This window comes from Anaerovorax odorimutans DSM 5092, from assembly GCF_000426305.1.
Taxonomy (GTDB): domain Bacteria; phylum Bacillota; class Clostridia; order Peptostreptococcales; family Anaerovoracaceae; genus Anaerovorax; species Anaerovorax odorimutans.
This window is the reverse complement of the sequence record NZ_AUFC01000008.1, coordinates 1-115,343: the sequence shown is the minus strand read 5'-3', so window position 1 is coordinate 115,343 and position 115,343 is coordinate 1. Positions and strand designations below refer to the sequence as shown.

Here is a 115,343-nt window from a genome sequence, read left to right as displayed (position 1 = left end):
AATTTTTACAATAGCTTCTAGGATTACAAGGATGCTTAGTATACTTGTATTAATTGTATCGTTTTCTATATTTGCCATCTTAGGGACGCAGATAAGCATGAAAAGTTCAATGTTTGGTTTATTGCCCATTGCAGCAGGTATACTTTTTATAATTGGTACTATTATATTTATTATTGCTAATGATAAAAAGCACAGCATATCTAAGACTAAGTTTATGGGAAATATAGTAGGAGGTTCTATCTTTACAGCTTTGTCAGCAGTAATATTTTTAGGTTACGGTATTTTTGCTTTAGATAATATAATTTATGGTATTTTAATGATTTTATCAAGCGTTATAGTATTGTTCTTCATATTAATAATGTTAAAAAGAACTAAAAAAAGTAATATGCTGCTTGGTAAAATTTTAGGATTTAAGGAGTTTATAAAAACAGCTGAACTTGATAGAATAAAGCTTCTTTCATCTCAAAATCCTCAATATTTTTATGATGTATTACCTTATGCGTATGTATTTGGCTTGAATGATAAATGGGTAAAGAAATTTGAAAAGATTGTTGTTCCTGAACCTGTTTGGTATTCAAGTTACAATAGCATGAATGTATTTAATACTTATTTATTTATGAATTCTTTCCATCACTTTACTTCAACTGTTCAGAATAATATTTCTGTACCAAAAGTTGATACATCGTCAGTAGGAGACATTGGCGGATTTTCCGGTGGTGGTGGATTTTCCGGCGGAGGAATGGGCGGCGGCGGAGGTGGCCGCTGGTAATCTTTTTATTTCCTAATCTCACATAGCATTTGCTTTATACTTTTTTTAAAAACAGGGTGTATGTAATAGGGCGCTAATTCACAAAGGGGCTCTAAAACAAATATCCTGTTTTTCATATCAATATGAGGAATTGTAAGATTTTCCGTATTAATTATTTCATTTTCATACAATAATATATCTAAATCCAATGTTCTTGGACCCCAATGAATTTTTCTTTCTCTATGTGCATTATTTTCAATAGAATGAAGAAAATCAAGAAGTTCAAAGGGTGATAAAATAGTTTCAATTTCAATAGCTCCATTAAAAAAAGTATCTTGGTCTTTCATACCATAAGGCTCAGTTTCTATAATTTTTGATACTCTGATATTTCTTGTTTTAGAATTTGTACTTAATTGTCTTATTGCATTATCAATATATGCTTGCTTATTTCCTAGATTTGAGCCAATTCCTAAAAAAGCTTTTTTCCAGCTTCGAGTAATGCATACTGATACATTCTCAAAGGGTAAACCTATAGGTGCATGTGGTTTGCAGATTTCTAAATCTATTGATGAAATTAAAGGAAAAGATAATAGAATATTTTCAGCTAAATTTTCAGCAACAGATTCAATTAGATTAAAAGTATGCTTTGTCATATAATCATTTATAAAATGACATACTTCACCATAATTAGTGGAAAGCTGAAGATCATCACTTTGACCTGCTTTTCTTGTATTTGTATATAATACCGTATTTATATAAAAGTCTTGACCATTGTTCTTTTCTTCTTCGTAAACACCATGATAGGCAAATACTTTTAAGTTAGTAATTTTTATTTTATCCATAATAACCTCTTATCTTTTTAATATAGCTTGTGTCATTTTTATTGCTCTGAAATTCTCTTTTATATCGTGTACTCGAATAAAGGCGCATTTTTTTAGAACTGCGAAAACTGAAGTAACCAATGTTCCTTCTACTCTTTCACTAACTGGTAAATCAAGAGTTAAACCGATAACCGATTTACGAGAAGTTCCCAATAAAATAGGAAAGCCAAGAGAATGAAGGGCTTGAAGTTCATTAATGATTTGAAGATTTTGTTCATATGTTTTTCCAAAACCAACTCCCGGATCTAAAATAATATTATTATCTTTAATTCCTGCTTTCCTTGCAATTTCCAATGTATCTTTTAAATCTTTTGTTACATCAGATAAAAAATCAATATAGTTTATTTCTTTTCGATTATGCATAAGACAGCAGGGAATATCGCTTTGGGCAATAACTTCAGCCATTTCATTATCATAGTTTAATCCCCAAATGTCGTTTATCAGATCTACACCTTCTGAAATACCAGCTTTTGCGACACTTGCTTTATAAGTGTCAAGGGAGATTGGTATATCAAAATTATTTTTAATTGATTTTATTATTGGAATTGTTCTTTCAATTTCTTCTTGCGCTGAGACAAAACTGCTTCCCGGTCTTGTGGATTCACCACCTATGTCAATAATTGCAGCTCCTTCATCTATCATTTTTTCAGTTTGTTTTAAAGCTTTATCTATAGATGTATAGTTACCTCCGTCAGAAAAAGAATCCGGAGTTATATTTAAAATTCCCATAATATAAGTATTATTATTTGTATCAAATTCTTTATTACCTATTTTCATTTGTAATCTCCTATATCAATATTTTTAAATTTTTCTTTTCATTACTCCAATTGCAGTCTTTTGAAGCGGAACAGTTAAAACAATTTCTGCTCATTTTATCAGCTTTATACAATAATTCACTTAGTGTAAATTCATTTATCACTTTGCTGTTTCTATGGTCACGAATCGCACATATAATTGCACTTATTTCTTTTTCAGTAAAATCACAAGTTGATAAAATATCTTTTGCAATATCACAGCTAGCAATATTATGGGGTATGCCGTAATTATATTGGATACTTTTTCCGCAGTCATGGAGTAATGCAGCTGCATAAATTAAGTCCTTTTCCATATTGTAGTTATTTTCTAAGTTAATAATATATGCAATTCTTGCAACATCTAAAAAGTGTGTCATATCGTGTTTGCAAAATATACGATCTTTTTCACAAGATTCAATTTCATACAAGTAATGTTTAAATATTTTATTACTTAATATTTTGTTTATCCTTTCCATAATTTATCTTTCTTTCTTAATTAAACATAAAACTAATTTTTAAATAGTTAGTTAGATACATGATTTATAGTAATAACTAATTAAATATAAAAAGGATAAGCACAGATACTTATCCCTTAGATTATTAAGTATAATAACAGCGGGATGCAAAGTTTAAACCGCAGGATTTCCTTTCGTTTCTTTGACAACTCCCCGTTCAAAGAACACTTCACGTATAAACTTCTACTCTGTAAATTGTATAAATTTAAATTAGTAAATGTATTATAGGTTATAATTGATCAATAGTTGGATTGATATTCCAATATTCTTTAAGCTTTATAAATTCTTCGGCAGATTTCATATTTTTTTTATCTGTTTTAACACCTCTTATCATAATATTTTTTGAAGTATGCTCTAAACTTGTAAATTCTATCATTGAAATATCATATCCGTATTCTTCCAGTTTTAATGCACGCATACCATCAGTTAAAATTGCAGTAAATCGTTCTTTTAAAATACCGTATTTTAACAATGAATCATTAATATCATTTTTTATTTGGCTAAACAATTCATGCTGGCAGCAAGGCACTGATAAAATAACAGAGGCTTTCCAGTTTACTGCTTTAATTAAGGCATAGTCTGTTGCAGTATCACATGCGTGAAGAGTAACGACCATATCCGCAGAAGCAGCATCATTGTATTCAGCTATATCACCTAATTGAAATTTAAGCTTATCATAGTTTAAGTCATTAGCTATCTCATTACAAAAATTAATCACATCTGTTTTTAAATCTAAGCCTATTATTTCTACATTTCTATTCAATGTCAATTTCAGATAGTAATAAAGGGCAAAAGTAAGATATGCTTTACCACAGCCAAAGTCAATAATTTTTATGGGCTTTTTATTATCAGTACTATTTGAGCTATTGGGCAAATATTCAAGTACATCTGAAACTATTTCCAAGAATCTGTTTATTTGCCTGAATTTTGCATAGTACTTCGGAACAACTTGACCATTTTTTTGCATAACCCCAAGACGAATTAAGAAGTCACAAGGTTTTCCATCAGGAATAATATATTTCTTGTTTTGATTATGTTCTAAACATTCTAAAGTTTTACTTGGATCTTTTTTTATAATCTTTGGCTTTTCAGGTTTTGAAGCCAGTATTTGATAATCAGCAGAAATACTGAAAATATTCACTTGCTTAAAATTATTTAATAGTAAATCTTGACAAAGATTATAAAATTCTTCGTCATCTAAATTCTCATGAGTAACTTTTTTATCAAAATGATATTCTGCCTGATAGTAAACTAGCCCTTGTATTATAACAGGGCGAATTGATACTTTTTTAAAAGGCAGCGATTTTTTACGCAGTCCACTGAAGACCATTTTAATTAGGCTGTTGCTTGCTAATATTTCATTTATTAATTCATTAAATCTTTCCATAATAAAATTTTAACAGTTTCCAAAATTTAAATCAATATAAACACTTTTTTTTTTACAACTTATATGGAGAAATGTTAACCTTTGTATTATAATTTAATAAATAACGATAAAATTTTATAAAAATCGACATTAAAATATAAAAAGGGGAAATCATCTATGACGGTAAATAACAGCAATTTTAAAAAAAATCATATAATGATTAAAAGAATTTTAATTATTATATTAATTATATCAATGAGTATATCCGGTATTTTTCTGACAGGATGTAATAATTCAGGAAAGGATGTAAAAACAAAGGATATAAAATTAAAAAATGAAAACAGTGTAATTGATAATGAGACTAAAAAAGATAATAAGAAAGATGTAAGCAAAGAAAATAGTGAAACAAAAAATAAGAATTCAAAATATGATAATATTAAAGATGATTATAATATATTGGCCAGCAGTATTATACCAAAACAATCAAGCAATGAAAATAGTAAAACCAATGAGAATAGTAAAACCAATGAAAACACTAAATCTAATGAAATTAATGAAGAAGAAAGCGTTCCTGCTTCTGTGACTCCAAAAGAGGATGATAGTTATTTTGATGATGCTTTGTTTATAGGGGATTCTAGAATGCAGGGGTTCATGCTTTATTCAGGGGTTTCTGCAACGGGATATACTGAATCTGGATTAGATGTTAACACGGTTCTTACTAAAGCTTTTGTTAAAAATAATGGACAAAGGCTTACAATTCCTGAAGCGTTGCAAATAAGTAAATTTGGTAAAATTTATATAAAATTGGGAATGAATGAATTAGGTTGGGTTTATACAGACAAGTTTATTGATCAATATGGAAAAGTAATTGATAAATTAAAAGAACTGCAACCGCAGGCTGTAATTTACGTAGAAGCAATATTGCCTGTTACAGCTAAAAAAAATGATGAGGGTACGTATGTTAATAATAATAGAATTTTAGAGTTTAATAACCTTATTGCTAAGATGACAGAAGATAAGGGTGTAAATTATATTGATGCAAGTTCAGCTGTTACTGATGATAATGGATTTTTGTATGAAGAAGCCACCACGGATGGAGTTCATTTAAATAAAAAATATTGTCAGCTTTGGTTTGAATATTTAAAGGAACATAAACAATAATAAATATTAAATTTGAGGTAAAAGAAGGGAAAATGAAAATGAATAAACTTAAGAAAATTGGCAAAATAATTACTGTTATTATGATTTTTGTATTGAGCCTATCTGCTTGCAGTGCAGATAAAAACACTACTGATTCTGAAAATATTGAGAAAACACTACCTCAAGAATTATTAGATAGTATAGATTTTGAAGATCAGCTTGAAAATGTTGATATGAAAGTTATTGAAACAATGTATGGCATAAATGAAGATCAAATATCCTCTTATAATGTTTTAATGTCCACAGGAGCTACAGCAGAAGAAATAGCTGTTTTCGGAATAAATAACAAGGATGATAAGGAAAAGGTAATAGATGCTCTTAAAATGAGAGTGGAAGATCAAAAATCTATTATGGAAAGCTATAAACCGAAAGAAATGGACAAATTAAATAAGGCTATTATTGAATCAAATGATAATTATGTAATTCTGTGCATTACTGGTGATGAAGATAATGCACAGAAGATAATAGGGAAATACTTTTAATATGAAATAGTTTCATATGGATCTGCAAATGGTATCTCAAAATACTCTGTAAGGGAATATACAAGATTTTTTGCGATGCCATTTATATTATCTTTAAGCCACGTAGCATCGTCATAATTATCATGGTAAGCTGTTTCCACTAACACAGCAGGGGCTTTGACCCGTTTTATTTCTCCTAAAGTAGTGTTTGGAATTACTGTTACTAATTCAGGATTTGGATATATGGATTTTAAATTATTGCTTATAATTTCGGCAGCCCTTTTAGCCGGAGAGTTATAAGCATAGTAGTATACGTCCGGACCTTGTAATATTCCCGTAAGGTTACTTGGTGAAAAATTTGAATGTAAAGCTAAATGTAGATCATAATTTCCTAAATTAGATTGCTCTACAATTTTATCCAAAGTAAACCCCGGACTGTTTCTTGTAAAATCAATATCTCCAGCTCTTAAGTACGGTACCATTGCATCAGCTATGAGATTCATATAGTATTCTTCATCGCCACCTATTACATATTTATTGTACTCTTGAACAGAAGGACTTAAATATATTGAAGGCATAACAAATAACACTCCTTTTTTCTTTTATAATATGAAAAAGAGGAGTGCATTGTGTCACTATATTTAATTAGATATTATATTAATAATTTGATCTCTCACTTCATTATGAAGATTTTTTTTCCTTTCTTTAGATAGTTCACAAGTTTCTATTGGAGGGAGTATAGTCAGTTTTACTTCAGCAGGATGAATCCAAAAACCGTGTTCTTCCATCACCTTATATGAACCATCAATGGCAACAGGTACAATAGGGGCTTCTGCACTTAAAGCTGACTTTAGAGCAGCAGGTTGAAATTCTCCAGGAGTACTGCCTTTACTTCGTGTTCCCTCTGGGAAAATTATTACTTGTAATCCGTTATCTATGAGTTCCTGAGCTTCCTTCATTATTTTTAATGATTGTCTCGCATTGCCTCTGTCTAAAAAAAGACAATGAAAATGTTTCATCCAGCTGCTTATCCCGGGAAGCCTTGAAAGTTCTAGTTTAGCAATAATACTTTTCGGTTTATCAAGCTTTGAAAGAAGAATAGGAATATCAAAGTTTCCTTGATGATTACTTACAATAAGGGCACCGCCCTTTGGAATGTTTTCCAATCCCTTGACTGTAACTTTTACACCTGCAAGAAAAAGTAAACGAGAAGCCCATTTGTGTACAACCTTATATATTAAATCTAAGGGAGCCTGATTTCTTTTTGTTTTAAAATTTATGTAAAGGCTGTAAGGCCAAACTAATATAAGATAAAGCCAAAAATATATAAACCATATTATAGTGCGCATATTAATTCCTTCTTATTCTAATTATTTTGTAGTCTTGTATATAGAAATTATTTTATCAGGAATATTTTATCAGTTTTTAAGAAAAAAGTCTAATTTTATTATCCACGTCTTCAGACTATTTTATCGTTGCAGATAGTATTCAATGATTACTACCTTGCAGCAACGCTGTTTTTATCATAGCAATTATTATTTCATGTTATATATTTTTAAGAGGTGAATCAATGATTATAACCATAAATAATAAAGCGCCCATATAGATGGGCGCATTGAAAACATATTAATGAAAACAATTTTTTAAAATTTCCGATTAAAAAACAGTTTAAGCTGCAATGGAGTAGTTGATTTGGGCAACTTCTAATATAATATATGATAAATTATAAATTTTGTGATTAATTGTGATTAGATAAAAAATAGATTCTTATATATATAAAATAAGATTGGAAAATAAAAAATAAAATACAGTAAGTATTTAAAACCTTAATTAAAATTCCTTTTATTATAAAATAACATGTAATTTAGAAAATTCAAAATTTGCTAATTTTTTACAAATATATTGACAAAAATAGAGGAATATAATAATATTTTGAAGGTTTAATAATAATTATATCTATTTACTAAAATTAAAAGAAAGGTTTAGGTACTGAAAAATGTTGTCTAGTAATACAAATGCTGTAGTTAACGGCACATCTGAAGTAATTCATCAAGTACAGCAATATGATTTTGCTATTGCCATACTTGCAATGCTGCTGTTAGGTTTTGGATTTTTAATGGTTTTCATTAGAAATTATGGATTTAGTGCAATTACGGGTACGTATATGTTGGTTGCAGCTGCTTTACCTGTTTACCTTGGATTGAAATCCATGGGAATTTTATCAGAAGAAGTAATAAAAGCAGATAGCGTAGAAGCTTTTATTTTTGCTGAATTAGCTGCGGCGGCAGGACTGATTGCAATGGGAGCCATTTTAGGAAGAATACGAGTTTATCAATATGCAATATTGGGTGCTCTTATTGTTCCTTTTTATATGCTTAATGAATGGCTTGTCTTAGATGGAGGATTAGGTATCACAGAAGGATTCGTAGATGCTGGCGGTTCTATTGTAATTCATGCATTTGGTGCATATTTTGGAATGGGTCTTATATTAGTACTGAATACAAAGAATAAAAATGTTAAAATTGAAAGTGATGCAACTTCTGACAGATTCAGTATGATCGGCTCTATGATATTATGGATATTCTGGCCGAGCTTTTGCAGTGCGCTTGTTCCTGAAGCACAATTTGGACAAACTGTGGTTAATGTAATTTTAGCTCTTTGCGGTGCCACCCTTTGTACATATATTACAGGTTCAATTTTACGTAAAAAAATTGCTATAGCAGATATTGCCAATGCTACCCTTGCTGGTGGAGTTGCAATTGGTGCAACATGTAATCTTGTGAGTCCAATAGGAGCGTTTATTGTTGGGCTGATTGCAGGAGCTTTATGTGTTATAGGATATGTATGTATTCAACCGAGACTACAAAGAATTTTTAAGACTATAGATACTTGCGGAGTTCATAATCTTCATGGTATGCCTGGTTTATTTGGTGGTTTATTTGCTATAGCAGTTGTTCCATCAGCTGCAAAGGCACAGATTATTGGTATTATATTTACCATAGTTTTAGCTTTGGTTGCAGGAGCAATAAGCGGAGTAATACTTAAGATTACAGGAACAAAAGAATTAGCATATGAAGATAGCGAAGAATTTTTGGAAGAAGAATAATAAATAAACTAATATAAATAAAAGCTTAATATTTTAAATAAAATGCGCCGTTTTGAATTTACATAATTCAATCCGGCGTGTTGTATTTTGGGGAAAAAGTGGACATTTAATATCGAAATTTTTATGAGAAAAGTCAAAACAATAGGTCATTGACAATATAAGGTAAATAATTTATTATTTAAATTGAGATGTGCTTTAGAATTAATACATACTGGGTGAGACCATAAAAAAACTGTGTTTTTTGTTGTATTTTATCTAAACAAAATGTTTTTTTCATATTTATATGAGAAGTCGGACGAAAATTTAATAAAAAATGATCTAACAAAAAAGAGGGTTATGTTCTAAATGAAGTGCATACTATACAATTTGCATGGCAAATTGCAAACAAGAGAGGTGATGGAAATGGCTTATGAGATCCTTAAAAGCATTGTAGAGGCTGAAGAACGAGCTGGTCAGATCGTAAAGCAGGCCAATGAAGACGCGGAAGCTTTGAAAAAGGATGCCCAGAAGCAAAGGGAAGTACTATTGCAACAGGTTCAAAAACAAGGAAAAGAACTGATGCAACTTGTTGCCAAACAAGCGGATGAAGAAAGTCGCGTCGAGATCCAGAGTATACAAAAAGATACGAAAGATACTTGTTTGAAAATTAAAGAGCGGGCAGCACAACAGAAAGATGAAGCTGTTCAGGCGGTAATTAGAAGGGTTGTGGCAGTATATGGCAGTCATTGAGATGCAAAAGCTTACTGTAATTGGTCTAAATAGTGGACGAACTCCTTTTATTCACGAATTAATGCATTTAGGTGTTGTGGAAATCAACTCACAGGAAGGTGTTGTGAATGATGAAGAATGGATGTCTGACATTTTTAGAACCAGTAACAGTGCGGATGTTTCACGTTTGGAGGCCGATATTTCCCGTGTTAGCACTGCGCTGGAGGCAATTAACCGCTACGATAAAGGAAAAAAACCTTTATTTCATACCCGTGAAGAGATTGGTCGAGGGAAATTTACAGATTATATGAATCGAACAAAAACAGAAACGGAGATGAATGTGGAGACAGCGGTTATGAGCTATAAGCAAATTGCTGATGGACAAAACGAAATCAATCGTTTAAAAGGTATTATTGCAGGTTTAAGACCATGGGAAAGCATGGACTTGCCATTACAAACGAAGGAAACAAAATATTCCGTAGTAATTCTTGGAACCGTAAATATTAAAACGAAGTTTGAAGAATTATTACAGGCTGTACTAGGAAAAGCTCCCTCAGCAGTAGTACAGCAGGTCAGTGCAGACGTGCAGCAGATTTATATCTCCATTATCTGCTTAAAAGAGGAACGGGATCAGGCATTTGAAGCTCTTAGAGAATTTGCATTTAATCCAGTTTCTTTTACAGAGCACTATGGACCTCCGAGGGAAGTAATGAAGCAATATGAAACACAAATCGAAGAGATTCAGCAAGGAATTAATGAAAAAGAGGCGTTACTAGCTGAATTATCGGGAGCAAAAAAGCAAATCGAATTTCTTTATGATAGTTTAAGCATGCATCGTGATCGGGCAAAAATCGTTGGTAATATGCTTAGTACAGAGATGGTATTTTATTTTGACGGTTGGATGCCAAAAAAAGCGCAGCCTGAGGTGGAAGCGCTATTGAAAGAATTTGAATTCTATTATGAGATTAACGAGCCTGAGTCAGATGAGGAAATTCCAGTTTGTCTTCAAAATGGTGGATTTTCTACTCCATTTGAAGCGGTTACAAATATGTACAGTTTGCCATCAAGGCATGACATAGATCCAACGAAGATTTTGGCACCGTTTTATTTTATATTTTTCGGTTTGATGCTCAGTGATGCAGCTTACGGTATAATTATTACGGTTGCCTGTTGGATTTTGTTAAAGAAGTTTAAGTTAGAAGGAATGACATATCGAATGATAAAGATGTTTTCCTTTTGCGGCATTTCAACTTTTTTCTGGGGTGTTATTTTTGGTGGATGGTTTGGAGATTTCTTCACCGTTGCGGGAAAAACCCTGTTTAATGTGGACTTTGTAATCAAGCCGATTTGGTTTGATCCGTTGTCAGAACCTATGAAATTATTGATTTTTTCCTTAATATTGGGTGGTATTCATTTATTTGTAGGTATGGGTATTCGCGCGTATATGTATATCAAAGAGGGACATCCTTTGGATGCATTGCTTGATATTGGTCTTTGGTATATTTTATTAATCGGTTTGGTTCTATTTGGATTAGGCAGCAGTGTAGGCCCTGCCATGGTTACGGTAGGCAAAGGTATGTCTATTGTAGGTGCAGCAGGTATTTTATTAACCGGTGGTAGAAGTAAAAAAGGTATTTTGGGCAAGGTTACAGGCGGTCTTGGTAGTCTATATGGTATTACCAGCTATTTGTCTGATGTTCTTTCTTACTCCAGGCTTCTTGCGTTAGGTTTGGCGACGGGTGTTGTTGCGAAAGTAATTAACACTTTAGGTTCCCTGGCAGGTGGCGGACTAAAGGGTGCAATAGTTTTACTGATAGCATTTGTGGTCGGTACAATATTCAACATTGCAATCAATGCATTAGGTGCTTTCGTACATTCTTGCAGATTGCAATATGTAGAGTTTTTTGGTAAATTTTATACCGGCGGTGGTAGACCATTTGTACCTTTTGAGAGAAAAACTAAATATATCAAGATACTTAAGTAAAAATCTAGTAAAAATTATTAATGTTAATACCTTTATGGTATTGATAACAAGTATTTAAGAATATATCAGGAGATATATTAACAAATTTCAAATATTGAGATAGGAGGAGAAGAATAATGGCTGAGAGTTTATTCAGTGGTGAATTTTTAGCGTTGGCAGGTGCAGCAATCGCTGCTCTAGCAGGTATAGGCAGCGCAATTGGTGTTGGCGTTGCAGGTGAAGCAGCAGCAGGCGTTGTTTCTGAGGATCCTAACAAATTTGGTCAGGTTCTGCTAATGCAGGCTTTACCCGGTACGCAGGGTATTTATGGTTTGCTGATCGCTTTCTTGGTAATGGTTAAGGTAGGTCTTTTGGGAGGCACCGGCATGATTGATTTAACAATGATTCAGGGTGCAGGCATTTTTGCGGCATCTTTACCAATCGGTCTTGTAGGTATTTTCTCCGGTATTGCTCAGGGTAAAGCGGCAGCAGCAGGTATTATGCTGGTTGGCAAGAAGCCTAGCGAGTTGGCAAAAGGTATGCTTTTCGCAGCGATGGTAGAAACCTACGCAGTATTGGCTTTGCTTGTTTCCTTCCTGATGCTCAACAGCATTCAGGTATAATAAACTTGAAAGAAAAGGAGGCGCACTCCTATGAATGACGGTAAAATAATCATCGATAAAATCATAGAGAAGGCAGAAGAGGAAGCGAAGGCGATTAAAGAGAAAGCCAATTTGGAAGCAGAAGCAATTATTAAGGCTGCAGAGGAAAAAGCGAAACGTGAAAGTGAAGCTTTAAAAAAAGACGCTGACATTGAGGCGGAAAAAGTAAAGTCGAAAGCTATTTCTGGTGCGGAGTTACAAAGAAAAATTACAATTTTACAAGAAAAGCAAAATTTGCTGGAAGATGTTATTGCTGAAGCAAAGAAACGTTTGAAAACGTTACCTGATGCTCAGTATGCAGAAACGGTAGGAATAATGCTTGATGGATTGGATAAAAAAAACGGTACAGAAATTATTGTTTCTGAAAGGGATAGAGAACGCCTGGCTCCAATTGTTAAGGAAAAAGGCTTTAATCTTTCTAATCAAAGCAGAGAGCTTGACGGTGGATTTATTGTGAAAAATGGAGACATTGAATATAATTATTCTTTTGAATCTATTATCGCAGTGGAGCAAGAAGAGATTAGACAAATAGCTGCAAAAATTTTATTTTAAGGAGGGGGATTATTGATGTCAAAAAATAAGATATACCCTTTCGCTGTAGCCAGTGTCCGTTCCATGGAAAACTCCTTAATGACAAAGCAGAAATTGATGCAGATGGCAGAAGCTAAAACAGTAGAAGAAGCTTTACGTATTTTGTCTGACAGCGCATACGGAAAAACGCAAATCAAAGATGTTCATGATTTTGAGCAGATGATTGGAAATCATTTAGAGGAAACATATCAGGCGGTTGCCGGCTTAATTCCTCAAGAAACATTTATTGATATTTTTCTGTATAAAAATGATTACCACAATATTAAGGTTCTCCTTAAGGAAGAGGTTTCAAAGGAAAGCGGTAAAAAGTTTTTGATACGAGGTGGTACAATACCACTAGAAACGCTACGAAAGAATTTACGGGAAAGAAACTATGTTGAGTTACCTAATATTAGTGGAGAAGCTGTGGAAGAAGCCGTTAGTATGTACGCAAAAACCCGAAACGCAAGATATATAGATACTATTTTGGATAAGGCTTGCTTTTCTACCATGGAAAAGGCGGCAAGTAAGTTGGAAAATCCCTATGTTTCTAAGTACGTTCAAATGTTGGCAGACCTTACAAACTTAAAGACTCTTTTGCGTATGAAGACGTTAGACAGAGATTTTCAGGTTTTTCAGGAATGTTTTGTTCCCGGAGGGAGTATTAGCTTTGAAGTGTTTTCCAGAGCGTTCCGCAGTGATTCTTCAGTGGCAGTCCTAAAGGAAACACCATATGGTTTACTTTGTGAAAGGTATATGGAACAAGGATTTACGGTTTTTGAAAAAGCTTGTGATGATTACCTTATGGAATATATCAAAGCTGCGAAATATAAAACCTTGACTCCAGAACCAGTTATGGCGTTTATATTGGCGAAAGAAACTGAAGCGAAGTCTATTCGCATTATTATGACATGTAAGATGCATAACATTGAAGCGGCTATTATAAAAGAAAGGGTGAGAGAAGCTTATGTCTAAAGTGGGTATTATTGGTGATAAGGACAGCATTTTGGGCTTCCTTGCCTTAGGAATTGATGTTTTCCCTGCATATAATGCAGATGAGGTAAAAAAAACAATTCATGGACTGGCAGAAAAAGACTATGCGATTATTTATATCACAGAGCAGGCTAGTTTAATGGCAAAAGATAGCATTGCGAAATACAAGGATTTTGAATTGCCTGCAATTATTGTGATCCCTGGTGTTGAGGGAAGCATGGGGCTAGGCATGAATGAATTAAGAGAATCGGCAAAGCGTGCGATTGGAGCGGATATATTATTTAGTGAATAAAAACGATTGTAGGTGAATGAGCATATGAAAACAGGCACAATAATAAAGGTGTCGGGTCCGTTGGTAGTAGCGGAAGGTATGAGAGACGCCAATATGTTTGACGTGGTACGTGTATCTGATAAACACCTTATTGGTGAAATTATTGAAATACACGGAGATAAAGCATCCATTCAGGTTTATGAAGAAACATCAGGCCTTGGACCCGGTGAAGAAGTTGTATCCACAGGGATGCCAATGAGTGTTGAATTGGGACCTGGATTGGTTTCTACGATTTATGATGGTATTCAACGTCCTCTGGAAAAGTTATATGAAGCCAGTGGTACGAATATCCAAAAAGGGATTGAAGTAAAATCCTTAGATCGTAAGAAAAAATGGAAATTTGAGCCTTCAAAGAAAAATGGTGATGCCGTAGAAGCTGGAGATATCATTGGTATTGTACAGGAAACGGCAGTGACTACCTGTAAAATTATGGTACCTTATGGATTAAAAGGTACCATAAAAGAAATTTATGTTGGCGAATTTACAGTTGAAGAAACTGTTTGTGTTATAACTAATGAAAAAGGTAAGGACGTAGCAGTAACAATGATGCAAAAATGGCCTGTACGTCGTGAAAGACCTTATAAAGTAAAAAAGACTCCTGACTCTTTGTTGGTGACAGGACAACGTGTTATTGATACATTTTTCCCTATTACAAAGGGTGGTGTTGCTGCAATCCCTGGACCTTTTGGTAGTGGTAAAACAGTAACACAGCATCAGCTGGCAAAATGGGCAGATGCGGATATCGTTGTTTATATTGGCTGCGGTGAGCGTGGTAACGAAATGACCGACGTTTTGAACGAGTTCCCTGAGCTTAAAGACCCCCGTACAGGAGAGTCTTTGATGCAAAGAACCGTTTTGATTGCAAATACCTCCGATATGCCCGTTGCGGCTCGTGAAGCATCTATTTATACAGGAATTACCATTGCGGAATTCTTCCGTGATATGGGTTACAGTGTTGCCCTTATGGCTGACTCTACTTCCCGTTGGGCAGAAGCACTTCGTGAAATGAGTGGTCGTTTGGAGGAAATGCCCGGTGAGGAAGGTTATCCTGCTTACTTGGGTTCTCGTTTGGCACAGTTCTACGAAAGAGCAGGTCGTGTTGTTAGCTTGGGTAGTGAAGAAAGAATTGGTACGCTGACAGCAATCGGCGCAGTATCTCCTCCCGGTGGTGATACCTCTGAGCCTGTATCTCAGGCTACATTGCGTATCGTTAAGGTTTTCTGGGGTCTTGATGCTTCTTTGGCATATAAACGTCATTTCCCTGCGATCAACTGGCTGACAAGTTATTCTTTATATCAGGATAGAGTTGATGAATGGGCTGATATTAACGTACATTCTAATTTTTCTGGTCATCGAATTGAAGCCATGAAATTGTTGCAGACAGAAGCAGAATTGCAGGAAATTGTACAGTTGGTTGGTGTTGATTCCTTATCCCATGGTGATAGACTGATTTTGGAAACAGCTCGTTCTATCCGTGAGGACTTCTTGCATCAGAACTCTTTCCATGAAGTGGATACCTATACCTCTTTGCATAAGCAGTATAGAATGTTAAAGCTGATTTTAACCTTCTATCATGAAGCACAGGCTGCAATTAAAGCAAACGTTCCCATTCAGAAAATTACAAATATAGATGTTGTTGAACGCATTGGTCGTGCAAAGTATGTAGAAGAGATGGATGTTGATAATAGTTATGATGAAATTGAAAATGATATTAAAGTAGAAATAAACGAATTAATCAGAAAGGGGGCAGATGAATTATGATAAAGGAATATAGATCAATTCAAGAAGTTGCCGGCCCCCTTATGCTTGTAACAGGCGTTGAAGACGTAAAATACGATGAACTTGGCGAAATCGAGCTGGCAAGCGGTGAAGTGAGAAGATGTAAGGTGTTGGAAGTAAACGGCGATACTGCTTTGGTACAGCTGTTTGAGAGCGCAACAGGGATTAACCTTGCTGAAAGTAAAGTTCGATTCCTTGGAAAAAGCTTGGACTTTAGTGTATCACCTGATATTTTAGGACGTGTATTCAGTGGTATGGGTAAACCTATTGATGGAGGTCCGGAAATTATACCAGAAAAACGCTTAGATATTAACGGTGCACCCATTAACCCGGCGGCAAGAGAATATCCAGCAGAATTTATTCAGACAGGAGTTTCTGCCATTGATGGACTGAATACATTGGTACGTGGTCAGAAACTGCCTATTTTCTCCGGTGCAGGTTTGCCCCATGCAAATCTAGCGGTACAGATTGCCCGTCAGGCAAAGGTACGTGGTACGGATTCAAAGTTTGCTGTAGTTTTTGCAGCAATAGGTATTACTTTTGAGGATGCCGAATACTTTATTAATGACTTTAAAGCCACTGGTGCCATTGATCGTTCCGTTGTATTTGTAAACCTTGCAAACGACCCTGCGGTAGAGCGTATTTGTACTCCTCGTATGGCATTAACCGCAGCGGAATATTTGGCATTTGAACAGGGGATGCATGTTTTGGTTATCCTTACGGATATTACAAACTATGCAGAGGCATTGCGTGAAGTTTCTGCGGCAAAGAAGGAAGTACCCGGTCGTCGTGGTTACCCAGGCTACTTGTATACTGACCTTGCAACTATGTATGAACGTGCTGGTCGTATGAAGGGTAAAGAAGGCTCTATTACAATGATTCCTATTTTGACCATGCCTGAAGATGATAAGACACATCCTATCCCTGACTTAACAGGGTATATTACAGAAGGTCAGATTATTTTGAGCCGTGACCTCTATAAAAAAGGTATTCAGCCACCAATCAATGTTTTGCCATCCCTTTCTCGTTTGAAGGATAAAGGTATTGGAAAAGGCAAGACCAGAGAGGATCATGCTGATACTCTAAATCAGTTATTTGCAGCTTACTCTCGTGGTAAGGATGCAAAGGAATTGATGGCAATTTTGGGTGAATCCGCATTATCCGATATCGATTTGATTTATTCAAACTTTGCGGATGAATTTGAAAAGGAATATGTTTCTCAGGGATTTAGAACTGATAGAACTATTGAACAGACTTTGGAAACCGGATGGAAATTGCTTAGTATGTTACCAAAGAGTGAATTAAAGCGTATTCGTGAGGAATATCTGGAAAAATATTTAGCAGACGGGGAGTGATGAGTCGTGGCTAGATTAAATGTCAATCCAACCCGTATGGAAATGTCCAGATTAAAGCAGCAGCTTAAGACGGCAACAAGAGGTCATAAGCTGTTGAAAGATAAGCTGGATGAGCTGATGAAGCAGTTCTTAAATATCGTGCGGGAAAACATGCGTTTGCGTGAAGAGGTGGAGAAAGCGTTGGAAAATGCTTATAGAGACTTTGTTATTGCTAGAGCTGTTTTAAGCGAAAGCGTTTTGGGTGAGTCTTTAATGATACCTCAGCAAACTGTTGCTGTAAAGGTTACAAAAAAGAATATTATGAGCGTAAATGTGCCTGTTTTTGATTTCCAGAAAGAAGAGAGCAGTGGAGATATTTATCCTTATGGTCTTGCTTTTTCTTCAGGTGAATTAGATAGTGCAATACTTTCGTTTTCTAATGCCATGGAACCTTTATTGCGTTTGGCAGAAAGCGAAAAAACTGCTCAGCTTTTGGCACAGGAAATTGAACGTACTCGTCGGCGTGTAAATGCCTTGGAGAACGTTATGATTCCAAACTGTCAGGAAACCATTAAGTATATAACCATGAAGTTGGAAGAAAATGAACGTGCTGGAACTATCAGAATGATGAAAGTTAAGGATCTTATTTTAAAAAAAGCATTGGAAGAAAAGAAAAAAAGAGAAGCGTAAATCGTTTCACAATGAAAAGCCCTTTGTAGAGAGACTACAAGGGGCTTTTCTAAATCTAGGGCACTACCCTAAACAAGGATATCATGTTTTAGTTTATTATCAATGGCACACAAGGCCGTGAAATCTTAGACTATAAAGGTATAAATATTACATTATAAATTAAAAAAATGCGGACATTTGCAATTTTTATTATATTATTGGTAAAAATAAAAACTGTTCAATTTGTACTTTTTCTGATATAATTAAAAGGTTGAATAGATAAATGTAAAAAAATGGCTTATAATAGATAAGTAAAGAAGCAAAAGAAAGCAGGAAATTCTCAATGAATAATAAACAAAAGATTATAAATATAGCAGTAATTGCCCATGTAGATGCAGGAAAATCAACGTTAGTGGATGCATTTTTATCTCAGAGCGGAGTTTTTAGAGATAACGAAGATGTAGTTGACTGTATTATGGATAGCAATGATATAGAAAGAGAACGTGGAATTACAATTTATTCTAAGAATTGTTCTGTTATGTATAAAGATATAAAGATTAATATTGTAGATACTCCGGGCCACGCTGATTTTTCATCGGAAGTAGAACGTATTATTAAAACTGTAGATACAGTTATTTTATTAGTTGATTCCAGTGAAGGCCCAATGCCTCAAACTAGATTTGTACTTCAAAAATCTTTGGAAATGAAGTTAAATCCCATACTTTTAATCAATAAAATAGATAAAAGAGATCAGCGTGCAATGGAAGTTGTTGATATGGTTTATGAATTGTTTATGGAACTTGATGCAAGTGATAAACAGTTGGATTTTCCGATTCTTTATGGTGTGGCAAAGCACGGAGTTGTAAAATATGAAATGGAGGATGATAATAATGATATTATTCCTCTTTTTGAAACTATTACAAAACATGTAGATCCATATCCCGATTATAACGATGAACCTTTACAATTACAAGTTTCAACCCTCGCATATGATGATTATATTGGAAGACTTGGCATTGGAAGAATATCAAAAGGAAAAATTAAGTCGGGAGAAGCTGTTACTGTTTGTCAGGCAGATGGCAGTATTGTACAAAGAAAAATTAATCAAGTTTTTGTATATAAAGGTCTTAAACGTATTCCTGTAGAAGAAGCAGAAAGCGGAGATATTGTTGTACTTTCAGGTATTGCGGATATATCAATCGGTGAGACTGTTTGTGATTTAGGAAAACCTCTACCAATGGAAATGATTCATATTGAAGAGCCAACGTTATCTATGAATTTTATGGTAAATAAATCACCATTTGCTGGTAAAGTAGGCAAATATGTTACTACAAGACATTTAAAAGAAAGACTTGAAAAAGAATTAGAGGTAAATGTTGGACTGCTTGTGGAGCCTTTAGAAGGTACTGAAGGATATAAAGTTTCTGGCAGGGGAGAATTACATCTTTCCATTCTGATAGAAAATATGAGACGTGAAAGTTATGAATTAGCAGTATCAAAACCTGAAGTTATAATGCACAGAGGTGAAAATGGAAAAAAATTGGAGCCTATTGAACAGGTTGTAATAAATGTTCCGGATGAATATTCAGGTACAGTAATTTCAAAATTAAATGTGAGAAAAGGTATTATGAAGAGTATGTCAGGGAAAGATGGATACTCAAGATTGGAATACTTTGTTCCCACAAGAGGACTTCTTGGATATAGAACAGAATTTATTAATGATACTAGGGGAGAAGGCACCATGGTAAGGCGATTTGAGTGTTTTGAAGAATATAAGGGAGAAATACCTCAAAGAACAAATGGTGCTATTATTGCACAGGAAGAGGGAGTATCCACACCTTATGCTTTATTTAATATAAGTGAGAGAGCAACCATGTTTATAGAACCGGGTACAAAAGTATATGAAGGCATGATTGTTGGAATGAACAGTCGAAATGAAGACATGGTAGTAAATCCATGTAAAGCAAAAAAAGCAACTAATATGAGAGCTGCAGGAAGTGATGATGCAATTAAATTGTCACCGCCAAGAGTGTTTACATTGGAAGAAGCACTGGAGTTTATTAACGATGACGAATTAGTGGAAATTGTACCTGATGATATAAGACTCAGAAAGAAATTATTAAAAGAATTAGAACGTAGAAGAAGTGGCAGATAGTCACTTCTTTTTTTCATACTTTTACTTCTTTTTTTTGAAATTTTCACTTACTTTTCTTAAAAACAACAAGTATAGATTGCACTTTTAGAGTAGAGTAGTGTATAATAAAAAAATATCTATTAGTGAAAGGAGAATAATTATGCCAGAGAAATATATGAACTTACTTATTAAAATTGGCATTGTAGCTCTTATTTTAATTGTAGGGTATATAGCTATAAAAATTGTGTGTAAAATTGTTAAAAAAGCTTTAGTAAAAAGCGGTCTTGATGAAGTTATTCATACTTTTATTATTAATTGTATAAAAGTAATTCTTTGGATTGTGGTTCTGATTACTGCACTTAGTAAAATGGGGATACCACCAACGGCTTTCCTTACTGTGCTTGGTGCTGCTGGAATTGCTGTTGCTTTAGCCTTACAAAACAGTCTTTCTAACTTTGCCGGCGGTATTCTGATTATTTGTACAAAACCTTACAGAAAAGGTGATTACATAGAAGATTATGAAACAGCTGGGAAGGTAGAAAAAATAGATTTGCTGTATACTACATTAATTACATTTGATAATAAAATAATTACTATCCCTAACGGTAAATTGGCAAATTCTACAGTTGTAAATTATTCTAAAGCAGAAAACAGACGTGTAGATTGTAATTTCCAAATCAGTTACGGTGATGATATAGACAAAGCAAAAGATATCCTGCGTTCAGTTGCAGTATCAAATTATAAAGTTTTTAAAGATGAAGATATTGTTATTGGAGTATCAGGACATAATGACAGTAGTATAGGTATTGATTTAAAAGTTTGGTGTAAGACAGAAGATTATTGGGATGTGAAATATTATTTAGAAGAAAAAGTAAAATTAGCTTTTGATGAAGCAGGTATATCAATACCATTCCCACAGTTGGATGTAAACTTAAAAAAATAAAATTAAATAACTTTAGAAACGGAGAATTTTATTATGAGTAAAGTAAGTTTGGTATTATATTATTGGATAACTATAGTCATAGCCAGTCTGATTGCTAAATTTGCTGGATTTGGTGACAGCAAAGAGGCAGTACTTAAGATGCTGATTGTAGTAAGTGTTTTGTATATAATAGCAGCTTTGACATATAACTCTAGACATAGGTCATAATAAATAAAAAAATAAAAATATAAATACTTAGGTACTTGACCTGAGTATTTTTTTATGATAATATATTGAAGATTTAAGCTAAATTTAGAAATTAGGAGGAGTAAACTATGGATAGGAATAGATATGATGTTACAAAATTAAAAAGATTACATGATTTACCGGTATTTTTGGATTCGTTTTATATCGGCAGTATTAGTTTCTCTTCTATTTCTTTTATTAATATTTGAAATTTATGTCTTCCTTTTTGGAAGACTTTTTTTATGTATGGAAGGAGTATACACGATGTTAAAAGGAAGAAGCTTATTAGAACCTATGGATTTTACAACAAGTGAATTAGAAGAACTTTTTCAGTTAGCCGATAAAATTATAGAGTGCCCTCAAAAATATACGAAGGCTTGTGAAGGAAAACTGATGGCAACATTATTTTACGAGCCAAGCACAAGAACAAGATTTAGTTTTGAAGCTGCCATGCTGCGATTAGGAGGACAAGTAATAGGTTTTTCTGAACCTAATTCCAGTTCAGTTGCAAAAGGTGAAAGTATTTCTGATACAATAAGAACCGTAGCATGTTATGTGGATTTAGCGGTTATGAGACATCCAAAAGAGGGAGCACCGAAAGTTGCTCATTTGAGTACAGATATGCCTGTAATTAATGCAGGTGACGGGGGCCATCAACATCCTACTCAAACTTTAACAGATTTATTGACAATAAAAAAAGAAAAAGGTCATTTTGATAATTTGACAGTAGGTCTTTGTGGAGATTTAAAATTTGGAAGGACGGTACATTCATTAATAAAGGCTCTTTCCAGATACAATAATATAAAATTTATACTTATTTCTCCTGAAGAATTAAGATTGCCTAATTATGTTATAAAGGAAGTTTTAATTAAAAATAATATAGAGTTTAAAGAAGTACAAAAAATGGAAGAAGTAATCCATGATTTGGATATATTATATATGACAAGAGTACAGAGAGAAAGATTTTTTAACGAAGAAGACTATATAAGGTTAAAGGATAGATATATACTAGACTTAGAAAAAATGAGATTAGCAAGAGAAGATATGATAGTATTGCACCCACTTCCAAGAGTTAATGAAATAGCAGTTGAAGTAGATAGTGATCCGAGAGCCCTTTATTTTAAGCAAGCAAAATATGGTATGTTTATTAGAATGGCTTTGATTATGAGTGTTTTAGGTGTAACTTGTTAGGAGGTAAAGAGATGGTAGTAATTAATAGTATTGAAAAGGGAATTGTTATAGACCATATTAAGGCAGGCTTTGGTGTAAAGATTCTTGATTATTTAAATATTGACGCATCAAAGGGTACAGTGGCATTTATAATGAATGCAACAAGCAACAAATATGGAAGAAAAGATGTTATTAAACTTCAAAATTTAGATGATATCGATTTAGCGGCATTGGGACTAATTGATAATCAAGCCACAGTAAATATTATTGAAGATCATATTATTAAAAAGAAGATTAAACTTGAACTTCCTAAGACAGTAACAAACGTAATTAAATGTAAAAATCCACGTTGTGTTACATCTGTAGAAACAAATGTACCACATGTTTTTCATCTTATTGACGAAGAAAATAAAGAATACAGATGTGAATATTGCGATGAGATAGTTACTATGAACAGTAAGTAAAATGGATAATGTACATCATAAGAAAGAGAAGTAGAGGAGTAGCAGAAAATGAAGTTATGTATAAAAAATGGTTTGGTTATTGATCCTGTAAAAGGAACTCAAGAAATCAGTGATATTTGGATTAATAATGGAGTTATTGTTGATCCCATGGATGATAATGATGTGAAATTCATTGATGCAGAAGGAAAATGGGTTGTTCCCGGTTTAATTGATTTGCATGTCCATTTCAGAGAGCCGGGATATGAATATAAAGAAGATATAGCCAGTGGTTGCAGGTCAGCAGCCAGAGGTGGATTTACTACAGTATGTTGTATGCCTAATACCAATCCGGTAATAGATAACGAAAAAATTGTCTCTTTTGTAGATAATAAAGCTAAAGAAGCATCATTAATCAATGTTTTTCCCATAGGTGCGATTACTAAAAATCAGGAAGGAAAACAATTAGCTGATTTAGATGAAATGAACAAAGCAGAAACAAAATGTAAAGAATTATTGGGTCATGGAATTTGTGCAATAAGTGAAGACGGAAAGTCAGTAATGGATGTAAACTTGATGGAAGAAGCTATGAAAAAAGCAAAAGAATTAAATCTTCCTATATTTGATCATACAGAAGATCATACTTTAACCGGCGGTGTTATGAATGAGGGCTTGGTGTCATACGGGATGAGTTTGCAAGGTATTCCAAGAGAGGCAGAAGAAAACATTGTAAAAAGAGATATCGAGCTTGCAGCTAAAGTTGGCTGTAAATTACACTTATCACATATGAGTACAAGAGGAAGTGTGAATTTAATACGTGAAGCAAAGAAGCAAGGTATTAAGATTACTGCAGAAACAGCGCCCCATTATATTTCAATGACTGAATGGGAAATAGTAAACCAGCAAATTGTAGCAGAAAAACCACTGGCAAAGACAAATATGAAAATGAATCCTCCGCTGAGAACTAAAGATGATATGCTTGCCTTAAGAGAAGCACTGAAGGATGGCACTTTGGATGCCATTGCTACAGATCATGCGCCTCACAGTGAAGAAGAGAAAGCTTTACCTTTTGAAAAGGCACCATTTGGTATTATTGGCCTTGAAACGAGTTTCCCTATAAGTTACACTTATCTAGTAAAAACAGGGATATTATCTCCACTGAAACTTATTGAAAAAATGAGCTCAAATCCGGCAGAGATATTAGGATTAAAAAGAGGTAGTTTGCAAGTTGGTTATGCAGCAGATATAGCGATAATTGATATTGAAGAGAAATATATGATAGATCCGAAAGAATTTTTATCAAAAGCTAAAAATACACCATTTACAGGAATTAATGTATGGGGTAAGGCTGAGTATACCATTTGTAATGGTGAAATTGTTTGGGAGGCAAAATAATGATAGATAGATTGTTAGAAAAGATTATAAAATTTGAAAATCCAACAGTAGTAGGTCTTGATCCTACTTATGTGATGATACCTGATATGATAAAAAAAGAGATGCTTGAAACATACGGAAAAACACCAAAAGCTGCAGCAGAAATGTTTATAAAGTTCAATAAAGGAATTATTGATGGAATCTGTGATATAGCTCCAGCAGTCAAACCTCAGATTGCCATGTATGAACAATATGGATTAGAAGGATTAAGAGCTTACTTAGAGACTATAGATTATGCCAAGAAAAAAGGCTTAATTATTATAGGCGATATTAAACGTGGAGATATTGCATCAACAGCAGCGGCTTATGCCGGACATATCGCAGGAATTTCTATTGAAGATGAATATTTTGATCTTTGGAAAGAAGATGCCGTAACTTTGAATCCTTATTTAGGATTTGATGGTATTGAGCCTTTTATAAAGCCTTGTAAAGAATTGGACAAAGGTCTTTTCATTTTAGTTAAGACAAGTAATCCCAGCAGCGGTGAACTTCAGGATTTAAAAGTAGAAAATCTGGATAAAACTTTTTATGAACAAACTGCTGATTTAGTTTCAAAATGGGGAGAACTTGCGATGGGCAAAAAAGGTTACAGTAAAATTGGTGCAGTTGTAGGAGCTACTTATAAAGAGCAAGGGGAAGATCTTAGAAAAAGATTGCCTCATACCTTCTTTTTAGTGCCCGGTTATGGAGCTCAAGGCGGCAAAGGTAAAGATTTAAAAGGTTTTTTTGACAAGGATGGACTAGGCTGTATTATAAATTCTTCCAGAGGAATTATTGCAGCGTATAAAAAAGATTCACGATATAATGAAATGAATTTTGCTGATGCAGCAAGAGAATCAGCAAAAGAAATGAAAATAGATTTACAGGGGGCAATTTAATGAGTTGCTTTGAAGCAAAGAAAAAAGTAGTAAAAGCTAAAATAGTTGAAAATACAGAGATTGCAAAAGACATATACAAAATAGTATTAAGAGCCAAAGAGGTTACAAATGGTGCAAAAGCAGGGCAGTTTGTAAACGTATATCTAAACAATAAAAGTCTGTTATTACCAAGACCAATAAGTATATGCGAATTGGAAGGTGATAATATAACATTGGTTTATGGAGTTGTGGGGCAGGGAACAAAAGAACTCTCTTCATATACTGAGGGTGAGGAAATTAAACTTTCCTCAGCAAACGGAAATGGTTTTAATTTAGAAGATATGGATTGTGTTTTATCTGATAATAAGGATAAAGTTGTATTGCTTGTGGCTGGCGGAATTGGTGTTCCTCCAATGCTTGAACTAGCAAAAACAATCAGAAAAAAAGAAGATGATGAATACAAGCGTAACAGGATAAGATTGATTGCGGTCATAGGCTTTAGAGAAGAACCTTTTTTACAAAGAGAGCTGCAAAATTACTGTGATAAAGTTTATATTGCTACTGATAATGGAAGTGTTGGATTTCATGGCAATGTAGTTAAACTTATTGAAAAAGAAGATATTCAAATAGATTACTGTTATTCCTGCGGACCAAAAGTTATGCTGAAGGCATTAACAAATTATTGTATAGAGGAAAAAATTCAAAATAAACAAAAGGTAATTCCATTGCAAGTATCTATGGAAGAACGTATGGGATGCGGTTATGGTGCTTGTGTAGGCTGCATATGTAAAATCAAAGAAAAAGATATTGAAAATAATTGTGAAAAAATCGTGTTGAAAAAAGTATGTAAAGATGGGCCTGTATTCTTTGGAAATGAGGTGGTTTTTGATGAGTAAGTTAGATTTAAAAGTAAATTTGTGCGGTGTAAAATTAGAAAACCCAATTACCACAGCATCAGGAACTTTTTCAGCAAGAGAAAGCGGTGCGTATTATGATATCAATGAACTTGGAGCAGTGATAACAAAGGGTGTCGCCAGTGTTCCTTGGGATGGAAATCCTACACCAAGAATCGCAGAGACTTATGGAGGTATGATTAATGCAGTTGGTCTTCAAAATCCGGGAATTGATTATTTTATAAAAGAAGAAATACCTTATTTAAAAAATTTTAATACGAAAATTATTGTAAATGTAGCAGGAAGGACTATAGAGGAATATTGCTCAGTAGCGGAAAAATTAAATGATACTGATATAGATATGATGGAAATAAATATTTCTTGCCCAAATGTAAAGGAGGGCGGAATTGGATTTGGAACAAGCACTGATATGGCAGCGAAAGTAACTAAAGGTGTTAGGGCAGTTTCTAAAAAACCCATTATTATTAAACTAACTCCAAATGTTACAGATATTACAGAAATTGCAAAAGCAGTAGAATCTGAAGGTGCGGATTGTGTTTCTCTCATTAATACCTTACTTGGTATGAAGATAGATGTTAACAGAAAAAGACCGGTTGTATGTAACAAAATGGGAGGATTCTCAGGACCTGCAATTAAACCTGTTGCCGTAAGAATGGTTTATCAGGTAAGAAAAGCAGTTAATATTCCTATTATTGGATTAGGAGGTATTATGACAGGTGAGGATGTCGTAGAATTTATTATGGCAGGAGCAGATGCTGTTTCAGTTGGAACAGCTGCGTTGATTAATCCAACTGCGCCGGTAGACATTTTAAAAGAATTAAAGATATATATGGAAAAACATGGATTTAAAACTATTAGGGAAATAAGAGAAGCCTTTTGTGAATAGATATAGATTAAAAATTAAGGAGAAATAAATGAGTTATAAAAAAGAGTTTATAGAATTTATGGTAAAATCAGATGTTTTAACATTTGGAGATTTTACTACAAAAAGCGGAAGAAAAACACCTTATTTTGTAAATACAGGAAATTATAAAACAGGTAAGCAAGCAGCTCAATTGGGTAAGTTTTATGCTGAATGTATAATGGAAAATATAAATAAAGGAAATATCAAAGGAGATATTTCTGCACTTTTTGGACCAGCATATAAGGGGATTCCCCTTTCTGTAGCTACTGCCATTGCTTTATCCAATGAATATGATAAAAATTTAAACTACTGTTTTAACAGAAAAGAAGAAAAGGATCACGGAGAGGGTGGTTCAATGGTAGGCTATAAGCTAAAAGATGGTGATAATGTTTTAATTATCGAAGATGTTATTACGGCTGGAACAGCTATAAGAGAATGTTTCCCTATTCTTAAGGCATCAGCAAATGTGAATCTTACAGGTCTTATTATTTCTGTAGATCGTATGGAAAGAGGTCAGCATGATAAAACTGCCATTCAGGAAATAGAAGCGGAATTTGGTATAAAGACTTATCCAATCGTAACAGTTCGTGACATTATAGATACCTTACATAATGTCCCTATTGATGGTAAAGTTGTTATTGATGATTCAGTGAAAGAAAAGATGGAAGATTATTTAAAACAATATTGTGTAAATAATGACTGATAAAAAAATGTATGAAATTTTCTCGTAGGGTCAAAATAATAGTAAGTTTTGGCAAGGAGAGAAAAGTTTAATGGAAAATAAGTTTAAAGAATATGTAGGAAAAATAAGAGAAATATTACCAATCGGAAGAACTTTTGATATGGTAGAAAGAAATCTACTGATAGGCGGAAAAGAATGTAATATGTATTTTTTACAAGCTTTAGTAAAAGATGATGTTATGGAACGTATTATAACTGGATTTTTTACTATTGCTAAAATTCAGATGGATCAGTATACTTGTGCCATGGATTTTATAAAAAGTGAGATACCATATATTGGGATTACAAGAGAAACAGATATAAATAATATAGTAACAAGTATTTTGTCAGGACAAACCGTTATGGTTGTCGATGGCTTTTCAGAAGCAATTGTAATGGATCTTAGAACTTATCCTGTGCGTAGTGTATCAGAACCTGATAAAGAAAAATCATTAAGAGGAGCAAAGGATGGTTTTGTAGAAACTTTACTTTTTAATACTGCTTTGATAAGAAGAAGGGTCAGAGATCCTAATTTGGTTTTTAAGATATTCAATGTTGGAGAAAAAACCAAAACCGATGTTAGTATTGGTTATATTGAGGGTTTAGCGGACGATAAACAATTGGAAAAAATCACTGATAAAATTAAAGGTCTTAAAGTAAAAAGCTTAACTGTGGGAGATCAAAGTTTAGTAGAAGCAATAGGAAAAAGCAGTTCAATAAATCCATTTCCGAAAGTGAGATACACACAAAGACCTGATGTTGTTTGTGCTCATTTAACAGAAGGGAAATTTGTAATTCTTGTGGACAACAGTCCTACGGCTATTATGCTGCCCACCTGTATATTTGACTTTAATCAAGATGTAGATGACTATTATTTACCGTTTATGACAGGAAACTATTTTAGATTAATCAGGACAATAAATATGATTTCAATTCTACTTTTAACTCCTATATATTTGTTAATTGCAGAAGGTAATATTCCTGTAACGGCACAATTAAAATTCATGATACCAGATGAAGGCTATTCTATACCACTTTTTCTGCAATTTATTATACTTGAATTTGCTATTGATGCTTTAAAGCTTGCATCTTTAAGTACCCCGAATTCTTTAGGTATGTCTTTGTCGGTTATTGGTGCTTTAATATTAGGAGAGTTTTCAATCAGTGCAGGATGGTTCATTCCTCAAACAATATTATGTATGGCTGTGGTTGCTCTTGCCAGCTTTACTCAGTCAAGTATGGAACTTGGATATGCAATTAAATTTATGCGAATTCTTATTCTTATAGGTGTTGCTATCTTTGGAATATGGGGTGGACTTGCTGCGTTAGCTTTCAATTTAATATTACTGGCAAGTACAAAATCTTTGGTAGGAACTTCTTATTTATACCCACTCATACCTTTTAACTGGTATGAATTAAAACATTTATTATTTAGAACAAGATCATAGAGAAAAACTTAAAAGTATTCATTTTAGCAAATTAGTTTTTGATATAGTAGAAACTCAACGTATATATGTCTTTATATATTTTACGGGTACTGAATAAATTTTAAACAGTACCCGTAATTTTATTGCAACGATATTTTTTCGGCTAATTCATTTAAATATACCCAACGTTCCATTTTTTGTTCTAATTCTTTTTCTAATATATCTTTTTCGTGAAAAAGTTCTTGGAGTTTAGCATGATTACTTGATTGCGACAACATGTCTTTTTCTAATTCTGCAATTTTGTTTTCTAAATTTGAAATATCTTCATCTATTGTGTCAAATTCTCGTTGCTCTTTATAAGAAAATTTTAATTTACCAGGTGACTTTTTTTTAATTTCTTTTTGCTTTTTCTCTTTTGATTCTGATGTTTTTATTTCTTGGGATTCATATTTGCGAATATCAATATAATCACTGTATCCTCCGGGATAATGCCCTATTGTACCTTCTTCTTCATATACAAAAGTTCTGAAAACCACTCGGTCAAGAAAATATCGATCATGGGAAACAACTATAACTGCACCGTTGAAATTATCTAAATAATCTTCAAGAATTGTTAGCGTTTCAATGTCAAGATCGTTTGTAGGTTCATCTAAAAGTAATACGTTTGGTGCTTTCATTAAAATACTTAGAAGGTAAAGTCTGCGTTGCTCACCTCCGGATAAACGATTAATCATCGTGGAATGCATGGAAGTGGGAAATAAAAACCTCTCTAACATTTGGGAAGCAGAAATTACACCTTCAGGGGTTGCAATATTATAAGCATAGCTTTGTATGAAGTCTATAAGACGCATATTTGTATTCATATGTTCGTTTTCCTGTGAAAAATATCCTATATTTACGGTATCTCCTATTTCAATGGTACCTTCATCAGGAGGAATTATACCTTGTATGATTTTTAATAAAGTTGATTTACCGCACCCGTTTTCTCCTATTATGCCAATACGATCATTTCTGAGAACAGTATAAGTAAAATCTTTAATTAATTGTTTGTTATCATATTTTTTAGAAATATGATTTAATTCAATGACTTTTTTTCCTAAGCGGCTGCTGAGAGAACTTATATTTATTTGAGATTCATCTATAACTAATTTATTTCTTTTTAATTCTTCAAAACGCTCTATTCTGGAGCGTGCTTTTGTACTTCTTGCCTGTGCACCCCTCCTGATCCATGCAAGCTCATGTTTATAGAGTGTATATCTTTTCCTTTCTGCAGCTAAAGACATCTCTTCTCTGGAAGCCTTTTCTTCTAAAAATTTAGAGTAATTTCCTTCATGTCGATATAATTTTCCTTTGTCCAATTCAATAATACCATTAGTAACTCGATCTAAAAAGTAACGATCGTGTGTAACCATTAAAATAGCACCTTTATACTTATATAAATATTGTTCCAACCATGCAGAAGTATCACTGTCAATATGATTTGTTGGTTCATCTAGGATAAGCAAATCTCCTGGATTTGTAAAAACAGAAGCCATAGATACTCTTTTCTTTTCACCGCCGGATAACTGCGTGATAGGCACATTTAAATTTGTTATTCCAAGCTGGTTCAGCATGGATTTATATTCATATTCCATAGAAAGATTGCTATTATTTTTTAATACCTGTTCAAGTACAGTTAAATTGTCAGTGTATGACGGCATTTGAGGCAGATAAGAGATTCTAGTACCATTTGTCATGGTTAAGTTGCCTTCTTCCGGCTGAATATCACCGGCAATAATACGAAGAAGAGTAGATTTGCCTGTCCCATTGACACCAATTAGAGCAAGTTTATCTCCCTCATGTATACTAAAAGAAATATCTTTCAGCAATGGTTTTTCAGTATATGATTTTGTAATATTATTTACATTTAAAAGTATCAAAGTTAGCTCCTTTTAGTTTTATTTAAAGTATGTTTGTTATGATATTAGAAAAGCATACAAATTAATTATAAATATCAATTATTATACTGCTTTTATATACAATTAAAATCTTTGATATAGTAATTTATGCTTTTATAATTTTAAGTAAAAATATATTCTTTCTTAATATTATACTTTGTAGCTACGTTAAGAACAATATGTTAAAATAGATTTAGTATTATTCGATAATAATTTGCTAAATGATACTAAATTGACTATAAAAGGAGATTATTTTATGAGCTTTACACATCTTCATGTACATACAGAATACAGCCTTTTAGACGGAGCAGCCAGAATTAAAGACTTAATTGCTCGTGTAAAAGAGCTTGGCATGGATTCAATTGCGATTACTGATCATGGAGTAATGTTTGGCGTTATTGATTTTTATAAGGAAGCAAAAAACCAAGGGGTTAAACCTATAATTGGCTGCGAAGTTTATACTGCAGCAAGAACTATGAGTGACAAGGATGTTGATAAAGATAAATATCAGGGACATTTAGTACTGCTTGCAGAAAATCAGCAAGGATATGAAAATCTTATAAAAATTGTTTCAGCTGGTTACACAGAAGGTTTTTATTATAAACCTAGGATTGATAAAACAGTATTAAAAAAATACAGTAAAGGAATTATTGCATTATCTGCATGTCTTGCAGGGGACGTTCAGAGGAAACTTTTAAACAATGATTATGAAGGGGCAAAAAAAGAAGCTCTTGAATTATTGGAAATTTTTGGGGAAGGAAATTTTTACTTAGAATTACAAGATCAAGGATTGGAAGAGGAATATAAGATATTATCATATATGAAAAGACTCAATGAGGAAACTAGTATTCCTTTTGTGGCTACAAATGATGTTCATTATGTAAATCAGTCAGATGCTGCAGCACATGATGTATTGCTTTGTATTCAGACCGCAAGGACTGTGGATGAAGATAACAGAATGAAATTCCCAAATGATCAGTTTTATTTGAAGTCCGAAGAAGAGATGAAGCAGTTATTTTTTGATATTCCCGAGGCAATAGAAAATACTTCTGAAATTGCAAGCAGGTGTAATGTTGACTTTGAATTCGGAAAACTTCATTTACCTGAATTCTCAGCTCCCAATGGTAAAAGTAATAAAGAATTTTTAAGAGAACTTTGTGAGAGTGGCCTTTTAGAAAGGTATGATCAAATTGATGAAGTTTTAAGAAACAGGTTGGAATATGAGCTTACCACTATTGAAAACATGGGATATGTGGAATATTTTCTTATAGTTTGGGATTTTATAAATTATGCGAAGAGTAACAAAATAATGGTGGGACCGGGAAGAGGTTCTGCAGCAGGTAGTATTGTGGCATACGCTTTAAAGATTACAGATATTGATCCTATTAAATATGATTTGATTTTTGAAAGATTTTTAAATCCTGAGAGAGTGAGTATGCCTGATATTGATATCGATTTTTGTTATGAAAGAAGACAAGAAGTTATTGATTATGTTGTTGAAAAGTATGGAGAGGATAAAGTTGCACAGATTATAACCTTTGGAACTATGAAGGCTAAAGGGGCAGTAAGAGATGTGGGCAGAGCTTTGAATATGAGTTATGGTGAGGTTGATGCCATAGCAAAAGCTATTCCTTTTGATTTAAAGATGACAATAAGCAAGGCTTTAGAAATGAATCCGGAATTAAAAAGTTCTTATGATAATGATAAAAGAATTAAGGAGCTTATTGATACTGCAATTGCATTAGAGGGAATGCCAAGACATTGTTCAACTCATGCGGCAGGAGTGGTGATTTCAAAGAAAAGCATAAACGAATATGTTCCTTTATATTTCTCTGACAAGGGAATCAGTACACAGTTTACAATGGGTACAATTGAAGAACTCGGATTACTTAAAATGGATTTTCTTGGCTTAAGAAATTTAACTGTCATAAGAGATGCACTTGATTTAATTGAAAAAAATCATGGGGTTAAAATTGATTTATCAAAGATGGTTTATGATGATAAAGCTGCATATGACCTGATAAGCAGTGGAAATACACAAGGAGTATTTCAGCTTGAAAGCAGTGGCATGACTCAGTTTATGAAAAATTTGAAACCAGATTGCTTTGAAGACATTATAGCGGGAATATCTCTTTATAGACCAGGACCTATGGCTTCAATTCCAACTTATATTGAAAATAAAAAAAATCCTGATGGAATTACATATATTGATAAAAACTTAGAACCTATTTTATCTGTAACTTATGGCTGTCTTGTATATCAGGAGCAAGTAATGAAAATTGTTCGTGATTTAGCAGGATATACTTATGGAAGAAGTGATCTTGTAAGACGTGCAATGAGTAAGAAAAAAAGAGATATAATGCTGAAAGAACAGGAATATTTTATTTACGGAAAAGATGATGAAAACGGAAATATAGAAATAAAAGGCTGTGTCAAAAATGGAATCCCCGAATCTTCTGCACAGGAAATATATAATCAAATGATTAGTTTTGCAGAGTATGCATTTAATAAATCTCATGCAGCAGCTTATGCAGTTTTGGCTTATCAAACAGCGTATTTGAAAAACTATTATCCCGTAGAATTTATGGCAGCACTTATGACCAGCGTTATTGGCGATCCAGATCAGATTGCTAAATATATAAGAAACTGCAATGAAATGAAAATTGAAGTTTTGCCACCTGATATAAATGAAAGCAGCAAAAAATTTACTGTAATTGACGGAAAAATTCGATTTGGTCTTTTAGGTGTGAAAAATGTTGGTGAAGGCGTTATAAATGAGATTATTAAAGCAAGGACAGGAAAAGGAAAACCAAAAGATATTTTTCAGTTTATCAATAATGTAGATATTCACGAAATTAATAAAAAAGCAATTGAAAGTTTGATTAAATCAGGAGCCTTTGATTCATTAAATGAAAATAGGGCACAATATATGGCAGTTTATGAAAGCTTGGTTGAATCTGCACAAAGCAATTCCAGAAAAAACATAGAAGGACAAATGAGTTTATTTCAGATGAACAGCGAGGTTATGAGCAGCTCAGGTTTGGAAACTACCTTGCCTAAAATTACAAATTTTAAAAATAATTTATTGATTACTATGGAAAAAGAAATGATAGGTGTTTATCTTACCGGCCATCCATTAGCCGATTACAAAGAAGATATAAACAAAATAATCAGCGTGAATTCAGAAGACTTAATCAATGCACATTCAGACAGTGGAAGTAAAATTTATGATGGAATGACTGTTATCATGGCAGGTATCATAAGTTCAAAAAAGACATTAATTACAAAGAATAATAAGATGATGGCATTTTTGCAGATTGAAGATTTTTATGGAAATTTTGAAGTAATAGTTTTTAGTAACGTATATGAAAAAAATATAGGTTTAATTAAAGAGGATTCTATCATTGTTGTAAAAGGAACTGTCAATTTTAAAGAAGATGAAGAACCTAAAATTCTAGCAAATAAAATCTTTGATATAAATTCGTATATAGGAGACAATAAAAGTGAATTTTCTAATATAATAAAGATAATTATTCCAAAGGAAATGGATGAGTCAAAGACATTAAATGCTATAAGAAATATCATTATTGAGCATAAAGGGGACACACCTGTTATTATATCCTCATTAAGTTCAAACAAAAGGTTTAAAACAAAATCAGATTTATGGGTAAACCCCGATAATATATTTTTAACAAAAATTTCGGATTTAATTGGCAAAGATAATATAAAATGATACAATATACTGGGGAAATTTTTAAAACGATAGGAAGGAGTTATCGTATGAAAAGAATTGGTGTACTAACAAGCGGAGGAGATTCTCCGGGGATGAATGCGGCAATCAGAGCTGTAGTAAGAAGTGCAATCTATTATGATATGGAAATATATGGAATAAATAGAGGTTATGAAGGTCTCATACATGGAGAAATAAATGAAATGAGCGTTTCATCAGTTTCAGACATTTTACAACGCGGAGGCACCATTCTCAGAACAGCAAGAAGCAAAGCTTTTATGACTGAAGAAGGTTTTAACAGAGCTTTGGACATGTTAGAAAACTTTGAAATAGAAGGTTTAGTAGTAATTGGCGGGGATGGATCTTTAAAGGGAGGTCTTGAATTAACAAAAGCAGGCGTTACTGTTATAGGTCTTCCTGGTACAATTGATAATGATTTAGGATATACAGATTTTACCATAGGCTTTGATACGGCAGTGAACACCGTATTATCGGCAATCGGAAATATACGTGATACATCTTCATCACATGAAAGATCCACGATTGTAGAAGTAATGGGCAGAAACTGCGGTGATATAGCATTGTATGCAGGAGTAACAGGGGGAGCTGAGGCTATTTTAATTCCTGAAATCCCCATAGATATAAATGCAATATGCAGAAAAATAATTCAAGGTATAAACAGAGGCAAACTCCATAGTATTATTATTCGTGCAGAAGGGATATCTATAAACTCTCAAGATTTAGCAGATACTATTACTAAGCGAACTGGAATGGAAACAAAAGTAGTTGTCTTGGGATATACACAAAGAGGGGGATCTCCTACAGCCAGAGACCGGATGCTCGCCAGCAGAATGGGTCATAAAGCGGTTGAATTATTGCGGGAAGACAGCAGAAGCAGAGCTGTTGGAATTGAAGGTACAGAAATAGTTCATTATGATTTAGAAGAGGCTTTACAGATGAAAAAAGTAAATGACGAGTCATTTATACAATTAGCGAATATATTATCAATTTAATCTATTGCACTACCTAGTAATTGAATATAATTACTGGGTTAGTGCTTTTTAATTAAGATAGGAGAAAGAGTAAAGAAATATGAGTAACGAATATGTACAAATCGTATTTGGCTTATTAGGCGGTTTGGCAATTTTCATTTATGGAATGAATTTGATGAGCGAAGGTCTGCAAAAGGCGGCAGGGGAAAAAATGAGAAGTATTTTAGCCCTGCTTACAAAAAATCCTTTGATTGGAGTTTTGGCAGGTGCATTGACTACAGCAGTATTACAAAGCAGCAGTGCCACTTCAGTAATGGCAATTGGATTTGTAAGCGCAGGATTAATGACATTGCCTCAGGCAATTAGTATTATTTTAGGTGCAAATATTGGAACAACCATGACTGCACAATTAATTGCCTTTAAAATAGGTGATTTTATATGGCCCATTTTAGTAATAGGATTTATTTTATATTTCTTTTTTAAGAAAGAAAATATAAATCATATCGGACAAACTATATTTGCTTTTGGGTTACTTTTTATAGGCATTGAAAATATGGGCTCTGTTATGAAGCCTTTAGCAGCCACACAATTTTTTGCTGATTTGATGACGAATGTACAAAGTACTCCTTTGTTAGGAGTTTTAGTAGGTACACTTATGACAGTCGTTGTACAAAGCAGCAGTGCAACTATTGCCGTATTACAAAATTTAGCCTCGCAAGCCGGACCTGATGGTGTAACAAGTATTATAGGATTAAAAGGTGCATTGCCAATTTTGTTTGGAGACAATATTGGGACAACTATTACAGCCCTATTAGCCACTATAGGAGCTTCTGTTAATGCTAAAAGAACTGCCATTGCACATACCGTATTTAATGTAACAGGGACTTTGGTATTTCTTTTTATAATACCTTTATTTGCAAAGTTTGTTGTAATGATTTCACCAAAAGGCGCAGAGCTTGATGTAATTGCCAGACAAATAGCAAATGCACATACTTCGTTTAATATTCTGAATACGTTACTTTGGCTTCCATTCATATGGTTACTTGTTAAAATTGTTACTAAGATTTTACCTGGTGAGGAAGTGGTTGCAGGAGAAAAAAGTACCATGTATTTGGATCACAAAATTATTAACCAACCGGTTTTTGCAATACATTTGGCCACAAGAGAATTATCAAGAATTGCTAATTTTGCAGCAACTATGATTGGTGATGCAAAAAAGGCTTTTGTTGATGAAAGCCATAAGGCAGTAGAAAGGGTTTTAGAAACAGAAGATACAGTAGACATTCTTCAGGACTATACAGTTAAATATTTAGCTTCCATACCTACGGCAGCAGAACTTACAGAGCATCAGGCACTCCGTGTGAGAGGACTTATGCATGTTGCTAGTGATATAGAAAGAATCGGAGATCATTGTACAAATATTGCAGAATTTGCACAGGAAAAAATGACAAAAAAATATGCTTTTTCAAAAGAAGCATTAGACGAAATAACCAATGCATTTTCTCGTGTAGAAAAGATGGTGGCAAATGTAATCAAAGCATTGGAAAACGGGGATGATAATTTAGCAAGATCTGTTTTGGAACAGGAAAAAGAGCTGGATAATCTTGAAGAAAGACTAAGAAATCATCATATGGAAAGGCTTTATCATGGAAAATGTTCGCCGGAATTTACTGTTATCTATACAGATATAATTCATAATATTGAGAGAGTTGGTGATCATTGTACAAATATTGCAGAAGCAGTATTGCAAGATATTGACTTTGTACATGAGGTGTAGGACAATATTTTATAATATTACTATATGTAAATTAATATCATGTAATGTAAAAATGATTTATGGAGGTTTAATATGAGCCAGAGTAATAAGATTGCATTTGCAGGGGGTTATCTCATTGATGGCATGGGAGGAGCTCCAATAGAAGATTCTTTAGTACTTGTAGACGATAAGAAGATTAAATATGCAGGAGAAAAGAAATCATTTGATAATGGCTATAAAATATATGATATTACCGGAAAAACTATTATGCCGGGATTAATTGACACACATCTTCATTACAGCGGAAATCTAAGTGATAATGACACTGAATGGGTTTTAGAACCTGTGTATCAAAAAGCTGTAGTTGCAGTTGCACAGGCAAGGGAAGCTTTGGAAAATGGATTGACTTCAGTCGGAGAAATATCAAGATTCGGACCACACATCAGAAACATGATAGAAGCAGGCGTAATACCGGGACCAAGAACAATTACTACTGGCTTGGGATTTTGCAGGACTTCAGGTCATGGTGATTCTCACAATTTACCTTTAGATTATAATTATGAATCTCATCCTTGGGCTGAAAGAGTAGATGGTCCGTGGGATCTTAGAAAGGCTGTAAGAAAAAGAATTAGAGAAAATCCCGATGCTATAAAAATTTGGTCTACAGGAGGAGGTATTTGGAGACTTGATGCTAAAGCTGACCTGCATTATACTATGGAAGAAATAAAAGCAGTTGTAGAAGAAAGTTCTATGGTAGGTCTTCCTGTTTGGTCTCATGCAGAGGGATATGAAGGAGCATTGCTTTCATGCAAAGCTGGAGTTTCCACAATAATTCACGGCCAGGAATTAAATGAAGAATGTTTGGATATAATGCTTGAAAAGGATATTACGTTTTGTCCAACTTTACAATTTTTCTTTGAATGGTTTACTGTATATGAACCACCATATAGACCAATACACGATGAATATCCTGGTAATACAGTAGCGGAAAAAGAATTGAACAGAATTATAAGTAATTTGCAAAATGCTAATAAAAGAGGTATTAGAATAGTAGTAGGGTCTGACTCGTTTTGCAGTACCCTTACACCTTATGGCAAATATGCTATTACAGAGATGTACGCATTAAATAAGGCAGGAATGACGCCTATGGAAGTTATTACCGCAGCAACAAAGAATGGCGCCGAAATGCTTAAAATAGATAATATAACAGGAACCTTACAGGAGGGTAAATTTGCTGATGTTTTGGTATTAGATGGAAATCCACTTAAAGATATACATATTATTTCACCTGAAAATATGAGTGTGATTATGAAAGAAGGCGCCTTGGTAAAAGGTGAGGTAAAGGAATAGAGTTTTACCTCAGAATGGAGTAAAAATGAAAAAAACTAAAATCGTATGTACAATAGGTCCAACTAGTGAAAATCGTGATACTTTAAAAAACATGATGTTAGCAGGTATGAATGCCGCAAGAATTAATTTTTCCCATGGCACATACGAAGAGCACAAAATTAAGATGGATTTGGTAAAGGAATTAAGAGATGAATTGAATTTACCAATTGCCATAATCTTAGATACCAAAGGTCCGGAAATTAGAACGGGAACTTTTGAAAACGGATCTGTAGAGTTGGTTGCAGGACAGAAATTTACTCTTACTACAAGAGACATAATAGGGAATTCGGACATATGCAGCATAACTTATAAGGGCCTTGGAAGTGATATAAACATAGGAGATACTATATTAATAGATGATGGACTTATAGAACTGACTGTAAATGAAATAAAGGGTTCAGATTTTATATGTATAGTTGAAAATGGTGGAGAAGTTAAAGATTATAAGGGGATTAATGTACCAGGTGTTGCAGTCAAGCTGCCGGCTATTACTGATAGAGACAAAGCTGATATTGAATTTGGCATTTCAGAAGATATAGATTTTATTGCTGCTTCTTTTGTGCGCAGAGCAGCTGATATTAAAGAAATGAAATGGCTTTTAAAAGACAGAGGTGCTGCACATATTAGAGTTATTGCAAAGATTGAAAATAAAGAAGGTATTGACAATATTGATGAAATTATAAAAGCAGCAGATGGTATAATGGTAGCCAGAGGTGATTTAGGAGTAGAAGTTCCGCCGGAACAAGTGCCTATTATACAAAAATCTATTATAAAAAAATGTAATGAAGCAGGTAAACCAGTTATAACAGCTACACAAATGCTTGATTCTATGATTAGAAATCCTAGACCTACAAGAGCAGAAGTGGCAGATGTTGCAAATGCAATTTTTGATGGTACAGATGCAATTATGCTATCAGGTGAAACGGCAATAGGAAAATACCCTGTAGAATCTATTAAGACTATGGTTAACATCGCCGTAGCTACGGAAGATAATTTTAATTATGATGAAATGCTCATTGGCAGGGCGCCACATAAAAATAAAAGTATAACTAATGCAATTGGCTATGCGACTTGTACTAGTGCATATGGTTTAAAGGCTAAAGCCATATTAACACCTACCTCATCTGGATATACAGCTATGGTTGTATCTAAGTTTAGACCTAGGACACCTATATTGGCTTTTACAAGAACAAAAAGAATAGCAAGGAGACTTGCTTTAGTTTGGGGTGCATATCCATTTGTAATACCTACAAGTGAAACGGCTGTAGAGGTGTTTAAGGGAGCAGTTGATAAAGCGTTAATCGAAGGATTTATAGTAAACGGAGATATTGTAATAATCACTGCAGGAATACCGGTAAAATTAGAGGAGAATACCAATGTTATGAGAATTCATGAAGTTGGTAAAGAACTTTAAAAGAAAATGCGTTACAAGTCATTTGTCACGTAGTCACGTATTAGTAATTTAATGACTTGGAAGCTGCTGATCATAAAATACTTAGGATATTCAATTTATACTGCAAGAAATGTTTTCTTATATTTCTTTATAAAAAAAATGGCTTTATATAAAGCCATTTTTAAGGTATAACTATAAGTTCTGCTTTACCTTTTATTTTATTTTCCAGTTTCTTTATTATGTTATTATTACTTTGTCTATCTCCTGATTGTCCAAGAACAACGTGGGTAATATTATTTTTATTGATTAAATCTACCAACGTTCCTAAGACATTATCTGATTTTACTACTGTGAGATTAGCGCCATATTCTAAAGCTTTTTCATAAAGATATTCAAGAGCTTCTCCTTCTCTTGATTTCCCTAAAAAATTAAATTCATGATATGCCACATGAATTATGAACAATTCATCATCATCATCTTCACTAAGATAGTCATGTCCATATTTAATTAATCTATCACAGGTTTTTTGTTGAGTTACGCAAACCATAACGTTTTTCATTTTTTTTCACCTTTTATCGTGCTTTAGTGTTATATATTTACAATTTCATTATACACTAGCTTATTATATATTACTAGTATAAAATATAATGTAATTATAAGTATTAAAAAAGAACAAATTGTCAATGTTAGTATAGAAATATTTAGATATAAATTTAAAAATATTTATAGTTTAAGAAATAATTAGGAGGATTGTTACAGTGCGTTTATTATTAATGTTAGCAGGAATTTTTTCAGCAGCGGTAGGGATATGGTGTCTTGCAAATTCGGGTGAAACTTATTTTTCATTAGCTTTTATTTTTGGAATAGTGATGATGTTTTATGGAATTAGTGGTATTATTGCATATAAAGAAGTTAAAAAATATAAAGATAAAGAAAGAATGGAATGGGTTTTAGAGGAGTCTATTCTAACAGTAATACTGGCAGTTTTAATCTTATCTAATAGGCTTAATGTAGATTCAGCAATTCCTTTATTTTTTGCAATGTGGGTTATGTTTTCAGCAATAATACGTATTATAGATTCATTTGTAATAAAGAAGAAAAAATCAGGGGAAACTTGGAAACTAATGTTTATATTAGGTATTATAGGGTTAATATTTGGTGTTTATTCATTTTTTAATTCTATTTTATTTGGATTTTCAATAGTATTTATGGTAGGAGTAGCATTTTTTATACAGGGAATTAATTCATTTTCTACTGCTTTAAGATTTGGTAAAAAATAGTATTTTTGTTTAACTATTAAATATATAATTACTGAAGCATTCTTTTGCTTCTATTTTTTTGAATTTTTAAAGAATAGTGTTTTTTCTAGGTGTCTTGTAAACAAGGATTTCTTGTGATAGTATATATTTGAAATTACTTGAAATCGGTTAAAATTACAAAATATGGTGTTGAAATATGGATGAAAAAGATATTTTAAAAATTTATAGGAAAATAAAAGAAGGAACAATTGCTATTGCTGCATTAGTCCTAATGATTATTACAATTTCTTATATGCTAGACATTGTTTTACTTACTTTTATTATTACTTTTCTATTTTATAATTTATTGAAAATAATAAAAAAGCAAATAAGGAGATTTATAGAGATTAGTATAGCTGACGGCATTATACTATCTATTTTATATATAGTATTTATATCAATTCTAATAATAAGTATAATAGAAATTTATCCTAAATTGACTCAGCAAATAATTGCAATAGCAGATCTATTTAAGGGATTTGATATAAAAGATGTGCGTGAAGTTATTGATCCCAGACTTGCCGAATTTATTCCAAATTTAGATGTAAATAAGTATGTAGAAAAGGTAGGAAGTATGTTAGCTACAGGTGCTACTACAATTGGAGGATTTGGAATAAATATATTTTTATCTATGATTTTAAGCTATTTTCTATTGCTTGAAAAGGGAAAAATCAGAAGGTTTGGTGAAAAATTGGAAAGGAGTAAAATTTCTTTCCTTTACCGTTATTTAATAAAATTTGGAGGAAATTTTGTTAAGACCTTCAGTAAAGTAATGAAGGTACAGGTTACCATTGCAATTATAAATTCCGTAATATCTATGATAATTTTAACAATATTGGGCTTTCCACAAATTGCAGGACTTGGAATTATGATTTTTATTTTAGGATTAATTCCAGTAGCAGGAGTAATTATTTCACTAGTACCATTAAGCATTATTGCATTTAATATAGGCGGCATAAATAAGGTTATTGCAGTAGTAATCATGATTGTCATAATTCATAGTATCGAAGCTTATATACTGAATCCTAAGCTTATGTCAAATAAAACAGAACTTCCCGTATGCTTTGTATTTATCATTCTTCTCGTCGGTGAGCATTATTTAGGTGTATGGGGATTGCTTATTGGTGTTCCTATATTTATATTTTTAATGAACGTTCTTGAGGTAGATTATGAGGGAACAAAAGAACACAAAAAGAAAAGACGTGAAATAAAGGAGAGAATTAGGTAAAAAGTGGTTTTCAGGCAGTATATTAATGACTTAAAAAATGAATTTTCAGGCTACAATGCTCAAAAGTTTTCAAAAGATTTATTAGGAGGACTTACTGTAGCTGCTGTAGCATTGCCTTTGGCATTGGCATTTGGTGTAGGCTCCGGGGCAACGGCAGCTTCAGGACTTGTGACTGCAATTTTAGCAGGTATCGTAATTGGAACTTTTTCAGGAGCATCCTTTCAAATATCAGGACCAACAGGTGCCATGACGGCAATTCTTATAATGCTTGTGCAGAAGTATGGATTAAATGGCATATTTGTGGCAGGATTTATGGCAGGCATTATCTTAATAATAGCGGGGATCTTTAAGCTAGGCAGAATTATATCTTTTATTCCGTCTTCTGTAATTACAGGCTTTACTTCAGGTATTGCAATAATTATTGCATTAGGACAATTAGACAATTTTTTTGGGGTGACTTCTACGGGAGATTTAGCTGTTAGTAAACTATTTTCATATTTTATAAATGGTTTTCATCCTAATATACCAACATTATTATTAGGTTTACTTGTTATAGTGATTATGGTAATATGGCCTAAAAAATGGAATTCTAAATTCCCGTCATCTCTGGCAAGTTTGATAATAGTATTAATAGTTAATCATTTTGTTAAGTTTAATGTAGCTGTGGTAGGAGAAATTCCAAAAAGTATATTTCTTCAGGACAGGCTTTCTTTGAGCTCAATACCTCTAAATCAACTTTGGGATTTTTTTGTTCCTGCTTTAAGCATTGCAGCACTCGCCATGATAGAAAGCTTATTATGCGGTGCGTCAGCAGGGAAATTAAAGAATGAAAAAATGAATGGAGACAGGGAATTGATTGCACAAGGAATTGGAAATATGATAATTCCATTTTTTGGAGGAGTTCCGGCTACTGCGGCTATAGCTAGAACAAGTGTTGCGATAAAATCAGGATGTGAAACGAGAATCGGAGGAATAATACATGCCATTGGGTTGCTATTATCAATGTTTTTATTAGCACCCGTTATGTCGGCAATACCCCTTTCTGCTTTGGCAGGTGTTCTAATGGTTACTTCATGGAGAATGAATGACTGGGAAAATATACATTACATATTTGATTATAAATTTAAAACCGGTATGGCAAAGTTTTTTATTACTATGATAGCAACTGTTTTCTTGGATTTAACACAAGCAATAATTATCGGAGTTGCTTTTTCGGCATTTCTTATTGTGGTAAGGCTTGCTGATATAGACATTACAATCAGTGAAGTTGAAAATGAGAGACTTGAGAAAATAGGGATAAATATTTCACAAGTACCTAAACATATAAGAGTAGCATATCTTACAGGATCTATATTTTTTGCAGTTGTGGAAAAGTTGAAAAATCAACTTTCTCAGTTAGAAAATACTACGGTACTTATTATTTCAATGAGAGGTGTGCCAATAATTGACGTTTCCGGAGTTCAGGCACTTACAGAACTTGTTTTGAATTTACAGGAAAATGGTACATCCATCATGCTTACAAGTGTACAGCCAAAAGTAATGAAAATTTTAAAGCAAGGAAGACTTATTGATATTATCGGTGAAGAAAATGTCTTTGAAAGTGCAGAATATGCCATTGTATGTGCAAACAATAAACATATTTATGAAAAAGTAAAGGCTTAATATTTAAAACTATAAAATAATTAATATAAAATCGGGACAAAGTAGTCATGAATTGGCTATGGTATCCCGTTTTTTTTTTATGGCAATTTAATTACTCATCTTCTCTATCCTTGCCCTCGAAGACTTCTATCATCATTTTTGCACCAAGACGAAAACCGTCAATAAATGTTTCTGATAGTTCAAAAGGGACAATGTCAAGTTGCTCATTCATTATCTTGATAAATTCTTTATCAAGTGGACTGCCGAGCTTTTCTATAAAATTTTCATAATTTTCATAATGATTTTTTAACAATACGATATAATCTTCGGTCATAGGTTGATACTGTTCTGCCGGATAGAGTTTGCCATCATATAAGGCTTTTAAAATCTTTCCCATTTATTACACCTACCTTGCATATTCATTGTTGGATAACTCTTATGCTTATGAATTTAATTATAATTGCCTTGAAAATAATTATTATTGCTTGTAATACAATATTTATTGTAATTCAGCAAATACCATAAGTCAATACCTTTTGTTAAAATTTTATATGGAGTGAGGTGGTATAGTTGAAAGTGGAGCATAAAACAAAATACAGGAAATTAGGATTAAAAATAAGTTATTATAGAAAGCTAAAAGGAATTACTCAGGAACAGTTAGCAGAAAGGCTTGATAAAAATCTTGCTTTTATTGGGGCAGTAGAAGCACCAAATATTGATAGGACAGTATCGCTTGACACTTTATTTGATATTGCTGATATTTTAGAAGTTCCCGCATACAAATTTTTAAATTTTAATGAAGATTAAATCTTTAATTGTACACAAATACAGGATATAGCAGCCAATAATCGGTTACTGCATCCTGTTCTTTTTTTATTATTCTTATTTTAACTGTATTTCAAATTTTTTTGTGAAAAGTAGCTAATGCCACATTATCTTTAAAATTCTTATTGGAAGATTTCAATATTCTATGGTTTTTTTATTAAGGTTTAGTTATTGTAATACATGTTAATTCGGGACGAGACATAAACCTATATGGAAGTTTGGTCATACCTATACCGGAATTTACATAAAGTTTGGTATCTCTGAAATTATTGAATTGATAAATCCCTTTTATATAGTTTTTACCATAAAGAGGAAGAGTATCATCATTTAATCCAAAAAGATTTATTTGCCTGCCATGTGTATGTGCAGAAATCATTAAATCAACGTTGTATTCTAAAATTTCATCAGCTAAATCTGGTTCATGGCATAAAACAATATTAAAATAGTCGGGTCTTGACCAGCTTGCAATTCCTGTATCCCCATTACCTATTAAGACGTCATCAATACCGATTATGGAAATCCCCAATCTATCTAAGGCATAATATTCGTTTTTTAAAACAATAAAACCACCTTTGCTCATAATTTCTTCGTATTCATTTTCAGCCCCACCACCATAATCATGATTTCCGAATATTGCAAATTTACCCAGAGGTGCATTAATAGAAGCAAGAGCATGGGAAATATCAGAGATATCTTCGGTATAATTATTATAATTATCAATTAAATCCCCTGCAAAAACTACAATATCAGGATTGATTTCTTTTATAGAGTTTAGAACTTTTTTAAAATCATCAGTTGTATAAAATTCACTGAAATGAGTATCTGCGAAGACAACAATATTTAAACCATTAGAATTATCTGTAACATATGGTGATTCAATTTTAATACTTTCAGTTTTCAACATAAAAGGTTCTATATATTTTGAATAACCTAATATTAATATCACAATAATAATAAGTAGAAATATAGTACGAAAAAATTTTTTTAAAAGCTTAAGCATTTTTGTCTCCTAAAATTTTATAAGAATTTGCACTTACATATTATATCAATCATCGCTTTATATAGCAAAAGAAATATTTGTATGTTATAATGGTTTCTATGATTGAAACAGCGTTGCTGAGAGGTGGAAACCATTATATTTAAACTGGTGATATTATGTCAAAATGCAGTAATTTTGAAAGTAAAAAGATTACAATAATTGGTGGAGGTGCAGCCGGAATGGTTGCAGCTATTTTTGCTGCAAAAAATATTGGAGGATATAATATCAGAATTATTGAAAAAAATGATAAAATTGGAAGAAAGTTACTTGCGACGGGTAATGGTCGATGTAATATGACAAATCGTTTTTGCCATGAAACATTTAAAAATATTTCTAAATTTATGGATCAATTTAATTTTCAGGAAACTATAAATTTTTTTAAAAAAATAGGTGTTATTACAAGGGAAGAATCAGATGGACGAATCTATCCTTATTCTGAGCAGGCAGTGTCTGTACAGCAAGCACTTAAATCTGAACTTGAATCCTTAAATGTGGAAATAATATACAATGCTTATGTAAAAAAAGTGGAAACTATATCAAATGGTTTCAACATAGTTACAGAAATTAATGATAAATGCAAAAATAGTAAAAGAAAAGATAATATAGAATCCTTTTTTTCCGAAAAAATAATTATAGCAACAGGAGGTAAGGCAGGGCCACAATATGGGTCAACGGGTGAAGGTTTTAATATTGCTAGAAATTTTGGACATACAATCATAAAGCCTATTCCTTCTTTAACTCAAATAACATCATCACAGCTTTTTTTTAAAGAATTAAAAGGTGTACGTGCTAAAGGCAGTGTATCATTACTGAAGAATTTGGAATTGTTGGATATGGAAATAGGAGAAATTCAGTTTACAGATAGTGGACTTTCTGGGATTTGTATTTTTAATTTAAGCAGATTAATTAGATTAGAGGATAGCAGTTATAATGATTATATAGTAAAGATTGATTTAATGCCTGAGTTTACTCAACAACAAGTATTTGATTTGCTGGTGGAAAGAGCTGTATATCTCGGAGATAGAAAAGTAAAAGAATTTTTAAATGGTTTAATAAATGAAAAATTAGCTTGTGTTATTTTAAAAGAGTCAGGCTTAGATGAAAATATTATAAATTGTTATGAGATTTATCAGCTAAATAAAAAACAGTTGAAAAAAATTGTGACTTATTTAAAAAATTGGAATATACCAGTTTCAGGAACAAAGGGGTTTAAGGAAGCTCAAGTAACTTCTGGCGGAATAGATCTTCAGCAATTAGATAAATATACGTTGGAATCTAAATTAATAAAAGATGTTTACTTTGCGGGAGAAGTTGTAAATGTTGATGGAAAGTGTGGCGGTTACAATCTTCAGTGGGCATGGACATCGGGATATATAACTGGTAATGGAGCAAGTAAAAATATAGAATAAATTTCATATTGTAAATAGACAATATGGCTGATGATAAGAGGGAATATATGCTTAGAATACATGAAATAAAATTAAATTTGAATGAAGATGAAAGCTATATTTTAAATAAAATTATAAAAAAATTGGAATGGGCTAAAGTTTCAATAGATAAATTTAATATAATAAAAGAATCTGTTGATGCTAGGGATAAAGAAAATATAAAAAGAGTATATACAGTAGATTTTTCTATAGATAATAAGGGAAAGTATTCATCAGAAGAGCAGCTTTTAAAAGCTGCAAAGAAAGTTAAAGGTTTAAAATTGGACAAGGCTCCTGATATGGACTATAAATATGTGGGCAAGGGAGAAGAACCTATAACTTTTAAACCTGTTATTGTAGGATTTGGTCCTTGTGGTATATTTGCGGCTCTTATTCTTTCACAGATGGGTTATAGACCTATTGTTATTGAAAGAGGCAAATCAATGGACGAAAGGGTGAAGGATGTAGATTTATTTTGGTCTGAATCCTTCTTAAATGAAGAATCTAATGTACAATTTGGAGAAGGAGGTGCAGGGGCTTTTTCCGATGGAAAACTTACTACACAGATAAAGGACTCCAGAGTTAGAAAAGTTTTAACAGAGCTTGTAGCCGCAGGAGGTAGTCCCACAATTTTGTATAAACAAAAGCCACATATAGGAACGGATGTTTTGCGTAGTGTGGTTGTCAATATGAGAAACAAAATTATTGAAAATGGCGGTGAGGTATGTTTTGAAAGCAAGCTTACTGATATTGTAATTAAAAATTCTAAAGTTAAAAGTATTATAATAAATAATTCAGAGAAGATTGAAACGAACAATGTTATTTTAGCTATAGGACATAGTTCAAGAGATACTTTTAAAATGCTTAAAAATATAGGATTAAATATGGAGCAAAAACCTTTTTCAATAGGTGTAAGAATAGAACATAAACAATCGCTGATTAATAATGCTCAGTATGGTAAAAACTGTAATAACAGTAACCTTGGAGCTGCTGACTACAAACTATCTTATCATTGTAAAAGCGGAAGGGGTGTATATACTTTTTGTATGTGCCCTGGAGGTTATGTGGTAGGTGCAGCATCGCAAAAATGTGGCGTTGTTACAAATGGCATGAGTTATAATGATAGAGCGGCTGATAATGCAAACAGTGCTGTCTTAGTAGACGTTAAACCAGAGGATTTTAAGTCAAATGATCCTTTAGCTGGAGTCGCTTTTCAGGAAAAATATGAGCGGCTGGCTTTTGAACTTGGCGGCAAAACATATAAGGCACCTGCCCAGAGATTAGGAAATTTTTTAAAGAATAAAAGACCATGTGATAATGGTGAATGTAATAATACAGTAGAACCTACGTATAAACCAGGTATTGTGTGGTCTGATCTGGGTAAATGTCTGCCTGAATTTGCAACCGAATCCATAAGAGAGGCAATTCCTGAATTTGCTAAGAAATTAAAAGGATTTGATAGCCCAGATGCAGTAATGACAGGTGTAGAAACAAGAAGCTCCTCTCCGGTTAGAATGGTAAGAGATGAAAACTATATGAGTGAGATTTACGGAATTTATCCGGCAGGCGAAGGGGCTGGTTATGCAGGCGGTATTGTATCAGCTGCGGTTGATGGAATTAAAATTGCAGAAGAAATTGCAAAAATATACAATAACAAATTTAATATATAGTAAAACAAAATAAGAGGTATTTTACATGCTGGAAAAAGGATATATTCAAGTATATACCGGAAATGGAAAAGGTAAAACTACAGCTTCTTTGGGAATTGCATTAAGAATGATTTGTGCAGGCAATAGGGTTTTTTGCGGGCAATTTATGAAAGGTCAGGATTATAGCGAGTTAAAAGCAGAAAAAATTTTACCTAACTTTACAATAGAACAATTTGGCAGTACAAATTTTATTAATGGAGAACCGTGTATAGAAGATATACAAAATGCGAAAAAGGGACTTTTGCGCATGAAAGAAGTCCTGATGTCAGGAAACTTTGATATGGTGATCTTTGATGAAGTAAATACAAGTTTATATTTTAAATTATTTTCAGTTTCTGAGGTATTGGAAGTTTTAAATTTAAAACCGAATAATGTGGAAGTTATTCTTACCGGTCGCTATGCACCGAAGGAAATTATAGAAATAGCTGATTTAGTTACAGAGATGAAAGAGATTAAACATTATTATAATAAAGGTATTGAATCAAGAATTGGTATTGAGAATTAGAAAGGATGTATAGAGTGAAAAAACGCAGTATTATTATAAGCATAATTTTAGTTTTATTATTAGGTCTTATATCAGTTTCATATGGGGCAGAAACCGTACCTGACGGGATATATTGGATAGAAGATGGTACGCCGTATGATAAATTTGTAAATAATGTGCATGGATACAGTTTAAATGTGGATGATGGTATGACAGTTGATATGAGTTATTCTAACATTTGTGCTGTTTTGGAAAATCAACACAAGAGAATAGAAATATATAAGCAGCCATTAGAGCAAGGAATAAACAGATCCTCTTATATAAATTATTCAAATAAGTTCTTAAACAATACACTTGATCATAGGAAAGAATATGAATCAACTGTAACTATAAACGGTCATTCTGTTTACATATTGCAATGGTCAAGAGATAAATTATCTAGGGTTCAAAATGATAAAAACTATTACGCTGATATGGAAATTACAGTAGGTAATTATGTATACAGCATTTTTGTAAAAGCAGATGAACCATTATGGCAAAGCGGAGGATATATGTATTTAGCTAACAGTTTTACTGCTTTTACACCAACGCAATCAGCTTATACAAGAAAAGCAAAGCCAACTAACTTTGAAGATAAGGGTTGGAATAATGAAACAAAGATTGCATATAACCAATATTTTGGCTCTGATAGTGAACTTAAATGGGGTATTTTTGAACCGAATGCGCCTGATTCATTTTCAGATTTGGATAGAATTGAAAGTGAAATTGAATATGAATTTCCTATAATTTTAAATTATACAAGTTTTGAAAATAAAATCATGCATCCTTGGCTTAAAGGTCGCTTAGATAATGCATATGCCCATAATAAAATTCTAGAGCTAACATTACAAACTCCAGATGAAACTTGGGGTGAAGGAAATATGATATACGATGTATTGAACGGAGAATATGATGGATTTTTAACAAATTATGCAGAAACAGTCAGTGAATTTGATCATCCGGTACTATTTAGATTATGCAATGAGATGAATGGAGACTGGTGCCCTTATTCAAGTTACCATACCTCTAAGGATACCTTGCTGTTTAAAGAATTTTATCGTTATATCTATAGTATTTTTGAAAAAGCAGGTGCAGATAATGTTATATGGATCTGGAATCCAAATGGTGTTTCTTTCCCTAACTTTAAGTGGAATGATGCGCTTATGTATTATCCAGGAGATGAATATGTGGATATTATTGGATTAACTGCTTATAATACGGGAACTTATTATAAAGACGAAAAATGGACAGAATTTAAAGATTTATATGATTCCATGTATTGGGGCTATTTGACATTGTTTGATAAACCAATGATGATTACGGAGTTTTCTTCTAGCAGTGTAGGTGGAGACAAAAATCAATGGGTTATCAATATGTTTGATCATATTCAATATTATGAAAACATAAAAGTTGCCGTTTGGTGGGATGGATGTGATTGGGATTCAAATGGGAATGTGGCAAGACCTTATTTTATAGACGAATTTCCGCAATTAATTGAAACATTTAAGAAATACTTAAATGTTAAATCAGACTTCTGGGATATATATGCATAAAAAATAAAAGGTCTTATGTTTCTAAACTTATTAGAAAACTAAGACCTTTGTTTTTAATTATTTTATTATACTTTTTCCGGTCATTTCTTTAGGTTTTTCAATTCCCATTAAATCAAGAAGGGTTGGTGCTACATCAGCTAAAATGCCGTCATTTCTGAGTTCTACTTGCCTGTTTGCAATAACTAAAAATGGAACAGGATTTACAGAATGAGCTGTTAATACATTATTATCATCGTCCAGCATAGCATCTGCATTTCCATGATCTGCTGTTATTATCATTTGACCATTTTTAGAAGTAATAGCATCAACAACTTTTTTTACACAAATATCTAAAGTTTCGATAGCTTTTTCTGTTGCTTCCATATTACCTGTATGACCTACCATATCGGGATTGGCATAATTTAAGATTATTAAATCATATTTATCTTCTTTAATTTGTTCTAATAATCTTTCTGTTATTTCAAGAGCACTCATTTCGGGTTGCAAATCATAAGTTGCTACTTTAGGAGAGGGAACTAAAATTCTATCTTCACCGTTATTTGGAGCTTCTATTCCACCGTTAAAGAAAAAAGTTACATGTGCATATTTTTCTGTTTCAGCGATTCTAAGTTGTCTTAAACCTAGTGATGATATATATTCTCCCAAAGTATTTTTTAACGATTGAGGAGGAAATGCAATTTGAACATTAGGCATTTCAGCATCATATTGAGTCATACATATATAACATAAATTTTTAACAAATTTTTTACGTTCAAATCCATTGAAGTTTTTGTCAACAAAACAACGGGTTATTTCTCTTGCTCTATCAGGTCTAAAGTTAAACATGATTATAGAATCGTTGTCGTTAACTGTCACAACTTCTTTATTTGTAATGAGTGACGGTATAACAAATTCATCATTTTCTTTTCTTTCATAAGCCGCTTCTAAGGCTAATTGAGAGCTATTATATTTTTCACCAATGCCTTCAGTCATAGCATCATAACATTTTTGAATTCTTTCCCACCTGTTATCTCTATCCATTGCGTAATATCTTCCGGAGATTAATACTATTTCCCCCAAGCCTATATCTTTCATATACTTTTCTAAGATTGCCAAATATTTTGCTGCGCATCTTGGAGTAACATCTCTGCCATCTAAAAATGCATGGATATAAAGTTTCTTAAGTTGATTTTTTTTAGCTAGATCTATTAAAGCGAACAGATGATTAATATGGCTATGTACTCCGCCATCAGATAACAATCCGATCAGGTGAAGTGCAGAATTATTTTCTTTTGCATGTTTCATAGCATTATTTAAAGGATTGTTTTCAAAGAAAGTTTTATTTTCAATAGATTTTGTGATTTTAGTAAGTTCCTGATAAACAATTCTTCCTGCCCCGATATTTAGATGTCCCACTTCTGAATTACCCATTTGACCTGCAGGCAGACCAACGTCCAGACCACTTGCGCCAATAGTTGTATTAGGATATCTTTTAAATAGGGAATCAATATTTTTTTTATCAGCATTTAATATTGCATTACCGTGAAGGTTTTTATTTGATCCGTAGCCGTCTAATATCATTAGTAATGTGGGTGTTGCTTTGCTTTCCATAAACTAGTTCCTTTCTATATAAATTTATAATTTTAATAATCACAATGATAATATAGGATTATTATACCATAGTCTTTGCTAAGTTATTGTAAAAATTAATATAAGAGGAGTAATTTTATATGGTTTTACTAAATTAATAAATTAAAGTAATAAATAATTATAAAAAATTAAAATAAGTATATAGAAGTAATATTATTTTTGGTATAATAAATACGTATGTAATTACAGATACATAATAATTACATTTTTAATAAAAAGAAAAAAATTATAATAATAGTATAAAGGATTATTGGATTATGAGTAAAAAAACATTTATAAAAGGAGCTGCAATTTTAGGAATTGCAGGACTTTTAGTACAGATTATGGGAGCCTTTTTTAGAATTCCCCTTGGTAATATTATTGGCGATGAGGGTATGGGATATTTTCAGACAGCATATCCCATTTATGTGTTCTTATTAGTTTTTTCTACAAATGGAGCACCGGCTGCAATATCTAAAATGACATCGGAAAGAATTGCATTAGGTTTACATTCGGAAGCATACAGAGTGTTTAAACTATCTTTTTTACTAATGTCTATATTGGGAATTATTGCAGCAGCTGTTTTTTTCTTTGGAGCAAAGGCCATTGTAATTAGACTTGGTAATTCGGGGGCATATTATGCTATGATAGCCATTGCACCGGCACTCTTGTTTGTACCGATTATGGCTGTTTTCAGAGGATTTTTTCAAGGCCTTCAACATATGGAACCTACGGCTGTATCTCAGCTTGTTGAGCAGGCAGTACGGGTCGTAGTTGGGCTTACTCTTGCGGTTGTTTTATTTCCAAAGGGACTTGAGATGGCAGCAGCAGGAGCTACTTTTGGTACAAGTGTAGGACCTATAGCAGGTGTTATTGTATTAATTATTATTTATTCGTTAAATCGTAAGAAGATTTTAAAAAACATAGAAGATAATAAAGATAATAATAAAGAAAGTGCCGGCAAAATTTTAAGTTCTTTAGCTAAAATTGCAGTCCCTATTACTATTGGAGTTTCAATTTTACCTATAATGAATATAGCGGATGTTGCAATAGTTATAACAAGGATGAAACAAACAGGATTTACTGAAGTTGAAGCTAATGCACTTTATGGACAGCTATCAGGAATGGCAGGCCCAATTATTAATATTCCCATGGCTTTGGCTCTCAGTGTGGCATTAAGTATGGTTCCGGCAATTGCAGCTGCAAACAGTGTTAAGGATTTAGAATTTCTGGACACAAATATTAAATTAGGATTAAGAACTTCTATGATTATTGGTATACCTTGTACTTTTGGTATTATGGCATTGTCAGAACCTATTATGTTGTTACTATTCCCCTTGCAGGCAGAAAGTGCTTCAAGTGCAGCGCCTTGCTTGTTTATACTGGCAATCGGTATAATATTTCTTTCTTTGGCGCAGACAATGGCTGGGATACTTCAGGGGCTTGGAAAGCCCAGTGTGGCAGTAGTTTCTCTTGCAGCAGGTTTGATTGTAAAGTGTATTCTTACATACATTCTTACTGGAATATATAACGTACAAGGTGCAGCAATAGGAAGTACTGCTGCTTATGCGGTTATAGGAATAATGAATTTTATAGCGGTTAAAAGGTATACAGATACAAAATTCAATTTAACTTTATCTGTAATAAAACCATTAATTTCGGGAATTATAATGTGCTTATGTGTATTAATCAGTTATTATATTTGTCATCTTGCTTTAGGAAACAGTTTATCGGCAGTTATTTCAATAGCTATAGGAGCATTGGTTTATGGCATAATGTTAATTAAAACAAAATCAATAAGACCTCATGAGATAGAGCTGCTTCCAAAAGGAAAATCTATAGCCGCCTTATTAAGAAAGTTTGATTTAATATAATAAAGTATTGAATAAAAGGGACGGCTCTCATTGAGGGCAGTCCCTAAATTAAAGGTGAAAATAATGAAATGGACAAAATCTCAAAAAGAAGCAATTGAAATAAGAAATAAAAATGTTCTTGTTTCTGCGGCAGCAGGATCAGGTAAAACTGCTGTTTTAGTAGAAAGAATTATGCAGATTATTATAAAAGATCAGGTACCTATTGATAAAATGTTAATCGTTACTTTTACTAATGCAGCAGCTTCCGAAATGAGAGAAAAGATAATAAAATCCATAACAGAAGAAATAAAAGTATGTTCTAATAATGTTGAAAATAAGAATCAGCAGGAAAAAGAACAATTTCTTAGAATACAGTTGAATTTAATCAATAAGGCAAATATAAGTACTTTTCATGCCTTCTCAATGGAAGTCATAAGAAGGTATTTTTATTTAATAAATATTGAACCTAATTTTAAAATTTGTGATGAAGCTCAAAAAATTATTCTTCAATCAGATGCAATGGAAGAACTTTTTTATAATTTATTCCAAATAGAAGATGAAGAGTTTATATGGTTTTTAAATCAGTATGCTCAGACTAAAAATGAAAAGAACGTGAAAGATATGATTTTACAAACCTATGAATTTGCACAGAGTATTCCGGATTCATATGGTTGGTTAAATGATAAAGTAAATGATTTAAATTGCTCTAAAGAAGAATTTATGAATGGAAAAACTTTTAGGGAAATAAAAGTTTATATTGATTCACGCTTAAACTCTGCAAGGGAATATTTTTCAAAAGTTGAAAATTTATTGGATATGGAGGGAATAACAAGTCTTATTTCAAAATGTGACTTAGAACTTAACAATATAAATCAATTAATAGAAGAATTACATAGAGGAGATTTTAAACAATTTGCTTTAAATTTAAAAAATATAAAATTTCAAACATACAGAACAACAGCAGCAGAAAAAGAAGAGTATGAATCAATAAAAGAATTAGTTTCTAATTTACGTGATAAAGGGAAATCAATAATTAAAAAGTTAATTTCTCAATATTGTATTAAAACAATAGATGAATACGTTACTGAATTAAATGAAACCCATAGAGCGGCAGAATTTTTAATTAAATTAGTAGTAGAATTTGATAATATTTATAAAAGTAAGAAAGCTGAAAAAAATCTTATAGATTTTAATGATATAGAGCATTATGCTTTAGATATACTTTCATATGAAGAAGCTGCTTTAGAATACAGAGAAAAGTTTAATTATATTTTTATAGATGAGTATCAAGATAGTAATGTTGTTCAAGAAACTCTTATAAATAAAATAAAGAGAGAAAATAATTTATTTATGGTTGGAGATGTTAAGCAAAGTATATATAAGTTTAGACTTGCAGAGCCTGAAATTTTTATTAGTAAATATGAAAAATTTAAGCTTGATAATAATAAAAATGATAAGAAAATCGACTTGAATATGAATTTTAGAAGCAAGGGCAATGTAATATGTGCTGTAAATGAGATTTTCAGTAAAATTATGCAGAAAGATGTGTCAGGGCTTGAATATGATAAGGATGCAGCTTTGTATAAAGGTGTTTCTTATGAAGGCCAATTGGATTACCCTGTTGAACTTCATATTGTGGATGACATGAATCTTGAAGATGTTGAACTGGATGATGAAATCGCTGAAATGAAAAAAGCTGAGGTTGAAGCTTTTACTGCTGCAAGAATTATTAAGGAAGCAAAGGGGTCTTTTATTTATGATGAAAAAAAAGGCATAACAAGGACTCTTACCAATAGGGACATTGTTATATTGCTTAGAGGTGCTCGTGGTACATCAGAAATTTATTATGAGGCTTTATTAAAGGAAGGGATACCTTCTTTTATTGACAGCAGTGATGGATATTTTGATACTGTTGAGATTGAAATATTTCTAAATTTATTAAGAGTAATAGATAACAGAAAACAAGATATTCCTTTTTTAAGCATATTGAGATCACAACTTTTTAAATTTACCATTGAAGAACTGATAGAAATAAGACTAATTAATAAGCAGTGTACTTATTATAGAGCTTTTGATCTATATGTTACAAATGGAAAGAATGAAGCATTAAAGGATAAATGCAGGAATGCTTTAGATAAGATTTCAGAATGGAATAAAGCTTCAACTTTTATGCCCCTTGAAGAGTTGTTATGGAAATTGCTAAGAGAGACTGCTTTTTATGAATATATAGGTGCCATACCAGGAGGAATTCAAAGACAGGCAAATTTAAGAGCTTTAATAGATAAAGCCGTACAATTTCAAAATACGCAGATGAAAGGGTTATTTCAATTTATTACATATATTGAAGCTGTAAAGAAGGAAAAAGTTCCAACTGGGCAGGTAAAACTCCTTGGCGAAAAAGATGATGTGGTTAGAATTATGACTATACACAAAAGCAAAGGATTGGAATTCCCTTTTGTCATTATAGGTGGATTAGGCAAAAAATTTATTAAGGATAATAAAATCGGAAGAATAGGACTGCATAAGGATATTGGTCTGGGACTTAGATGGATAGATAAGGAAAATCACAGTTTTAAAAAAACCATTATTCAATCAGCTATAGAACAAAGAAAAAGCAATGAAGATATGGCAGAAGAGATAAGAGTCCTATATGTGGCATTTACAAGAGCTATGGATAAACTGGTGCTTCTTGGGAGTGTAACTGATATTGATAAGACATTAAAAAAATATGAGGTAAATGATGGTTACAATGTAGAAGACTCAAATTGTTATTTAGATTTTCTTTTACCAATATTAAAAGAGACAAATATAAAATTTATAACACATAACAAGTCTGACATAAATAGTATTAAAGTTTCAAATGATGAGCAAAAGCTAGCTGTAAAAAAATTATTAAAAGGTAATGTTCCATATGAAAATAAAAACTTATTAAATGAAATAAGCAGACGATTGGAATTTGAATATGCCTATAAAAGTGCTTTAAAATTAAAATCAAAGTTTACGGTTTCTGAACTTAATAAAGAAAAGAAAAAAGGCTTTTATGGTAGTTTAGAAGTTCCCAAATTCACAAAATCTAATGATGAATTTTCAGGAGCAGAGAAGGGAACTATTCTACATAAAGTTATGGAACATATTGATTTTAGCTGTACAAATAAAGATGAAATAGAAGCATTTATAGATCATCTTGTAAATAGAGAAATCTTGACCCGCAAAGAAGCGAATACTATAAATGTAAATAAGATTATAAAGTTTATAAATTCAGAAATAGGCAAAAGAGCAGCATTATCAAAAAATATTTATAAAGAAGTATCATTTAATATTGCAAAAGAAATAGAAGGGGAAACGGTTATAGTACAAGGTACTATAGATTGCTATTTTGAAGAAGATGGAAAATATGTGCTCCTTGATTATAAATCAAATTATTTATGGGATGAAAAGGATCAGGAGGCTATAGATAAGTTAGTTGATGGATATAGATATCAAATTGAACTATATAGAGAGGCATTAGAAAAGATTAGAGAGATAGAAGTAAAGGAATCATATCTATATTTATTTAGTATTGATAGGGAAATTAAATTATAGTTAAGGAGAGAGTAAGACTTGAAAATTGTTTTTTTAGATGGATATACTGCAAATTTAGGAGATTTAAATTGGAGTGAGTTTGAAGCATTGGGAGAATTTACTGTTTATGACCGAACTGAGCCGGAAAATATTATTGAGAGAATATCGGATGCAGAATATGTGTTTACTAATAAATGCATTATTGATAAAAAGGTTATTGACAGCTGTCCTAATATAAAATGGATTGGTGTTACTGCGACAGGGTATAATGTAGTAGATATTGATTATGCCAGGGAAAAAGGAATTCCTGTAACTAATGCGCCGGCATATTCGTCAGATGTTGTAGCAGAATATTCTTATGGTCTTTTGCTTCAGCTTTGTCATAGCATAAAAGATCATTCAGATCGAGTACATAAAGGTAAATGGTTTGATTCACCTGATTTTTGTTTTTGTGATTTCCCTCAGATGGAGCTTTTAGGTAAAACAATGGGCATTATAGGATTTGGAAATATTGGGCGTCGATCTGCAAAGATTGCTGATGCATTTGGAATGAAGGTTTTAATTTTCTCCAATTATCCTGATAAGTCATTTGAAAGTGATAATGTTAAATTTACTGATTTAAACACTTTAATTGAATCTTCTGATGTAATTAATTTGCATTGTAAGCTTACAGAAGCAAATAAAGGTTTTATTAATGCAGAGATTATAGGGAAGATGAAAAAGGGAGCAATGATAATCAATACAGCAAGAGGGCCATTAGTAAATGAAAAAGATCTTGCGGGAGCTTTGAAGACCGGAAAATTGGGAGGGGCAGCATTAGATGTTCTCTCTGTAGAACCGCCTAATAGGGATAATCCTTTGATAGGTATAGAAAATTGTATTATTACTCCTCATGTGGCATGGGCATCAAAGGAGTCAAGAAGCAGGCTTTTAACTATTGTAAGCAATAATTTAAAAGAATTTTTAAAAGGGAATTTAGTTAATTGCGTAAATGGTTTATAAATCTTGAAGATTAAATACAATAATATTTTTTCTGCAAATTATTTTTAATAATTTATATGATATAAAATAGATGATGTTAAAAAGAATTTTAAAAATAAATAATTAAAAGAGACCTTTAGGGGGTCTCTTTTAATTTAAATTTATGTTATATATATTATGCTTTTGAGATTATACAAGACCTTGAGCCATCATAGCTTCAGCAACCTTTTCGAAACCAGCAATGTTAGCACCAGCAACAAGGTTATAACCGTAACCATATCTCTTAGCAGCATCAGCAGAAACGTCATGGATGTGGATCATGATGTTCTTAAGTTGAGCATGTACTTGTTCAGGAGTGAATACAGCATGTCCTGCGTTCTGACTCATTTCGATACAAGAACAAGCAACACCACCAGCATTAGCAGCTTTTGATGGTCCAACGATAATGCCCTTTTCCATCATGTATTCAACAGCTTCATTTGTACAAGGCATGTTTGCACCTTCGCAAACAAACTTAGCACCATTAGCAACGATCTGTTTAGCATGTTCAAGGTGAATATCATTCTGAGTTGCACATGGAATGTAAAGGTCAGCCTTAACTCCCCATGGTTTTTCACCAGCAAAGAATTTAGCTCCTGGGAACTTGTCAGCATATGGCTTACAGATGTTTTTACCGCTAGATCTTAAGTCAAGAAGGTAAGCGATTTTTTCATCAGTGTTGATACCATCTTCGTCAAGAATGTATCCGTCTGGACCAGAGATAGTAAGAACCTTAGCTCCTAATTCTTGAAGTTTTAATGCAGTACCCCAAGTTACGTTTCCGAAACCAGAAAGAACTACAGTTTTTCCAGCCATTTTTTCATTATTAGCTTCAAGCATGCAGTTAGCGAAGTATACGATTCCGAAACCAGTAGCTTCAGATCTTCCGTTTAATCCGCCGTAAGCTAAGCCTTTACCTGTAAGTACTCCTTCGAATCTATTTACGATTCTCTTATATTGTCCATATAAGAAACCAATTTCTCTTCCGCCAACACCGATATCTCCAGCAGGAACATCAGTATTTGGTCCGATATGTCTACATAATTCAGTCATAAATGCTTGACAGAATCTCATTACTTCTGCATCGGATTTTCCGTTAGGATCGAAATCTGATCCGCCCTTACCTCCGCCGATAGGAAGTCCAGTTAAGCTGTTTTTGAAAATCTGTTCGAATCCCAAGAACTTAATGATTCCAGGATATACATTTGCTGCGAATCTAAGTCCACCTTTGTAAGGTCCGATAGCGCTATTGAATTCAAATCTGTAACCTCTGTTAACTTGTACTTTTCCAGCATCGTCAACCCAAGTTACTCTGAAAGAAATCTGTCTTTCAGGTTCGATTAATCTTTCGATAAGACCAGTTTCTATGTATTCAGGATGAGCTTTAAGAACTGGTTCTAATGAAGTTAAAACTTCCTCAACTGTTTGGTGGAATTCTGGTTCGCCAGGATTTCTTTTTTTAGCAATATCAATATACTGCTGAACTAAACTTGCCATTTTTGTTTCTCCTTTTTTTATTTAATTATTTTTTTGTAAAAATTTAAGTAGAATTTTCACTTTAAACATTAGCACAATGACAAGCCATAGTCAATATACAATCGCCTAAAAAACAATAGTTTTGACAAAGTTTTAATATTCTGAAAAAATGGTAAATATAGTATTTACAGTTTATATAATACTGTATACAATGCGAAGTAATTAAAAGCTATAAAGAGACTATAAAAGTTGCATAATAGTTATATAATAATTATAATAGAATTAATATATAATAATGTTTTAAAAAGATAAGGGTAAGGTGGAAATTTTGCAAAAAAAGACAATACAAGCTCTTTATAAAGAATTAGTAAATGCTTTAACCGATAAGAAATTTTTAAAAAAAATAAAATTATCAAAGAAAGCTATGCTTTCTCTTCTTCAAAATGATGATTGGAAGAAAAATATAGAAGATGTAATAGAAGATGATAAATGTACATGTACAGAGATTTTACAAGTGTCAGAGAAAACTTTAAATAGTATTTCCATGCCACCTGAAAAAGGTTGGTTTGATTATATTTATAAGTGCTCTTTAAATGCATTATTTCCTGAAAGTACTTTGGTTGAGAGAGTTAAATCTTTTGAAATAGGAAGATTTTTCTATTTGGAAGTTTTAAAATTATTTTTAAGATATGAAAAAAGAAATTTACCATTTGATCCTAAATTAAATATGCTTTTTTTAACTAGTGAAGAAATGCAGAAATTCAGTACTTATGAAGAATATTTGAAATTTACAAATTTTTGTAGGGATAATTATATTTATGAATTTATGAGGATAGGAAGAGAAATAACTCCTTATAATACGCTGGGACATATTGCAGGAGTTCATTTTGTTTCCATGTATGTGGCAAGACAACTTTTAGAGTTAGATGTTCCAATTGATTTAGCTTTGGTTTCAGGTGCAGCTGCGGGGCATGATATTGGAAAATATGGATGCAAGGGTGCAGAAGTTAAAAGAATTCCTTACTTGCATTATTATTATACAGACAAGTTTTTTAAACAAAATGATATGCCAACAATAGGTCATATTGCAACTAATCATTCCACATGGGATTTAGAACTTGAAAACTTATCTGTTGAATCTTTGGTTTTAATTTATGCCGATTTTAGAGTTAAAGCAACAAGGGATGAACAAGGTGTAGAACATACTAATTTTTATAGTTTGGATGAATCATTTAATGTTATTTTAAATAAGCTTGACAATGTTGATGAAGAAAAAACTATGAGATATAAGCATGTATATGCAAAGCTTAAAGATTTTGAGGATTATATGATATCACTTGGAGTAAATGTAGATTTAACTACTTTCGAAATAATAAAACAAGAGAAAAAGGATCCGTCATTACTTAATCCTAATGAAGCAGTTGAAATGTTAAAACATCTAGCAATACAACATAATATTTCATTGATGCATAAGTTAAACAGTGAAACTGCATATGGAAATCTTTTGGAAGCGGCAAGAAGTGAAAAACGCTGGAAAGGCATAAGAGCCTATATAAACATTCTTGAAGAATATTTTACTTATATGACGCAGAAACAAAAAAATATGACTATTAATTTTCTTCAGGAACTTTTAATGCATAGAGAGGGAGATATAAGAAGACAAGCTGCTGATTTAATAGGTAATATTATAGTTAATTATGATGAAGAATACAGAAAAGAAATTCCTGATGATGCAACATGGAATGAAGGCGAAATTACAAGTATGGAATTATGGGAAAAAACTTTGAATAGTATAGTCTTTCCAGATCATAAGATAACTGATCAGCACAGACGCTGGATTGGCTATGCTTTAAAAATAGTAGTGGAATCTGTTTTAAAGAGATGTAAAGAGGAAGATAGAGGAAATTATTTAAAAGAGTTTTTGGTATATTTTGATGACTTTAATATTGATTATTCCACAGCTTTTATCTTACTTGATTCAATACGCCTTATACCTCTTGATATGTGTGACACTGCTCAAATTTTTAAACTGTTGAAATTCACTGAAAAAGGTATGGCAAGAAATACTTTGGAAATAAATATATGTGCACTTAGATTTTTAAAACATTTGACTGATAATTTAGATGACTGTAAAGTATACCGTGAAAATATTGATAATATTTTATCAATGATTAATAATGATAATATTATTTCAATATTATTTTTAAAATATAAGATATTAAAAAATTTGGATATTAAAATTGAGAATGAAAGCTTTTATGAAAAAAAGTTATATGAGGATAATGAAGCAACATCTGATATATTTTTGGAAAATTTAAAAGTTGCAACACCTTGGGTAATAAAAGCTGTTAATCTTGAGCTATTACGTGATCAGGTTAAGTTAGGCAGAAATAAGCAGACTTTACATGTGGCAACTCACCTTTCCAATCTTATAAAGGTAAGTGAAAGAGTAGCAGTAAGACATCGAGCAGGAAAGGCTCTTTTAGTTATTGTACCTCTATTGTCTCTGGATCAGAGAAATGAAGTTGTGATTGAATTGACAAAAGGTCTTGAGATTGGCGAATATGAATTTTCTAAATATATTCCTCAGTATTTAGGAGAGTTAGCTTTATATCTTCATCCAAATGAACTTGATGAATTTATTAATAATTTAAATGTATTATTAGAGAGTAACGATTACAGAGTGGGATCTGTTGCCCTTAATACATTAGGAATTTTAATACAGAATTATTTAAGCTATCGTACTCGTTTCATAGAAAATGAAGAAATTTATCAGCGTAGAAGAAAGACTATTCTTGGAATGATTTTAAGAGGGCTTTCTAATTATCGTGATGCGGTGAGTAAAGAGGCATTTTTAGTTATAGGGCAATATATTTTTGGTTCAAATAAACTCACTCTTGAGGATAAATATGATATTTTCCAAATAATATATAAAAAGATGCTTACTCTTATAGTAGATCAGAAGGAGACAGAATTATCCTTTTTTAATAATGCAGCATCATTAAATCATATATATAGATTTATATCTGATTATATTTTTAAAAATGGTAAATTTGATATTAAAGAACCTAGTAGAGTGGCATTTTTCCCTGGTACATTTGATCCGTTTTCGTTAAGTCATAAAGGTATTGTACAGGAGATCAGAAATCTAGGATTTGAAGTATATCTAGCCTTGGATGAATTTTCATGGTCGAAAAAGACGCAGCCTAGAATGATTAGAAGGAAGATTATAAATATGTCTGTTTCTAATGAGGAGAATGTATATATATTTCCTGATGATATACCTGTTAACATAGCAAATCCATCAGATTTAAAAAGATTAAAAGAGTTATTTTATACACGAGAAATTTATATTGTAGTGGGAAGTGATGTAATTATAAATGCGTCATCTTATAAGGTGCCTTTAAGTGAAAATTCTATTCATAGTTTTAATCATATAGTATTTCGAAGAAACAGTAGTATTGAAGGTGCAGATTCTTCTGATGATTTAGAAATGGTATACGAAAATATAATTGGTAAAGTGGTAGAGTTGACGCTTCCTATTCATTTAGAGGAGATAAGTTCAACCAGAATAAGGGAAAATATAGATTATAATAGGGATATTTCAAATTTAATCGATCCAATAGCTCAAAGTTTTATTTATGATAACAGTTTATATTTAAGAGAACCTCAGTATAAATATATATTACAAGCAAAAGCTATCTTAATAGAACTTGTGAATTCTATTAAAAAGCCTCTTCAGAAAGAACTTACTCAGTCAATTTTAAAAGAAAAAATAAATTGTGGAAGTATACGAAACTATTTATCTTTAGAAGCTTCCAAAGCTACTGTAATAAGAGATAAGGATTTAAATAATGAAGTTGTAGGACTTATGCTGTTTCATCAACTTAGTATGTCAGAGTTATATGGTGAATTTAAAAATACAGAAATTGCAGCACAAGTTAGGGAACATGCATCAGGTAAGATTTTAGTTATAAGTGGTATGTTTGCCAGTAATAATACTAATATAAGAGATATCTATCAGATTACTTTAACTGAAACTTTAGCTTATGCTTTAGAAAATGACTTCAGTTATGCAATTTATCATAATTATACAGGAGTTAAGGATGAAGAAGCAGTTTCGGTTTTAGAAAGACAAGGCTTTTTACAGATTGAAGAAAGTGATGAGGAAAATCCTATTTATAAAGTAGATATTAAATTTCCTATTGCGTTAATACAAAATGTAGATACTACAATAAAAGAACCTTTTAATAGAAATGAACGAATAATGGAGGTAATGGATGAAGCTCATGAAAAATTACAGAGGGCTTTGACAACGTTTTATCCGGGGAATCTGGTTTTATCATTTAATTCCGGTGTAATGCACCATAGACTTATGACTATGACAACCAATGAAAATAATGTTCCTTGTGAGCCTTTAAAGCCAAGAGTATTAGGAAATAATATGTGTGTTCCTTTTGGGAAAATACTTAGAGGGATGGCTGTTCCTAATACTGTGACAAAATCTCTTCATACTGAAAAGGTGTTTGATTCTGAGATAAAACAATTTAAGATAACTGAATTTCCGTATTACTCACCATTAATCAATCAAATAAAAACTATAAAATCATTTAACAGACCTATAATGCTTGTAGATGACTTGCTTCATAAAGGATATAGAATGAAAGAACTTGATCCTTTATTTAAAAAAGAAAATATAGATATAAGTAAAATTATTGTAGGAATTTTATCCGGAAGAGGTAAAGACCTTATGACTATACAAGGCAGAGAGGTAGAAAGTGTTTATTTTATACCGAATCTAAGGATATGGTTTGTTGAATCAAGCATGTACCCTTTTATAGGAGGAGACAGTGTGGAACATGATGGAGATATTAGTGCAAATCTTTTATCTTCAATAAATTTGGTATTGCCATATGTAGCACCTACATTTTTAGTAGATGTACCAAAGAAAGCAGTATATGAGTTTTCAATGACATGTCTTGAAAATGCAAGGAGTATATTGCAAGCTCTTGAAGAGGAATATCAGCTGGCTTTTGAAAGAAATTTAACTTTAAACAGATTAAGTGAAGCGGTTATTTCTCCAAGATGTCCAGACAGGGGAGGATGCCTTAATTATGATTTAAATCTGGCGCCATCTGCATATATTGAAAATGATATTGAAAAATTAATCAGATTAAAAAATATTATATTTTAATCTTTAAATAGTTAAATGTAATTGAGTATAAAGAGGAATATATATGTATTATTTAAAAGATATTGCAAGGGAAAATAAGTTTTCGTTAAATAAATCACCATTTTTATTAAAAGGAAAAAAGAAAGTTAATATACTTGCCATAGGAGATGTAGGTGGTATGTTGATGACAGGACTCAAACTTTTAGGGGGAGATGTAATTGAGAGCATAGGAATTTATGATATAAATGAAAATGTGTTAAAACGCTGGGACTATGAAATGAATCAAACTTCCTATCCTTGGGAGTATAATATAATGCCAGAGGTTAAAATTTTAAAAAATGAGCAGCTGTTTCATTGTGATGTTTTTATCTTTTGTGCATCTAAATCAGTACCTGCTGTTGAAGAGAATATTTCAGATGTAAGAATGGCACAATTTGAGGCTAACAGACAGATTATAAGCAGTTATGCCAAAAGAGCCAAAGAGGAGGGATTTAAAGGTCTTTTTGCAGTAGTTTCTGATCCAGTGGATCCTCTTTGTAAGGTAGCACTTTTAGAAGGACTAGATGCTAGTCAGATACAAGGATACGGCCTTGGAGTTATGAATAGCAGAGCAGCTTATTTTGCAAAAAGAGACTCTAGATTTAAGAGTTTTTTAACAGAAGGAAGAGCTTTTGGCCCTCATGGAAATGATCTAGTAATAGCAAACAGCATAAAAAATTATAATGATGAAATTTCTAAAGAATTAACTAAGCTGACTGTTGAAGCAAATTTAAAAACAAGAGAAATAGGTTTTAAACCATTTATTGCACCTGCATTATCTTCAGGAGCAATTTCTATTTTATTAACTTTAAGAGGTGAGTGGCATTACAGTTCAAATTGTATTGGGGAAGTATATATGGGAGCTAAAAATAGAATGACAGACGGTGGAGTTGAAATTGAAAATCTTCCTTTACCTGAATTGTTATATGAAAGGATTAAAAGGGCTTATGATAATTTAAAGGAAATAATTTAATGATAGGGGATGAACTAAATGGGTGATATTATTTTAATAAGACCTCATTGCAGAGAAAATGTTAAAACGCATAGACTTAGTACCATATTAGAAGAAAGCCTAAAGGGCTATTCTTATAATACTATAAGTACAGTGGAGGAATTTCATTCTTTACAAAATAAAAAAATATTATTTGCTATTTCACTTGGTGAATCAGGAATAAATTTAGAATTATATGCTTTGCTAAAAAAAATAAGACTAGACAAGACTTGCCTTGAAGATAGTGTTGCAGGAATTATAATAGATGGTGACAGCGAATTGTACACTAAATCTGTTGCAAGGGAAATAACTCTTAGTGCTAATATGTCAGGCTGTACTTTCCCGGGAAGACCTTTGGTGGAAGGGACAAAATCTCTTGAAAATTACAATATAATTGCTAAAAATTTAGATACAGATAATTTTGATGCTTATATTCAGTCTGGAAAAACTTTAGTACGCCAGATTATGAAATTTGAACCTCCTAAGCATAGAAAACCGAAACTTTTAGTTCTTCATGCCAGCAGTTATGAAACTTCAAATACAGTAAATTTATGGGAAATGGTAAAAGAACATTTGGAAGAGGATTGTGAAATCAAAGACATCTCTATTCGTAATGGTGCAGTTTTGGATTGCATTGGATGTCCATATACTACTTGTATGCATTATGGAGAAAAAAACAGTTGTCTTTATGGAGGGGTTATCGTAAAAGAAGTTTATCCTGCTATATTAGAATGTGATGCATTAATTATGCTTTGTCCTAATTATAATGATGCAATAAGTGCCAATTTGTCGGCGTTTATCAATCGTCTTACAGCATTATTCAGAAAGACAAGATTTTACGATAAATATCTATTTGCTGTTGTTATTTCCGGATATAGCGGTAGTGATATTGTAGCACAGCAGTTGATAGCAGGATTAAACATGAATAAAACTTTTATTTTGCCAAAACGTTTTACTATGATGGAAACAGCTAATAATCCAAAAAGTATATTTAAAGCAGAAGGCATTGAAAAAAGAGCTAAAGATTTTGCTGAAAATATATTATTACAATTAAAAGGAGACGATTAGTTTTGAAAAAGAAAAGGCTTAACAAAACTAGTATTATATGGATTTTAATTATAATTGGATTTTGTGCAATGGAATTCCCGGGTGTTCTTTTCTTTGGATATAAAGCATATCCATTTGTTTTTGGAATTCCTTTTATTTACAGCTATATTTTTTTCTGTTGGATTTATATGTGTATAATCATTTTTTATGCTTATAAAACAAACTGGGGCAAAAGCTCATTTATAAAAAAGAAACTTTAGTTTATTATTTTTTATCGGGTAATATATTATGATTAAATTTATATCCCACTCCTCTGATATTGATTATATATTTTGGATTTATGGGATTTATTTCCAACTTCTTTCTAAGAGTGCTTATATAAACCATAACTGTTCTAGAATCTCCTTCTAAGCAGTTGGTTTTCCAAGTTAATTCAAATATTTGATCTGCGCTGAAAATTTGTTTTGGATTTTCGATTAAAATTTTTAATATATGAAATTCTTTTGCTGTTAAGCTGACAAGTTTTTTATCTATTGTTACATCATGAGTACTCATATTTACAGTTAATCCGGGGAATTCGTATATTTTTTCTTTAGCTTCTTTTTCTTTAGCTTCTTCTTTCTGTATCGATTTTTGCCGTCGTATATGCGCTTTAATTCTGGCGATTAATTCTCCGGGGAGAAAAGGTTTTGTAATATAATCATCACCTCCCACAGAAAGAGCTATAATCTTATCCATTTCTTCTGATTTGCAGCTTAAAAACAGTATAGGAGCATTATTTGTTTTTCTTATTTCTAAACATAAATCAGTCCCCTCTATATCAGGAAGCATAATATCCATAAGAATTAAATCAGGATTCTCTGAATTTACAATATTCATAGCTTCCTCACCGTTAAACGCAGAAAAAGGTACAAACCCTTCTTTTGTAAGATAAGAAGAAATTAGATTATTGATAGGTTTTTCATCATCTACTATTAATATTTTTTCACCTGGCATAGTTATTCTCCTCTCTTTATATTTAATCTTCATAAATTGGTATACTAAAGGTAAAGGTACTTCCTTTACCGGGATTACTTTTTACCCAAATTTCACCACCGTGGGCAGCTATGATTTCTTTAGAAATAGTTAATCCCAAACCACTCCCGTTCTCTTTCCTTAGAGTAGCTGTCTGAGATTTATAAAACAAATCAAATATAAAAGGTAAATCTTCTTGTGATATTCCTAAGCCTGTATCAGATATGCTTATAACATAATTTTTCAAATTTTTATCAAGATAAAATTTTATTATAAGTTTATCATTTTCTTCTGTATATTTTATAGCGTTGAAAATAATGTTGGAAAATACTTGATCAATACGCTTTGGGTCGGCAATAATATTAATCTTTGATAATTGCTCTTTATTTATTTCAATTATAGATTTAAGTCCTGCTGTTTTTATATCTAAAAGGTGTTGGTTTATTAAGTCTTGTGAAATTTCCAACGCAGATATATGCATAAAATTAAATGAAAATTGATTAGTTTCTAGTTTTGATAATTGAAATAAATCATTTATTAAGTGCTCTAGAGTGAGTGCTTTTGAAGAAATAATTTCCAAAGCTGACTTTTTTTCTTCTGTAGTGTTTAATGTTCCGTCATTTAAAGCATTTACATAGCCTAGAATAGACGTTATTGGAGTTTTTAATTCATGTGAAATATAAGTAAGCAATAAATCACGTGATTGCTTGGAATCTAACAATTGAAGTTCCGCCACTTTCATTTTTGTAATATCTCTTATTATCCCTTCTACAGCTATTGGTTCACTGTTTTCATAAAGTATAGAACTGTGAAATTCACCCCAAAAAGTTGAGCCGTTTTTATGAATTAATTGAAAAACCGTAACTTTGTCAATTTGAGGCGAGCCATTAAATATTTCATTGATAGAATAAAAATAATCTGAAGGAACTAAATTTAAATAAAATTTAGGATTTTGATAAAACTCTTTTGGCGAATATCCTGTCATAGTTTCAATTGACGGAGTTACATATTTGAAAGAAGGTTTTGGCTTTAATTTATAATAAAAAATAACGTCAGCTGCATTTTCTGCAACTATTTTGTAGAGACGCTCTGCAAGTCTGATTTCTTGTTTTGTTTTTTGTAAATAGATAACAAATATACAAAAATTCAATATATTTGAGAAAATAATTTCCATTAAATAAATTGAAGATATATTATAATATTTTACTTCAAAAATAGATAATAAAGCTTTTCCAACTCCCCATAATATAAATACGGTAATGGAAAGTCCTTTTTCAAAAGGGGGCACTTTCCAGTATTTATAAACGATATTGCAAAGGACAGCTGTAATTATGATTTGATACATGGAAATAGGAAGGTACACAGCAAGTAAATCAAATTGGTAATAAATACCTAAAGCAATCCATATTATTAAGTATAAACAAAAACGGTTCCAATAAGTAGGAATTCTCGTATGCATAAATGCATAAGCTCCATATAAAAGAAATAATATATTAATTAAATCAAATAATTTACGTAATTCTAAAAGTGGTCTTGTATTTGTAGTTATAAATAATATTAAAAATAAAAGGCTGAAAGAATAGGCAACCCAACAAAAACCCCAGTATCTTATAAAACTTTCTTGACTTCTGGAATACATATAAAAATAGATAAAGGACATTAATAGAGTTAATGTTATAAACATTATAATTAAGCTTGGTAAATACAACTTATTAACCTCCAATCTATAATTATCATGACTAAGTAACTTACTTTATTATAAAGTAAAATAATGATATAATAAAGTGATATTATTTAAATTGGAGGAAGAATATAAATGTATGCATCTACGTTAGTATTGATGATTATTTTCATATTTGTATTAGTTCCTTTAATTTTAGCAGAGGTGGCTAGAAATAAATCTGTGCCTACAACAGAAGACTTTTTTTTACAGAGTAGGAAAATGCCTACAGGTATGGTTTTTTTTACTGTATATGCTACTTGGATGAGCGTATTTGCTTTTTTAGGTTCGAGTGCATATTTTTATGAGATGGGACCTATATATATGACTGCCATAGCATGGGATATGTTATTTGGAATTTTGTTTATGCTGGTGGGAAAACGCTTGTGGTTTTACGGTAAAAAATATGGTTATATAACACCAACTGATTTTTTTGATGATATTTTTCAAAGCAGAAGTTTAAATTATTTAATTACTATAATTATGGTAACTTTTACTATACCTTATTTACAGATTCAGTTGGCAGGAGGGGCATATCTAATTGAAATTGCAACAAATGGCGCTATTCCGTGGCGAATATGCGGGCTTGTCTTTTATTTGATAATTATTATATATCTTTGGTCAGGAGGTCTTCGTGCTGTAGCTCTTACGGATGTTTTTTATGGATTATTTTTAATTCTTTCTATGATTACAGTTGGGCTTTTCTTCATAGAAAAGGCTGGTGGTATAAAAACCGTATTTGAAACTATTGTTGCATTAGATGAAAAAAATATAATACTGCCAGGACCAAAGGGAAATGCAGGTGCACCTCTTTGGATAAGTTTATTTATTGTTATACCAATAGGAGCATTGATGGGACCGCAGCTTTGGATTAGATCTTATGCTGTGGAGAAAAAAGAGACCTTTAACATTATTCCTTTGTTAATATGTATTGCATCTATTCAATGTTTTGGTACTCTCTTGGCAGGCAGTGCAGGTATTATATTAGAACCGGATGTTAAAAGAACAGATACAATTATTCCTGTTATGTTAGTGCAATACGGAAAGCCGATTTTAAGTACTTTAATATTCTGCGGAATTGCTTCTGCTGCTTTATCTACTGCAAATTCTCAAATCCATGCTGTTTCAGCTATTTATACTTTAGATTTTCATAAAAGGTATATAAATAAAAATGCAGGTGAAAAAAACTTGGTCCAAGTAGGTAAATGGGCTGTTTTAATTATATCTGCAATAGCTTATCTTTTGTTACTTCAAAGTTCAGAATTAATAATTAATACGGGAACAATTGCAATGGGTGGTACTGCACAAGTTTTTGTTCCTGTAATAGGAGCATTATTCTGGAAAAAATCAAATGCTGGCGCTGCTTTCAGCGGTGTTTTGACGGGAGTTTTATTTCTTATTGCATTAGCCATATTTACAGATTTAAATATTGGTTACTGTGCTGTTACGGCATTGATTTGCAATGCTGTAATCTTTATTGTTGGAAGCTTAACATTTCCCAATGATCATAAAGTAAGGGTAAAAATATTAGAATATATGAATACTTATAATAAAGAATGTCAATAATAATAATTTGAAGTCTTCTTATTAAAATAACCTTAAGATTAGTATAAAAAAAGCTAAAATATTAATCAAATATATTGCAAAATATTCAGAATTCTTTTAATATTATCATAATTTGATATTGATTTATTTAATGTTAAGCAAATACTTAAAGAAAGGAGAAAAAAATGACAATATTTGGAATGCCTATTATCTCTTTTTTAGCATTTTTAAGCTGGCCTGTAATTTTTATGACTGTAGCTATTATTATTTATTTTAGAATGGCGAAGCAGGATGCGATGACCGACGACAGTAAATTTACTAAAGGAGGTGCAGGTCACTAATGCGTATTGAAATTATAGTATTGATTTGCTACTTTATTGGAATGATTGGGATTGGACTTTATTGGCAGAGACGAGCTAAAAAATCGGAGGACTTCTTATTAGGAGGAAGATCCATGGGCCCTTTTATTACTGCTCTTACTCTTCAAACTACTGCAATGAGCGGATACATGTTTATGGGTGGTCCATCTCTAGCTTATGCAATAGGTTGGTTTGCACTTTTCTATGCAGTAGGTGATGCAGGCGGTGGTATAGTAAATATTGCTGTTATGGGAAGAAGAATGAGAAGACTTTCTCAGTTGCTTGATTGTATTTCGCCGATCGAATATTTGGAAAAACGTTATAATAATGCAAAGCCTGTTAAAGTAATTGCATCAGTTATTTGTATCTTTGGTTTAAGTGGATACATTCTTGCACAATTTTTAGCAGCAGGAAAGACAATTTCAATATTATTTAATTTTCCAATAGCACCATCATTAATAGTTGGTGTAGGCGTTATTTTATTCTATACATTTGTGGGAGGCTATTTCGCAGTAGCTTGGACAGATGTTATCCAAGGTATTATAATGGTATCTGCGGTAATTGGTGTATTAGTTCTTTCTATTTCAAAAATTGGAGGATTAACAGCTCTCAATTTAAAACTTGCAGCTATAGACCCTACCTATCTTAGCGTATGGGGCAAAGATTTACAATATCAAGGGGCATGGAGTGTTATTGCAGGAGCTGTATTGATTTATTTAATAGGTTATGTTGGTCTCCCTCATGTAGTTATTAAGCATATGGCCATGGAAAGCCCATCTGCAGCAAAAACTACATTGATTTATGCAACAGTTTGGAATCAACTATTTATCTTTTCTCCATATTTATTAGGTTTATGCGGAATTATTTTACTACCTAATATTAAAGATCCTGAACTGGTTATTCCTGAATTGGCATTCATGATGTTCCCTGGTGTTATTGCTGCTGTCGTATTAACAGCTATAATGTCAGCTATTATGAGTACCGTTGCAGCACTTTTACTGTTAACAGGTACAGTTCTTTCAATAGATCTTTATAAGAGATGGTTAAAGCCAGATGCCACTGACAAACAGATTGTAGTAATGTCAAGAATTATGATATTTGCAGTAGGTGTAGTAGGGATTATTATAGCGATAGCTAATCCTCCTGGAATATTCAAATTGGTAATCTTTGCATTTGGAGTTATGGCTTGTTCTTTTATGCCTTGTTATTTCTGCGCTATTTGGTGGAAAAAAGCCAATGCTACAGGCGCTTGTGCAGCAATGATCTTCGGCGGTGGAACAAACTTTGTTATGACGGCTATGGGATATGGAGATTCTGCTTTCTTCTCAGGTGCGGTTGCAGGCATAGTAGCTATGTATATCGGAAGTCAATTTGGGCAGAAAACTACAACAGAAATGATAGCGTTAATTGATAAAGCTTCCGGCAAATATGCTAAGATATCTCCAAAAATTGAAAAAGCTAATTGTAAGACTTTAGTTTCTGAAGGAAGAGCCGTATCAAATTATATTTTATCTACAGAATACATGAAAGAAAGAGGCTTTAGCTTATCATGTTAATAAAAACCATTTCCCGCACTTTTTCGGAAGAACAGATTGTAGGTATGTTAAATACTAGGGATGAGAATATCAGAATTGAAAAAGTGGATAAATTATATTATCCTTATGCGATGATGATTTACTCTGTTAAACTTAAAAAAGGTATGATGTCAAAATTTAACAGGCAAATGATGTGTAATATAGATTTAGTTTGTGCAAGACCTGCAATAGGTAAAGGTAAACCTACTTTTAAAGAAATCGAAATAGATGAAGTAATGGCAGTTCCACCACAGGTGGATAAAGATGATTTAGATGGTATAGGGCATGATTATGTAGTTAGAATCTTTATAGGCAAAATGAAAATCTTACAAACACCCATTGTTTCAGTGGATAGTATTGATTATTTTCATAAATTGTTTTATATAGTTCATTGTAAAGATGATGAAGATAAAGATTATTTTATAATGGCAGACTCCATGGATGGAAACATTTCTATTCTTGAATGTTAAGCATTTTTCTCACTTAATACTAACCAAAAAAGATATTGATTCACTTATGGGTCAATATCTTTTTTGGTTTGTAATATATCTGGTATAATGATTAATATAGCAATGCTGCTAAAGTTAGAAACATAATATGATTTATTAAATTAATTAGCCGCCTATGTATGGGGGCATTTTTTATTGTGTAAGATAGCTATTCAAAAAACGGCAGATTCAAAGAAAGTATTCTTCATCTTTTTTATAATAGAAGATATTTAATAAATTTATTAAAAAGTAAAAAAATTTGTAGCTTTTTAAACAGCTGAAGGGTATTTAGAGTAAAGAAGGTGGCTTTTGAATTATGGATATTGTGAAGGAGGTGGTTTTAAGTTATGGATAAACAATCATTTACTTTTAATGATTGCTTAGAAGATGTTATTAATGTATATGCAAATATGGTATATAGAATAGCTTTTTCATATACAAGAGATAAAAGCAATGCGGATGACATTTTTCAAGAAGTATTTTTTAGGTATATAAGAAAAAAGCCCATATTTGAAACAGAAGAGCATAGAAAAGCTTGGTTTATTCGTGTTACTGCAAATTGTTGCAAGAAAATGTGGTCATCAGCGTGGATGAAAAAAATGGTACCTTTAGAAGATAATATTAAATTTGAAATGGCAGAGACAAATAATCTACATTATGAATTAAAAAAATTACCAATAAAATATAGAACTGTAATACATTTGTTTTATTATGAAGATTTAAGTATTGAGGAGATAAGTAAAACATTAAAGAAAAAACCATCTACAATTAGAACACAGCTTACTCGTGCAAGATATAAGCTTAAAGAAATTTTAAAGGAGGATTATGATGTTTAAAGATAAGTATTATAGTATGAATGAAGAAATTTATCCTGGAAATCAAATTATAAATAAAATTAAATCAAAATATAAATATCAATGTAAGAGAAGTAAATTAAAAATGATTTTTTCTAAACCGATTATAATTTTTATAGTTCTTATTATTTGTTCTTTTACAACAACGCCTATAATTGCATATAATGTACCTGCATTTTATGAATTAATTTATCAAATCTCTCCAATGAGTGCACAGTTTTTTATGCCTGTACAAGAATCCTGTGAAGATAATGGAATAAAAATGGAAGTTATATCCACGTATATTCATGATAGCACTGCTGAAATTTATATAGCATTGCAAGATTTAAGAGAAAATCGTGTGGATGAGACTACAGATCTTTTTGATAGTTATTATATTCATTGTCCCTTTGACACTATGGCAACTTGCAAGAAAGTAGGATTTGATGAAGCTTCTAAAACAGCCACTTTTCTCATTTCAATAACAGAATGTGATAATAAAAGAATTACCGGTAATAAAATAACTTTTTCTGTTAATAAGTTTATCAGCGGTAAACACGAATATAACCATATTCCAGTTAGGATGGATTTATCAGATATTAAAGAAAGTAATTCTAAGGAAGTTTCATTAATAGGTGGTGGTGGTGAAAAATATGGTGAGTATGTTGGCAGTAATACAGAAACAAATAATGCAATTGTTTCTTCTGCTTCTATGGATTTTCCTGTTAAGGGAATTGATTTTACAGGTATTGGATTTGTAAATAATATGCTTCATGTTCAAACATCAGTTATTGATGCTTTAAATAATGATAATCATGGATATTTTTATTTAAGAGATGAAAATGAAAATATTATTGAAAGTGCTTATAGCTTTAATTTTATAGAAAATACAAATAATGGTGAAAGAGTAGATTACAATGAGCATGTTTTTGATGTTTCACCGTTAGAAATCGACAAATATTCTCTTTACGGAACATTTGTTACAAGTAATTTATTAACTGAGGGAAATTGGAGAGTGACTTTCCCTATTAATTAAATAAAAAAATACAATTTTAGCATATTTTTAATAAACTGATAGTCATCATGATGATAAGTTATAAGGGCTATTAGTTTATTATCAGAGTTTTTTATAAGCAATCTTATTTATTTACCTTTTGCAGGTAGAGGTATATCTATTTTTTTTCTTCTGATTGCTTCATACATATCTTGTTTTGATTTAGAAGTAATATTTTTAGAGTGATTTACTTGATTATAAATAGATTTTAAAGTTTCTGATCCAAACATTCTTTTTACATCGAAAGTAATTCTTAAAAGATTTACAGCAGATGATACATTTTCGTCTGTAATATTTTCTATTAATCTGTTAAGTGCTTTTTTTAAAATATTTAAAGTAATAACTGAATATATAAGCATAAAAAACAGCGTAAAAGCAGCAATCCTTAAAATTATCGTTTTCCCGTAAATTCCAGTAGGAGTGTTAGGGAGTAATAAATAAACGATAACAGCAATTAATATAAGTAAAACAGATTTATTTCTACTCATAAATAAAAGACCTCCAATATTCTCCTGTAACTTAAAAAATTTTTATATTTATAGTTTAACATAAAATTCAGATAAATGCACTTGTATTCTAAAAATTCGTATTATTACAATTATTAAAAAATTTATATATATAGGTTTAATGATAAATTTTGGAAATAATTGGAGTGAGCAAAAACGTTAAGAAACCTGAATATAAGTCGACTATTATAATGTATATATGATATATGTCTTGATACTTGTCATTACACATGGATATATAAATAAAAATAAATTATAAAAAGATATTAAGAATTATAAGAAAAATGTCGATATATGTCATAACAAAAAAATAAATAAAAAAGAGCAAATTAATACGGAAAGGGAGGCCAAGAATCTTTTTAATATTAATAAAAGGGAAGGGTTTAGAAGGTATTAGATATTATATTTACAATCGTTTTTAATGTGTGTTAAATAATTATCTGTATAAAATAGTGTGTAAAAAGGTAATTGTTTAAGGGAAAGAAAGGAATATATATGAAATTATTAAAAAATATGAAACTGGCTACAAAAACAGCAATACTAATATCATCTTTATTAATAATAATTTTTATAATATTAATAGGATTTAGCATTACATATACTGGGAAAAACATGGAAAAAAGTATATCAGGAGAATTTAACAGTATGTCTAAATCTAATGGTTTACAGGTTCAACAAACAATAGATACTACAGAATCTGCTACATTGGATATATCAACTTATCTTGAGAAACAATATAATTTATTGGAAGAAATGCAGGCATCAGGACAAGAATTAGGTGAAAGTGCCAGTTCTGTTTATAATATACCAATAAATTCTGTAAATTATGATACAGAAAAGTATATTACTGCAACGGCTAGAAATATAGCTGTAAATAATCCCGGGATTAATGGTATGGGAGTAATGTTTGAACCTTATAAATTTGATAAAAATATTGAAAGTTATGCCTTTTTTATATCTAAGACGGACAGTGATGGTGTAGTTAAACCATTTGATGTATATTCTCAATATTCAAAAGAGGATTATTATAAAATGGCTGTGGAAGAAAAGGATATGATTTTTACAGATCCGTTTGAATACGATGGACAAATGATTATATCAGTTGCAACACCCATAATACATAATAATGAAGTAAAAGGTATTATTGTTGCTGATTTTAATTTAGAGAATTTTTCTAAATTGGATTCAACAAATGAAGAATATCCAAGTATGTATGCTAAATTATTTAATGATAGGGGCATGATTATATATGACAGCAATGATTTTGGCAATGTAGGAAAGAATATGTCTTCTGTTTATGCTGATAAAGGCGAACTAGATCAAGTAACAAGTTCTTTTGAAAAAGGTGAGAAATTTGCAAGGGAAACAACTGTTGCTGATGGTAAAAAAGTTACATGCTTTTATAATCCAATAGAGGCAGGAAATTCTAATTGGTGGACATTAACTGCAGTGGACAGTAAGGATATGAATAAAGCTGCAACTAAGACAACCATTTGGCTTATTATTATATCTATTCTGGCTCTTATAGTTATTGTAATTGCAACTCTTATAATACTTAAAAAAATGCTTAATCCGATACAAACTGTAGTAATGGCGGCAAAAGAAATTTCAAATGGTAATTTTGATATACATTTAAATTCAGACTCTAAAGATGAAATTGGTGTATTAACCAATACTTTTGACAATACTGTAAGGATACTGAAAACCATTATACAAGATATTTCTCATGTTCTTAATAACATTGCCAACAAAAATTTGGATGTGGAAACGTCAGCTCATTATGTGGGAGATTTGGCTGAGATCGAAAAATCTATGAAGAACATTATAGGTAATTTAAATAATGTTATGGGTGATATTAATACTTCCTCAGATCAGGTTTCTATTGGTTCAGAGCAAGTTTCTGCAGGTGCTCAAGCATTGAGTCAAGGGGCTACAGAGCAAGCAAGTTCTTTGGAGGAATTATCTGCAACAATTACAGAAATTTCAGAGCAGGTTCAGCAGAATGCAGAAAATGCTAAGAATGCGGCAGAAGCTACTGCCCAGTCAGGTAATAAAATAAATGAAAGTAATAAACAAATGGATGAGATGATTGTCGCTATATCAGAAATCAGCAATAAATCAAATGAAATAGGAAGAATTATTAGAACTATAGATGATATTGCTTTTCAAACAAATATTCTTGCATTAAATGCAGCTGTTGAAGCTGCAAGGGCCGGAACAGCAGGTAAGGGTTTTGCTGTTGTTGCTGAAGAAGTTCGTAATCTTGCAAGTAAATCAGCTGAAGCCGCGCGCAACACTACAGTATTGATTGAAGAAACAGTAACTGCAGTGGAAAATGGTACAAAGATTGCCAGTGAAACTGCGCAGTCTATGCTGACAGTTGTGGATGGTGCTGAAAAAGTAATTGTACTTATTAATGAGATTGCCAATGCATCTAGTTCACAAGCTGTAGCTATTTCGCAGGTTACTCAGGGTGTTGATCAGATTTCAGCTGTTGTTCAAACTAATTCAGCTACTGCTGAGGAAAGCGCAGCAGCAAGTGAAGAATTGTCAGGTCAGGCACTAATGCTTAAACAAATGGTAGGAGAATTTAAATTTAAAAATTCTAACAGTATAATTAACAATAAACAAGATAGTGAGTTAAATTTAGATGTTATAAATGAGGAGCTTTCTGATAGTAAGTATTAAGAAAATATAATAAAGTTTTTTAGAAGAATTAATATAAATACCTTGATAGATAAAATTAAATTTATCTAAAAGGTATTTATATTTTATTAATGCTGTTTAGCAGCTTTTTTTAATTTTGCAAGTGTTTGAGTAAGCTCTAGAACATTTTTATATGATTGAGATTTATTGTCTAGATAAACACAAGTAACTGTTATAAGAGGATAGTTTTCAATTTCACTATGTCTATTAATGGAAGTAATATATCCTTTTTGAATATCGCTTTCATTATAATATTCTAATACTTCTGATTCAAACATATTTTTAATTTTTTTAAAAAATTCGTCAGTTACAATATAATCTAATATAACAATAAAATCATCTCCGCCAATATGACCTATAAACTGATTCTGAGGAACAAATTGTTTTAAAGTATCTGATAATAATTTTATAATAAGATCACCGTTTTCAAAACCATATACGTCATTGTATGCTTTAAAATTGTCAATATCAAGATATGCAATGCTATAGTTTGTATTGTTACATAAACATTGCTCAAGTTTTTGTTCAATAATTATATTTCCAGGAAGGCCAGTTAGTGGATTTTGATGTTTTGCAGTTGAAATTTCTATTTCTGTAGTTTTTTGCAGTAAATCTTTAATTGTTACAACTCCAATATATTTATTATCTTTAGTAACGACAATAAAATCATAAAGATTATTATCAGGTCTCGACATGGCCATAGAAGATACCATATTAACAGGAGTTTTATAGTCAACAGATAAAAAATTCCTATCCATTATTTTAGAAATTCCCTTATTTTGATATAAAGAAAAACCATAATAACCACTTAATTTTAATGTTAGCTTTTCTTTAGTAATAATACCTATAGGCATTTCATTTTCTACAATACATAAACCATAACACTTTGAATCTTTTTTAAAGATTTCATAAACATGGGGGATGGTTGTTTTAGAAGAGATAATTTCTATTTTATTACATAGATTTCCTATGTAAATATTAGATATTAAACTATGCTTTGACTGATTTTTTTTAATGTTTAAATTTTTAATTATTTCTAAAATTTCTTTATTAATTTTTAAAATTTCTGTATCAGGTTTTTGAATATAATATCCTTGTCCATATTGAACTCCTAAATTTATTAAAGTTTCCATTTCTTTATATGTTTCTATACCTTCTGCGATTAACTGTGTATTTGATACTTTGGAAAATTCAACCATTCCCTTTACAAGGGCAAATTTTAAATTATCAGAATCAATATCTCTTATTAAATTCATATCAAGCTTTATATAATTTGGATTAATATCGCTTATGAGATTCAGACCTGAATATCCAGCGCCTGCATCATCAATGGCAATTTTATAATTCTGGTTTTTATAATGTTCAATAGATGCTCTGAATCCAGACATATTATTAATTACGTTTCTTTCTGTTATTTCAAATATAATATTACTGGGAGAAATATTATATTGCTCTAAATATGACTTTGTGAATCCTTTTATAAAATTTTCAGCATACATTATGTTGGGATTTACGTTAAGAAAAAGTTTTTTATTATATGGCGGTATCATAAATTTAAAGGCAGCTTCAAGGGCTCTGATTCTGCAAAGCTGCTCTAAATCCCAAAGTTTGTTATATTCTATTGCATATGTAAATAGAATATCTGGGTTTTTTATTTCACTTTCACAAGTTATTCTGCTTAATGCTTCATGTCCGAGAACACTGCCATCTCTAATAGAGATAATTGGCTGAAAAACAGTTTTAATTTGTTTTTTTTTAATTATATATTCTAAAGATTCTCTTTTGTCTTTAGTCATAAATGACCTCCATTTTTTGTTAATTCTATTATCCCATATATAATATAAATATTTTTAAATTAAAAACAAGAAATTTAATGTTAAATTTATGTAAAATATTGATATGCTTAAATATACACTTTACATACACTTTACCTCTTTTTAAAGATAATTTTTTTAAATTCGTTATAATGAAAATATAACAGAATAAGAGGAGGTGTATTTAATGAGAAAGTTGAATTTATGTATTGATATTGATGGAACCGTTACAGAACCATATTATTGGATTCCAAGAGTAAATGAATATTTCAATACAAATATAGAACCAAAGGATGTAAAGTTTTATGAGATTCATAAGCTTTTAGGTGTTAAAGAAAATGTTTATAATGAGTTTTATGAAATTTACGGAGAGTTGTTACACAAAGAGGCTAAAATAAGAGTTGGAGTTAAAGAGATTATAAATAAGCTGTACGATTTACACAATATATATTTTGTTACTGCAAGAGAAGAACGTATGAGATATGTTAGCTTAGAATGGTTGACCCGAAATCAATTACCTATGCATGGCATACATTTACTTGGAAGTCATAATAAAGTGCGAAAAGCAGTAGATTTAGATTGTGACTTATTTATCGAAGACAGGTATGAAAATGCATTACAGTTAGCACATGCAGGATTTGAAGTTTTACTAATTGACTGTAATTATAACAAAGGTATGCTGCCTTCTAATGTAACACGTGTAAGACATTGGTTTCAAATAGATAAATTAATAAAAGATTACGCAGAACAGAACGATGAATTTAAAGTAGCGTTATAACTATTTAATTAATTAGTAGCTTATAACGCTATTTTTATATTATTTGTATTAAATTTTATTTGAGTTTAAAAAGATAAAATTGGCATAAACAAGATTAGTATAATATTATATGCCATGCAAAATCCTGATTTTTATTTATACTTTTCAACTCATAAAAGGAGGAGCTATAGTTGATAAAGAATTATATTTTAGATACAAATGTATTAATTCATTATCCGGGATGTATTTATACATTTGAAGATAATAATATAATAATTCCATTAATATGTTTGGAAGAATTAGATAATTTAAAGAAAAAGGAAGGTGTTTTGGGATATCAAGCAAGAGAAGCTATCAGAGAAATTAATAATGTAAGGCAGTATGGTAATATTCATACTGGGGTTAAGTTGCCAAGTGGCGGAACTCTGAGGGTTGAATTAAATCACATGGATCCTATGGATATTCCCAATGCAGTAGATTTGAATAAAAATGATAACAAAATATTAACAATTGCTATTAATCTTAAAAATGAATCAAAAGATGTAAATACAATTTTAGTAACCAAAGATCTCTGTGTTGCTATAAAAGCGGAGTCAATGAACTTAGAAGTTCAGGATTATCAAAATGATAAAATAGATGTTGATCAAATATACAAAGGTTATAAAGAAATATATTTACCATCCTTAAAAATAGATGAGATATACCAAGGTGGACTTGAGTTAGATGCAGAAACAGAATTGGCATTATATCCAAATGAATTTTTGTCCATCAAAAGTAATGATAATAATTCACATGAAACTATTGCAAAATATGACGGTAAAAAAATTGTACCGTTAAAATATGCATCGGATAAAGCATGGGGTCTTACTCCAAAAAACAGAGAACAAAGAATGGCTTTTGAACTTCTTATGGATGAAGATATACAATTGGTAACAATAAGTGGAGGAGCAGGTACAGGAAAATCTATACTATCAGTTGCCACTGCTTTCCAAAAGGTTATAGAAAATAATGTGTATGATAAGATTATTTTGGTAAAGCCTGTGATTTCAGCAGGTGAATCTATTGGATATTTACCGGGGAAAGAAGCTGCTAAATTAAAACCATTTATGGATTCATTTGGAGATGCTGTTGAAAGTTTAATGAGTGAACGGAACAAAAAATATTGTTGTAAAAATGATAATATGAGAAAAAGAAGTGAATATAACGAAAAGCCTGTGTTTTCTGTGCAAGGATTTCTTGACCAATATAAAGATGCAGGAATAATTGAAATGAAAACTTTTTCTTTTATGAGAGGAAGAACTTTATCAAATTCCATAGTTATTCTTGATGAGGCACAAGAAATGACTCCTCATCTTGCAAAGCTAATGCTTACAAGAGCAGGTGAAAATGCAAAATTTGTAATGATAGGAGACCCGTCAGATAACCAAATAGATAATACTCTTGTAGATTCAAAATCAAATGGACTAGTTTATGTTATAGAGAAAATGAAATCATATGATATAACAGGACATATTTCACTTGAAGAAGTTGAACGCAGTCCATTAGCTAAAATAGCAGAAGATTGTTTATAAAATGTGTCAAAGCTTAATTTTCGTATAATTTTATTTTCGAGAGTTTCCTTCATATTTTGACTAATTATAAGTTTTAAGGTATAATAATTAATTAACTTATAATTTCCTTTGTTAAATGAGGTAAATATACGATTGATAAATAAATTAATTAAATATGGAGGTTTTTGTATGAATAGCAAGAATATTAAGAGTGGTCCTTCCGGTGCGCCTGTACGTACGCTTTTTTATGGAATGGGATATACTCGTGAGGAAATAGATAGACCGATTATAGGTATTGTAAATTCTCATAATGAAATTGTACCTGGGCATATGCTTTTAGATAGAATCGCAGATGCTGCTAGAACTGGAGTTTTAATGTCAGGCGGAACTCCTGTTGAATTTCCAGCTATAGCAATTTGTGATGGTATAGCTATGGGACATGAAGGAATGAAATTTCCACTTGCAAGCAGAGAATTAATTTGTGATTCTATAGAAGCAATGGCAAAGGGTCATCAACTTGATGGTCTTGTACTTATTCCAAACTGTGATAAAATAGTTCCAGGAATGTTAATGGCTGCAGCAAGACTAAATATTCCTTCGGTAGTTGTTAGTGGTGGAGCTATGAGAGCCGGCTATGCTGATGGAAACGTTTTAGATTTTAACAGTATTATGGAAAAAGTAGGTTCGTTTAAAAATGGTGATTGTACTGAAGAAGAACTTGAGGTTGTTGCAGAAAATGCCTGTCCCGGATGTGGATCGTGTTCAGGACTTTTTACAGCTAACAGTATGAATTGCTTGACAGAAGTACTTGGAATGGGACTTCCATATAATGGAACGGCCCTTTGTGACAGTGGTGAAAGAGTAAGACTTGCAAAGATAGCTGGAATGAAGGTTATGGAGTTGGTACAAAAAGATATAAAACCAAGAGATATTTTAACTGATAAAGCTTTTGAAAATGCCATTTCTGTAGATATGGCTATGGCAGGTTCTACAAATACAGTACTTCATTTACCTGCAATTGCCCATGAAGCCGGTATAAAATTGGATTTATCTATTTTTGATAGAATCAGCGAAAAGACACCTTATATTGCAAAATTAAGTCCAAGCGGAGTTCATCATATAGAAGACTTACACAGAGCCGGAGGAATTCCAGCACTTATGAACGAAATGACTAAAAAGGATTTAATTAATAAAGATTGTATTACAGTAACAGGTTTTACAATAGGTGAAAATATTGCCAATACAAAAGTTAAAGATTACAGCATTATTATGCATATAGAAAAGCCGTACAGAAACAGAGGAGGGCTTGCAATTTTAAGAGGAAACCTGGCACCTGACGGAGCAGTAGTAAAAGAATCCGCAGTAGCAGAAGAAATGCTTGTCCATTCAGGTCCGGCAGTAGTTTTTAATTCAGAAGAAGAGGCTTGCGATGCTATTTGGGGCAAAAAGATTAAAAAGGGTGATGTTATTGTAATCAGATATGAAGGTCCAAAGGGCGGTCCAGGAATGAGAGAAATGCTTTCACCTACTTCATCTATAGCGGGAATGGGTTTAGACAAGGATGTGGCATTATTAACTGACGGAAGATTTTCAGGAGCATCAAGAGGTGCATCCATAGGACACATATCACCTGAAGCAATGAATGGAGGCCTTATTAGATTGATTAAAGATGGCGATATAATCCATATAAATATACCGGAAAGAACTCTTTCTGTTGATATTGCCGATGAAGACATAAAATCAAGAGAGGCAGAATTTGTAATGCCTGAGCCAAAAGTTAAGAGCGGTTATTTGGCAAGATATGCTAAACTTGTAACATCTGCAAATACAGGTGCAGTATTAGAAGTATAAATTATTTTTAAAATACTTGCATTATATTAAAAAGATAATGTATAATTTTATGGTTAGTAAATTTACTAACCATAATTTTTCCAACAATTTTCATAGTCTATAAAAATCTAAATATAAGAGAAAAGGAGTGAAAGTTTAAATGGACAATGGGCCGAGTTATATGTTAACTCAAAAAACAATTGAATTATATCCATACTTTCACTATAAATTTTCTAGTATCTAAAAACCTTTTTAATTATAGTTCAAAGTAGGGAATGATTCGTTGCACTAAATAAAAGCATAAAGGAGGAATCAAGGCCAATGGAGAACGAAAAATCATTAGAAAATATTTTTGAAAATATAAAAATTGAATTAATAAACAAAAGATATGTAAAAGCAAGGGATTTACTTCTTGAAAACAATGAAGTGGATATAGCTGAAATTTTAGAAGAAGTTTTGGAAGAACTTGGTATTGAAAAAACAATTATTTTATTTAGAACTCTTCCAAAAGATGTTTCAGTTGAAGTCTTTTCATATTTGCCTTCTGATGATCAGGTGGCAATTATTAATGGCATTACAGATAAGGAAATAAAACATATCATAGATGAACTTGATTTTGATGATAGGATTGATGTTTTAGAAGAACTGCCGGCTAATGTAGTAGATAAAATTTTAGAAAAATCTACTAAAGAAGAACGCAGAATGATAAATACTTTCCTTAATTATCCTGAAACAAGTGCAGGAAGTTTGATGACACCTGATTATATAAGCTTGAGAAAAGATATGACTGTTGGAGAAGCTATGGCGTATATTAAGTCTGAAGGTATGGACAGTGAGACAGTTTATACGTGTTATGTAAAAGACAGCGGAAGAAAGCTTATAGGTATTGTGTCTTTAAGAACTTTGGTTATTGAAGATGATAATGTTTGTATTAAAGACTTAATGCATGAAGACTTTATTAGTGTAAATGTTATGGATGACCAAGAAGAAGTTTCTGAAGTGTTCAAAAAGTATGGTTTTCTGGCCATTCCTGTAGTTGATAAGGAAGATCGTCTTGTGGGAATCATTACAGTAGACGATATTTTAGATGTTATTGAAGAAGAAACGACAGAAGACTTTCAAAAAATGGCAGGTGTTGCAACTTCCACAAAAGAATATTTAGATATGAGTGTATGGAAACATGTGAAAAACAGGATCCCGTGGCTATTTGCCCTCATGTGCTCCTATATTATAACTGGAAGTATTATAACAAATTTTGAAGAAGTATTATCAAAAGTAATTAGCCTGGTTGCTTATTTACCTATGCTAATGGGAACGGGGGGGAATTCAGGTTCTCAGTCTGCAACTTTGGTAATTCGCGGAATGGCATTAGGAGATGTGGAACTTAAAGATTTCGGCAAAGTACTTTGGAAAGAAGCAAGGGTCAGTTTTTTTATAGGAATAGCTTTAAGTTTATTAAATTTTGCCAGAATTTACTGGATTGATAATCAAAGTATTTGGATTGGTTTTACTGTTTGTGGTTCTATGCTTGTAATTGTTATGGCCGCAAAGATAATAGGAAGTATGCTTCCTATGGCTGCAAAGAAAGTGGGTATTGACCCTGCTCTTATGGCAAGTCCAATGATCTCATCTCTTACAGACATGGTTTCAGTTGTGACATATTTTGCTTTGGCAACATTAATTCTAGGTGTATAATAAAAAATTATTTTTAAATAAAATTGCAAGGATATTACCCCTTGCAATTTCTGTTATATATTGTTAATAATAAGTATGTATAATAATTTTAAAATAAAAAGATCATATTAATAGGGTGAAAAAATGAAAAGGTTTGAAAATTATAGTTTAATTACAAAAGAATCTGTTAATACTTTTATTAAGAAAAGGAAAAAAGAGATACATAAGGGTAATTTGGGACATGTATTAATTATGGCAGGTTCTAAAGGTATGACCGGTGCAGCTATACTAAGCGCAAGAGGCGCACTAAGAGCAGGTGCAGGTCTTGTTACAGTTGCTATAGATGAAGAATTATTTCCCATCGTTCAGGTTGGAATTCCAGAAGCTATTTGTATCTCAAGAGAAAACTTAAAAGATAATTTGGCTAAATATGATGCTGTTGCAGCAGGTCCGGGATTAGGGGATGATGAGAAAAATGTAAATTTGATAAAAACAATTTTAAAAGAGCACAAGGGAGTTTTTGTTTTAGATGCAGATGGTTTAAATATCTTTTCAAGGATGAATATTGTAGGCACTTTAAAGGAGTCTAAAGCAAAACTTATTATTACACCACATCCGGGTGAAGCTTCAAGGCTTTTAGGAAAGAGTACTGTTAAAATTAATGAGGACAGGCTAGCAAGTGCTATTGAACTTACAGAGGTAACGGGTGCGGTTGCAGTACTTAAAGGGGCAGGCACAGTAGTGGCAACTCCGGAAGGAAAAACATATATTAATATTACAGGAAATCCAGGAATGGCAACAGGGGGTAGCGGTGATGTTTTAACAGGCGTTATTGCAGCCCTAGGGGGACAAGGTCTTGACCCAGAAGTTGCCGCAAAGGTAGGCGTATTTCTACATGGTATGGCAGGAGATATGGCTGCTGAATCAATTGGAGAGTATGGATTAATTGCATCTGATATAGCTAACATGATATCTTATGCGATTAAAGAAGTATGTAAGATTTGACATTTGACACAGAATAAAGTCAGCAATATAATTAATATTAGATACGTTACAATATTTATAAAGGTGGTTTTTTATGTCAAATCAAATGAAAATAATTGAATATCCTAAATCAGAACTTTTAGAAGTGATGAAAAATGGTTATCAAGAAATGGGAATTTTGAATAGTAGTCTTTCTGAAGAAGGGTTACATCAGGATTTAGAAGATTTAAATAAATATGAAAAAAATTTATTGGAGAGTGAATGACTTGATAGTAAAGAAAGGCGATATATTTTTTGCAGATTTAAGTCCTGTTGTTGGATCAGAACAGGGTGGAGTAAGGCCCGTTCTTGTAGTGCAAAATGATATTGGAAATAAATATAGTCCTACTATTATTGTAGCGGCAGTCACATCACAGATAAATAAGGCTAAGCTACCGACTCATGTTCAAATCGGAGCTTTAGGTCATGGTTTAAGTAAAGATTCTGTTGTCCTTATGGAACAGCTCAGAACAATAGATAAAAAAAGATTAAGAGAAAAAATTGGAAAAGTTGATGAAGATATTATTGAAGATGTAAATGAAGCTCTTACTATAAGTTTAGGAATTAATAATAATTTATAGTAGAATCAGGTTTTAGGGGGAACAAATGAAAAAAATTATATTAATATTGATTACAGGTATTTTATTGTTAGCACTCACTATCGTCGCAGGAGCAGTGAGCACAACACCAGGCTCAGAAGATGATCCTGTAGTTACTAAGAGTTATGTCGATTCACAAATTGCAGAACTTAAAAGTAATAATACTACAGCAGAGACCTTTAAAGCTATTGAAGTAAAAGCTGGTCAAAAATTAATAGGATCAGAAGGAACTGAAATTATTTTAAGAAGCGGAGAGGCAAAAGCTATTGACAATGGTGCCAATGGAGTTTCTGATATAAGTGATGGCAAGGATTTAATGACAGGTTATTGGGTTTATCCAAATCATTTGTTGTTAACGCCTAGAGATGATGGCAGAGGTATTTCTGCAACGACGGACATATGGGTGATGGTTCGTGGTAGTTATACAATACAATAGAATATAATTATTAGATAAAGACCCGTTTCGCTTTTGCGTAACGGGTTATTTTAGTATAATAACATTTTCACGCATAAGGTAAATTTAGAAAGTAATGTTTTAAATAATAAGTAATTAAATTAAATATGTATTGCGTTATTTTTTATTTAAAATTCTTTTTTTTTATATTTACTAAAAAGAGCAAAAAAGGTACAATGTAGGATAGTGTTTATAAAAAACTAGAAAAAGGAGTAAGGGATGAAGACATTTATTAAAGAAAATAAAATACTTTTACTTATTATTGTTGTAGCTATAATAGCTGCTGTTTCAGTACTTATTGGAAGATTTAACGTAGAAAGCAAAAATAAAGTATATGATATTGTCTTAGATTATAGTGAAATAGAAGAAATGGCAAATCAATCAGAACATGATGTTGCTTGGTGGTTTAATCAATTTAAGGATATGGGCATTACAAAAGTTGGATTGTCAGAAGAAAATCTTATAACTCTAACCGAAAATAAAGATGTTAAAGTTAGTGCGGAAATTATGTATAAAATTATGCAGGAGGCTGATTGGGAGAAAAATTATCCAAGCAATTTAATAGAAAAAATGAAGGATCATGGATATGATAAGGATGATGTACTTATTGAAGCTGCATCAAAACAAGATTATGATTTTTTATTAAATGCAATAACATCCAGATTTTCATCTGAAAAATATTATTATGAAGCAAATGAAAATGGTGGATATATAGTTCTTGATGGAACTCCTAAAGAAACTTTATATAAACAAAAATATAAATTAGTAAATTCAAAGAAAAAAGAATCTGCAGAAATAAATGAGATATATAGTTCAAGGTTATTTTATTTAAATTTTGGGATGCTTCAGTCAAAAGTTGATATTTTAAATAAAACCGGTATGGAAATAATACCAAGAACTGCCAGTTATAAAGGTTGGAATGATACAAAGTATGCAAATGCTGTTATAAATGATTATAATAAACTAAATCTTAAATATCCATATATGATAGTTGGCGGTGAGGCTGTGATCGGAAACGATGACGGAAATGATATTGCTAGAAAGTATATAGAAGATAATAATATAAAAATAGGATTGATTGAAAACACTACTCAGCGTCAAAATATTTTACAATATGGTGTTGAAGATATTGTAAGGTATAATAATAATTACAATGCAGTGAGAATATTCACTGTATGGGATTATATTCAAAACAGATACAAGTATTATGGTTATGAAGGTGCTGAAGAAATTGAAAATACTCTATTCAGAGCTATTGTAGAAAGAAATATAAGAGTAATTTATTTTAAACCTATAAAAGAATATAAAGATCAGCAGGTTTATGTAACGGATGTCAACGAATACAAAACAATGTTTTCAAATTTGGAAAAAAGACTAAAGCAGCATAATATTCATTTTGGACAAGCATCTGTTATGCACAATTATCATGTGAATTTACTTGCAGAGCTTATTATGGCTCTTGGTTGTATAGCTGCATTTATTTTATTAATACAAAGAATTTTACCTGTTGGCAGAAAAGTAAAATTAGTATTATTTCTATTGGGAATTTTGTTTGTTATAGGTATAGTTTTATTTATGCCTTCATATTTAAAGCTATTATGCAGTTTTGCAGCAGCAGTAATTTTCCCATGCTTGGCAGTTTCATTTATTTCTAAGCAGAGTAAATTATTCGAAGATACGCTGAATAAAGATGAAAAAATTACAAAAATTATACCATTAGCCATAAGTGTATTAATTATAGGAGTAATAATATCTCTGTTAGGTTCCATAATGACAGCGGCTCCTATTTCTTCTATAAATTATATGCTTGAAATTGATATATTCAGAGGTGTGAAATTAGCTCAACTATTACCTATTGCTTTCTTCATAATAGTTTATTTAGCTTATTTTGGTTTCAAAGGAGAAAAGAAATCATTATGTAAATTAGAATTTAACGACATAAAAGATATATTGAATACTAATATCAAAATTTGGATGATATTACTTGGAGTTATTATTATAGGTGTAGGTTGGTACTACATTGATAGAACAGGTCATGAATCTTCTGTTGAAGTGTCAAATCTGGAAATGATATTTAGAAATGCTTTGGAAGATCATCTTTTAGCAAGACCTAGAAATAAAGAATTTCTATTTGCATTTCCTGCAGTGATGATGTTTGTCTATACATCAGTACGAGGTTTTAAATTGTGGCCGTTTATTTTTGGACTGTCATCAGTAATTGGAATGACATGTGTAGTAAATACATTTATGCATATTAGAACGCCGCTTTATTTAGGGTTTGTCAGAACAGGATATTCTTTATCATTTGGTATAATAGCAGGGGTTTTAGCAATTATAGTATTTGAACTGATCTATAAGTTATATAAAAAGATAGAAAGGCTGATTGTCTAAATGTATAAAATACTTATTTCTGGCTATTACGGATTTAATAATATTGGAGATGAATCCATATTAACAGCTGTAATAGCAAGTTTAAGAGATAAGCTTGATGATATTGATATTACTGTGTTATCTCAAAATCCTGAATCAACAATAGAAAAATATAATGTAAAATCTGTGAATAGAAAGTCTTTTAAAGCTATTATTAAGGCAGTTAGAAAATGTGATTTACTTATAAGCGGAGGTGGAAGTCTGCTTCAAGATACAACAAGTAAAAAAAGTATTATATACTATCTTATGATTATGTGGCTTGCTAAGATATTTAGGAAAAAAATATTCATTTACAGTCAGGGGATAGGTCCTATTATCAGCAAAATAAATCGTAGATTAACTGCTGAAACTTTAAAAACTGTAAGCGGAATTGTTGTAAGAGATGAAGCTTCTAAAGAATTATTAATAGAAATCGGTGTTAACTCAAATAAAATTTTTGTAACAGCAGATCCGGTACTAAGAATAAAAAAAGCAGATTTATCCATAGGTAGAAAAATATTGGAAAAAGCTGGATATACAGAAGATGAAAATAAAATAACAGTTGGCTTTGCCATAAGAGAGAAAAAAATTCACAGTAATTTTGTAGATGAGATATGTATTTCTATTAATAAGCTTGTAGAAGAATATAATGCTCAGATAGTTCTTATTCCATTTCACTTTTCTGAAGATATGGCAGTTTTGGAAGAAATTAAATTAAGGCTTGGTGATATGGTAATTTGTATAAAACAAAAATATCTTACAGAAGAAATGCTTAGTATAATTGGGAATATGGATGTTTTGGTAGGAGTCAGACTTCATGCTTTAATTCATGCTGCAATTATGGAGGTGCCTATGATAGCCATTTCTTACGATCCTAAGATAAATTCTTTTATGCATTCTCTAGATATGAAAGCTATGTGCAGTATGTATGATTTTAAAAGTGAATTTTTTATTGAGGAATTCGATAAAACCGTAAAAGAATCAGAAATGATTAAAAATAATATAAAAAGTAAAATTGATAAGCTTATTAAAAAATTAGATACAAATGAAGATATGATAAAAAAGATAATGAAAAATTAATTTAAGGGAAAAATATGAATAAAAGTAAAAGAGTAAAGATATTATCCGTTCCTGTTGACATGGTAAATGCAGATGAAGCTATGGAAATTTTTAAAGAGCTAATGGAGGAACAAGAATGTAGTGAATCGAGTCTTATTGTAACACCTAATTCGGAAATAATAGTAAATGCAGCAAAAGATAAGGAGCTTAAAGAGTTAATTGAAAGTGCACAGCTTATTATTCCTGACGGAATAGGTATTGTATATGCTTCAAAAATTATGGGTATCCCATTAAAAGAAAGAGTAACAGGAATTGATTTTCTGGAACAAATTATAGCGTATTTGGAAAAAACGGGTCAATCCATTTATTTTTTAGGAAGTAAGCCGGCTATTGAGGCAAAAGAAGAAGGTCAAGAGGCAAGAGCTTCGGTTGCCGAAATGGCAGCATTGGAAATTCTAAAAAAATATCCTGATTTAAAAATTGCTGGAACTCATCATGGGTATTTTAAAGAATCTGAAGAATCAGATGTTGTAGAAAAAATTAACAACTCCGGAGCTGATTTTTTATGTGTGGCATTAGGATCACCGAAACAAGAAAAATTTGTTAATAAGTATAAAGATAGATTAAATGTAAAAGCTGCAATTGGAGTAGGTGGAAGTCTTGATGTATGGGCAGGTACTTTAAAACGAGCACCCGAATTTTATCAAAAAAACGGATTGGAATGGTTATATCGATTGATACAAGAACCAAGCAGATATAAGAGAATGATGGCATTGCCACTTTTCATGATAAAGGTAATTCTAAGTAAATTTACAGGAGGTAAAAAGTAGATGAGTGATTATGGTAAACTAATTAAAGTTGCCAATGATATCAGGATTGATATTGTAAAGCAAGTACATTTTGCTGGTTCCGGTCATCCAGGAGGATCATTGTCAGCAGCAGATATTGTAACAGTACTTTATTTTTATGAAATGAATATCGATTCAGCAAATCCTAAAAAAGCTGATAGAGATAAGTTTGTTCTTTCTAAAGGTCATGCTGCACCCGTGCAGTATGCAGCTTTAGCAGAGAAAGGATACTTTCCTAAGGATGAGCTTTGGAAATTAAGAAAACTTGGATCCATGCTACAAGGTCACCCTGATATGAAAAAAGTTCCGGGAATAGAAATGTCAACAGGTTCTTTAGGACAAGGTATTTCCGCAAGTGTAGGTATGGCATTAGCTAATAAAATTGATAACAATCCGGGCAGAATCTATACGTTAATTGGAGATGGAGAGCTTCAGGAAGGTCTTGTTTGGGAAGCGTTTATGGCATCTTCACATTATAAACTGGATAATCTCACAGCGATTCTTGATTGGAATGGTCTTCAAATAGATGGTAAAAATGAAGACGTAATGACAGTTACACCAGTTGATAAGAAATTTGAAAGCTTTGGATGGAATGTTATTAAAATAGATGGTCATTCTTTTGAAGAGATAATAAAGGCCTTTGAAGGAGCCAAAAAATGTAAGGGAAAACCTACGGTAATAATTGCAAAAACCATAAAAGGAAAGGGTGTTTCTTTTATGGAAAACAATGCAGGATGGCATGGAAAAGCGCCTTCAGAAGAAGAAGCTAAACAAGCAGTGGCAGAACTGGGAGGTGAATGGTAATGGCAAATAAAATAGCAACGAGACAAGCATATGGAGAAGCTTTGGTAGAACTGGGTAAAAAATATGATAATTTAATAGTTTTAGATGCTGATCTTTCCAAATCTACTATGACAGCAGGATTTTCAAAAGAATATCCAGATAGATTTTTTAATATGGGGATTGCAGAACAAAATTTATATGGAACTGCTGCAGGCCTTGCTGTTTCCGGTAAAATTGTATGTGCAAGTACTTTTGCAATGTTTGCAGCAGGAAGAGCTTTTGAAATAATCAGAAATTCTATAGGATATACAAAAGCCAATGTAAAAATCTGTGCAACTCATGCGGGTATCACAGTAGGAGAAGATGGTGCAAGTCATCAAGTAATAGAAGATTTAGCTCTTATGAGAAGTATTCCGGGTATGGTTGTTTTAAATCCCGCAGATGGTAATTCTGCAAAGAGATTAGTTGAAGCGGCAATAGAATATAATGGGCCTGTATATGTCAGACTTGGAAGACTGGCTACACCTATTTTTTATGAAGAAAATGCTGATGTTGAAATAGGAAAAGGCAACGTTTTAAGAGATGGATCTGACTATACAATAATTGCAACAGGTTTTATGGTAAATGAAGCGATCCAGGCAGCAGAATTGCTTAAATCAGAGGGTATTAGCATAAGGGTTATAGATATGCATACAATAAAGCCAATTGATAAAGATATAATCATTAAGGCTGCTAAAGAAACAAAAGGTATTGTTACAGCGGAAGAACATAATATAATTGGTGGTCTTGGTGGGGCTGTTGCTGAAGTTGTAACTGAAAATTGTCCAATAAAAATGAAGATAGTTGGAATTAAAGATAAATTTGGTCAGTCTGGTAAACCATTAGAACTAGTTGAAGAATATGGACTAACTGCAAAAGATTTAGTACTAGCAGTAAAAAGTCTTGTTTAATAATCAAAAAATGGAATAATAATCTCCTTTCTCGAATAGATTTTATAAATAATTGATGTCGGGGAGGGAGTTTTATTGTGAGTAAAATGAAATTTACTAAGAAGCTGCATATGCCAAGTAAAAAAGTAATCATAATATTAATTATTATAGCTGCTGTTATTGCCATGGTTATGGCAGGGTTACATATTTTTAAAGGTGATGAGAAAGTGGAATTTAAAGTATTGAATGAAAAGGAAATACCACAACAGATAATTAGTCAAGTTATACCTGAGTACAGACAACTAGAAAGAGCACTTGCTTGCATGGTAGACGATAAGGTTTATGTCATTGCAACTCGCGGTGAAAAACCTACATCTGGCTATAAAATAACTATTGAAAAAATGGTACTGACAGAAAAGGATGGCATTAAAAACTTACAAGTTTATACGGAATTCAAAGATCCGGAACCGGGTACAGCATTGACACAAGTACTTACTTATCCTCTTCAGGTAGTAGAAACGAATCTTACCGAGCTGCCTGATCAAATAGAACTTAAAGTTCAGTATGCAGAATAATTTTTAAAAAGAAACACTCTAATTAAAATGTATAACAGCATTTTAATCAGAGTGTTATTTTTTTACGCCATAATTGACAAAAAAAATAAAAATTGGTAAAATAATACAAAAAGTCAGGAGCATGTTAAATTATGGATAATATAAACAGAAATTTATCTAGGGAACAGGAACCAATAGAAGAATATATCTATAGAGAAAAGCTTAAGGTTGGAATTGTGGGAAGTTCAACTTCTGCAGGGGCAAGTTTTATAACAGTATGTATGGCCAGGGCACTGGCAAATACAAAAAAATATAATCCTGTTGTTGTGGAAATAAATAACAGCAGTATTTATGATTCCATAGGAATGGATAAACGTTTTGCCGGAAGAAAATTTTACCCATTTTTCAATACTTTGTCTAAAGGGGAACCTATTAAAGGAAAAATAAATATGGATGAAGGTATCAATTGGGCAGTTAGAAGTCCAGAAGAAAGAAGTGTTTCCTTGGATCTATATGAAAAACTTATGCTTATAAATAATACAGCGGGAAATATTATATTGTGCAATTTTTCAGTAGCTTCAAATTATAAGGATAAAGAAGATATAATAAGATTGCTAAGAGATATGGATCATATTTTAGTTGTAATAGATCCTTTACCTTCTAAAATGCTTGTAAGCTATGATTTTTTTAAAAAAATCAAGGCGTTGAAGTCAGAAGAAAGATTTGTTACTTATTTGATAAACAAGAATAATAATGGGGTTATTAAAAGAGAAATGCTGGGGTTCTTAAAAATAAAAAAACCAATTTATATACCATATATAAATTCAGAATATATTTATAAAGCTGAGTATAACTGTAAAAACCCATATAGTATAGCGGAAGTAAAAAATCAGTTGGAATCTTCAATGAGAGAGATATTTCACAGACTAAACACAGAATTGTAATAAATTTGTAATATGTTAAGGTGTTTTATAATTAAATGAACTATAGTATAATATTTTGTAAATATATACAAGATATTGCGAACTTTTGTAGTTCGATTAGGGCAATTGCCATATGGGACAATTGAGAAAGGTCTTAGATAGGTTATGATTGAATTTAACAATGTAACGAAATCATATGGAGAGAACATAGGAATAAAAGATGTAAATATTAAGATAAATAAAGGGGATTTTTGTTTTTTGGTAGGACCAAGCGGTGCGGGAAAGTCCACTTTTATAAAGCTTATTTTAAAAGAAATTGAAGCAGATAAGGGAAGTATACTTGTAAATGATATGGAAATTACAAATATCGCAAATAGATTTATTCCTAAATTAAGAAGAAGTACTGGGATTGTATTTCAAGATTTTAGACTTCTTCCTAAAAAAACCGTGTTTGAAAATGTGGCCTTTGCCATGGAAATTATACATATGAGTCGCAGATCAATAAGAAGACAAGTTCCCCAGGTATTAAGCCTTGTGGGTATCAGTTCTAAGGCTGATAAATATCCAAATGAGCTTTCAGCTGGAGAACAGCAAAGAGTTGCCATTGCAAGAGCCATTGTAAATAATCCAACGGTATTAATCGCCGACGAGCCTACAGGAAATTTAGATCCTGATACTGCATGGGAGATTATGAGACTTTTAGAGCAGATTAATCTTCGAGGCACCACAATAGTTATGGTAACCCACGCTAAAGACATAGTAGATCGAATGGGAAAACGTGTAATCGCCATTGAAAAAGGACATGTCATCAGAGATGACAGAGGTGGTGCATACGAAAAACAGGAGGAGAAGAAGAAACTTCATACTGGTATGTATATGTCAGGAGGTGTCTTTGACGCTTATGTTAGGTAGTATGGGATATGCCGTAAAACAAGCTTTTAAGCAGGTTTTAAGAAACAGGACTATGAGTGTTGCTTCAATGTTTTCTATAACAGCTATGTTGCTTATTTTAGGTTTGTTTTTTATTTTATTAGTAAATATTAATATGGTAACTGAAAGTGCTAAAAATCAGTTTGATATAGTTCAAATTTGTCTTTTGGATGACACGGACTACGAAGAATCAGAATATATGATAACGGAATTAAATGATATGCCGGAAGTGGATAATGCCAGTTATCTCAGCAGAGACGATGCTCTGGAAAAGTGGAAACTAAAATGGGGTGATAATGCTTATTTGCTTGATTCTGTAAAAGATGATAATCCTCTTCCTAATTCCATAGTAATAAAAGTTTTTCAATTAGAAAATATTGATAAAGTTGTCAGTAAGGCTAAATCTTTTGACGGTATACAAAAAATCAACTATTATGGCAGTGCTGTGGAGCAGATTATGAAGATTACAAAATTTATTCAATTAGGTGCCATGATAATAATTTTGTTTTTGGTAGTAGTTTCCGTTGTTGTTGTATCTAATACAGTAAAACTTACTGTTTTAGCAAGAGAGCGTGAAATCAGTATTATGAAATATGTTGGTGCTACGAATTGGTTTATAAGAGGCCCATTTTTGGTTGAGGGTATGCTTATTGGGCTTGTTTCGGCATTGCTGTCAGTAGCAATAATAAGTGTTATATATTATAAAATTGTAGAGTTGATCGGTCAAGAAATCATTGTAATGTTGTCAACAGCCATGGTCCCTAAAAACTTTTTAATATTTAATCTTGTTTGGATTTTTATTGCACTTGGAGTTAGTATTGGTGCTTGCGGCAGTATTATTTCAATGAGAAGGTTTTTGGATACTTAATAATTACAAATATTTAGGGGGGATATGTTTTGAAAAAAAGATTAGTTTCTTATACGCTACTTTTTCTGTTAATTGCTTCTGTATTATCGCTTGGTGCTATTTATGCTGATAAAAATGATGATTTAAATAAAGTAAAAAGCCAAATGAATCAAAAACAGTCTGAATTAAATAAAGGTAAGAATGAAGAAAAAAAATTAAGTAATCAAATTAAAGATATTGAATCGCAGATTAAAAAGGCTGAAGCTGAAGTATCCGGTTTGCAGGGAGATATTGATGAAACGGAAGGGAAAATTTCTAAAGTTAAACAGGAGCTTGAAAAAGTAGAGACCGAAATGGAAGATCAGAATGACAATCTGAATAAAAGATTAAGGGCTATGTATATGAATGGTGATTCTAGTTTCTTAGAAATTCTTTTAGGGTCAGAAGACATTACAGATTTTATTACAAATATGGATATGATTACAAAAATATTTGAAAATGATGTAAATATCTTAAAAACAATAGAGGCTCAGCTTAATCAAATAGAAGTGCAAAAAAATGAATTAGAGCAATTACAAGCTAAACTTGAAAAATCCAAAGATGAAGAAGCTCAAAAACAATTAAGTCTTCAGGATGACAGGAATAAAGTAGCCTCATTAAAGGCAGACGTTGCAGCTGATAATGCAGAATTGCAAAAACAGATGAATGCCATGGCAGCTGAAGCGGACAGGCTTACTGCAGAAATTAATGCACTTCAAGGCAATTCGGGAAATACTCAATATACAGGTAGCGGAAAACTTGCATGGCCTGTACCTGGTCAGTCTAGAGTTACTTCTGAATTTACTAATCGAATAAATCCTATTACAGGTAAGGCGGAAAAACACTTAGGTATAGATATAGCTGCACCTACAGGTACTAGTATTGTTGCAGCTGAATCGGGTACGGTAATAAAAGCAGGTTATAATAATAGTTATGGATATATGGTAATTATTGACCATGGAGGCGGAATTGCCACAGTTTACGGACATAACAGTAGGCTTGCGGTATCAGTAGGAACTGTAGTTGCCAGAGGTCAGACTATCTCATATGCAGGAAGTACAGGTATGTCAACAGGACCTCATTTACACTTTGAAGTTAGAGTAAATGGTCAATATCAAAACCCTAGAAATTGGTTATAAAAAGTAATTACATAACAAAATTTATTTTGCTTATCTTAATGGAGAGTTTTATATAATATAATGGAGACAATTCACCCTATTATTTTAAATATTTTAGAGAAGAGAGGTATATCCAACAAGTCAGATATACTTGAGTTTATATCTAAAAAACCTAAACTGACATATGATCCATTCTTGCTTCTTAATTTAGAAGCAGGAGTGGATTTAATCTTGTCTGCCATAAAATCTGATAAGAAGATTTGTATTTATGGTGATTATGATGCAGATGGAGTAACTTCCATTTGTTTAATGTTACAGGTGTTATCTCATCTTACTAACAATATTACATATTATATTCCATCAAGATTTAGTGAAGGATATGGATTAAATAAAAACGCTATAGATATAATCAAGAATCGGGGGACAGATCTAATAATCACAGTTGACTGTGGAAGTGTTTCTTTTGATGAAGTAGAATATGCAAAACAATTAGGAATGGATATTTTAGTAACGGATCATCATAATTTGAATGATAAACCAGTAGATTGCCTTTTAATTAATCCAAAACAAGAATTCTGTCAATATCCCTTTAAACATCTTGCAGGGTGCGGGGTGGCTTTTAAAGTTGCACAAGGTATACAAAGAAAAGCAAATCTGCCAAAATCTTTGCTTACAGAAGTATTGGATTTAGTGGCAATTGCCACAATAGGTGATATTGTACCTCTTATTGATGAAAACAGAACATTGGTTAAATATGGTCTTGAGGCAATAAACAAAGGCTATAGGAAGGGACTAAATGAATTAATTAAAAGTGTAGGACTTACAATAGGTAAGGTAAAATCTGATCATATAGCTTATGTTATAGTTCCTCATTTAAATGCAGCAGGCAGAATGTGTGATGCTAAAATCGGTGTCGATCTATTAATATCTAATGATGAAAATCAAATTAAAAAATCCGTAGATAGTCTAATAGAAAACAATAAAAAGAGAAAGAATATTCAAGAGGAAACATTTAAAAAATGTTTACAGTTAGTAGAGGAAAAGTATAAAGAAGATCTTTTCCTTATTATTGATGCTAAAGAAGCCCATGAAGGCATTGCGGGAATTGTGGCTGGTAAAGTAAAAGATAAAACCATAAAACCTACAATTATAGTAACTTTGGATAATGCAAATGATGTGGAAGGTGAGATATATTTAAAGGGAACGGGAAGAAGTATTGATGGTGTAGATTTATATAAATTGTTAAAAACACATGAGGAATTATTTGAAAAATTTGGTGGACATTCAGGAGCTTGTGGGTTTAAAATAAAAGCAGAGTCTATAAATTTACTTAGGGAATCATTAAATGAAGATGTTAAAGAAATTTTACAATCAAACCCCCATATTTTTGAGGAAAAAATAAATATTGATGCAGAGATCATAAATGAAGATATTAATTTTAATTTTATAAACCAACTTGAAGAACTAGAACCTTTTGGTCATAAAAATGAAAAACCTATATTTGAAATGAAAAATATTAAAGCGTCCAAGGTTACATATATGGGAAAAGATAAGCAACATGTAAAATTTAATGTTCAAGATAATAATAAAGTTTTGACTTGTGTGCTATTTAATTATTTAAAGGAATATAATGAAATAAAGTCTGATTTTAGCTATACAATTATTGGTTATCCGGACGTAAATGTCTGGAATGGAAAATCTCAGATTCAAATGTTAATACGTAAAATAAGTGAGGATATAAAATATGTTAATGATGAAAAAACGTAATTTTCTGTTTTTAATGATTATTGCGGTACTTATTGGTGCATTGATTACTGCAGGAGTTGTATATTTTATAGGAACAATGTCCGGTGGTTATGTATCAATTACAAAGGATGATTATGAAAAATATAAGCTTATGAAGTCAAAATATGGGAAGTTAGATGAACTTCAGTCTTATATTGATAAAAATTATTATATTCCCCCAGATGAAAAAAAATTGGAAGAGGGTATGTATAAAGGACTATTTTGGGGACTTGGAGATCCGTATTCTTCATATTTGACAGCAGATGAATATGAACAAATGAAAGTGGCTATTACTGGCGAATATGGGGGAGTAGGTGTAACTATTGCGGCAGATGATGAAGGCTACATTACAGTTGTTGCTCCCATGGATGATTCCCCTGCTGATAAAGCAGGAATAGAGACAGGAGACAGGATAATAAAGATAGATGGTAAAGCCTATGACAGTCTTTCTCTGGATAAAGCAGCTTCAGTTCTAAGAGGAAAAGCGGGGACAAAGGTGGATGTAACCATTCTTAGAGGTAAAGAAACTTTAGAATGTTCTCTTACTCGTGCAAATATTGTTACACATACTGTAAAAGCTAAAACTTTGGATGATAATATAGGTTATATAAGAATTACAGGATTTGAAGAAAATACAGCTGATGAATTTTCAAAGGAACTTAGAAACTTTGAAAAGAAAGAAGTTAAAGGTTTGGTTATTGACCTTCGTGATAATGGAGGTGGTCTAGTGAATATTGGGGTAGATATTGCAGATTTGCTGCTTCCTGAAGGTGTTGTTACTTATACAAAGGATAGAAATGGAGAACGATATGATTATAAATCAAAGACAGGTGCAACTAGCTTACCTTTTGTAGTATTGGTAAATGGGGGAACTGCAAGCACATCTGAAATTCTTACTAGTGCTATAAAAGATTATAAAGCTGGTAAGATCATAGGAACCACAACCTTTGGCAAGGGCATAATACAAAGCATAGAGCAACTTGATAACGGAGATGCTTTGAAACTTACAGTTATGCAGTATTTTTCACCTAAGGGAAATGTTATACATGAGAAAGGTGTGGAACCGGATATAGTAGTAGAAGCATTAGCTGATGATAAAGATGATGTACAGCTTAAGAAAGCAGTAGAAGTATTAGAAAAATAATAAGATAAGACTAAAAAACCTTTAAAGTATAGTATAACTTTAAAGGTTTTTTCATTTTAAAGAAATAAAAAAATTAAATACCTAATAATTTTTTATAAGCTTTAACTCCCAATTCTAATACATCTTCATCAAAATTAAATTTATCACTATGAAGTGGATATGTATCACCTATTCCGAGGAACATGAACATTCCTGGAATTTCCTGCAAATAAAATGAGAAGTCCTCAGCCTGCATATATGGAATTTCTATGTTTTTGAAAATAAATTCTTTTGATAATTTATTTTCTGCATCTTTAAAGACCTCCGGATCATTGATAACTGGAGGATATCCTTCATTGTACTCAACAATTATATTGCATTTATATTTTTCCTCATAATTTTTAGCTGTTTCTTTAATCCTTTTTAACATGAAATCAAAAATATCCATATTAAAACATCGCATAGTTCCATAAAAATGAGTATAGGCAGATATAATATTTCTGATTGTACCACTTTCTGCTTTACCAAATTTTAATAATTTAAATTCATCTTTTGGCACTTCTGTTTCAACCATTTTATATATATCACATAAGAATTGACAACCGATATAAAGAGAATCGATACCCTTATCAGCATTTGCACAGTGAGCACTTTTACCCTTAATAATAATGTCCATCTCAGTGGTTTTTGCCATTAAAGCATGAGGCCTTGATGCTATAGCATATTTTTCAACACCGGGCCATAGATGATATCCGTAAATTTTAGATACATTATATTTTGATAAAATACCTGTATCACATAATTTTTGTGCTCCTCCGCCTCCTTCTTCTGCCGGTTGAAATATTAGAAGAACGTTGCACGGAAGCTTATTTAAATTTTTTTCAATTTCATATGCTAGACCTAGAATCATAGCAATATGTCCATCGTGTCCACATGCATGCATAAGACCTGAATGTGATGACGAAAAATCCAGACCAGTGGATTCTGTTATGGGTAGTGCATCCATATCGCCTCTAAATGCTATGGTTTCATTATTTTTGTTTTTGCATTTAAAGTAAGCACATACAGCGGTACCATAGGGATTAATTATTTCACAGTTATATTCCTTTAAAATGTTTAAAATGTAAGCTTTGGTTTTATATTCTTCAAAGCCTAATTCGGGTATCTTGTGTAAATCTCTTCTGTATTTTTTTAATAATTCTTTCATGATAATTGATAATCCTCCAAGTAATATTAATTAATTTTATCATACTTTTTAAAAAAACACTTGCATTTTTTTATTATATTTAGTAAAATATAAACATTAACATTGATAGAGGCGCGAAGTAAATGAAGATGCAGGTAGCTGGCAAGCGATGATATGCATTGGAGGTATCCTTCGCCGAACTTATTTTACAGGCATGTAAAGTAAGTGGGTTCATGGTAAATAATCATGAGACTGTCTACTTTAAAGTAGGTGTGCTATCTTTAATGACCAATATTAATAGAAAACAGTTAATTGATAACTATGAACTATTATGAGTCAGTAAGGTATGCTTACTGGCTTTTTTTAATAGGTTTTAGAATCTATTAAGAAAGCCGCTTTTATGCGGCTTTTTGCATATAATTAAGAGATACAGAGACTATAAAAGTTAGTAGAAGTTATACTATAAAAAAATATAAGACGGAAAGGTAAAGAAATGAAAAATAATAAAAATATGATGTATATTGGTGGAGTGCCCTGTGATAAGTTAGCTGAAACTTGTGGTACGCCGTTATATATATATGATGAAAATGCCATTGAGGAAAGAATAAAAAATTATACAACATATTTTAAGTCTGACTTATTTGATACAGAAATTATTTATGCATCTAAAGCATTTGCTGCAAAAGCCATGTTTCAAATTGTAAATAAGTATGGTGCCAGCTTAGATGTTGTAAGCGGAGGGGAATTATATCTTGCAAAAGAGTCATCAGTTCCAATGGATAGGATTTATTTCCACGGCAATAATAAAACAGAAGAAGAACTTGATATAGCATTTAAATATGGATGCAAAACAATAGTTTTAGACAATTTAATGGAATGTGCAAAATTAATAGAAAAAGCAGAAGAGTATCAAAAAGAAATTCATGTAATCATTCGCATAAATCCGGGCGTAAATGCACATACGCATAAGTATATTGTAACTGGAGATCCTGACTCTAAATTTGGAGTTTTGATTGAAGATTATGAAAAAATTGTGAACATGATTAAAGTTATATCAGCTAGTAAATATGTAATATTTGACGGATTTCACAGTCATATAGGTTCACAAATTTTTGATATGGAAGCTTTTCATGTAACTGTTGAAAGAATGATTAAGCTTATAAAGAGATTGAAAGATGAAGATGATATTATTGTTAGATTTTTAAATTTAGGAGGCGGATTTGGAGTACATTATACTGATAATGATGATCCACTTACCATTAAGGAAATATCAAATTTACTAATAAAAAAATGTGAGACGGAAATAAAAAAACATGAAATAAAATTAGACAAAATTATGATAGAACCGGGACGTTCAATGGTTGCAGAAGCTGGATATACACTTTATACTATCGGTTTTAATAAGAAAACACCAAATAAAGAATATATTTTTATAGATGGGGGAATGAGTGATAACATCAGAGTTGCACTCTATCAGGCAAAATATGATTGTGATATAGCAAACAAAATGGATGAAGATAAGACAACGTGCTATTCTGTGGCAGGAAAATGCTGTGAATCAGGAGATATTTTAATAGAAAATGCAATGCTTCCTAAAGCAGAAGAGGATGATTTGCTTGTAGTTTATTCAACTGGTGCTTACGGTTATTCAATGGCAAATAATTATAATAAATTGCGAAGGCCTGCTGTAGTGTTTGCAAAGGATGGAAAGGCTCGCATTGTAATAAAAAGAGAAGATTATCAAGATATGACACGTTATGAAACTGATGAGGAGGTAAATATATGAACGTAGTACAAAAATACGGAGGAACTAGTGTAGATTCTATTGAAAAAATAAAGGCAATTGCTAAACATATTTCTAAAATCAGAAAAAATGGAGATGGGATCGTAATTGTTGCAAGTGCCATGGGTAAAACAACCAATGAGTTAATAGCACTTGCAAAAACTGTAGGTGAAGATGTACCAAAAAGAGAATTGGATGCTTTATTATCAACAGGGGAACAAAAAACAGTTGCATTACTTGCAATTGCACTTCAAAACTTAGGAGTCCCAGCAGTTTCCATGACAGGTTTTCAATCAGGGTTTATTACGAGCGACCAACATACTAAGGCTAGAATTAAGAAGATTAATACTAAACGAGTACAGCAGTTTATTGAAGAAGGTAAGGTTGTTGTTATTGCAGGTTTCCAGGGTATCAGTGAAACAGGAGACATTACTACGTTAGGCAGGGGAGGATCTGATACTACTGCAGTAGCTATTGCCGCACAGCTAGGCTGGGATTGCGAGATATATACTGATGTAGATGCTATTTACACTGCTGATCCTAAATTATATCCTAAAGCAAGAAAGCTTGACTCAATAACCTATGATGAAATGATGGAATTGTCTTCTATGGGTGCAGGAATATTAGAGACTAGAAGTGTAGAGCTTGCTAAAAAATTCGGTGTTAATTTATTTATTGGAAAATCATTAGAAACAGATAAAAAGAAGGGAACATATGTTATGAACGATAATATTTATATTGAAGATATGCCTATAACAGGTATTACTATTTCAGATGACAGCTCAATTTACTCTTTAAGAGATATGGAAAATGATGGTATTGCGATAGCTGATTTATTTAAGTTACTAGCTGATTTAAATGTTAATGTAGATATGATTTCAAAACAAACTTATGGTGACAATAAGTGTACTGTATCTTTTAGCTGTACTGATGACCAATCAAAGGCTCTAGATAAAGCTATAGAAGAAAATGAATTATTAAAATCAATAAAAATAGATAAACAAAATGATCTTTCTATCATTTCTTTAGTAGGTGTTGGAATGGCCACATCACCGGGTGTTGCCAGCGAAGTATTCTCAATTCTTGCAAGAGAAGGAATTATGTATTATCAGATAACAACATCAGAGATTTCAATTTCTGTAACAGTAAAAACAGCAGATAAAACTAAGGCAATGATTGCTTTTTGCGAAGCATTTGATTTATAGGTATTAAAATGATTAATTTTTCAAAATATCATGGATGTGGAAATGATTTTATAATAACAAGAGAAGCTGAGGTTTCAAATAAATCTTATTCTGAGCTGGCTCAAGCAGTATGCCATCGAAAAATAGGAATTGGTGCTGATGGGTTGATTATAGTAAAAGGTAGACCCGTTGAAGATGGTTTAGAGGATGGCGAAGATCCTTTAGAGATGGTTTTCTATAATTGTGACGGAAGCAGAGCGCCTATGTGCGGTAACGGCATACGTTGCTTTGCAAAGTATTGTTATGATGAAGAAATTTGCACAAGAAAAGAATATAAAATAGAGACTTTAGCAGGCACAATGGGTGTTAAAGTTGTAGAGACAGATCCTTTTTTAGTTGAAATAAATATGGGAAAACCTATATTTACTCCCGAAACATTTGGTGTAGATTCTGCGGAGAAAGACTTTTTAAAACAAACTATAATGGTTGATGGAGAAGCTGTACCGGTTAGCAGTTGTTTTATGGGAACGGTGCATACTGTTATCTGGTTAGAAGAGTTAAACCAGTTTGCTGGAGGTAAAGCCATAGACTTTAAAGAAGGTTCAAAATCTTATGAAATGTTAGAGAAACTTGGCAAAAGTATAGAAAGTCATCCAGTTTATAAAGAAAAAACCAACGTAAACATGGTAGAAGTAATTGATAGAAATACATTAAAACTACAAACTTATGAACGAGGTGTAGGAATGACCCTTGCATGTGGAACGGGTGCTTGCGCAAGTTTAGTTATAGGTGCATTAGAAAATAAATGCATGAGAGAAGTGGATGTAATATTACCATATGGGAAATTACATATTACACAAAAGGAAGACGGAGAAGTCATGATGAGAGGTCCTGCAGAAAAAATTTGTCAAGGAACTTTCAGTTGGATATAGAAAGGAAAAGTACGATGATTACAGGTTCAATGGTTGCATTAATTACTCCATTTTATGAAGATGGAAGCGTAAATTACGATAAATTAAGAGAATTAGTTGAATGGCATATAAAAGAAGGTACTTCAGGGATTGTTGCTTTAGGTACAACGGCAGAAACTCCTGCTCTTACAGTAACGGAGAAGGATGAAATTGCAAGAGTTTGTATTGAAACTGGAAAAGGCAAAATTCCCATTATCATAGGAAGTGGTTCAAATAATACTTTAGTTGCAAAAGAGCAGAGTCTTAAATATGAAAAAATGGGAGCTGACGGTTTATTAGTTATAACTCCTTATTATAATAAAACTAATAAATCCGGTATGATACATCATTTTAAAGAAGTTGCGGATGCAGTAAGTGTTCCTGTATATATATATAATGTTCCGGGAAGGACTGGATGTGCAATATCTTTTGAAGCATTGGAAGAATTAAGCAAACATCCAAATATTGTGGGAATTAAGGAAGCAAGCGGAGATATTTCTTTTGTTTCAAAAATTTCTAGATTAATTAACGAAAATTTCTCCATTTATTCCGGAAATGATGATATGATAATACCGTTGATGTCTTTAGGAGGAGCAGGAGTAATATCAGTTCTTGCTAATGTCATTCCAAAAGAGACCCAGAAACTTGCTCAGTCATATTGGGACGGAGATATGAAGACGGCCAAAGAAATGCAGTTAAAATATTTAGATTTTATTAATGCATTATTTATTGAGACAAATCCTATTCCTGTTAAAGAAGCAATGAATCAAGCAGGAATGAATGTAGGAGGATATCGTCTTCCTTTGTGTGAAATGGAAGAAAGCACAAAACAGAAATTAGTAGACACAATGAAAGCATTAAAATTAGTATAGGAGATGAGTATGGAAGCAAAAGAAATAATTCAGTACATTAAAGATTCAAAAAAGAAAACACCGGTAAAGGTATATTTAAAAGAAAAGAAACCTATTAATTTTCCGCGTTGTCAGGTTTTTGGATATGTAGATAAGATTGTATTTGGTGATTGGGAAATCATAAAGCCCATATTGGATGAAAACAGAGATAAAATTGAAGATATTGTAATTGAAAATGACAGCAGAAATTCTGCAATTCCAATGCTTGATATGAAAAATATAAATGCTAGAATTGAGCCAGGTGCAATTATAAGAGAACAAGTTGAAATTGGTGACCAAGCGGTAATTATGATGGGAGCTATTATTAATATCGGATCTATAATCGGCGATAATACAATGATTGATATGGGTGTGGTATTAGGAGGCAGAGCTACTGTTGGCAAAAATTGTCACATAGGAGCAGGAACTGTTCTTGCTGGTGTGATTGAGCCACCAAATGCAAAACCTGTAGTTATAGAAGACGATGTGGTTATTGGTGCCAATGCAGTTGTTTTAGAAGGTGTCAGAGTTGGAAAAGGTTCTGTTGTGGCAGCCGGTGCAGTTGTAATAGAAGATGTACCTCCAAATACTGTTGTAGGTGGAATTCCAGCAAAGAAAATTAAAGAAAAAGATGCAAGAGCAATTGAAAAAACAGAAATTGTTGATGCATTGAGACAATTATAATTTATAGCAGGAGATAATTTATTAAATCTTTAAGGTATAATAAAAATTTGATTATTGCTTTCTTATAATGGGTATAGTAAAATGTAAATACAAAGTAACCGTACTGAGTATGAGGGTACGTCCCAAGTAAGAAGGCGAATGTATAGTAATAATACCTTACAAAAATTAATGATTATTTTTAGTTAGGTGAATATCTATCCTTGTGCCTTTACGGCATAAGGATTTTTTTATTCAATGAAGGTAAGGAGGAACATTAATGGAAACAAGAATTGCTTTAATAGGAATTATAGTAGAGAATCAAAATTCAGCAGAATCAATAAATGGAATCTTACATGAATATGGAGATTATATTGTAGGGAGAATGGGGGTTCCTTATGCTAAAAAAGGAATATCTGTTATCAGCGTAATCGTAGATGCTCCAAATGATATAATCAGCACAATTTCAGGTAAGTTAGGAATGATTCCAAATGTAAGTACAAAGACTGTATATTCAAAGATGCCTGATTCAGATAAAAAATAAAAGGCAGGTATATATGAAAAAACTAATAGATCAGTTGGAAAAAGAGAAGATATTATCAAGGAAAGATTTTATATATCTTTTGGAAAATTATGACGATGAAATTCGTAATTATTTGGCTGAAAAAGCTCGTAATATAACTGTTAAGCAGTTTGGAAATAAAATATATACAAGAGGTCTTATTGAAATAAGTAATTATTGCAAAAATGATTGTTATTATTGTGGTATTCGATGCAGTAATAAAAAGGTAGAAAGATACAGACTTAATAAAGATGATATTATGTCATGCTGTAAAACAGGATATGATTTGGGATTTCGTACTTTTGTTATGCAGGGTGGGGAGGACAATTATTTTACAGACGATATTATTGTAGATATTATTAAAAGTATTAAAGATTTGTATAGTGATTGTGCAATTACATTATCCTTAGGTGAAAAATCTTATGAATCTTATTTCCGTTATTTTCAAGCAGGAGCAGATAGGTATTTGTTGAGACATGAAACAGCATGTGAAGATCATTATAAGAAATTACATCCACACATATTAAGTTTAAAGAACAGAAAAGAATGTTTATTTAATTTAAAGAAAATAGGATATCAAACGGGGACAGGTTTTATGGTAGGATCACCTTACCAGACTGCAGAAAATATTGTTGAAGATTTGTATTTCATTAAAGAATTGTCACCTGAAATGATTGGAATAGGGCCTTTTATTCCACATGTTGATACGCCTTTTGGTAATAAAAATTCAGGGGAAATGAACCTTACTCTATTACTTATTTCCATATTAAGGCTGATGATTCCAAATTCCATGATTCCTACAACTACTGCATTAGGAACGATTCATCCAAATGGCAGAGAAGAAGGAATTTTAGCGGGAGCAAATGTGGTTATGCCTAATTTATCGCCTATTTCAGTAAGAAAAAAATATTCTCTTTATAACAATAAAATCTGTACTAAGGAAGAAGCAGCAGAAAGCAGAAATCTTCTGCAGGAAAGAATGAAAAAAATAGGATATGAATTGTCAATAGACAAAGGAGATTTTAAACCAATTATAATTTAATTTAATCAAAAAGGAGCACAAAATGTATAACGTAAAATCAAGTAAAGCAGAAGAATTTATTAATGATGAGGAAATTTTAGAAACGTTGGATTATGCTAAGAAAAACAAATCCAACAGAGAACTGATTACTTCTATTTTGGAACATGCAAAAGAATGTAAAGGGCTAACACATCGTGATGCTGCAGTATTATTAGAATGTGATTTAGAGGATATAAATGAAGAAATAAAAAAACTAGCTAAAGAAATTAAACAGAAGATCTATGGAAACCGTATAGTTATGTTTGCGCCTTTATATCTTTCTAATTATTGTGTAAATGGGTGTGTATACTGTCCATATCATAGCTGTAATGAACATATTACTCGTAAAAAATTAAGTCAGGAAGAAATAAAAAATGAGGTAATTGCACTTCAAGATATGGGGCATAAGCGTCTTGCTCTAGAGGCAGGAGAAGACCCTGTTAATAATCCTATAGAGTATATCTTAGACAGCATAAAAACTATTTATAGTATTAAACATAAGAATGGAGCAATTCGCAGAGTTAATGTAAATATTGCAGCGACCACTGTTGAGAATTATCATAAATTAAAGGAAGCAGAAATAGGTACTTATATTTTATTCCAGGAAACATATAATAAAAAAAATTATGAAGAATTACATCCAACAGGACCAAAGAGTGACTATGCTTATCATACAGAGGCAATGGACAGAGCCATGGATGGGGGGATAGATGATGTAGGTATTGGTGTATTGTTTGGTCTTAATTTATACAGATATGATTTTGTAGGTATTTTAATGCATGCTGAACATCTTGAAGCTGCTAAAGGAGTAGGCCCTCATACTATTAGTGTTCCTCGTATTTGTCCTGCTGATGATATTGATCCAAATTCATTCAGCAATGCTATTTCAGATGAAATCTTTGAAAAGATTGTAGCTGTACTTCGTATAGCTGTTCCATATACGGGAATGATTATCTCCACACGTGAAAGTGTGAAAGTTCGTGAGAAGGTATTAGAACTTGGAGTTTCTCAGATAAGTGGAGGTTCAAGAACTAGTGTAGGAGGATATGTTGAGAAGGAAGATGATGAACATAATTCAAGTCAGTTTGATGTCACTGATACTCGTACATTAGATGAAGTTATAAACTGGCTTGTAGGTTTAGGCTTTATACCTAGTTTTTGTACAGCCTGTTATCGTGAAGGCAGGGTAGGAGACCGTTTTATGCAGTTAGCTAAAACAGGTCAAATAGCAAACTGCTGTCAGCCAAATGCTTTAATGACATTAAAAGAATATCTTGAAGATTATGCATTACCGGATACAAAACAAAAAGGTGAAATACTGATAAATAATGAACTAGAGCATGTTCCATATGAAAAGGTTAAAAATATTACAATTAAGAATTTAGATGAGATTTCAAAGGGAAAGAGAGATTTCCGCTTTTAATGGAGGATTATGAATGAGTTTAAACAAAACACCAAGAGCAAGCAGGCTTCATATTGGTATCTTCGGAAAGAGAAACAGCGGGAAGTCAACTCTTATTAATGCATTGACAGGACATAATATTGCCCTTGTTTCAGATGTAGCAGGAACAACAACGGACCCTGTATATAAGTCTATGGAAATACATGGAATCGGCCCATGTGTATTGATTGATACGGCAGGATTTGATGATATAGGAGACCTTGGATTACTTAGAGTAGAAAAAACTAAAGAAGCTGCGAAAAAAACAGATATTGCACTTGTTGTTTGCGCTGATGAAGAACTTAGTGAAGAGCTAAAGTGGATCTCTTTGTTTAAGAAAAATAAAACGCCGGTAATTGTAGTTATAAATACGATGGATTCATTGACTGATGTACAGAATATTTATGACTTTATTAAAAAAGAATGTGATGAGGAAGCTCTTATAGTCAACGCTAAGACAAAAGAAGGAGTGGAACAAATCCGTGATAAAATTATTCGTAAGCTTCCAGAAGACTATGAATGTAAGAGTATTACGGGTGATTTGGTAAGTGCGGAGGATACAGTATTACTAGTTATGCCTCAGGATATACAGGCTCCAAAGGGAAGACTGATTTTACCTCAAGTTCAGACTATAAGAGATTTATTGGATAAGAAGTGCATTGTTATAAGCTGTACTACTGATAAATTAAAACAGGCATTAGATTCTTTAAAAGAACCACCTAAATTAATAATTACAGATTCTCAAGTTTTTAAAACAGTGTATGAAAATAAGCCACAAGAAAGTAGACTTACATCATTTTCTGTACTATTTGCAGGTTATAAGGGAGATATTAAATATTATGCAGAAAGTGCAGCTGCTATTGAAAGTCTTACAGAAGATTCAAGAGTACTTATTGCAGAGGCATGTACCCATGCTCCTTTAGAAGAAGATATTGGAAGGGAGAAAATTCCTGCTATGCTTCGCAAAAAAATTGGCAGAGGGTTATCTGTTGATATAGTAAGCGGAACTGATTTCCCTGCAGATTTATCTAAATATGACTTGATAATTCAATGTGGAGCATGTATGTTTAATAGAAAATATGTGCTAAACCGTATTGAAGAAGCAAGAAAGCAAAAAATCCCAATGACTAATTATGGTATTTCTATTGCTTATTTGTCTGGAATCTTAGATAAGATAGATTTAAATTGACAAAATAATATTAGAGTGATATAGTTAACAAGGTTAAAGTTAGTATCAACTAACTTTAACCTTAGTTATATTTTATTTAAAATATCAAAGGTGTAACAATATGAAAGAAAAGGAACTAGCTTTAGATTTGCAATTATTATTTTTTCATGATTTAATTGAAAGTATTGTTGCAGCTCTTGAAGCAAAGGACAAATATACGGCCAAGCATTCATGCAGAGTAAGTGATATGACAGAACAACTTTGCAGTTTTATGAATTTAGATAAAACAGAAAGTGAAATAATACATATGGCTGCACATGTGCATGACATTGGTAAAATTGGAATTCCGGACAGTATACTATTGAAACCGGAGCGGTTATCTTTAGAAGAATGGGAAGTTATGAAAACACATCCCGAAATAGGAGCAAATATCTTAAATAAGTCATCAAGCTTGCAAGAAATTTCTAAAATTGTATTGCATCATCATGAACGTTGGGATGGAAATGGATATCCGCATGGACTATTACATGAAGCTATTCCTCTTGGCTCGAGAATAATAGCAATCTGTGATTCCATAGATGCCATGCTTAGTTACAGATCTTATAAGAAGGCTTTAACGGAAGAAGAATGTAAGTTAGAAATAATAAAGAATTCGGGGAAAATGTATGATCCTAAAATTATAGAATGTCTGTTATTAAATTGGTATGAAATGATAAAACATTATAAAGATAGTTCAAATATGTAGTTTTTAATAATTATAAATTTGAATATGTTGCAAATTATAGCTATAAGACTATATTTAAAGGAGACTGTGAAAAAAAGTCTGTAAAATATTAAAACTATATAGCTTTCTATGATAAAATCAAATTATTATAGGAGGCTATTTTTATGGCAAAGAAAAATGTGTACAAAGTTGGTCCATTGACCGAAGGGAAGAAAAACATTATTGCAAGTTTAATTGAAGAGTATGATATCGAAACAGCAGAAGATATTCAAGATGCTTTGAAAGATTTGCTTGGAGGTACTATTAAAAGTATGATGGAATCTGAAATGGATGATCATTTAGGCTATAGCAAATCAGAAAGAAGTTCTAATCCTAACTATCGCAATGGTAGTAAATCCAAACATGTTAGAAGTAGTTATGGAGAATTTAACA

99 protein-coding genes and 2 riboswitches (1 of these 101 running past the window's edge) are annotated in these 115,343 nt (G+C 31.9%); of the genes, 82 read left to right on the top strand and 17 right to left on the bottom strand.

Annotated elements, in window-relative coordinates:
* Positions 1-769, top strand: partial view of a DUF2207 domain-containing protein gene (locus K292_RS0104630; protein ID WP_027398855.1) — the final stretch only. Its footprint begins 1,124 nt before the window's first position; the window shows 769 of its 1,893 coding nt (coding positions 1,125-1,893); its start codon lies off the left edge, out of view; it ends in the stop codon at positions 767-769.
* A gap of 5 nt (positions 770-774) precedes the next feature.
* On the opposite strand, the gene folK is transcribed toward K292_RS0104630, so the two are convergent.
* The 4 genes from folK to K292_RS0104610 form a co-directional block, all read right to left on the bottom strand.
* Positions 775-1,590, bottom strand: coding sequence for a 2-amino-4-hydroxy-6-hydroxymethyldihydropteridine diphosphokinase (gene folK, locus K292_RS0104625; RefSeq protein WP_027398854.1), 816 nt, complete (start codon positions 1,588-1,590; stop codon positions 775-777).
* Positions 1,591-1,599: 9 nt separating this feature from the next.
* Positions 1,600-2,406, bottom strand: a complete 807-nt coding sequence (gene folP / locus K292_RS0104620; RefSeq protein WP_027398853.1) for a dihydropteroate synthase — start codon at positions 2,404-2,406, stop codon at positions 1,600-1,602.
* 10 nt (positions 2,407-2,416) lie between these two features.
* On the bottom strand, positions 2,417-2,899 hold the full coding sequence (locus K292_RS0104615; RefSeq protein ID WP_027398852.1) for an HD domain-containing protein: 483 nt from the start codon (positions 2,897-2,899) through the stop codon (positions 2,417-2,419).
* A 135-nt stretch (positions 2,900-3,034) separates the two neighbouring features.
* A riboswitch (THF riboswitch) is annotated at positions 3,035-3,131 on the bottom strand.
* Between the two features lie 36 nt (positions 3,132-3,167).
* Positions 3,168-4,325 carry a class I SAM-dependent methyltransferase gene (locus tag K292_RS0104610; protein ID WP_027398851.1) on the bottom strand — a complete coding sequence of 386 codons (1,158 nt, stop codon included), beginning with the start codon at positions 4,323-4,325 and terminating at the stop codon, positions 3,168-3,170.
* A gap of 156 nt (positions 4,326-4,481) precedes the next feature.
* Here K292_RS0104610 and K292_RS0104605 point away from each other — a divergent pair, with 156 nt between their 5' ends.
* Together K292_RS0104605 and K292_RS15985 are read left to right on the top strand one after the other, a co-directional pair.
* Positions 4,482-5,465 carry a GDSL-type esterase/lipase family protein gene (locus K292_RS0104605; RefSeq protein ID WP_027398850.1) on the top strand — a complete coding sequence of 328 codons (984 nt, stop codon included), beginning with the start codon at positions 4,482-4,484 and terminating at the stop codon, positions 5,463-5,465.
* A gap of 32 nt (positions 5,466-5,497) precedes the next feature.
* Complete coding sequence (locus K292_RS15985; RefSeq protein ID WP_084145896.1) at positions 5,498-5,986, top strand: DUF4358 domain-containing protein; 489 nt, start codon at positions 5,498-5,500, stop codon at positions 5,984-5,986.
* On the opposite strand, the gene K292_RS15980 is transcribed toward K292_RS15985, so the two are convergent.
* Complete coding sequence (locus K292_RS15980) at positions 5,983-6,543, bottom strand: N-acetylmuramoyl-L-alanine amidase family protein (protein ID WP_037372499.1); 561 nt, start codon at positions 6,541-6,543, stop codon at positions 5,983-5,985. The genes K292_RS15985 and K292_RS15980 overlap by 4 nt on opposite strands.
* 63 nt (positions 6,544-6,606) lie before the next feature.
* Positions 6,607-7,314, bottom strand: coding sequence for a lysophospholipid acyltransferase family protein (locus K292_RS0104590; RefSeq protein ID WP_027398849.1), 708 nt, complete (start codon positions 7,312-7,314; stop codon positions 6,607-6,609).
* Positions 7,315-7,961: 647 nt separating this feature from the next.
* Here K292_RS0104590 and K292_RS15975 point away from each other — a divergent pair.
* From K292_RS15975 to K292_RS0104480, 21 genes are all read left to right on the top strand, one after another.
* A complete protein-coding gene (locus K292_RS15975) occupies positions 7,962-9,071 on the top strand; it encodes an ammonium transporter family protein (RefSeq protein WP_084145895.1) in 1,110 nt (369 codons plus the stop codon).
* A 402-nt stretch (positions 9,072-9,473) separates the two neighbouring features.
* Positions 9,474-9,800, top strand: coding sequence for a hypothetical protein (locus K292_RS0104580; RefSeq protein ID WP_027398848.1), 327 nt, complete (start codon positions 9,474-9,476; stop codon positions 9,798-9,800).
* A gap of 286 nt (positions 9,801-10,086) precedes the next feature.
* Positions 10,087-11,763, top strand: coding sequence for a V-type ATP synthase subunit I (locus tag K292_RS0104575; protein WP_169515419.1), 1,677 nt, complete (start codon positions 10,087-10,089; stop codon positions 11,761-11,763).
* 116 nt (positions 11,764-11,879) lie between these two features.
* Complete coding sequence (locus tag K292_RS0104570) at positions 11,880-12,365, top strand: V-type ATP synthase subunit K (protein WP_037372496.1); 486 nt, start codon at positions 11,880-11,882, stop codon at positions 12,363-12,365.
* A gap of 30 nt (positions 12,366-12,395) precedes the next feature.
* Entirely contained in the window at positions 12,396-12,956 is a 561-nt protein-coding gene (locus K292_RS0104565) for a V-type ATP synthase subunit E (protein ID WP_027398845.1), read from the top strand.
* Between the two features lie 15 nt (positions 12,957-12,971).
* Positions 12,972-13,949, top strand: coding sequence for a V-type ATP synthase subunit C (locus tag K292_RS0104560; protein ID WP_027398844.1), 978 nt, complete (start codon positions 12,972-12,974; stop codon positions 13,947-13,949).
* Complete coding sequence (locus tag K292_RS0104555; protein ID WP_027398843.1) at positions 13,942-14,259, top strand: V-type ATP synthase subunit F; 318 nt, start codon at positions 13,942-13,944, stop codon at positions 14,257-14,259. Before K292_RS0104560 ends, K292_RS0104555 begins: the two co-directional genes overlap by 8 nt.
* A 24-nt stretch (positions 14,260-14,283) precedes the next feature.
* Positions 14,284-16,059 (top strand): V-type ATP synthase subunit A, encoded by a 1,776-nt coding sequence (locus K292_RS0104550; protein WP_027398842.1) that lies wholly within the window; start codon positions 14,284-14,286, stop codon positions 16,057-16,059.
* Positions 16,056-17,432, top strand: coding sequence for a V-type ATP synthase subunit B (locus tag K292_RS0104545; RefSeq protein WP_027398841.1), 1,377 nt, complete (start codon positions 16,056-16,058; stop codon positions 17,430-17,432). Before K292_RS0104550 ends, K292_RS0104545 begins: the two co-directional genes overlap by 4 nt.
* Before the next feature lie 6 nt (positions 17,433-17,438).
* On the top strand, positions 17,439-18,101 hold the full coding sequence (locus K292_RS0104540; protein WP_027398840.1) for a V-type ATP synthase subunit D: 663 nt from the start codon (positions 17,439-17,441) through the stop codon (positions 18,099-18,101).
* 322 nt (positions 18,102-18,423) lie between these two features.
* Positions 18,424-20,235 (top strand): translational GTPase TypA, encoded by a 1,812-nt coding sequence (gene typA, locus K292_RS0104535; RefSeq protein ID WP_027398839.1) that lies wholly within the window; start codon positions 18,424-18,426, stop codon positions 20,233-20,235.
* Positions 20,236-20,374: 139 nt separating this feature from the next.
* Positions 20,375-21,157: a mechanosensitive ion channel family protein gene (locus K292_RS0104530; RefSeq protein ID WP_051280316.1), complete on the top strand. Its 783-nt coding sequence runs from the start codon at positions 20,375-20,377 to the stop codon at positions 21,155-21,157.
* A 33-nt stretch (positions 21,158-21,190) separates the two neighbouring features.
* On the top strand, positions 21,191-21,364 hold the full coding sequence (locus K292_RS18480; RefSeq protein ID WP_156900470.1) for a hypothetical protein: 174 nt from the start codon (positions 21,191-21,193) through the stop codon (positions 21,362-21,364).
* 282 nt (positions 21,365-21,646) lie between these two features.
* Positions 21,647-22,573: an aspartate carbamoyltransferase gene (pyrB, locus tag K292_RS0104515; protein ID WP_027398837.1), complete on the top strand. Its 927-nt coding sequence runs from the start codon at positions 21,647-21,649 to the stop codon at positions 22,571-22,573.
* Between the two features lie 11 nt (positions 22,574-22,584).
* Positions 22,585-23,016 (top strand): aspartate carbamoyltransferase regulatory subunit, encoded by a 432-nt coding sequence (locus K292_RS0104510; protein WP_027398836.1) that lies wholly within the window; start codon positions 22,585-22,587, stop codon positions 23,014-23,016.
* 48 nt (positions 23,017-23,064) lie between these two features.
* Complete coding sequence (locus tag K292_RS0104505; protein WP_027398835.1) at positions 23,065-24,387, top strand: dihydroorotase; 1,323 nt, start codon at positions 23,065-23,067, stop codon at positions 24,385-24,387.
* Complete coding sequence (gene pyrF, locus K292_RS0104500) at positions 24,387-25,304, top strand: orotidine-5'-phosphate decarboxylase (RefSeq protein ID WP_027398834.1); 918 nt, start codon at positions 24,387-24,389, stop codon at positions 25,302-25,304. The genes K292_RS0104505 and pyrF overlap by 1 nt, the downstream gene beginning before the upstream one ends.
* Positions 25,304-26,179: a dihydroorotate dehydrogenase electron transfer subunit gene (locus K292_RS0104495; protein ID WP_027398833.1), complete on the top strand. Its 876-nt coding sequence runs from the start codon at positions 25,304-25,306 to the stop codon at positions 26,177-26,179. The genes pyrF and K292_RS0104495 overlap by 1 nt, the downstream gene beginning before the upstream one ends.
* The gene (locus K292_RS0104490) at positions 26,172-27,083 is read left to right on the top strand and encodes a dihydroorotate dehydrogenase (RefSeq protein ID WP_027398832.1); all 912 of its coding nucleotides are present in this window, start codon (positions 26,172-26,174) and stop codon (positions 27,081-27,083) included. The genes K292_RS0104495 and K292_RS0104490 overlap by 8 nt, the downstream gene beginning before the upstream one ends.
* 28 nt (positions 27,084-27,111) lie before the next feature.
* Positions 27,112-27,804, top strand: a complete 693-nt coding sequence (gene pyrE / locus K292_RS0104485; protein ID WP_027398831.1) for an orotate phosphoribosyltransferase — start codon at positions 27,112-27,114, stop codon at positions 27,802-27,804.
* A gap of 70 nt (positions 27,805-27,874) precedes the next feature.
* Positions 27,875-29,269 (top strand): spore germination protein, encoded by a 1,395-nt coding sequence (locus K292_RS0104480; protein WP_027398830.1) that lies wholly within the window; start codon positions 27,875-27,877, stop codon positions 29,267-29,269.
* Positions 29,270-29,388: 119 nt separating this feature from the next.
* On the opposite strand, the gene K292_RS0104475 is transcribed toward K292_RS0104480, so the two are convergent.
* The gene (locus K292_RS0104475; RefSeq protein ID WP_027398829.1) at positions 29,389-31,167 is read right to left on the bottom strand and encodes an ABC-F family ATP-binding cassette domain-containing protein; all 1,779 of its coding nucleotides are present in this window, start codon (positions 31,165-31,167) and stop codon (positions 29,389-29,391) included.
* A 274-nt stretch (positions 31,168-31,441) separates the two neighbouring features.
* On the opposite strand from K292_RS0104475, the gene K292_RS0104470 reads away from it, so the two are divergent.
* From K292_RS0104470 to pyk, 5 genes are all read left to right on the top strand, one after another.
* Positions 31,442-34,918, top strand: coding sequence for a DNA polymerase III subunit alpha (locus tag K292_RS0104470; protein WP_027398828.1), 3,477 nt, complete (start codon positions 31,442-31,444; stop codon positions 34,916-34,918).
* Positions 34,919-34,965: 47 nt separating this feature from the next.
* Entirely contained in the window at positions 34,966-35,928 is a 963-nt protein-coding gene (pfkA, locus tag K292_RS0104465; RefSeq protein ID WP_027398827.1) for a 6-phosphofructokinase, read from the top strand.
* Positions 35,929-36,007: 79 nt separating this feature from the next.
* Positions 36,008-37,684 carry a Na/Pi cotransporter family protein gene (locus tag K292_RS0104460; RefSeq protein WP_027398826.1) on the top strand — a complete coding sequence of 559 codons (1,677 nt, stop codon included), beginning with the start codon at positions 36,008-36,010 and terminating at the stop codon, positions 37,682-37,684.
* Between the two features lie 72 nt (positions 37,685-37,756).
* A complete protein-coding gene (locus K292_RS0104455) occupies positions 37,757-39,013 on the top strand; it encodes a metal-dependent hydrolase family protein (protein ID WP_027398825.1) in 1,257 nt (418 codons plus the stop codon).
* Between the two features lie 25 nt (positions 39,014-39,038).
* The gene (gene pyk / locus K292_RS15970; protein ID WP_037372492.1) at positions 39,039-40,466 is read left to right on the top strand and encodes a pyruvate kinase; all 1,428 of its coding nucleotides are present in this window, start codon (positions 39,039-39,041) and stop codon (positions 40,464-40,466) included.
* 160 nt (positions 40,467-40,626) lie between these two features.
* Here pyk and K292_RS0104445 read toward each other — a convergent pair whose 3' ends face one another.
* Entirely contained in the window at positions 40,627-41,004 is a 378-nt protein-coding gene (locus K292_RS0104445; protein ID WP_027398824.1) for an adenine nucleotide alpha hydrolase family protein, read from the bottom strand.
* A 199-nt stretch (positions 41,005-41,203) separates the two neighbouring features.
* On the opposite strand from K292_RS0104445, the gene K292_RS0104440 reads away from it, so the two are divergent.
* The 3 genes from K292_RS0104440 to K292_RS0104430 all read left to right on the top strand — a co-directional run bounded on the left by K292_RS0104440 (position 41,204) and on the right by K292_RS0104430 (position 44,633).
* Positions 41,204-41,725 carry an HdeD family acid-resistance protein gene (locus K292_RS0104440; RefSeq protein ID WP_027398823.1) on the top strand — a complete coding sequence of 174 codons (522 nt, stop codon included), beginning with the start codon at positions 41,204-41,206 and terminating at the stop codon, positions 41,723-41,725.
* Positions 41,726-41,900: 175 nt separating this feature from the next.
* On the top strand, positions 41,901-42,971 hold the full coding sequence (locus tag K292_RS0104435) for an AI-2E family transporter (RefSeq protein ID WP_051280315.1): 1,071 nt from the start codon (positions 41,901-41,903) through the stop codon (positions 42,969-42,971).
* A gap of 3 nt (positions 42,972-42,974) precedes the next feature.
* Positions 42,975-44,633, top strand: a complete 1,659-nt coding sequence (locus tag K292_RS0104430; protein ID WP_027398821.1) for a SulP family inorganic anion transporter — start codon at positions 42,975-42,977, stop codon at positions 44,631-44,633.
* A 91-nt stretch (positions 44,634-44,724) separates the two neighbouring features.
* Here the strand turns inward: K292_RS0104430 and K292_RS0104425 are convergent, their stop codons facing one another.
* A complete protein-coding gene (locus tag K292_RS0104425) occupies positions 44,725-45,009 on the bottom strand; it encodes a DUF6809 family protein (protein ID WP_027398820.1) in 285 nt (94 codons plus the stop codon).
* Positions 45,010-45,188: 179 nt separating this feature from the next.
* Between K292_RS0104425 and K292_RS0104420 the strand changes: the two genes are divergently transcribed.
* On the top strand, positions 45,189-45,419 hold the full coding sequence (locus K292_RS0104420; protein WP_245570823.1) for a helix-turn-helix domain-containing protein: 231 nt from the start codon (positions 45,189-45,191) through the stop codon (positions 45,417-45,419).
* A gap of 175 nt (positions 45,420-45,594) precedes the next feature.
* Here the strand turns inward: K292_RS0104420 and K292_RS0104415 are convergent, their stop codons facing one another.
* Entirely contained in the window at positions 45,595-46,437 is an 843-nt protein-coding gene (locus tag K292_RS0104415) for a metallophosphoesterase (protein ID WP_027398818.1), read from the bottom strand.
* A 155-nt stretch (positions 46,438-46,592) separates the two neighbouring features.
* Here K292_RS0104415 and K292_RS0104410 point away from each other — a divergent pair, with 155 nt between their 5' ends.
* From K292_RS0104410 to K292_RS0104395, 4 genes are read left to right on the top strand one after another with little or no spacing between them, the layout of a single operon-like run.
* A complete protein-coding gene (locus tag K292_RS0104410) occupies positions 46,593-47,885 on the top strand; it encodes a BaiN/RdsA family NAD(P)/FAD-dependent oxidoreductase (protein WP_027398817.1) in 1,293 nt (430 codons plus the stop codon).
* A gap of 47 nt (positions 47,886-47,932) precedes the next feature.
* Entirely contained in the window at positions 47,933-49,573 is a 1,641-nt protein-coding gene (locus K292_RS0104405; protein ID WP_027398816.1) for an NAD(P)/FAD-dependent oxidoreductase, read from the top strand.
* Between the two features lie 25 nt (positions 49,574-49,598).
* Positions 49,599-50,117: a cob(I)yrinic acid a,c-diamide adenosyltransferase gene (locus K292_RS0104400; RefSeq protein ID WP_037372489.1), complete on the top strand. Its 519-nt coding sequence runs from the start codon at positions 49,599-49,601 to the stop codon at positions 50,115-50,117.
* Between the two features lie 14 nt (positions 50,118-50,131).
* The gene (locus K292_RS0104395) at positions 50,132-51,688 is read left to right on the top strand and encodes a glycoside hydrolase family 26 protein (RefSeq protein ID WP_051280314.1); all 1,557 of its coding nucleotides are present in this window, start codon (positions 50,132-50,134) and stop codon (positions 51,686-51,688) included.
* A 57-nt stretch (positions 51,689-51,745) separates the two neighbouring features.
* On the opposite strand, the gene gpmI is transcribed toward K292_RS0104395, so the two are convergent.
* The gene (gene gpmI / locus K292_RS0104390) at positions 51,746-53,278 is read right to left on the bottom strand and encodes a 2,3-bisphosphoglycerate-independent phosphoglycerate mutase (protein WP_027398813.1); all 1,533 of its coding nucleotides are present in this window, start codon (positions 53,276-53,278) and stop codon (positions 51,746-51,748) included.
* A 296-nt stretch (positions 53,279-53,574) separates the two neighbouring features.
* On the opposite strand from gpmI, the gene K292_RS0104385 reads away from it, so the two are divergent.
* The 3 genes from K292_RS0104385 (at position 53,575) to K292_RS0104375 (ending at position 59,712) form a co-directional block, all read left to right on the top strand.
* A complete protein-coding gene (locus K292_RS0104385; protein ID WP_027398812.1) occupies positions 53,575-55,170 on the top strand; it encodes a putative polysaccharide biosynthesis protein in 1,596 nt (531 codons plus the stop codon).
* Between the two features lie 63 nt (positions 55,171-55,233).
* Positions 55,234-58,731 carry a helicase-exonuclease AddAB subunit AddA gene (gene addA / locus K292_RS0104380; RefSeq protein ID WP_037372486.1) on the top strand — a complete coding sequence of 1,166 codons (3,498 nt, stop codon included), beginning with the start codon at positions 55,234-55,236 and terminating at the stop codon, positions 58,729-58,731.
* An 18-nt stretch (positions 58,732-58,749) separates the two neighbouring features.
* The gene (locus tag K292_RS0104375) at positions 58,750-59,712 is read left to right on the top strand and encodes a D-2-hydroxyacid dehydrogenase (RefSeq protein ID WP_027398810.1); all 963 of its coding nucleotides are present in this window, start codon (positions 58,750-58,752) and stop codon (positions 59,710-59,712) included.
* Between the two features lie 168 nt (positions 59,713-59,880).
* Here K292_RS0104375 and gdhA read toward each other — a convergent pair whose 3' ends face one another.
* A complete protein-coding gene (gene gdhA, locus K292_RS0104370; protein ID WP_027398809.1) occupies positions 59,881-61,227 on the bottom strand; it encodes an NADP-specific glutamate dehydrogenase in 1,347 nt (448 codons plus the stop codon).
* A gap of 307 nt (positions 61,228-61,534) precedes the next feature.
* Between gdhA and K292_RS0104365 the strand changes: the two genes are divergently transcribed.
* Genes K292_RS0104365 through K292_RS0104350 form a run of 4 tightly spaced genes read left to right on the top strand, consistent with a single transcriptional unit; the run spans position 61,535 to position 68,716 of the window.
* Complete coding sequence (locus K292_RS0104365; protein WP_027398808.1) at positions 61,535-66,400, top strand: nicotinate-nicotinamide nucleotide adenylyltransferase; 4,866 nt, start codon at positions 61,535-61,537, stop codon at positions 66,398-66,400.
* A 43-nt stretch (positions 66,401-66,443) separates the two neighbouring features.
* The gene (locus tag K292_RS15965; protein WP_051280308.1) at positions 66,444-67,391 is read left to right on the top strand and encodes a lactate/malate family dehydrogenase; all 948 of its coding nucleotides are present in this window, start codon (positions 66,444-66,446) and stop codon (positions 67,389-67,391) included.
* 18 nt (positions 67,392-67,409) lie between these two features.
* Positions 67,410-68,477, top strand: coding sequence for a flavodoxin family protein (locus tag K292_RS0104355; protein WP_027398807.1), 1,068 nt, complete (start codon positions 67,410-67,412; stop codon positions 68,475-68,477).
* Between the two features lie 2 nt (positions 68,478-68,479).
* Positions 68,480-68,716, top strand: coding sequence for a hypothetical protein (locus K292_RS0104350; RefSeq protein ID WP_027398806.1), 237 nt, complete (start codon positions 68,480-68,482; stop codon positions 68,714-68,716).
* Positions 68,717-68,720: 4 nt separating this feature from the next.
* Here K292_RS0104350 and K292_RS0104345 read toward each other — a convergent pair whose 3' ends face one another.
* Both K292_RS0104345 and K292_RS0104340 read right to left on the bottom strand, forming a co-directional pair.
* The gene (locus tag K292_RS0104345) at positions 68,721-69,452 is read right to left on the bottom strand and encodes a response regulator transcription factor (protein ID WP_027398805.1); all 732 of its coding nucleotides are present in this window, start codon (positions 69,450-69,452) and stop codon (positions 68,721-68,723) included.
* Between the two features lie 22 nt (positions 69,453-69,474).
* Entirely contained in the window at positions 69,475-70,929 is a 1,455-nt protein-coding gene (locus tag K292_RS0104340) for a sensor histidine kinase (RefSeq protein ID WP_169515418.1), read from the bottom strand.
* Between the two features lie 357 nt (positions 70,930-71,286).
* On the opposite strand from K292_RS0104340, the gene K292_RS15960 reads away from it, so the two are divergent.
* The 6 genes from K292_RS15960 to K292_RS0104310 all read left to right on the top strand — a co-directional run bounded on the left by K292_RS15960 (position 71,287) and on the right by K292_RS0104310 (position 77,025).
* Positions 71,287-72,756 carry a sodium:solute symporter family protein gene (locus tag K292_RS15960; protein WP_051280306.1) on the top strand — a complete coding sequence of 490 codons (1,470 nt, stop codon included), beginning with the start codon at positions 71,287-71,289 and terminating at the stop codon, positions 72,754-72,756.
* A 164-nt stretch (positions 72,757-72,920) separates the two neighbouring features.
* Positions 72,921-73,076, top strand: coding sequence for a hypothetical protein (locus tag K292_RS18475; RefSeq protein WP_156900469.1), 156 nt, complete (start codon positions 72,921-72,923; stop codon positions 73,074-73,076).
* Entirely contained in the window at positions 73,076-74,650 is a 1,575-nt protein-coding gene (locus tag K292_RS0104325; RefSeq protein ID WP_027398803.1) for a sodium/proline symporter, read from the top strand. The genes K292_RS18475 and K292_RS0104325 overlap by 1 nt, the downstream gene beginning before the upstream one ends.
* On the top strand, positions 74,644-75,138 hold the full coding sequence (locus tag K292_RS0104320; protein WP_027398802.1) for a hypothetical protein: 495 nt from the start codon (positions 74,644-74,646) through the stop codon (positions 75,136-75,138). The genes K292_RS0104325 and K292_RS0104320 overlap by 7 nt, the downstream gene beginning before the upstream one ends.
* A 365-nt stretch (positions 75,139-75,503) precedes the next feature.
* Positions 75,504-75,992: an RNA polymerase sigma factor gene (locus K292_RS0104315; RefSeq protein WP_027398801.1), complete on the top strand. Its 489-nt coding sequence runs from the start codon at positions 75,504-75,506 to the stop codon at positions 75,990-75,992.
* A complete protein-coding gene (locus K292_RS0104310; RefSeq protein WP_027398800.1) occupies positions 75,985-77,025 on the top strand; it encodes a hypothetical protein in 1,041 nt (346 codons plus the stop codon). The genes K292_RS0104315 and K292_RS0104310 overlap by 8 nt, the downstream gene beginning before the upstream one ends.
* Positions 77,026-77,132: 107 nt before the next feature.
* Here the strand turns inward: K292_RS0104310 and K292_RS0104305 are convergent, their stop codons facing one another.
* A complete protein-coding gene (locus tag K292_RS0104305; RefSeq protein WP_027398799.1) occupies positions 77,133-77,531 on the bottom strand; it encodes a hypothetical protein in 399 nt (132 codons plus the stop codon).
* A 513-nt stretch (positions 77,532-78,044) separates the two neighbouring features.
* Between K292_RS0104305 and K292_RS15955 the strand changes: the two genes are divergently transcribed.
* Entirely contained in the window at positions 78,045-80,237 is a 2,193-nt protein-coding gene (locus tag K292_RS15955) for a methyl-accepting chemotaxis protein (RefSeq protein ID WP_051280304.1), read from the top strand.
* Between the two features lie 86 nt (positions 80,238-80,323).
* Here K292_RS15955 and K292_RS0104295 read toward each other — a convergent pair whose 3' ends face one another.
* The gene (locus tag K292_RS0104295) at positions 80,324-82,051 is read right to left on the bottom strand and encodes a GGDEF domain-containing protein (RefSeq protein ID WP_027398798.1); all 1,728 of its coding nucleotides are present in this window, start codon (positions 82,049-82,051) and stop codon (positions 80,324-80,326) included.
* Between the two features lie 205 nt (positions 82,052-82,256).
* On the opposite strand from K292_RS0104295, the gene K292_RS0104290 reads away from it, so the two are divergent.
* From K292_RS0104290 to K292_RS0104195, 20 genes are all read left to right on the top strand, one after another.
* Complete coding sequence (locus K292_RS0104290) at positions 82,257-82,847, top strand: nucleotidase (RefSeq protein WP_027398797.1); 591 nt, start codon at positions 82,257-82,259, stop codon at positions 82,845-82,847.
* 170 nt (positions 82,848-83,017) lie between these two features.
* Positions 83,018-84,397 carry a PhoH family protein gene (locus tag K292_RS0104285; RefSeq protein ID WP_027398796.1) on the top strand — a complete coding sequence of 460 codons (1,380 nt, stop codon included), beginning with the start codon at positions 83,018-83,020 and terminating at the stop codon, positions 84,395-84,397.
* Between the two features lie 168 nt (positions 84,398-84,565).
* Positions 84,566-86,227, top strand: a complete 1,662-nt coding sequence (gene ilvD, locus K292_RS0104280) for a dihydroxy-acid dehydratase (protein ID WP_027398795.1) — start codon at positions 84,566-84,568, stop codon at positions 86,225-86,227.
* A 300-nt stretch (positions 86,228-86,527) separates the two neighbouring features.
* The gene (gene mgtE / locus K292_RS0104275) at positions 86,528-87,901 is read left to right on the top strand and encodes a magnesium transporter (protein WP_051280301.1); all 1,374 of its coding nucleotides are present in this window, start codon (positions 86,528-86,530) and stop codon (positions 87,899-87,901) included.
* A 123-nt stretch (positions 87,902-88,024) separates the two neighbouring features.
* Complete coding sequence (locus K292_RS15950; protein WP_037372483.1) at positions 88,025-88,885, top strand: NAD(P)H-hydrate dehydratase; 861 nt, start codon at positions 88,025-88,027, stop codon at positions 88,883-88,885.
* Positions 88,886-88,958: 73 nt separating this feature from the next.
* Complete coding sequence (locus K292_RS18470; RefSeq protein ID WP_156900468.1) at positions 88,959-89,129, top strand: hypothetical protein; 171 nt, start codon at positions 88,959-88,961, stop codon at positions 89,127-89,129.
* Positions 89,101-89,484 (top strand): type II toxin-antitoxin system PemK/MazF family toxin, encoded by a 384-nt coding sequence (locus K292_RS0104260; protein WP_456318587.1) that lies wholly within the window; start codon positions 89,101-89,103, stop codon positions 89,482-89,484. The genes K292_RS18470 and K292_RS0104260 overlap by 29 nt, the downstream gene beginning before the upstream one ends.
* A 25-nt stretch (positions 89,485-89,509) precedes the next feature.
* Entirely contained in the window at positions 89,510-89,938 is a 429-nt protein-coding gene (locus K292_RS0104255; protein ID WP_027398792.1) for a hypothetical protein, read from the top strand.
* 237 nt (positions 89,939-90,175) lie between these two features.
* A complete protein-coding gene (locus K292_RS0104250; protein ID WP_027398791.1) occupies positions 90,176-92,347 on the top strand; it encodes a DUF5693 family protein in 2,172 nt (723 codons plus the stop codon).
* Positions 92,348-93,445: a polysaccharide pyruvyl transferase CsaB gene (gene csaB, locus K292_RS0104245; RefSeq protein ID WP_027398790.1), complete on the top strand. Its 1,098-nt coding sequence runs from the start codon at positions 92,348-92,350 to the stop codon at positions 93,443-93,445. It begins immediately after the preceding gene.
* A gap of 14 nt (positions 93,446-93,459) precedes the next feature.
* A complete protein-coding gene (locus K292_RS0104240; RefSeq protein WP_027398789.1) occupies positions 93,460-94,254 on the top strand; it encodes a WecB/TagA/CpsF family glycosyltransferase in 795 nt (264 codons plus the stop codon).
* On the top strand, positions 94,255-95,076 hold the full coding sequence (locus K292_RS0104235; RefSeq protein ID WP_027398788.1) for a transketolase: 822 nt from the start codon (positions 94,255-94,257) through the stop codon (positions 95,074-95,076).
* Positions 95,076-96,005 (top strand): transketolase family protein, encoded by a 930-nt coding sequence (locus tag K292_RS0104230; protein ID WP_027398787.1) that lies wholly within the window; start codon positions 95,076-95,078, stop codon positions 96,003-96,005. The genes K292_RS0104235 and K292_RS0104230 overlap by 1 nt, the downstream gene beginning before the upstream one ends.
* 86 nt (positions 96,006-96,091) lie before the next feature.
* On the top strand, positions 96,092-96,559 hold the full coding sequence (locus tag K292_RS0104225) for a protease complex subunit PrcB family protein (RefSeq protein WP_245570822.1): 468 nt from the start codon (positions 96,092-96,094) through the stop codon (positions 96,557-96,559).
* 131 nt (positions 96,560-96,690) lie between these two features.
* Positions 96,691-97,482 carry an ATP-binding protein gene (locus K292_RS0104220; RefSeq protein WP_027398785.1) on the top strand — a complete coding sequence of 264 codons (792 nt, stop codon included), beginning with the start codon at positions 96,691-96,693 and terminating at the stop codon, positions 97,480-97,482.
* 144 nt (positions 97,483-97,626) lie between these two features.
* Positions 97,627-98,373 (top strand): cell division ATP-binding protein FtsE, encoded by a 747-nt coding sequence (ftsE, locus tag K292_RS15940; protein ID WP_084145894.1) that lies wholly within the window; start codon positions 97,627-97,629, stop codon positions 98,371-98,373.
* Entirely contained in the window at positions 98,363-99,259 is an 897-nt protein-coding gene (ftsX, locus tag K292_RS0104210; RefSeq protein WP_027398784.1) for a permease-like cell division protein FtsX, read from the top strand. The genes ftsE and ftsX overlap by 11 nt, the downstream gene beginning before the upstream one ends.
* A 29-nt stretch (positions 99,260-99,288) precedes the next feature.
* A complete protein-coding gene (locus K292_RS0104205) occupies positions 99,289-100,416 on the top strand; it encodes a murein hydrolase activator EnvC family protein (protein ID WP_027398783.1) in 1,128 nt (375 codons plus the stop codon).
* Positions 100,417-100,476: 60 nt separating this feature from the next.
* On the top strand, positions 100,477-102,162 hold the full coding sequence (recJ, locus tag K292_RS0104200) for a single-stranded-DNA-specific exonuclease RecJ (protein WP_027398782.1): 1,686 nt from the start codon (positions 100,477-100,479) through the stop codon (positions 102,160-102,162).
* Entirely contained in the window at positions 102,140-103,324 is a 1,185-nt protein-coding gene (locus K292_RS0104195; protein ID WP_037372480.1) for a S41 family peptidase, read from the top strand. The genes recJ and K292_RS0104195 overlap by 23 nt, the downstream gene beginning before the upstream one ends.
* A gap of 73 nt (positions 103,325-103,397) precedes the next feature.
* On the opposite strand, the gene K292_RS0104190 is transcribed toward K292_RS0104195, so the two are convergent.
* Complete coding sequence (locus K292_RS0104190) at positions 103,398-104,510, bottom strand: M20 metallopeptidase family protein (RefSeq protein ID WP_027398780.1); 1,113 nt, start codon at positions 104,508-104,510, stop codon at positions 103,398-103,400.
* Between the two features lie 98 nt (positions 104,511-104,608).
* Positions 104,609-104,775: riboswitch (Lysine riboswitch) on the top strand.
* A gap of 207 nt (positions 104,776-104,982) precedes the next feature.
* Between K292_RS0104190 and lysA the strand changes: the two genes are divergently transcribed.
* From lysA to K292_RS0104135, 11 genes are all read left to right on the top strand, one after another.
* Complete coding sequence (lysA, locus tag K292_RS0104185) at positions 104,983-106,275, top strand: diaminopimelate decarboxylase (protein WP_027398779.1); 1,293 nt, start codon at positions 104,983-104,985, stop codon at positions 106,273-106,275.
* Positions 106,272-107,477, top strand: coding sequence for an aspartate kinase (locus tag K292_RS0104180; protein WP_027398778.1), 1,206 nt, complete (start codon positions 106,272-106,274; stop codon positions 107,475-107,477). The genes lysA and K292_RS0104180 overlap by 4 nt, the downstream gene beginning before the upstream one ends.
* Positions 107,478-107,485: 8 nt before the next feature.
* Complete coding sequence (gene dapF, locus K292_RS0104175; RefSeq protein WP_027398777.1) at positions 107,486-108,388, top strand: diaminopimelate epimerase; 903 nt, start codon at positions 107,486-107,488, stop codon at positions 108,386-108,388.
* On the top strand, positions 108,379-109,278 hold the full coding sequence (dapA, locus tag K292_RS0104170) for a 4-hydroxy-tetrahydrodipicolinate synthase (protein ID WP_330364915.1): 900 nt from the start codon (positions 108,379-108,381) through the stop codon (positions 109,276-109,278). Before dapF ends, dapA begins: the two co-directional genes overlap by 10 nt.
* A gap of 9 nt (positions 109,279-109,287) precedes the next feature.
* Entirely contained in the window at positions 109,288-109,980 is a 693-nt protein-coding gene (gene dapD, locus K292_RS0104165; protein WP_027398775.1) for a 2,3,4,5-tetrahydropyridine-2,6-dicarboxylate N-acetyltransferase, read from the top strand.
* A gap of 256 nt (positions 109,981-110,236) precedes the next feature.
* The gene (locus K292_RS0104160; protein ID WP_027398774.1) at positions 110,237-110,500 is read left to right on the top strand and encodes a TM1266 family iron-only hydrogenase system putative regulator; all 264 of its coding nucleotides are present in this window, start codon (positions 110,237-110,239) and stop codon (positions 110,498-110,500) included.
* A gap of 13 nt (positions 110,501-110,513) precedes the next feature.
* Positions 110,514-111,560, top strand: coding sequence for a [FeFe] hydrogenase H-cluster radical SAM maturase HydE (hydE, locus tag K292_RS0104155; protein WP_027398773.1), 1,047 nt, complete (start codon positions 110,514-110,516; stop codon positions 111,558-111,560).
* 22 nt (positions 111,561-111,582) lie between these two features.
* Complete coding sequence (gene hydG / locus K292_RS0104150) at positions 111,583-113,001, top strand: [FeFe] hydrogenase H-cluster radical SAM maturase HydG (RefSeq protein ID WP_027398772.1); 1,419 nt, start codon at positions 111,583-111,585, stop codon at positions 112,999-113,001.
* A gap of 13 nt (positions 113,002-113,014) precedes the next feature.
* Entirely contained in the window at positions 113,015-114,208 is a 1,194-nt protein-coding gene (gene hydF, locus K292_RS0104145; RefSeq protein WP_027398771.1) for a [FeFe] hydrogenase H-cluster maturation GTPase HydF, read from the top strand.
* A gap of 100 nt (positions 114,209-114,308) precedes the next feature.
* Positions 114,309-114,932 carry an HD-GYP domain-containing protein gene (locus K292_RS0104140; RefSeq protein ID WP_037372477.1) on the top strand — a complete coding sequence of 208 codons (624 nt, stop codon included), beginning with the start codon at positions 114,309-114,311 and terminating at the stop codon, positions 114,930-114,932.
* A gap of 143 nt (positions 114,933-115,075) precedes the next feature.
* Positions 115,076-115,343 (top strand): transposase (locus K292_RS0104135; protein WP_037372473.1); only part of this gene is annotated, 268 nt, incomplete at its 3' end.

Excerpts from the sequence above, each read along its gene's own strand:
- folK (WP_027398854.1), bottom strand. The coding sequence starts at position 1,590 with ATGGATAAAATAAAAATTACTAACTTAAAAGTATTTGCCTATCATGGT.
- folP (WP_027398853.1), bottom strand. The coding sequence starts at position 2,406 with ATGAAAATAGGTAATAAAGAATTTGATACAAATAATAATACTTATATT.
- K292_RS0104615 (WP_027398852.1), bottom strand. The coding sequence starts at position 2,899 with ATGGAAAGGATAAACAAAATATTAAGTAATAAAATATTTAAACATTAC.
- K292_RS0104610 (WP_027398851.1), bottom strand. The coding sequence starts at position 4,325 with ATGGAAAGATTTAATGAATTAATAAATGAAATATTAGCAAGCAACAGC.
- K292_RS0104605 (WP_027398850.1), top strand. The coding sequence starts at position 4,482 with ATGACGGTAAATAACAGCAATTTTAAAAAAAATCATATAATGATTAAA.
- K292_RS15985 (WP_084145896.1), top strand. The coding sequence starts at position 5,498 with ATGAAAATGAATAAACTTAAGAAAATTGGCAAAATAATTACTGTTATT.
- K292_RS15980 (WP_037372499.1), bottom strand. The coding sequence starts at position 6,543 with ATGCCTTCAATATATTTAAGTCCTTCTGTTCAAGAGTACAATAAATAT.
- K292_RS0104590 (WP_027398849.1), bottom strand. The coding sequence starts at position 7,314 with ATGCGCACTATAATATGGTTTATATATTTTTGGCTTTATCTTATATTA.
- K292_RS15975 (WP_084145895.1), top strand. The coding sequence starts at position 7,962 with ATGTTGTCTAGTAATACAAATGCTGTAGTTAACGGCACATCTGAAGTA.
- K292_RS0104580 (WP_027398848.1), top strand. The coding sequence starts at position 9,474 with ATGGCTTATGAGATCCTTAAAAGCATTGTAGAGGCTGAAGAACGAGCT.
- K292_RS0104575 (WP_169515419.1), top strand. The coding sequence starts at position 10,087 with ATGAATCGAACAAAAACAGAAACGGAGATGAATGTGGAGACAGCGGTT.
- K292_RS0104570 (WP_037372496.1), top strand. The coding sequence starts at position 11,880 with ATGGCTGAGAGTTTATTCAGTGGTGAATTTTTAGCGTTGGCAGGTGCA.
- K292_RS0104565 (WP_027398845.1), top strand. The coding sequence starts at position 12,396 with ATGAATGACGGTAAAATAATCATCGATAAAATCATAGAGAAGGCAGAA.
- K292_RS0104560 (WP_027398844.1), top strand. The coding sequence starts at position 12,972 with ATGTCAAAAAATAAGATATACCCTTTCGCTGTAGCCAGTGTCCGTTCC.
- K292_RS0104555 (WP_027398843.1), top strand. The coding sequence starts at position 13,942 with ATGTCTAAAGTGGGTATTATTGGTGATAAGGACAGCATTTTGGGCTTC.
- K292_RS0104550 (WP_027398842.1), top strand. The coding sequence starts at position 14,284 with ATGAAAACAGGCACAATAATAAAGGTGTCGGGTCCGTTGGTAGTAGCG.
- K292_RS0104545 (WP_027398841.1), top strand. The coding sequence starts at position 16,056 with ATGATAAAGGAATATAGATCAATTCAAGAAGTTGCCGGCCCCCTTATG.
- typA (WP_027398839.1), top strand. The coding sequence starts at position 18,424 with ATGAATAATAAACAAAAGATTATAAATATAGCAGTAATTGCCCATGTA.
- K292_RS0104530 (WP_051280316.1), top strand. The coding sequence starts at position 20,375 with ATGCCAGAGAAATATATGAACTTACTTATTAAAATTGGCATTGTAGCT.
- K292_RS18480 (WP_156900470.1), top strand. The coding sequence starts at position 21,191 with ATGAGTAAAGTAAGTTTGGTATTATATTATTGGATAACTATAGTCATA.
- pyrB (WP_027398837.1), top strand. The coding sequence starts at position 21,647 with ATGTTAAAAGGAAGAAGCTTATTAGAACCTATGGATTTTACAACAAGT.
- K292_RS0104510 (WP_027398836.1), top strand. The coding sequence starts at position 22,585 with ATGGTAGTAATTAATAGTATTGAAAAGGGAATTGTTATAGACCATATT.
- K292_RS0104505 (WP_027398835.1), top strand. The coding sequence starts at position 23,065 with ATGAAGTTATGTATAAAAAATGGTTTGGTTATTGATCCTGTAAAAGGA.
- pyrF (WP_027398834.1), top strand. The coding sequence starts at position 24,387 with ATGATAGATAGATTGTTAGAAAAGATTATAAAATTTGAAAATCCAACA.
- K292_RS0104495 (WP_027398833.1), top strand. The coding sequence starts at position 25,304 with ATGAGTTGCTTTGAAGCAAAGAAAAAAGTAGTAAAAGCTAAAATAGTT.
- K292_RS0104490 (WP_027398832.1), top strand. The coding sequence starts at position 26,172 with ATGAGTAAGTTAGATTTAAAAGTAAATTTGTGCGGTGTAAAATTAGAA.
- pyrE (WP_027398831.1), top strand. The coding sequence starts at position 27,112 with ATGAGTTATAAAAAAGAGTTTATAGAATTTATGGTAAAATCAGATGTT.
- K292_RS0104480 (WP_027398830.1), top strand. The coding sequence starts at position 27,875 with ATGGAAAATAAGTTTAAAGAATATGTAGGAAAAATAAGAGAAATATTA.
- K292_RS0104470 (WP_027398828.1), top strand. The coding sequence starts at position 31,442 with ATGAGCTTTACACATCTTCATGTACATACAGAATACAGCCTTTTAGAC.
- pfkA (WP_027398827.1), top strand. The coding sequence starts at position 34,966 with ATGAAAAGAATTGGTGTACTAACAAGCGGAGGAGATTCTCCGGGGATG.
- K292_RS0104460 (WP_027398826.1), top strand. The coding sequence starts at position 36,008 with ATGAGTAACGAATATGTACAAATCGTATTTGGCTTATTAGGCGGTTTG.
- K292_RS0104455 (WP_027398825.1), top strand. The coding sequence starts at position 37,757 with ATGAGCCAGAGTAATAAGATTGCATTTGCAGGGGGTTATCTCATTGAT.
- pyk (WP_037372492.1), top strand. The coding sequence starts at position 39,039 with ATGAAAAAAACTAAAATCGTATGTACAATAGGTCCAACTAGTGAAAAT.
- K292_RS0104445 (WP_027398824.1), bottom strand. The coding sequence starts at position 41,004 with ATGAAAAACGTTATGGTTTGCGTAACTCAACAAAAAACCTGTGATAGA.
- K292_RS0104435 (WP_051280315.1), top strand. The coding sequence starts at position 41,901 with ATGGATGAAAAAGATATTTTAAAAATTTATAGGAAAATAAAAGAAGGA.
- K292_RS0104425 (WP_027398820.1), bottom strand. The coding sequence starts at position 45,009 with ATGGGAAAGATTTTAAAAGCCTTATATGATGGCAAACTCTATCCGGCA.
- K292_RS0104415 (WP_027398818.1), bottom strand. The coding sequence starts at position 46,437 with ATGCTTAAGCTTTTAAAAAAATTTTTTCGTACTATATTTCTACTTATT.
- K292_RS0104410 (WP_027398817.1), top strand. The coding sequence starts at position 46,593 with ATGTCAAAATGCAGTAATTTTGAAAGTAAAAAGATTACAATAATTGGT.
- K292_RS0104405 (WP_027398816.1), top strand. The coding sequence starts at position 47,933 with ATGCTTAGAATACATGAAATAAAATTAAATTTGAATGAAGATGAAAGC.
- K292_RS0104400 (WP_037372489.1), top strand. The coding sequence starts at position 49,599 with ATGCTGGAAAAAGGATATATTCAAGTATATACCGGAAATGGAAAAGGT.
- gpmI (WP_027398813.1), bottom strand. The coding sequence starts at position 53,278 with ATGGAAAGCAAAGCAACACCCACATTACTAATGATATTAGACGGCTAC.
- K292_RS0104385 (WP_027398812.1), top strand. The coding sequence starts at position 53,575 with ATGAGTAAAAAAACATTTATAAAAGGAGCTGCAATTTTAGGAATTGCA.
- addA (WP_037372486.1), top strand. The coding sequence starts at position 55,234 with ATGAAATGGACAAAATCTCAAAAAGAAGCAATTGAAATAAGAAATAAA.
- gdhA (WP_027398809.1), bottom strand. The coding sequence starts at position 61,227 with ATGGCAAGTTTAGTTCAGCAGTATATTGATATTGCTAAAAAAAGAAAT.
- K292_RS15965 (WP_051280308.1), top strand. The coding sequence starts at position 66,444 with ATGTATTATTTAAAAGATATTGCAAGGGAAAATAAGTTTTCGTTAAAT.
- K292_RS0104355 (WP_027398807.1), top strand. The coding sequence starts at position 67,410 with ATGGGTGATATTATTTTAATAAGACCTCATTGCAGAGAAAATGTTAAA.
- K292_RS0104345 (WP_027398805.1), bottom strand. The coding sequence starts at position 69,452 with ATGCCAGGTGAAAAAATATTAATAGTAGATGATGAAAAACCTATCAAT.
- K292_RS0104340 (WP_169515418.1), bottom strand. The coding sequence starts at position 70,929 with ATGCATACGAGAATTCCTACTTATTGGAACCGTTTTTGTTTATACTTA.
- K292_RS15960 (WP_051280306.1), top strand. The coding sequence starts at position 71,287 with ATGTATGCATCTACGTTAGTATTGATGATTATTTTCATATTTGTATTA.
- K292_RS18475 (WP_156900469.1), top strand. The coding sequence starts at position 72,921 with ATGACAATATTTGGAATGCCTATTATCTCTTTTTTAGCATTTTTAAGC.
- K292_RS0104325 (WP_027398803.1), top strand. The coding sequence starts at position 73,076 with ATGCGTATTGAAATTATAGTATTGATTTGCTACTTTATTGGAATGATT.
- K292_RS0104320 (WP_027398802.1), top strand. The coding sequence starts at position 74,644 with ATGTTAATAAAAACCATTTCCCGCACTTTTTCGGAAGAACAGATTGTA.
- K292_RS0104315 (WP_027398801.1), top strand. The coding sequence starts at position 75,504 with ATGGATAAACAATCATTTACTTTTAATGATTGCTTAGAAGATGTTATT.
- K292_RS0104310 (WP_027398800.1), top strand. The coding sequence starts at position 75,985 with ATGTTTAAAGATAAGTATTATAGTATGAATGAAGAAATTTATCCTGGA.
- K292_RS0104305 (WP_027398799.1), bottom strand. The coding sequence starts at position 77,531 with ATGAGTAGAAATAAATCTGTTTTACTTATATTAATTGCTGTTATCGTT.
- K292_RS15955 (WP_051280304.1), top strand. The coding sequence starts at position 78,045 with ATGAAATTATTAAAAAATATGAAACTGGCTACAAAAACAGCAATACTA.
- K292_RS0104295 (WP_027398798.1), bottom strand. The coding sequence starts at position 82,051 with ATGACTAAAGACAAAAGAGAATCTTTAGAATATATAATTAAAAAAAAA.
- K292_RS0104290 (WP_027398797.1), top strand. The coding sequence starts at position 82,257 with ATGAGAAAGTTGAATTTATGTATTGATATTGATGGAACCGTTACAGAA.
- ilvD (WP_027398795.1), top strand. The coding sequence starts at position 84,566 with ATGAATAGCAAGAATATTAAGAGTGGTCCTTCCGGTGCGCCTGTACGT.
- mgtE (WP_051280301.1), top strand. The coding sequence starts at position 86,528 with ATGGAGAACGAAAAATCATTAGAAAATATTTTTGAAAATATAAAAATT.
- K292_RS15950 (WP_037372483.1), top strand. The coding sequence starts at position 88,025 with ATGAAAAGGTTTGAAAATTATAGTTTAATTACAAAAGAATCTGTTAAT.
- K292_RS18470 (WP_156900468.1), top strand. The coding sequence starts at position 88,959 with ATGTCAAATCAAATGAAAATAATTGAATATCCTAAATCAGAACTTTTA.
- K292_RS0104260 (WP_456318587.1), top strand. The coding sequence starts at position 89,101 with ATGAAAAAAATTTATTGGAGAGTGAATGACTTGATAGTAAAGAAAGGC.
- K292_RS0104255 (WP_027398792.1), top strand. The coding sequence starts at position 89,510 with ATGAAAAAAATTATATTAATATTGATTACAGGTATTTTATTGTTAGCA.
- K292_RS0104250 (WP_027398791.1), top strand. The coding sequence starts at position 90,176 with ATGAAGACATTTATTAAAGAAAATAAAATACTTTTACTTATTATTGTT.
- csaB (WP_027398790.1), top strand. The coding sequence starts at position 92,348 with ATGTATAAAATACTTATTTCTGGCTATTACGGATTTAATAATATTGGA.
- K292_RS0104240 (WP_027398789.1), top strand. The coding sequence starts at position 93,460 with ATGAATAAAAGTAAAAGAGTAAAGATATTATCCGTTCCTGTTGACATG.
- K292_RS0104235 (WP_027398788.1), top strand. The coding sequence starts at position 94,255 with ATGAGTGATTATGGTAAACTAATTAAAGTTGCCAATGATATCAGGATT.
- K292_RS0104230 (WP_027398787.1), top strand. The coding sequence starts at position 95,076 with ATGGCAAATAAAATAGCAACGAGACAAGCATATGGAGAAGCTTTGGTA.
- K292_RS0104225 (WP_245570822.1), top strand. The coding sequence starts at position 96,092 with ATGAAATTTACTAAGAAGCTGCATATGCCAAGTAAAAAAGTAATCATA.
- K292_RS0104220 (WP_027398785.1), top strand. The coding sequence starts at position 96,691 with ATGGATAATATAAACAGAAATTTATCTAGGGAACAGGAACCAATAGAA.
- ftsE (WP_084145894.1), top strand. The coding sequence starts at position 97,627 with ATGATTGAATTTAACAATGTAACGAAATCATATGGAGAGAACATAGGA.
- ftsX (WP_027398784.1), top strand. The coding sequence starts at position 98,363 with ATGTTAGGTAGTATGGGATATGCCGTAAAACAAGCTTTTAAGCAGGTT.
- recJ (WP_027398782.1), top strand. The coding sequence starts at position 100,477 with ATGGAGACAATTCACCCTATTATTTTAAATATTTTAGAGAAGAGAGGT.
- K292_RS0104195 (WP_037372480.1), top strand. The coding sequence starts at position 102,140 with ATGTTAATGATGAAAAAACGTAATTTTCTGTTTTTAATGATTATTGCG.
- K292_RS0104190 (WP_027398780.1), bottom strand. The coding sequence starts at position 104,510 with ATGAAAGAATTATTAAAAAAATACAGAAGAGATTTACACAAGATACCC.
- lysA (WP_027398779.1), top strand. The coding sequence starts at position 104,983 with ATGAAAAATAATAAAAATATGATGTATATTGGTGGAGTGCCCTGTGAT.
- K292_RS0104180 (WP_027398778.1), top strand. The coding sequence starts at position 106,272 with ATGAACGTAGTACAAAAATACGGAGGAACTAGTGTAGATTCTATTGAA.
- dapF (WP_027398777.1), top strand. The coding sequence starts at position 107,486 with ATGATTAATTTTTCAAAATATCATGGATGTGGAAATGATTTTATAATA.
- dapD (WP_027398775.1), top strand. The coding sequence starts at position 109,288 with ATGGAAGCAAAAGAAATAATTCAGTACATTAAAGATTCAAAAAAGAAA.
- K292_RS0104160 (WP_027398774.1), top strand. The coding sequence starts at position 110,237 with ATGGAAACAAGAATTGCTTTAATAGGAATTATAGTAGAGAATCAAAAT.
- hydE (WP_027398773.1), top strand. The coding sequence starts at position 110,514 with ATGAAAAAACTAATAGATCAGTTGGAAAAAGAGAAGATATTATCAAGG.
- hydG (WP_027398772.1), top strand. The coding sequence starts at position 111,583 with ATGTATAACGTAAAATCAAGTAAAGCAGAAGAATTTATTAATGATGAG.
- hydF (WP_027398771.1), top strand. The coding sequence starts at position 113,015 with ATGAGTTTAAACAAAACACCAAGAGCAAGCAGGCTTCATATTGGTATC.
- K292_RS0104140 (WP_037372477.1), top strand. The coding sequence starts at position 114,309 with ATGAAAGAAAAGGAACTAGCTTTAGATTTGCAATTATTATTTTTTCAT.